At 72.3% G+C, this 115,343-nt stretch carries 84 protein-coding genes, 2 pseudogenes and 1 riboswitch (2 of these 87 only partly in view); of the genes and pseudogenes, 27 read left to right on the plus strand and 59 right to left on the minus strand.

What is annotated here, in order from left to right:
- The 5 genes from AMK26_RS16325 to AMK26_RS16345 all read right to left on the minus strand — a co-directional run.
- Positions 1-2,396, minus strand: partial view of a non-ribosomal peptide synthetase gene (locus tag AMK26_RS16325; RefSeq protein ID WP_073755350.1) — the 5' end (the start) only. Its footprint begins 13,111 nt before the window's first position; the window shows 2,396 of its 15,507 coding nt (coding positions 1-2,396); the start codon lies at positions 2,394-2,396; its stop codon lies beyond the left edge, outside the window.
- Complete coding sequence (locus tag AMK26_RS16330; protein WP_073755351.1) at positions 2,396-8,713, minus strand: non-ribosomal peptide synthetase; 6,318 nt, start codon at positions 8,711-8,713, stop codon at positions 2,396-2,398. Before AMK26_RS16330 ends, AMK26_RS16325 begins: the two co-directional genes overlap by 1 nt.
- A 270-nt stretch (positions 8,714-8,983) precedes the next feature.
- Complete coding sequence (locus AMK26_RS16335; RefSeq protein ID WP_073755545.1) at positions 8,984-10,225, minus strand: cytochrome P450; 1,242 nt, start codon at positions 10,223-10,225, stop codon at positions 8,984-8,986.
- A 14-nt stretch (positions 10,226-10,239) separates the two neighbouring features.
- Complete coding sequence (locus AMK26_RS16340; RefSeq protein ID WP_073755352.1) at positions 10,240-11,205, minus strand: TauD/TfdA family dioxygenase; 966 nt, start codon at positions 11,203-11,205, stop codon at positions 10,240-10,242.
- A 7-nt stretch (positions 11,206-11,212) separates the two neighbouring features.
- On the minus strand, positions 11,213-15,256 hold the full coding sequence (locus AMK26_RS16345; RefSeq protein WP_073755353.1) for a PA14 domain-containing protein: 4,044 nt from the start codon (positions 15,254-15,256) through the stop codon (positions 11,213-11,215).
- A 141-nt stretch (positions 15,257-15,397) separates the two neighbouring features.
- On the opposite strand from AMK26_RS16345, the gene AMK26_RS16350 reads away from it, so the two are divergent.
- A complete protein-coding gene (locus tag AMK26_RS16350; protein ID WP_073755354.1) occupies positions 15,398-16,048 on the plus strand; it encodes a response regulator in 651 nt (216 codons plus the stop codon).
- A 30-nt stretch (positions 16,049-16,078) separates the two neighbouring features.
- Here AMK26_RS16350 and AMK26_RS16355 read toward each other — a convergent pair whose 3' ends face one another.
- From AMK26_RS16355 to AMK26_RS16365, 3 genes are all read right to left on the minus strand, one after another.
- On the minus strand, positions 16,079-16,333 hold the full coding sequence (locus tag AMK26_RS16355; protein WP_073755355.1) for a LysR family transcriptional regulator: 255 nt from the start codon (positions 16,331-16,333) through the stop codon (positions 16,079-16,081).
- A 276-nt stretch (positions 16,334-16,609) separates the two neighbouring features.
- Positions 16,610-19,168: an ABC transporter permease gene (locus AMK26_RS16360; RefSeq protein WP_073755356.1), complete on the minus strand. Its 2,559-nt coding sequence runs from the start codon at positions 19,166-19,168 to the stop codon at positions 16,610-16,612.
- Positions 19,168-19,941: an ABC transporter ATP-binding protein gene (locus AMK26_RS16365; RefSeq protein ID WP_073755357.1), complete on the minus strand. Its 774-nt coding sequence runs from the start codon at positions 19,939-19,941 to the stop codon at positions 19,168-19,170. Before AMK26_RS16365 ends, AMK26_RS16360 begins: the two co-directional genes overlap by 1 nt.
- A gap of 357 nt (positions 19,942-20,298) precedes the next feature.
- On the opposite strand from AMK26_RS16365, the gene AMK26_RS16370 reads away from it, so the two are divergent.
- Positions 20,299-21,519 (plus strand): cytochrome P450 family protein, encoded by a 1,221-nt coding sequence (locus AMK26_RS16370; RefSeq protein ID WP_073755358.1) that lies wholly within the window; start codon positions 20,299-20,301, stop codon positions 21,517-21,519.
- 58 nt (positions 21,520-21,577) lie between these two features.
- On the opposite strand, the gene AMK26_RS16375 is transcribed toward AMK26_RS16370, so the two are convergent.
- Both AMK26_RS16375 and AMK26_RS16380 read right to left on the minus strand, forming a co-directional pair.
- Positions 21,578-23,671 carry an ABC1 kinase family protein gene (locus tag AMK26_RS16375; RefSeq protein WP_073755359.1) on the minus strand — a complete coding sequence of 698 codons (2,094 nt, stop codon included), beginning with the start codon at positions 23,669-23,671 and terminating at the stop codon, positions 21,578-21,580.
- 104 nt (positions 23,672-23,775) lie between these two features.
- Positions 23,776-25,341: a tryptophan 7-halogenase gene (locus tag AMK26_RS16380; RefSeq protein WP_073755360.1), complete on the minus strand. Its 1,566-nt coding sequence runs from the start codon at positions 25,339-25,341 to the stop codon at positions 23,776-23,778.
- Between the two features lie 168 nt (positions 25,342-25,509).
- On the opposite strand from AMK26_RS16380, the gene AMK26_RS16385 reads away from it, so the two are divergent.
- Positions 25,510-25,770: a DUF6269 family protein gene (locus AMK26_RS16385; RefSeq protein WP_073755361.1), complete on the plus strand. Its 261-nt coding sequence runs from the start codon at positions 25,510-25,512 to the stop codon at positions 25,768-25,770.
- A 91-nt stretch (positions 25,771-25,861) separates the two neighbouring features.
- Here the strand turns inward: AMK26_RS16385 and AMK26_RS16390 are convergent, their stop codons facing one another.
- The gene (locus AMK26_RS16390) at positions 25,862-27,787 is read right to left on the minus strand and encodes an AfsR/SARP family transcriptional regulator (RefSeq protein ID WP_073755362.1); all 1,926 of its coding nucleotides are present in this window, start codon (positions 27,785-27,787) and stop codon (positions 25,862-25,864) included.
- 216 nt (positions 27,788-28,003) lie between these two features.
- On the opposite strand from AMK26_RS16390, the gene AMK26_RS16395 reads away from it, so the two are divergent.
- Complete coding sequence (locus AMK26_RS16395) at positions 28,004-28,243, plus strand: hypothetical protein (RefSeq protein WP_073755363.1); 240 nt, start codon at positions 28,004-28,006, stop codon at positions 28,241-28,243.
- 127 nt (positions 28,244-28,370) lie between these two features.
- Here the strand turns inward: AMK26_RS16395 and AMK26_RS16400 are convergent, their stop codons facing one another.
- The 4 genes from AMK26_RS16400 to AMK26_RS16415 all read right to left on the minus strand — a co-directional run bounded on the left by AMK26_RS16400 (position 28,371) and on the right by AMK26_RS16415 (position 34,296).
- A complete protein-coding gene (locus AMK26_RS16400) occupies positions 28,371-31,370 on the minus strand; it encodes an AfsR/SARP family transcriptional regulator (protein ID WP_079277621.1) in 3,000 nt (999 codons plus the stop codon).
- Between the two features lie 152 nt (positions 31,371-31,522).
- Positions 31,523-31,759, minus strand: coding sequence for an acyl-CoA carboxylase epsilon subunit (locus AMK26_RS16405; protein WP_073755364.1), 237 nt, complete (start codon positions 31,757-31,759; stop codon positions 31,523-31,525).
- Between the two features lie 10 nt (positions 31,760-31,769).
- Positions 31,770-33,311 (minus strand): acyl-CoA carboxylase subunit beta, encoded by a 1,542-nt coding sequence (locus tag AMK26_RS16410; protein ID WP_443333166.1) that lies wholly within the window; start codon positions 33,309-33,311, stop codon positions 31,770-31,772.
- A 37-nt stretch (positions 33,312-33,348) separates the two neighbouring features.
- Entirely contained in the window at positions 33,349-34,296 is a 948-nt protein-coding gene (locus AMK26_RS16415; RefSeq protein WP_241837926.1) for a polyprenyl synthetase family protein, read from the minus strand.
- Positions 34,297-34,638: 342 nt separating this feature from the next.
- Between AMK26_RS16415 and AMK26_RS16420 the strand changes: the two genes are divergently transcribed.
- On the plus strand, positions 34,639-35,373 hold the full coding sequence (locus AMK26_RS16420; protein ID WP_443333162.1) for a hypothetical protein: 735 nt from the start codon (positions 34,639-34,641) through the stop codon (positions 35,371-35,373).
- Between the two features lie 11 nt (positions 35,374-35,384).
- Here the strand turns inward: AMK26_RS16420 and AMK26_RS16425 are convergent, their stop codons facing one another.
- From AMK26_RS16425 to AMK26_RS16445, 5 genes are all read right to left on the minus strand, one after another.
- Positions 35,385-35,771 carry a hypothetical protein gene (locus AMK26_RS16425; protein WP_073755367.1) on the minus strand — a complete coding sequence of 129 codons (387 nt, stop codon included), beginning with the start codon at positions 35,769-35,771 and terminating at the stop codon, positions 35,385-35,387.
- A gap of 27 nt (positions 35,772-35,798) precedes the next feature.
- On the minus strand, positions 35,799-36,587 hold the full coding sequence (locus AMK26_RS16430) for an IclR family transcriptional regulator (RefSeq protein WP_079277623.1): 789 nt from the start codon (positions 36,585-36,587) through the stop codon (positions 35,799-35,801).
- The gene (locus AMK26_RS16435) at positions 36,584-37,528 is read right to left on the minus strand and encodes an ACP S-malonyltransferase (protein ID WP_073755368.1); all 945 of its coding nucleotides are present in this window, start codon (positions 37,526-37,528) and stop codon (positions 36,584-36,586) included. The genes AMK26_RS16430 and AMK26_RS16435 overlap by 4 nt, the downstream gene beginning before the upstream one ends.
- A 198-nt stretch (positions 37,529-37,726) precedes the next feature.
- A complete protein-coding gene (locus AMK26_RS16440; protein WP_073755369.1) occupies positions 37,727-38,551 on the minus strand; it encodes a TrmB family transcriptional regulator sugar-binding domain-containing protein in 825 nt (274 codons plus the stop codon).
- 114 nt (positions 38,552-38,665) lie between these two features.
- Complete coding sequence (locus tag AMK26_RS16445) at positions 38,666-39,442, minus strand: helix-turn-helix transcriptional regulator (RefSeq protein WP_241837928.1); 777 nt, start codon at positions 39,440-39,442, stop codon at positions 38,666-38,668.
- Between the two features lie 885 nt (positions 39,443-40,327).
- Here AMK26_RS16445 and AMK26_RS37000 point away from each other — a divergent pair.
- From AMK26_RS37000 to AMK26_RS16465, 4 genes are all read left to right on the plus strand, one after another.
- The gene (locus AMK26_RS37000) at positions 40,328-40,528 is read left to right on the plus strand and encodes a 4'-phosphopantetheinyl transferase superfamily protein (protein WP_073755371.1); all 201 of its coding nucleotides are present in this window, start codon (positions 40,328-40,330) and stop codon (positions 40,526-40,528) included.
- Positions 40,529-40,808: 280 nt separating this feature from the next.
- Entirely contained in the window at positions 40,809-43,661 is a 2,853-nt protein-coding gene (locus AMK26_RS16455) for a non-ribosomal peptide synthetase (protein WP_241837929.1), read from the plus strand.
- On the plus strand, positions 43,658-44,593 hold the full coding sequence (locus AMK26_RS16460; RefSeq protein ID WP_073755372.1) for an NAD-dependent epimerase/dehydratase family protein: 936 nt from the start codon (positions 43,658-43,660) through the stop codon (positions 44,591-44,593). The genes AMK26_RS16455 and AMK26_RS16460 overlap by 4 nt, the downstream gene beginning before the upstream one ends.
- Positions 44,594-44,600: 7 nt before the next feature.
- Positions 44,601-45,119 (plus strand): nuclear transport factor 2 family protein, encoded by a 519-nt coding sequence (locus tag AMK26_RS16465; protein WP_073755373.1) that lies wholly within the window; start codon positions 44,601-44,603, stop codon positions 45,117-45,119.
- A gap of 228 nt (positions 45,120-45,347) precedes the next feature.
- On the opposite strand, the gene AMK26_RS16470 is transcribed toward AMK26_RS16465, so the two are convergent.
- Positions 45,348-46,775: a non-reducing end alpha-L-arabinofuranosidase family hydrolase gene (locus tag AMK26_RS16470; RefSeq protein WP_073755374.1), complete on the minus strand. Its 1,428-nt coding sequence runs from the start codon at positions 46,773-46,775 to the stop codon at positions 45,348-45,350.
- 501 nt (positions 46,776-47,276) lie between these two features.
- On the opposite strand from AMK26_RS16470, the gene AMK26_RS16475 reads away from it, so the two are divergent.
- Positions 47,277-48,707 carry an endo-1,4-beta-xylanase gene (locus AMK26_RS16475; protein ID WP_073755375.1) on the plus strand — a complete coding sequence of 477 codons (1,431 nt, stop codon included), beginning with the start codon at positions 47,277-47,279 and terminating at the stop codon, positions 48,705-48,707.
- A gap of 100 nt (positions 48,708-48,807) precedes the next feature.
- Positions 48,808-49,257: pseudogene (locus AMK26_RS16480) on the plus strand (RICIN domain-containing protein); the annotation flags it as partial.
- A 492-nt stretch (positions 49,258-49,749) separates the two neighbouring features.
- Here the strand turns inward: AMK26_RS16480 and AMK26_RS16485 are convergent.
- Both AMK26_RS16485 and AMK26_RS16490 read right to left on the minus strand, forming a co-directional pair.
- A complete protein-coding gene (locus AMK26_RS16485) occupies positions 49,750-51,075 on the minus strand; it encodes a class I SAM-dependent RNA methyltransferase (RefSeq protein ID WP_073755376.1) in 1,326 nt (441 codons plus the stop codon).
- Between the two features lie 53 nt (positions 51,076-51,128).
- A complete protein-coding gene (locus AMK26_RS16490) occupies positions 51,129-53,180 on the minus strand; it encodes an APC family permease (protein ID WP_073755377.1) in 2,052 nt (683 codons plus the stop codon).
- Between the two features lie 381 nt (positions 53,181-53,561).
- Between AMK26_RS16490 and AMK26_RS16495 the strand changes: the two genes are divergently transcribed.
- Positions 53,562-54,230, plus strand: a complete 669-nt coding sequence (locus AMK26_RS16495) for a potassium channel family protein (protein ID WP_064071475.1) — start codon at positions 53,562-53,564, stop codon at positions 54,228-54,230.
- On the plus strand, positions 54,230-54,910 hold the full coding sequence (locus tag AMK26_RS16500; protein WP_073755378.1) for a potassium channel family protein: 681 nt from the start codon (positions 54,230-54,232) through the stop codon (positions 54,908-54,910). The genes AMK26_RS16495 and AMK26_RS16500 overlap by 1 nt, the downstream gene beginning before the upstream one ends.
- A 549-nt stretch (positions 54,911-55,459) precedes the next feature.
- Here AMK26_RS16500 and AMK26_RS16505 read toward each other — a convergent pair.
- The 7 genes from AMK26_RS16505 to AMK26_RS16535 all read right to left on the minus strand — a co-directional run bounded on the left by AMK26_RS16505 (position 55,460) and on the right by AMK26_RS16535 (position 62,031).
- Positions 55,460-56,227, minus strand: coding sequence for a DUF3159 domain-containing protein (locus AMK26_RS16505; protein ID WP_073755379.1), 768 nt, complete (start codon positions 56,225-56,227; stop codon positions 55,460-55,462).
- A gap of 3 nt (positions 56,228-56,230) precedes the next feature.
- Positions 56,231-56,629 (minus strand): OB-fold nucleic acid binding domain-containing protein, encoded by a 399-nt coding sequence (locus tag AMK26_RS16510; RefSeq protein WP_073755380.1) that lies wholly within the window; start codon positions 56,627-56,629, stop codon positions 56,231-56,233.
- 34 nt (positions 56,630-56,663) lie between these two features.
- A complete protein-coding gene (locus AMK26_RS16515) occupies positions 56,664-57,350 on the minus strand; it encodes a response regulator (protein ID WP_073755381.1) in 687 nt (228 codons plus the stop codon).
- The gene (locus AMK26_RS16520) at positions 57,347-59,893 is read right to left on the minus strand and encodes a sensor histidine kinase (protein ID WP_073755382.1); all 2,547 of its coding nucleotides are present in this window, start codon (positions 59,891-59,893) and stop codon (positions 57,347-57,349) included. Before AMK26_RS16520 ends, AMK26_RS16515 begins: the two co-directional genes overlap by 4 nt.
- 284 nt (positions 59,894-60,177) lie before the next feature.
- The gene (locus AMK26_RS16525; RefSeq protein ID WP_073755383.1) at positions 60,178-60,942 is read right to left on the minus strand and encodes a DUF3710 domain-containing protein; all 765 of its coding nucleotides are present in this window, start codon (positions 60,940-60,942) and stop codon (positions 60,178-60,180) included.
- Between the two features lies 1 nt (position 60,943).
- Positions 60,944-61,456: a dUTP diphosphatase gene (gene dut / locus AMK26_RS16530; protein WP_073755384.1), complete on the minus strand. Its 513-nt coding sequence runs from the start codon at positions 61,454-61,456 to the stop codon at positions 60,944-60,946.
- Positions 61,456-62,031, minus strand: a complete 576-nt coding sequence (locus tag AMK26_RS16535) for a PaaI family thioesterase (RefSeq protein WP_073755385.1) — start codon at positions 62,029-62,031, stop codon at positions 61,456-61,458. Before AMK26_RS16535 ends, dut begins: the two co-directional genes overlap by 1 nt.
- A 58-nt stretch (positions 62,032-62,089) precedes the next feature.
- Between AMK26_RS16535 and AMK26_RS16540 the strand changes: the two genes are divergently transcribed.
- Positions 62,090-62,575 (plus strand): DUF3093 domain-containing protein, encoded by a 486-nt coding sequence (locus AMK26_RS16540; RefSeq protein ID WP_073755386.1) that lies wholly within the window; start codon positions 62,090-62,092, stop codon positions 62,573-62,575.
- 33 nt (positions 62,576-62,608) lie between these two features.
- Here AMK26_RS16540 and AMK26_RS16545 read toward each other — a convergent pair whose 3' ends face one another.
- The 4 genes from AMK26_RS16545 to AMK26_RS16560 form a co-directional block, all read right to left on the minus strand.
- Complete coding sequence (locus AMK26_RS16545) at positions 62,609-63,547, minus strand: hypothetical protein (protein ID WP_073755387.1); 939 nt, start codon at positions 63,545-63,547, stop codon at positions 62,609-62,611.
- Positions 63,548-63,559: 12 nt separating this feature from the next.
- Positions 63,560-63,856, minus strand: coding sequence for a DUF4193 domain-containing protein (locus AMK26_RS16550; RefSeq protein WP_003955561.1), 297 nt, complete (start codon positions 63,854-63,856; stop codon positions 63,560-63,562).
- A 394-nt stretch (positions 63,857-64,250) separates the two neighbouring features.
- A complete protein-coding gene (locus tag AMK26_RS16555) occupies positions 64,251-65,474 on the minus strand; it encodes a sensor histidine kinase (RefSeq protein ID WP_073755388.1) in 1,224 nt (407 codons plus the stop codon).
- Between the two features lie 4 nt (positions 65,475-65,478).
- Positions 65,479-66,132 carry a response regulator transcription factor gene (locus AMK26_RS16560; protein WP_073755389.1) on the minus strand — a complete coding sequence of 218 codons (654 nt, stop codon included), beginning with the start codon at positions 66,130-66,132 and terminating at the stop codon, positions 65,479-65,481.
- A 351-nt stretch (positions 66,133-66,483) separates the two neighbouring features.
- Here AMK26_RS16560 and AMK26_RS37290 point away from each other — a divergent pair, with 351 nt between their 5' ends.
- A complete protein-coding gene (locus AMK26_RS37290; protein ID WP_179166677.1) occupies positions 66,484-66,654 on the plus strand; it encodes a hypothetical protein in 171 nt (56 codons plus the stop codon).
- A 114-nt stretch (positions 66,655-66,768) separates the two neighbouring features.
- Here AMK26_RS37290 and AMK26_RS16570 read toward each other — a convergent pair whose 3' ends face one another.
- Together AMK26_RS16570 and AMK26_RS16575 are read right to left on the minus strand one after the other, a co-directional pair.
- Positions 66,769-67,578, minus strand: coding sequence for an inositol monophosphatase family protein (locus tag AMK26_RS16570; protein WP_073755391.1), 810 nt, complete (start codon positions 67,576-67,578; stop codon positions 66,769-66,771).
- A gap of 9 nt (positions 67,579-67,587) precedes the next feature.
- Positions 67,588-68,739, minus strand: coding sequence for a ferrochelatase (locus AMK26_RS16575; RefSeq protein WP_073755550.1), 1,152 nt, complete (start codon positions 68,737-68,739; stop codon positions 67,588-67,590).
- Between the two features lie 162 nt (positions 68,740-68,901).
- On the opposite strand from AMK26_RS16575, the gene AMK26_RS16580 reads away from it, so the two are divergent.
- Together AMK26_RS16580 and AMK26_RS16585 are read left to right on the plus strand one after the other, a co-directional pair.
- Positions 68,902-70,164 (plus strand): MFS transporter, encoded by a 1,263-nt coding sequence (locus AMK26_RS16580; protein WP_073755392.1) that lies wholly within the window; start codon positions 68,902-68,904, stop codon positions 70,162-70,164.
- Positions 70,112-71,443: a D-arabinono-1,4-lactone oxidase gene (locus AMK26_RS16585; RefSeq protein ID WP_073755393.1), complete on the plus strand. Its 1,332-nt coding sequence runs from the start codon at positions 70,112-70,114 to the stop codon at positions 71,441-71,443. Before AMK26_RS16580 ends, AMK26_RS16585 begins: the two co-directional genes overlap by 53 nt.
- A gap of 19 nt (positions 71,444-71,462) precedes the next feature.
- Here the strand turns inward: AMK26_RS16585 and AMK26_RS36675 are convergent, their stop codons facing one another.
- A complete protein-coding gene (locus AMK26_RS36675) occupies positions 71,463-72,218 on the minus strand; it encodes a hypothetical protein (RefSeq protein WP_241837931.1) in 756 nt (251 codons plus the stop codon).
- A gap of 542 nt (positions 72,219-72,760) precedes the next feature.
- On the opposite strand from AMK26_RS36675, the gene sepH reads away from it, so the two are divergent.
- Positions 72,761-73,807, plus strand: coding sequence for a septation protein SepH (gene sepH, locus AMK26_RS16600; protein WP_073755551.1), 1,047 nt, complete (start codon positions 72,761-72,763; stop codon positions 73,805-73,807).
- 470 nt (positions 73,808-74,277) lie between these two features.
- On the opposite strand, the gene AMK26_RS16605 is transcribed toward sepH, so the two are convergent.
- On the minus strand, positions 74,278-75,105 hold the full coding sequence (locus AMK26_RS16605; protein ID WP_073755396.1) for a sulfurtransferase: 828 nt from the start codon (positions 75,103-75,105) through the stop codon (positions 74,278-74,280).
- 245 nt (positions 75,106-75,350) lie between these two features.
- Here AMK26_RS16605 and AMK26_RS16610 point away from each other — a divergent pair, with 245 nt between their 5' ends.
- The gene (locus AMK26_RS16610; protein ID WP_073755397.1) at positions 75,351-76,127 is read left to right on the plus strand and encodes a VOC family protein; all 777 of its coding nucleotides are present in this window, start codon (positions 75,351-75,353) and stop codon (positions 76,125-76,127) included.
- Between the two features lies 1 nt (position 76,128).
- On the opposite strand, the gene AMK26_RS16615 is transcribed toward AMK26_RS16610, so the two are convergent.
- The 4 genes from AMK26_RS16615 to AMK26_RS16630 all read right to left on the minus strand — a co-directional run bounded on the left by AMK26_RS16615 (position 76,129) and on the right by AMK26_RS16630 (position 81,804).
- Complete coding sequence (locus AMK26_RS16615; RefSeq protein ID WP_073755398.1) at positions 76,129-76,785, minus strand: thymidine kinase; 657 nt, start codon at positions 76,783-76,785, stop codon at positions 76,129-76,131.
- A gap of 42 nt (positions 76,786-76,827) precedes the next feature.
- A complete protein-coding gene (locus tag AMK26_RS16620; RefSeq protein WP_073755399.1) occupies positions 76,828-78,033 on the minus strand; it encodes an alkaline phosphatase family protein in 1,206 nt (401 codons plus the stop codon).
- Positions 78,033-78,617 carry a DUF5998 family protein gene (locus AMK26_RS16625; RefSeq protein ID WP_073755400.1) on the minus strand — a complete coding sequence of 195 codons (585 nt, stop codon included), beginning with the start codon at positions 78,615-78,617 and terminating at the stop codon, positions 78,033-78,035. The genes AMK26_RS16620 and AMK26_RS16625 overlap by 1 nt, the downstream gene beginning before the upstream one ends.
- A 64-nt stretch (positions 78,618-78,681) precedes the next feature.
- Positions 78,682-81,804, minus strand: a complete 3,123-nt coding sequence (locus tag AMK26_RS16630) for a bifunctional GNAT family N-acetyltransferase/acetate--CoA ligase family protein (RefSeq protein ID WP_073755401.1) — start codon at positions 81,802-81,804, stop codon at positions 78,682-78,684.
- A 178-nt stretch (positions 81,805-81,982) separates the two neighbouring features.
- Here AMK26_RS16630 and AMK26_RS16640 point away from each other — a divergent pair, with 178 nt between their 5' ends.
- On the plus strand, positions 81,983-82,264 hold the full coding sequence (locus tag AMK26_RS16640; RefSeq protein WP_073755402.1) for an HPr family phosphocarrier protein: 282 nt from the start codon (positions 81,983-81,985) through the stop codon (positions 82,262-82,264).
- Positions 82,265-82,713: 449 nt separating this feature from the next.
- Here AMK26_RS16640 and AMK26_RS16645 read toward each other — a convergent pair whose 3' ends face one another.
- The 4 genes from AMK26_RS16645 to AMK26_RS16660 all read right to left on the minus strand — a co-directional run bounded on the left by AMK26_RS16645 (position 82,714) and on the right by AMK26_RS16660 (position 87,537).
- A complete protein-coding gene (locus tag AMK26_RS16645; RefSeq protein WP_073755403.1) occupies positions 82,714-83,412 on the minus strand; it encodes a GntR family transcriptional regulator in 699 nt (232 codons plus the stop codon).
- Between the two features lie 211 nt (positions 83,413-83,623).
- Positions 83,624-84,421 carry a M23 family metallopeptidase gene (locus AMK26_RS16650; RefSeq protein ID WP_073755404.1) on the minus strand — a complete coding sequence of 266 codons (798 nt, stop codon included), beginning with the start codon at positions 84,419-84,421 and terminating at the stop codon, positions 83,624-83,626.
- A 13-nt stretch (positions 84,422-84,434) separates the two neighbouring features.
- Positions 84,435-84,598, minus strand: a riboswitch (cyclic di-AMP (ydaO/yuaA leader).
- Between the two features lie 210 nt (positions 84,599-84,808).
- Complete coding sequence (locus AMK26_RS16655; protein WP_198944090.1) at positions 84,809-86,173, minus strand: M16 family metallopeptidase; 1,365 nt, start codon at positions 86,171-86,173, stop codon at positions 84,809-84,811.
- Between the two features lie 26 nt (positions 86,174-86,199).
- Positions 86,200-87,537 carry a M16 family metallopeptidase gene (locus AMK26_RS16660; RefSeq protein ID WP_073755406.1) on the minus strand — a complete coding sequence of 446 codons (1,338 nt, stop codon included), beginning with the start codon at positions 87,535-87,537 and terminating at the stop codon, positions 86,200-86,202.
- A 263-nt stretch (positions 87,538-87,800) separates the two neighbouring features.
- On the opposite strand from AMK26_RS16660, the gene AMK26_RS16665 reads away from it, so the two are divergent.
- The gene (locus AMK26_RS16665; protein WP_073755407.1) at positions 87,801-90,254 is read left to right on the plus strand and encodes a DNA gyrase/topoisomerase IV subunit A; all 2,454 of its coding nucleotides are present in this window, start codon (positions 87,801-87,803) and stop codon (positions 90,252-90,254) included.
- Here the strand turns inward: AMK26_RS16665 and AMK26_RS16670 are convergent.
- Positions 90,251-91,291, minus strand: coding sequence for a CobW family GTP-binding protein (locus AMK26_RS16670; protein WP_073755408.1), 1,041 nt, complete (start codon positions 91,289-91,291; stop codon positions 90,251-90,253). The genes AMK26_RS16665 and AMK26_RS16670 overlap by 4 nt on opposite strands.
- A gap of 164 nt (positions 91,292-91,455) precedes the next feature.
- On the opposite strand from AMK26_RS16670, the pseudogene AMK26_RS16675 reads away from it, so the two are divergent.
- Positions 91,456-93,100: pseudogene (locus AMK26_RS16675) on the plus strand (sensor histidine kinase); the annotation flags it as partial.
- 583 nt (positions 93,101-93,683) lie between these two features.
- Positions 93,684-94,361: a DUF7342 family protein gene (locus tag AMK26_RS16680; protein WP_073755409.1), complete on the plus strand. Its 678-nt coding sequence runs from the start codon at positions 93,684-93,686 to the stop codon at positions 94,359-94,361.
- 9 nt (positions 94,362-94,370) lie between these two features.
- On the opposite strand, the gene AMK26_RS16685 is transcribed toward AMK26_RS16680, so the two are convergent.
- From AMK26_RS16685 to AMK26_RS16695, 3 genes are all read right to left on the minus strand, one after another.
- Positions 94,371-95,966 carry a solute symporter family protein gene (locus AMK26_RS16685; RefSeq protein ID WP_073755410.1) on the minus strand — a complete coding sequence of 532 codons (1,596 nt, stop codon included), beginning with the start codon at positions 95,964-95,966 and terminating at the stop codon, positions 94,371-94,373.
- Complete coding sequence (locus AMK26_RS16690) at positions 95,963-96,460, minus strand: DUF485 domain-containing protein (protein ID WP_073755411.1); 498 nt, start codon at positions 96,458-96,460, stop codon at positions 95,963-95,965. Before AMK26_RS16690 ends, AMK26_RS16685 begins: the two co-directional genes overlap by 4 nt.
- Before the next feature lie 167 nt (positions 96,461-96,627).
- Positions 96,628-98,745, minus strand: coding sequence for a DNA gyrase/topoisomerase IV subunit B (locus tag AMK26_RS16695; RefSeq protein ID WP_073755412.1), 2,118 nt, complete (start codon positions 98,743-98,745; stop codon positions 96,628-96,630).
- A gap of 440 nt (positions 98,746-99,185) precedes the next feature.
- Between AMK26_RS16695 and AMK26_RS16700 the strand changes: the two genes are divergently transcribed.
- Positions 99,186-99,413: a DUF7455 domain-containing protein gene (locus AMK26_RS16700; RefSeq protein ID WP_073755413.1), complete on the plus strand. Its 228-nt coding sequence runs from the start codon at positions 99,186-99,188 to the stop codon at positions 99,411-99,413.
- Positions 99,414-99,780: 367 nt separating this feature from the next.
- Here AMK26_RS16700 and AMK26_RS16705 read toward each other — a convergent pair whose 3' ends face one another.
- Complete coding sequence (locus tag AMK26_RS16705) at positions 99,781-100,602, minus strand: serine protease (protein ID WP_073755414.1); 822 nt, start codon at positions 100,600-100,602, stop codon at positions 99,781-99,783.
- 152 nt (positions 100,603-100,754) lie between these two features.
- Positions 100,755-102,302: an RNA polymerase sigma factor gene (locus AMK26_RS16710; RefSeq protein ID WP_073755552.1), complete on the minus strand. Its 1,548-nt coding sequence runs from the start codon at positions 102,300-102,302 to the stop codon at positions 100,755-100,757.
- Here AMK26_RS16710 and AMK26_RS37295 point away from each other — a divergent pair.
- On the plus strand, positions 102,235-102,402 hold the full coding sequence (locus tag AMK26_RS37295; protein WP_179166852.1) for a hypothetical protein: 168 nt from the start codon (positions 102,235-102,237) through the stop codon (positions 102,400-102,402). The two genes, AMK26_RS16710 and AMK26_RS37295, sit on opposite strands and share 68 nt — an antisense overlap.
- A gap of 403 nt (positions 102,403-102,805) precedes the next feature.
- On the opposite strand, the gene AMK26_RS16715 is transcribed toward AMK26_RS37295, so the two are convergent.
- The 5 genes from AMK26_RS16715 to AMK26_RS16735 form a co-directional block, all read right to left on the minus strand.
- Positions 102,806-103,693: a FadR/GntR family transcriptional regulator gene (locus tag AMK26_RS16715; protein ID WP_073755415.1), complete on the minus strand. Its 888-nt coding sequence runs from the start codon at positions 103,691-103,693 to the stop codon at positions 102,806-102,808.
- A gap of 160 nt (positions 103,694-103,853) precedes the next feature.
- On the minus strand, positions 103,854-105,815 hold the full coding sequence (locus AMK26_RS16720) for an ABC transporter ATP-binding protein (RefSeq protein ID WP_073755416.1): 1,962 nt from the start codon (positions 105,813-105,815) through the stop codon (positions 103,854-103,856).
- Between the two features lie 110 nt (positions 105,816-105,925).
- Positions 105,926-106,696: an NUDIX hydrolase gene (locus AMK26_RS16725; RefSeq protein ID WP_073755417.1), complete on the minus strand. Its 771-nt coding sequence runs from the start codon at positions 106,694-106,696 to the stop codon at positions 105,926-105,928.
- Between the two features lie 118 nt (positions 106,697-106,814).
- Entirely contained in the window at positions 106,815-108,854 is a 2,040-nt protein-coding gene (locus AMK26_RS16730; protein ID WP_073755418.1) for a glycogen debranching N-terminal domain-containing protein, read from the minus strand.
- A 115-nt stretch (positions 108,855-108,969) separates the two neighbouring features.
- Complete coding sequence (locus AMK26_RS16735) at positions 108,970-110,361, minus strand: DUF4192 domain-containing protein (protein ID WP_073755419.1); 1,392 nt, start codon at positions 110,359-110,361, stop codon at positions 108,970-108,972.
- Positions 110,362-110,608: 247 nt separating this feature from the next.
- Between AMK26_RS16735 and AMK26_RS16740 the strand changes: the two genes are divergently transcribed.
- Together AMK26_RS16740 and AMK26_RS16745 are read left to right on the plus strand one after the other, a co-directional pair.
- The gene (locus tag AMK26_RS16740; protein ID WP_073755420.1) at positions 110,609-112,789 is read left to right on the plus strand and encodes a RecQ family ATP-dependent DNA helicase; all 2,181 of its coding nucleotides are present in this window, start codon (positions 110,609-110,611) and stop codon (positions 112,787-112,789) included.
- A gap of 217 nt (positions 112,790-113,006) precedes the next feature.
- A complete protein-coding gene (locus tag AMK26_RS16745; RefSeq protein ID WP_073755421.1) occupies positions 113,007-113,636 on the plus strand; it encodes a hypothetical protein in 630 nt (209 codons plus the stop codon).
- Between the two features lie 599 nt (positions 113,637-114,235).
- Here AMK26_RS16745 and AMK26_RS16750 read toward each other — a convergent pair.
- A complete protein-coding gene (locus tag AMK26_RS16750; RefSeq protein ID WP_073755422.1) occupies positions 114,236-114,895 on the minus strand; it encodes a hypothetical protein in 660 nt (219 codons plus the stop codon).
- A 128-nt stretch (positions 114,896-115,023) separates the two neighbouring features.
- Positions 115,024-115,343: the 3' portion of a ribonuclease HII gene (locus tag AMK26_RS16755; RefSeq protein WP_073755423.1), read on the minus strand. 391 nt of this gene lie beyond the right edge of the window; the window shows 320 of its 711 coding nt (coding positions 392-711); its start codon lies off the right edge, out of view; its stop codon occupies positions 115,024-115,026.

Here is a 115,343-nt window from a genome sequence, read left to right on the forward strand (position 1 = left end):
CCGCGGGCCAGGCCGGGGCCCGCTACGTACAGCTCGCCGGCCACACCGGCGGGCACCGGGCGGAGCGCGCCGTCGAGGACGTACAGCCGCGTGTCGTGGACGGCGGTGCCGATCGGCGGAACGCTGCCGGCGGGCTCCAGGGGGGCGCTGATGGTGGCGGCGACGGTGGACTCGGTCGGCCCGTACGCGTTGACCATGCGGCGGCCGGGCGCCCAGCGCTCGACCAGCTCGGCTGAGGTCGCGTCACCGCCTACGACGAGGGTGGTGAAACCTTCGAGGCCGGCGGTGGGGACGCCGGCCAGGGCGGCCGGCGGGATCAGGGCGTGCGTCACCTTCCGCTCCGCGATCAGCTCCGCGAGCGGCTCGCCCGCGAGCGCACCCGGCTCGGGCACGACCAGCGCGGCACCGGAGGTGAGGGCCATGCACAGCTCCAGCACGGAGGCGTCGAAGCTCGGCGAGGAGAACTGCAGCACCCGGCCGCCCTCCCCGACCGCGAACCGCTCCCGCTCCGAGGCCGCGAAGGCCGCCAGCCCCTCGTGGGTGACGAGCACGCCCTTGGGTACGCCCGTCGAGCCCGAGGTGTAGATCAGGTACGCCGGGGAGGCCGTGGAGACCGGGCCCGCGGGCCGCGCTCCGGCCTGCGGAAGCTCACCGTCCAGCTCGATCACCGGCACGTCGGCCACCGCCGGCACCGCGCCTGCGTGCTCCGAGGTGGTCAGCACCGCGGCAGGCGCCGCGTCCTTGAACATGAACGCGATCCGCTCGGCCGGGTAGTCGGGGTCCACCGGCAGGTACGCGGCGCCGGCCTTCTGCACCGCCAGCGCGGCCACGACCGACTCGACGGAGCGGCCCAGAACCAGCGCCACGATCTGTTCGGGGCCGATCCCCAGCCCGGCCAGCCGGCCCGCCAGCTCGTCGGTGCGCGCGGCCAGTTCCGCGTACGTCAGCACCGTCCCGGCCGACTCGACGGCGACCGCGTCCGGGGTTCGGGCGGCCTGCGCGGAGAACAGCGCGGGGAAGGTCTTCGGGGCCACCGCCGGCGCGCCGGCCCCGGCCGCGACCAGGCGCCCGCGCTCCTCGTCGGAGAGCAGGTCCAGGCCCGCGACCGTGCGGTCCGGGTCCTCGGCGATCGCACCGAGGAGCTTGACGAGGCGGCCGCCGATCACCTCGGTCTGCTCGCGGGTGAACAGGTCGGGGCGGTAGTTGAGCAGCAGCCGCAGCCGGCCCTCGTACACGTGGGAGACCAGGCACAGCGGGTAGTGGTTGGCGTCGAGCACGTCGAAGCCGTCGATGGCCAGGTCGCCGGCGAGGTCGCGCAGGTCCTGGAGGTCGAAGGGGAAGTTCTCGAAGGCGACGTACGTGTCGAAGAGCTCGGCGTGGCCGGAGACCCGGTGGATGTCGCGCATGCCGGTGAACTGGTGGGCGGACATCTCCAGGTGCTCGCCCTGGAGCCGGGCGAGCACCTCGCGCAGCGAGTCGGCGGCGTTCACCCGGACCCGCACCGGCAGGGTGTTGATGAGCATGCCGACCATGCGCTCGACACCGGGCACCTCCGGCGGGCGGCCGGAGACGACCGTGCCGAAGACCACGTCGTCGCGGCCGGAGAGCACGGAAAGCAGCAGGCCCCAGGAGCCGTGGACGGCACTGGAGAAGGTCAGGTCCGCACCGCGCAGCCGGGCCGACAGCGCCTCGGTCTCCTCGGTGGACAGCTCCAGTACCAGCTGCTCGGGGTGCACAACCTCGCGGGTCGGGTCGGCGGGGATCAGCCGGGTCGGGGCGTCGATCCCGGCCAGGGCCTCGCGCCAGGCCGCCTCGGAGGCGGCTCGGTCCTGGCGGGCCAGGTGGGCGAGGTGGTCGCGGAAGGGGGTGACGGGCGGCAGCGCGGAGGCGTCGCCCCCGTTGCCGTAGACCTGGAACAGCTCGCCGAGCAGGACGGAGGTGGACCAGCCGTCGAGCAGGATGTGGTGGAAGGTGATGAGCAGCCGCGCCGAGCCGACGCCGAGCCGCACCAGGCGGTAGCGCATCAGCGGCGGGCGGGTCAGCTCGAAGCGGTGGTTCTTCTCCTCGGCCTGGATGCGGGCGAGTTCGGCCGTCCGCCGGTCGGCGGGCAGAGCGCCCAGGTCGTCCTCCTGCCAGGGCAGGGCCGCCTCGCGGGCCACCACCTGCACCGGACGGCTCTGCTTGGGGTGCAGGAAGCCCACCCGCAGGTTGGCGTGGCGGGCGAGCAGCGTCTCGGCGGTGGTGCGCAGGACCTGCGCGTCCACGTCGCCGCCGAGGTCCAGCACGACCTGCACGGTGTAGACGTCGTTGCCGGACTCGTCGTACAGCGCGTGGAAGAGCAGCCCCTCCTGAAGCGGGGACAGCGGGAGAATGTCCTCGGGACCCGACTTCGTCATTACAGCGTCCTCCACTCGGCTTCGAGCCCGTCGATCTCGTCTTGGGAAAGGTCCACCAGCGCAAGGTCTGATGGGCTGTAGCCGCCCGCGTCCGGGAGCTCGGCGTGTTCGGTCAGTGCCCGCAGCGCGCGGGAGAAGGTGTCGTGCAGCTCACGGACGTCGGTGTCGGTGAGCAGCCGTCCGGGCCAGGCCCAGGTGGTCAGCAGGCGCGGCCCGCCGGGTGCGTCGAGCGCCGCCGCGTTGATCTCCAGTACATGCGACAGCGGCAGATCGGCGCCCTCGGCGAGGACGGCCTCGGTCTCCAGGGCCGCCTCCCAGTCACCGGCCCCGAGGGACTGGCGCCCGAGGTAGTTGAAGAGCAGGGGCGGGGTGGCGAGCGCGGCCAGTTCGGGGCCCGCGGCCGGGTCGAGGTGGCGCAGCACGCCGTAGCCGATGCCCTCGTCGGCCACGTCGCGCAGTTGCTCCTTGACGCGTTTGAGGGCGGCTCCGGCGGCGTGGCCCGCGGCCCACAGGCCGGCCCAGTCGGTGACGCCGGGATCCAGCCGGGCGGGCCGGATGGTGGTGAACCAGCCGACCGTGCGGGAGAGGTCCACGCCGTCGGAGAACTCCTGGCGGCCGTGGCCCTCGATGTCGATGAGCACGTCGCGGCCGGCCGCGCCGCGCCGCTCCCGCCAGTGCGCCACGGCCAGGGCCAGGGCGGTGACCAGCAGCTCGTGGACGCTCGCGTTGAGCACGCCGGGCAGCCGGTCGAGGAGCGCGGCGGTCTGTTCGGCGGGCAGTGTCACGGTGAGCTTGCGGGCTCCGGCGACGGTGTCCCGGGCCGGGTCCAGCGGCCGGTCCGTGAGGTACGGGGCGGGCAACCGCAGCGTCTCGCGCCACAGCGGGAGTTCGGCTGCACGGGCGGGTGCCTGCGCTGCCAGCAGCTCGGCCCACCGGCGCAGCGGGGTTCCGACGGGGGCGAGTCGTGGCTCCTTGCCCTCCCGTACGGCCTCCCAGGCGGCCCGCAGGTCGGGCAGCAGGATCTGCCAGGAGACGCCGTCCACGACCAGGTGGTGGGCGGCGAACAGCAGCCGTCCCGGGGCGTCGGGGCCGACGTCGAACCACACCAGTTGCACCGTGCGGCCCGCGCCGGGGTCGAGCCGCGCCCAGGCCTCCTTGGCCTCAGCGGCGATCAGCGCGGACAGTTCCTCGGTGCCGAGCCCTGCGGCTTCCACCCGGCGCACCAGGGGCGTGGCTACGGCGCTGCCACGCTCGGCGACCTCGTACGCCCAGCGCCCGTCCGGCCGCCCGCGGTCCAGCCGGATCCGCAGCGCGTCGTGCCGGTCCAGTACGGCCTGCAGGGCGGCGGCCAGGTCGGCCTCGCCGAGTCCGGCCGGAACCTGGACCAGGCTCGACTGGTGGAAGGCGTCCACCGGGCCGCCGCGCTCCTCCAGCCAGCGCATGACCGGGGTGGCGGGCAGTTCGCCCGTCCCGGCATCGGCGTCGTCCTCGGCCGGCCCGCCCGGCGCCGCTGCCTCGACGTGGGCCGCGAGGGCGGCGACCGTCTTCAGCTCGAAGACCTCCTTGGGGGAGAAGGTCAGGCCCTGGCGGCGGCCCCGCGCGACGAGCTGGATCGAGACGATGCTGTCGCCGCCCAGTTCGAAGAAGCTGTCGTGCAGGCCGATGCTGTCGGCGCCGTCCCGGCCCAGCACGTCCGCGAAGAGCGCGGCGATCGCATCCTGCACGGGCGTGCGGGCCCCGGCCGGGGCGACCGCGGCCGGGCCCGCGGCGGCGGGCGCGGGCAGCGCGCCCCGGTCGAGCTTGCCGTTGGGGGTGAGCGGCAGCGCGTCGAGGACGACCACCGCGGCGGGCACCATGTAGGCGGGGAGCGGCCCCTGGGCGTGGGCGATCACGTCGGCCGGGTCCGGGTACCGGCCCTCGGCGGGCACGACGTAGCCGGTGAGCCGGCGGTGGCCGGTGCGGTCCTCGTGTACGGCGGCGGCGGCGTGCGCGACACCCGGGTGACGGGCCAGCACGGCCTCGACCTCGCCCAGCTCGATGCGGAAGCCGTTCAGCTTGACCTGGTCGTCGACGCGGCCGAGGTATTCCAGCTCGCCGTCGGTGCGCCACCGGCCCACGTCGCCGGTCCGGTACATCCGGGCGCCGGGCGGGCCGTACGGGTCGGCGACGAAACGCTCGGCGGTCAGGCCGGAGCGGCCCAGGTAGCCGCGGGCGAGCTGGCCGCCGCCGATGTAGATCTCGCCGGCCACGCCGGGTGGCACCGGCTGGAGCGCCGGGTCCAGGACGTAGATGACCGAGTTCCACATCGGGCGGCCGATGGGCACCGGGCCGGCGGGCGCGGCGTCGTCCGGGCCGATGCGGTACTCGACGCAGCCGACGGTGGCCTCGGTCGGGCCGTACTCGTTGATGACGGTGACACCGGAGCGCCCTTCCCGCCACTCGTCGACGGTCTCACCGAGCAGCATCTCGCCGCCGACGACCAGCTCCTGTACCGGTGAGAACTCCTCGGGAAGCACCGCGAGCAGCGCCAGGTGGGAGGGGGTCGCCTTGAGGAACCCGGGGCGCGGCGCGCCGCTGCCGGGGCCCTCCAGGGCAGTGACGCGGACGGTCCCGCCGCTGATCAGCGGGCCGTACAGGGCGGTCACGGTGAGGTCGAAGGAGACCGGGGAGTGCAGCAGCGCGGACTCGGCGACGGACGGGTACCGCTCACGGACGTAGGCCAGGTAGACCGCGACGGTGCGGTGCGTCACGACGACGCCCTTGGGGCGGCCGGTGGAGCCGGAGGTGTAGATGACGTACGCGGGGTGCTCCGGCGCCAGCGGGGCGGTGCGGTCGGCGTCTGCGGGGTCGGTCACCGGGGAGTGGCGCTGGGCGGTGACGTCCAGCACGGGCAGCCCGGCGGGGACGGCGTCGAGGGTGCCGGGCCCGGCCAGCACCAGCGCGGGCGAGGAGTCCTCCAGCATGTACGCGATGCGCTCGGCCGGGTAGTCGGGGTCGACGGGCACATAGGCCGCGCCGGACTTGACCACCGCGAGCAGTGCGGTCACCAGGTCGGCGGAGCGGGGCAACAGGACCGCGACGCGCTGCTCGGGGCCGGCGCCCATCGCGATCAGGGCGTGCGCCAGCCGGTTGGCCCGGACGTCGAGTTCAGCGTACGTGAGGGCCGTGTCACCCTCCACCAGCGCCGGCGCGTCCGGGGTGCGGGCGGCCTGGGCCTGGAACAGCTCGGGCAGCAGCGGTCCGGTCGGCACCACCGGTGCGGTGCCGAACTCGCCCAGGACCAGGGAGCGTTCGGAGTCGGACAGGATCCGGATGGCGCTGACCCGGCGGCCGGGGGCGGCCGTGAACGCCTCCAGGACGCGTACCAGGCGGGCCGCCATCGCCTCGATGGTGGCCCGGTCGAACAGGTCGGTGCTGTACTCCAGCCGGCCGGAGATCCCGGCCGGGGCCTCCTGGCCGGCCGACCGCTCGTCCAGCCCGAAGAGCAGGTCGATCTTGGTGACGCCGGGGTCCACCTGCTGCGGGGTGGTGGTCAGACCGGGCAGCTCCAGGGTGGACTCGGCCGGGGTCTGGACGTCCATCATGACCTGGAAGAGCGGGTTGCGGGCGAGCGAGCGTACCGGGTTCAGCGCCTCGACGAGCCGCTCGAAGGGCACGTCCTGGTGGGCGTGGGCGGAGAGCGCCATCTCCCGGGAGCGGCCCAGCAGTTCGCTGACGGTCGGGTCGCCGCTGAGGTCGTTGCGGAAGACCACGGTGTTGACGAAGCAGCCGATCAGCTCGTCCAGCCGGGCGTCGCCGCGCCCGGCGACCGCGCTGCCGAGCGGGATGTCGGTGCCCGCGCCGAGCTTGCTCAACGTGACGGCGACGGCGCTCTGGAGGACCATGAAGAGGCTGGCCCGGTGGGCGCGGCCCAGCTCGATCAGACGGCAGTGCAGACCGGGGTCTATGTCGAAGCGCACGATGTCGCCGCGCTGGCTCAGCTCAGTCGGGCGCGGCCGGTCCATCGGCAGGGCCAGTTCCTCGGGCAGGCCCGACAACTGGCCCTTCCAGTAGGCGAGCTGACGGCCCAGCGGGCTGTCCGGGTCGGTCTCGTCGCCGAGTGCGGTCTGCTGCCACAGGGTGTAGTCGGCGTACTGCACGGCCATCGGCGTGAAGGCGGGGGCGGCGCCCCGGGCGCGGGCGGTGTAGGCGGTGCCCAGGTCGCGGGCGAGCGGGGCCAGCGAGAGACCGTCGGCGACGATGTGGTGCAGTACGACCAGCAGGACGTGCTCCTCGGGACCGAGGACCAGCAGCCGGGGCCGTACGGCGAGCCCGGCGGTCAGGTCGAAGCCCTCCGCGACGGTCGCGGCGACGGTGGCGTCCAGCTCCTCGGCGGTGACCGGCCGCTCGATGAGCCGCGCCTGGGCGGCGGCATCGGCCGGGGTCAGGATCTCCTGACGGGGGCGGCCGTCGGTCTCGGGGAAGACGGTGCGCAGGCTTTCGTGGCGGGCGAGCACGTCCGTGACCGCCGCGGCGAGCGCGGCCCGGTCCAGGCGCCCGGAGAGCCTGAGCGCGAGACCCATGTTGTACGCGCCGCTCGGGCCCTGAAGCCGGTTGACCAGCCACAGCCGTTGCTGGGTGAGGGAGAGGGGCAGCTCGTCGGGGCGCGGCTGGGGGCGCAGCGCGGCAGCGGCCGGCCGGTCCTCCCGCTCGGTGAGGGCGGCGAGGGCGGCGACCGTGGGGTTCTCGAAGACGGTACGGATGGAGAGTTCGGCGCCGAAGGAGTCACGGATGCGGCCCAGCAGCCGGATCGCGGTCAGCGAGTGGCCGCCCAGGTCGAAGAAGTTGTCGTCCACGCCGACCGGCGGGGCGTCGGCGGCCGGCTTGAGGACGTCGGTGACGAGCGCGCACAGCGCCTCCTCTCGGGGCCCGGTGGGCGCCCGGTAGGCGGCGCGGGTCTGCGGCCCGGGCTCCGGCCCGCCGCCCTGCTCCGGTGGGGTCCACCCGGCGGGCGCGTCCAGTGGCACGGACTCCAGGGGGGTGTCCGGGGCGGATCCGGCCAGTGCGGCGAGGTAGCCGGTGAGCGCCTGGCGGTGGCCCAGGAGGTCGGCTTCGCCGTAGAGGTCGGCGTTGGCGTGGAGGTCGATGAGGAAGCCGTCGCCGGGTGTGCGGTTGTCCACGATGAGGGACAGGTCCTCCTCGGGACCGATGGAGAAGCCCCGCACGGTGGCGTCGTGCCCGGCGAACTCCAGCCGCTCGCCGTACATGATCAGGTTGATCTCGGCGCCCCACAGCCGCTTGCGGTCGCCGACCAGGCCGAGGTCGCGGTGGATGTCCTCGTAGCGGTAGCGCTGGTGGCGCAGGGCCTGGTGGAGGGTGTCACTGACGGTGCGCAGCAGGCCGGCGACGGTCTGCCCGGGGGTGAGCCGGATTCTGACCGGCAGCGCGTTGGACACCATGCCGGGGGTGCGCTTGGCCTCGGCGCCGAGGCGGGCGGAGGTGGCCAGGCCCAGCACGATGTCGTCGGCGCCTGTGAGCCGGTGCAGGTAGCCGGCGATGGCTGCGACGACGGCTGCCGGCCAGCTCACGCGGGTTTCCCGGGCGAGGTCCCGCAGGGTCTCGGCATCGGCGGCGGGAATCTCGCCGGCCTGCCGGACGTGGTCGACCGGCACCCGGCCGGGGCGGGGGGCGAGGCTGACGGGGTCGGCGGCGCCGATGCCCTCGAGCGCCTGCGTCCAGTAGGCGCGGTCCGTGGTGAACTGCTCGGAGGCGCGGTAGGCGGTATCGGTGGCGACCAGGCCGGCGAAGCTGCCGAACGGGCTGGGCTCGGGCTCGGCGCCGGTGGCCAGGGCGGTGTAGAGCGCGGCCGCCCGCGCGGCGATCAGACCCCAGCTGTAGCCGTCCACGACGGCGTGGTGGACACGGCTGAACCAGGTGTAGCGGTCGTCGGCCAGTTTGAGCAGGGCGAAGGTGAACAGCGGGTCGACGGCCAGGTCCACTGGCGTGGTGACGTGGGCGAGCATCCACTCCTCGGCGGAGGCCGCCGGGTCGGCCGCGCCGCTGAAGTCGGGGGTGTGCAGGACCCAGCCCAGTTCGGCCTCGGACAGCACGGTCTGCACCGGCCCGTCGGGGCCGGGGAGGAAGCGGACCCGCAGCGTCTCGGCCTCGTCCACCGTGCGGCGCAGCGCCGCCTCGAACAGCCCGGCGTCGACCGCTCCCGCGATCTCCACGCATTCGGCGATGCTGAACATCGGGTTGTCCGGGTTGATGTGCTGGGCCAGCCACATTCCGTGTTGAGCGGCCGTCAGCGGCAGCTGGTGTCCATTCCGATCGGCCATTGCCATTCACTCCGATTGAGTAGACGCGTCGAGACCCGGGGGGAGAACGCCGGACTGCCGTTGCGGCGGCGGCGGCGACCCGATCACACTACGAAGCGCCGCGTCGGGCGCCATGAGCTCATGGAAAACTTCGAACCGCCGGGACGCGCATATCGAAGAATGCTCATCGCCATTTACGGACGGGGAAAAGGGAGCACCGAGAAGAACGAGCGAGTGCCCCGCCCGATGGGGCGGGGCACTCGCATTCCGTACGGACCGGCAGCGGGGGTTCTACCGGACCGGACGCAGGGACACGGGCAGACTGCTGTACCCGTGCAGGAAATTGGAGTGGATGGGCACGGCGGGGCCGATGAGCGCGGCGTCCTCGACGTGCGTGCGCAGGGCGCTCAGCAGGGCGTGGATCTCGGCCCGGCCCAGGTAGGCGCCGAGGCAGAAGTGCGGCCCGTAGCCGAAGGAGACGTGCTTGTTGGGGGTGCGGCCGAGGTCGAAGACCTCGGGGTCGGTGAAGACCTCCTCGTCGTAGTTGGCGGAGCTGTTCCAGAGGGTGACGACATCGCCGGCGCGGATGACCCGGCCGCCGATCTCCACGTCCTCCAGGGCGCGCCGCCCGAAGTGCATGGCGGGGCTCACCCAGCGCAGCACCTCCTCGACGGCGCTGTCCACGGTGACCTCGCCGGCTCTGAGCCGGCGCCACTGCTCGGGGTGCCTGATCAGCTCGTGCATCCCGCAGATCATGGACAGCCGGCTGGTCTCGTCGCCGCCGATGATGACGCTGTAGCAGTTGAAGACGATCTCCTGCTCGGTCAGCGGCCGGCCGTCGACGGTCGCGGTGGCGAGCACACTGACCACGTCGTCCCGGGGGTCGTCGCGCCGGTCTTCGGCCAGGTCGGAGAAGTACAGGAGGAGTTCGTTGCGGGCCACCACGGCGTCCTCGGCGGACCGGTCGGCCTCTTCCGCGCTCAGCGCCTCCTTGGTGAGGGACAGCAGGTAGTCGCGGTCGGCGGGCGGTACGCCGAGCAGGTCCGCGATGGTGGCCATCGGGATGTGCTCGGCGACGTCCTGGGCGAAGTCCACGGTGCCGCGCGCGACGGCCTCCCGCACCAGCCGGTCGGCGCGCTGCCGCACGCCCTCCACGACGGGTTCCAGCACGCGCGGGGCGAACGCCTTGAGCAGCAGGTTGCGCAGTTCGCGGTGGCGGCGCCCGTCGGTGACGGCGAGCATCTGGCCGGCCGCCGAGTCGCCGCCCTCGAGGAGGGTCGCCAGGACGTTGCCGCGCTCGGAGGTGAACCGCTTGTTGTCGCGGTACACCTCCATGATGTCGTGGTAGCGGGAGAGAACCCAGAAGCCGGGCACCGCGCGGCCCCGCACCGGGTGCCAGTGCACCGGCGCCTCCCGCCGGAACTCCCGCCACAGCGACACGAGTCCGTCCTTGTCGTTCAGGAAGGTCTGCGGGTCGGTCAGGTCGACGCCGGCCGCTGCACGCGGGGCGGTGGCGCCGGTGAAGGTGTCCATGGCCGTCGTCACGGTCAGGCCTTGCGCTGGGTCATGGCCACCAGCACCTTGCGGTCACCGGTGAAGGGGCGGCGGCCGTGCGAGGTGAGGATGTTGTCGATCATCAGGAGGTCGCCGGTGCGCCACGGCTCGGCCAGCGTGGTCTCGGCGTACGCGCCCTGGATGGTCTCGATCTCCTCGGCGCCGATCGGGCTGCCGTCGCCGTAGTAGGCGTTGCGGGGCAGGCCGTCCTCGCCGCAGATCTCCAGCAGGCCCTCTCGGACGGCCTGCGGCAGGGCCTCGACGTGGAAGAGGTGCGCCTGGTTGAACCAGACCTTCTTCCCGGTGACCGGGTGCACCGTCACGGCGGGCCGGCGCTGCCGGGTGCGCAGCACGTCCCCGTCCCACTCGGTCCGGATGCCGTGCTCGGCGCAGTAGTTCTCCACATGGCCCTTGTCGTCGCTCTGGAAGCCCTCCTGCCAGGACAGGCCCATGCCCGTGCGGTAGGTGCGGGTGTAGAGCACGCCCTTGTCCTCGAAGCGGCGCACCAGGTCGGCGGGCAGCTTCTCCAGCACGGCCCCGCTGTCCGCGACGGGAGTCTCGCCGCCGGTCTGCGCGGCGAGCGCACAGAAGAAGAACACGTTGTGCGGCCAGTTCTCCGAGTACGCGCTCTCGTTGTGCTGCGGGATGCTCTGGTCGGCCGGGTACTCGGTCGAGGTGTAGACCTTGCCGGTGACCCGGCTGCGCGGCGTGGAGCGCTCGTTGTACTCCAGGGTGGCGCCGCCGATCTCCTCGGCCAGGTCGGCGAGTTCCGCCTGCTCCACCAGGCCGCTGCCCTTGACCATGACCGCCGCGTGCTCGTACATCGCGGAGCGCAGGGCCTCGGCGTTGGCGGTGAACCAGGCCCGGTGGTCGCCGTCGTGGCGGGGGGTGACGCGCACCAGGCGGGTGCCGTTGCGCTCCGCGATCTCGGTGTCGGCGTCGGTGAAAGGCGTCTTCATCGGGATGTCAGTCCCTTTCCACGTCGAAGGTGTATCCGTCGGTGCTGGTGTGGTTGACCGGGTCGCCGGCCGCGTACTCGTAGGCGCTGTGGAACGGGTCCGGGGCGGAAACCGGCGCGGAGAACCGGCCGGTGTCCGGGTTGAGCACCCGGGTGCCGAGGACCACGTTGAAGAAGGAGCCCTCGTGCTCGGTGGCGACCTGGAACTGGCCGAGGCGGCCGTAGTCGTGGGAGCCCGGCATGTTGTCCGGGACGTGCTGCGGGTCGGGAGTGCCGTCGGCGCGCAGCGGCTCGCCGTAGAGCCCGTACTGGTAGAGCCCGCCGCGCTGCCGCCCATCGGCACCCGTGAGGGCGAAGACGTCCCCGCGCACGGTGGTGTGGCTCCAGGTCGTGCGGGCTGCGGCCGGGTCGCCGCCCGCAGCGCTGAGCACGAGTCCGCCGGGAAGCCGGACCACCCGGGTGAGCAGGCGCCGGTCGGTGCCGTTCAGCGCCAGGTCCACGTCGCCGTTGTCCGTGGAGGTGTGGGAGTAGTACACCGTGGAGCTGCCGGCCGCCGACCTCGCGGTGCGGCTGGTGAGGTGGTCCGCGATGTCCTGGCCGTACCTGACGTCGGCCGCACCCTCGCCGGTCACGGCGCCGCCCAGGTGGCGCTCGACGGTGTCCTGGCGCTGCGTCACCGTGCGGCCGCCGGCGGTGTAGCCGGAGAGGTGCCCGTTGAGGGTGTACGTGAAGCCGGTCAGCTCCCCGTCACCGAGCGCCGCGAGCAGCCGTCCGGACGCGTCGTAGCAGTAGGAGGTGGTACGGGTGCCGCGCGCTGAGCGGTCGGTGGCGACGGAGACGTTGCTCGCCGCGCCCGCTTCCGCCCGGGTGCCGGCCGGGCAGCCGGCCGCGGCGCGCGCCGTGAAGTCGCGGCCGTACTCGTGGCCGCCGATCCACGCCTGCACCAGCCGGCCCGCCGCGTCGTATCGGTAGTTGGGCCCGTCGGGCCGGGCGTCCTGTCCGGCGGTGCGCTCGTCGACGATGGTCCCGGACCGCGAGCGGGTGACCTCGGAGGGCAGGGAGCGCCCGTCCGCGAGGGTCCAGTTCTTGGTGGTCAGCCGGCCGGCGGCGTCGCGGGCCAGCTCCAGGCGGGTGCCGTTGGCGTAGCGGACCTTCTCCAGCGCGCCGGCGGCGTCGTAGGAGGCGTCCGCGAGACGGGTGCCGTTCAGGGTCACCGAGATCTTGCGTCCGGCGGCGTCGTAGCCGGTCTGCAGGGTCTGCGGGCGGTCCGCCGGGTTCGGCGCAACGGTGCGCTCCGCGACGGCGCGCCCGGCCCGGTCGAGGTCGAGCACGGTGTGGGTGCCCTGGGTGTCGGTGTACTGGACGCGCCGGCCGAGCAGGTCGGTGACGATGACCAGGGTCTGGCCGGGCGTCCGGGCCACGGTGGTCAGGGGGTCGCCGTGGTGGGCGTGGTCGTAGACGACGTCACGGGCCGGCAGGTGGGCGTTGCCCTCGATCTTCATGCCGGTCATCCGGCCGCGCGCGTCGTAGCTCACGCACGTCCACTTGTCGCCGCCGAAGTTGACGGCGACGGGCAGCCCGCGCGCACTGAAGACGAACTTCTCGACCCGGCCGGGGCCGCTCGCCGGGGCGGGCAGTGTGACCGACTTCGGCAGCCCGCGCTGCGGCGCCGGGTCGTCCTCCTCGGTGCAGGGGTTGTCGGCGCTCTCGTCGGTGCCGTAATACGCGTACTCCTGCCGGGCTCCGTCGGGTCCGGTCTTGGCGACCGGCCGGAACGCCTCGTCAAAGGAGTACAGCGTCTTGAGCGCCAGCCCCCCGGGGTCGGTCTCGGTGCCGAACGGCAGCCCCTGCTCGCTGAGCAGGTTACGGGTGACCAGGTGCGGCACGCCGTCGGTGTCGGCACGTTCGGCCGTCACTCCCTCGGGGCCGTACGCGGTCGTGGTGGACGGCACCTTCTCGCACCCCTGCGGGGCGGGTGCCAGCGGCTTCAGGTCGGGGCCGAAGCAGGACGCGGGGCCCGGGCCGTAGGCGCCGACGGGCAGGCCGGCCTCGTTGTGGACGGTCGTCGTCATCCGCCCGGCCGCGTCGGTGACCGAGGCGGGCTGGTCCGCGGCGGTCCAGGTCTGCCGGACCGTGCGACCGGTGGCGTCGGTGTCGTCGGTCAGCCGGCCGGCGGCGTCGAAGCCGACTTTCCTGGCCCAGCCGTGGGGAGAGGCCAGGCCGGCGACGCGGACCTCGGTGACGCCGGGGGTGTAGGCGTAGCTGCGCTGCGGCCGGCGGTCGGGGCGCAGCACGTTGCCGGTGGGTTCGGGCGCGGTGATCCGGGCCGCCTGTGCGGTGCCGGGGCGGTACTCGATACGGAACTGGGCCGCCGGGGTGTCGCGTAGCGAGGGCGCCACCCCGACCCAGTCGGTGAGCAGCGGCGTGCGGACGGCGACCAGCCGGTGGTCGGCGGTGAACCCGAAGTCGGTGGTCTCCCCGCCGGGGTTGACGACCCGGGTCAGGGTGCCGCCCCGGTACAGGAGCCGGCTGGTCCCGGCGCCCGGGACCCGCACGGCGCACACGTAGCCGGCGGGCGCGCCGCTGTCGTCCCCGCACTCCGGGCTGCCGGCGTAGAGGAACCGCAGGCCGTCCTCCTCGGCAGCCTTGATCCGAGCGGCGGTGTCCTCGGCCGCCCTGTTCCGGGGTGTCTTGTTTCCGGGTGCCTCGTTCCGGTGGGCCTTGCTCCGGGGCGCGGCGGCCCTGCCCTCGCGGCCGGCCGCGCGTTCTCCCGCCGCCCCCGCGAGGAGGTGGCCGCCGGGTGCGGTGAGCCCGGTGGGCCCGTCCTGCCCAGCCGGGGCGGCCTCGGCCGGTGCGGCGGCCCCGGCGGTGGTCTCCGGGCCCGTCGCCGCAGGGCTGACCGTCCAGCCCGGCGGGAGGACCGCGCCGGACGGGGTCAGCCAGGAGGACGGGACGGGGGCGGCTCGGTCGGTGCCGGCGATCCAGAGGGCGAGGTGGTCCGCGTCGGCGGGGCGCCGGTACTCGACGGTGATGGTGTGGGCGCGGCCGCCCCTGAGGGTGACCTCCTTGCCGTAGACCGGCCGGGCGCCGGTGCCGGTCTTCCGGTTCCAGTCGTCGTGGACGGGCCTGCCGTCGATGAGGACGCGCAGGCCGCCCGCGTAACTGCCGCCCAGCCGGTAGCGGCCGGTGGCAGGCACGGTGAGACTTCCGGTCCAGCGGGCACGGAAGGCGCCTTGGGGGGACTCGGCGCCCCAGCGGAAGCCGACGGCGCTGTCGGTCCGCACGGTCTGCGGCTTCTCGGCGGCGCCGATGCCGCCGCCGGAGTCGCCCGCGTAGTAGGCGCCGGTGAGCCCCGAAGCGGCCTGCACGGCCAGCGAGTCGTAGGTGAACGTGGCGCCGAGCGGGCCGGCTCCGGTCTGGGTCCGGCCGGTGTCCACGGAGACGGTGGCGTTGCCGTTGGCGAGGTTGACCGTGACCGGGCCGAGGGTGTCGGAGGGGGCGGGGCCGCCCGGGGCGAGCGCGCCGAGGCGCTGGTTGACCGTGAAGGTGCGGGCGGGGGCGTCCTGGCCGACGGCGCCGGAGCGGTCCCGGGTGCGCAGGGTCCAGCGGTAGGAGCCGCCGTCCTTGAGCACGCCCGCCGGTACGGTCCACCGAGGCTCCGGCCGCCAGCCGGATGAGGTCACCTGGCCGGCACGCGGGCCGTCGCCGGTGCCGAGGACGAACTCGTAGGCCACCGCGCCGCTCTGCGGCTGCGCGGTCAGCTCGGTCCGGGCGCCGGCCAGCACCGCGCCGTCGGCGGGTCCGGCCGGGGCGGACGCGCCGCCCCGGTCCGACGCGGCGGCCGGTGCGACGGCTCCGGTGCCGCTGAAGTCACCTTCCGGCCAGACCGGTTGCGCCGGGAGCCCGGCGGGGGCGGGCAGCAGCCCCGCGCCGGACGCCGGCTTCGCCTTCGCGTCCGCCCCCGGCGCCTGGGCGCCGAGGAGCGTGACCGACAGCGCCACGGTGGCCGACGACGCGGCCAGCGCTCTGAGTCGTCTTCCGGTGCGAGGCATGCCTGCTCACCACTCCAAAACTCGGGATACGCCAACGGCACCAGATGCTGTCAGCGGCCCGGTCCCGGCCTGAAGTCCGTTGCGAATCTTTGAATACGATCCGCTGGTTGAGCAGCGTGCGGCGGGGATACGGTACTTGGCGTGACCATCCGTATTCTTCTCGCAGACGACCAGGAATCCGTTCGGGTGGGTTTCCGGTTGATTCTGGATTCCCAGCCCGACATGGAAGTCATCGGTGAAGCCGCCGACGGCCTGCAGGCGGTGGAACTCGCCGCGAAACTCCGGCCCGACGTCGTGCTCGCCGATATCCGCATGCCCCGGCTGGACGGCCTGGAGGTCACCCGGAGACTAGCGGGGCCCGAGGCCGCGGACCCGCTGCGGGTCGTCGTGGTGACCACCTTCGACCTCGACGAGTACGTCCACACCGCGCTGCACAACGGCGCATGCGGCTTCCTGTTGAAGCGGTCCGGGCCGGCCCTGCTGGTGGAGGCGGTGCGGGCGGCGGTGGCGGGCGACACGATGATCAGCCCTTCGATCACCGTACGGCTGCTGAAGCACCTGCAGAACCCGTCCCGGGGCCGGGCCCCGCAGCCTCTGGAGGCGCTGACCGAACGGGAGACCGAGATAGCCCGGCTGGTGGCCAAGGGCCTGACGAACGCCGAGATCGGCACCGAGCTGTTCATCTCGCCCGGCACGGCCAAGACACACATCGCCAACATCCAGCGGAAGCTGGACGCCCGCAACCGGGTCGGTATCGCCGCCTGGGTGTGGGACAGCGGCCTGGTGGGCTGATCCGGCCGCCGCCCTCGCGGGACTCCCGCGTCAGACCGTGCAGACGCCCTTCATGCTGTCGATGAGGGCGAGGACCGCGCGGGCGGACGGCAGGATCATGCGCCCTTCCCGGGTGAGCCGGGCACCCGTGGAATCCCGGGTGAAGAGTTTCGTCCCCAGTACCTGTTCCAGGCATTTGATCTGGTAGCTGATCGCGGGCTGCGAATAGCCCAGGGCCCTCGCCGCCTGGTCCATACGGCCGATTTCGGCCACGGACACGAAGGCGCGGAACTCCCTCTCGTGCATCTCTCCCCCTGTTTCTTCTGCGATCGGCCGGAGCCGGCCTCATCGTGGTGCGGCCGCCGCGTGTCGCGGCCACCCGGTGCGTTCCGGCCACTGGCCAACCCGATGAGTTCCACTCCATATCAGCTCAATGAAAGTTGAGCGGCAACGCCCGGTGCAGGAAGCTGCCGTGTCCGTCGTCCTTCCCCGCCGAGCGGGCATTCCCGGAACACCCGAGCGCCCCGAGGAGGTCTCCTCGGGGCGCTTAGCTGTCAGTCCGGCCCCTGCCGGGGCGGTCGGTCAGCCGTGGCTGATGGCGGTCAGGACGTTCAGCCTGGCTCCCCGGCGGGCGGGGGCGATCGAGGCGAGCACCCCGACGAGCGCGGCACCGATCAGGTAGCCGGCCATCTGGCCCCAGGGCAGTGACAGGGTGCTGACGCCCTGGTCCTTCATGGCGTGGGCCGTCGCGAGTCCGAGCAGCGCGCCGACCGCCACACCGAGCACCGCGCCGAAGAGCGAGATCACCACCGACTCAGTCATGATCATGCGGATGGTCTGGCCGCGGCTCAGCCCGATGGCCCGCAGGGTGCCGAGCTCCCGGGTGCGCTCCAGAACGGACAGGGCGAGGGTGTTGACGATGCCGAGGATCGCGATCAGCATCGCCACGCCCAGCAGGCCCTGGACGACCACCAGCATCATCGCCATGCCGCTGCTGAACATCTCGATCACGTCGGCCTTGGTCTTGACCGTGACCTCGGGGCTGTCCTTCAGCAGCGCCTCGATCCGCGGCTTGACGTCGGCGGCGGCGGCGCCGTCGGCGAGGCGGAAGTACGCCTGGGAGGGTTGCGCGGCGCGGAAGCCGGCCGCGGCGTCGGTCCAGGGCACCACCACCGAGTTGGCCAGCGTGGAGTTGGCGAAGATGCCCGCGACCTTGTAGGTGTGCGGCTCGCCGCGCTGGAGCTGGACGGTGAGGGTGTCGCCGACCTTGAGCGCCTTGTCCTTGGCGGTGCCGGCGTTCAGCACGACCGAGCCGGCCTCCAGGGAGTCGATGGAGCCCTCCTCGGCACGCAGTCCGAGGACTTCCCGGGCCTTGCCCCAGTCCTGCCAGGCGGACACCCCCGCACTGTCCTTGGCTGCGGTGGCGCCCTTGCTCAGCGCGGCCGTGTCGAACATCCCCGCCGCGACCGTCCGTACGCCCGGCACCGTCGCGGCCTGCTCCAGCGCCGCCGGGTCGATCGAGGCGTTCTTGACGTCACCGGCCTCGGCCATGGCTACCAGACCGGCCCGCAGGTCACGGGTGATGTCCTTGGAGACGCTGTCCTCGGAGGAGGCGGCCACGGTGCTGATGGCGGTGACCAGCGCGACGCCGATCATCATCGCGGAGGCGGTGACGGCGGTGCGGCGGGGGTTGCGGGCCGAGTTGCCGCGGCCCAGTTCGCCGGGCACCGAGCGGGCGAACAGCGACCCGAGCGCCCATACCGTGGGCTTGCTGAACAGCGGCGTGAGCAGAGCGACGCCGATGAAGGCCAGCAGGACACCGGTCAGGATCAGGCCGATGCCGCCGTCGCCCAGCAGGCCGAAGCCGAGAGCGAGTACGCCGAGTCCGGTGAGGACCGCGCCGGTCCAGGTCTGCTTGGTGCCCTTGCCCTCGGGTGCCGCGGCCGAGCGGATGACCGCGATCGGCGGCACCTTGGACGCCTTGAGTGCCGGGAGGAGCGCGGCGGCCATCGTGACCAGGATGCCCACGGCGAAAGAGGTGATCACGGCGCTCATGGGCACTCCGAGGGAGGCCACGGTCAGACCGTCCGTGGCCTGGCCGAGGAGGCCGGACCCGAGCGCGCCGATCCCGATGCCGGCGGCGAGGCCGAGCGCGGAGGAGACCAGCCCCACCGCGAAGGACTCCATCAGCACCGAGTTGATCATCTGGCGGCGACTGGCACCGATGGCGCGCAGCAGGGCCAGCTCGCGCATTCGCTGGGCGATGATGATGGAGAACGTGTTGACGATCAGGAAGACACCGACCAGCACGGCGACGGCGGCGAAGCCCAGCAGGATCTGGCTCATCAGGTCCAGCACGCCGCGCGACGTGTCGGAGTCCCGCTTGGCCAGTTCCTTCCCGGTGGCCACCTCGAAGCCGGCGCCCAGCTCCTTGGCCAGCGCGGACTTGACGGCTGTGGCGGAGGCACCGGCCGCGGTCTCCACCGCGATGCCGGAGTAGCCGCCGGGCGCGCCGAGCATCAGGCGCTGGGCGACCGGCTCGGTGAAGGCCACGGTCTGCTCTCCGCCGATGGAGTCGCGGTCACCCGAGTAGCCGAAGACACCGGCCACAGTGAAGCTCTGCTTGGGCTCCTTGGTCAGCACGTCGATGCGATCGCCGACCTTGAGACCGGCCTTCTCGGCCAGCGCGGCGTTGACCGCCACCTCGCTCTCGGCGCCCGGCGCCCGGCCCGAGCGGAGCGTGAGCAGCCCGCTCTCGCCGCGCCACGCCTCGCCGTAGCGGGGGCCGCCGGTGCTGCCGACGACCTTTCCGTCCTTGCCCAGCACCCGGGCGCCCTCGGCCTTGACCAGGCCCCGGGCCTGGGCGACCCCGGAGACCTTGGCGACCCGCTCCAGCACGTCCTGGCCGGCGGGCAGGACGACCGCGCTGTCACCGGTTGCCGCGTCCACCTTGGGCTTGTGGGCCACATGCAGGGCCATGTCGTCGTACGCGCCGGCGAACTGGGCGTCGAAGGAGCGGCCGAGGGTGTCCTTGATGACCAGCGAGCCGGACACGAACATCACCGCGAGCACCACGGCGAGTCCGGAGAGCACCAGTCTGAGTTTGCGGGAGAACAGGCTCTTGAGTGTCACGCTGAGCATCAGGCGGCCTGGCCCTTCTTCACGTCGATCCGCCGCATCGTGTCGAGCACGTCGTCCGCGGTCGGCTCGCGCAGCTCGGCCACGATCCCGCCGTCGGCGAGGAAGACCACGCGGTCGGCGTAGGAGGCGGCCTTCGGGTCGTGGGTGACCATGACGATGGTCTGGCCGAGGGTGCGGACCGAGTGCTGAAGGAACGTGAGCACTTCGGTGCCGGAGGTGGAGTCCAGGTTGCCGGTCGGCTCGTCGGCGAAGATGACCTCGGGCTGGGAGACCAGTGCGCGGGCGCAGGCGACACGCTGCTGCTGGCCGCCGGAGAGCTCGGTCGGCCGGTGGCCGAGCCGCTGGCCGAGGCCCACGGTGTCCACCACCCGGTCAAACCAGTCCTGCGACGGCTTGCGGCCGGCGATCTTCAGCGGGAGCAGGATGTTCTCCTCCGCGGTCAGCATCGGCAGCAGGTTGAACTGCTGGAAGATGAAGCCGATTCTGCTCCGGCGGAGCTCGGTCAGCTCCTTGTCCGACAGCCCGCTCACGCAGGCGTCGCCGATGAACACCTCCCCCGAGGTCAGGTTGTCGAGTCCGGCCAGGCAGTGCATAAGCGTGGACTTGCCGGAGCCGGAGGGCCCCATGATGGCGGTGAACTCGCCGCTGTGGAACTCGACGTCGACTCCGCGCAGTGCGGCAACCTGGGCCTCTCCTTCGCCGTAGAGTTTGGTGACGCCCATCGCGCGGGCGGCGGTCTGACGCTTTGTCGACGTCGAAATGGTTGCGGTCACACGACTCACACTCCTCGGTACTTGCTGGGGGGAATTCGGCTGGGGAGGGACCGGTGCGCCATGCGCCGTGTCCGGTGGTGTCCATTCCGGATCACGCCGGATTCCGGTGCATCCGGATTCCGGTGCATCCGGATTCCGGCGTGATCCGGGGTGATGTCTGGAGATTAGAAGCGGGTCAGCCGTGCCACATCTGCCGAACGGCATAGATGCTCTCCCCGCCGCCGAGCGCGGCACGATTCCAGATAGGACCTTTGAATCCAGCACTGCGGCCGGCTCCGGAGCGGGCCTACCGTGCCGGACGGACAGCGGGCCGGAGAGCGGCTCCACCACCCGACGGGGACGGCACGGAGGACGGACATGACGGGCAGCACGCGGACTCTCTCCAAGTACTGGATGCTCACCAACGACTTCACGCAGAACCCGTATCCGGTCCTGGAGTACGTCCGCCGGGAGAGCCCGGTGCGGGAGCTGTCGATGCCGGGCGGCGGCCGGGCGTGGGTGGTGACCCGGTACGAGGACGCCAAGGCCGCGCTCGCCGACCCCCGGCTCAGCCGCGACATCCACGTGCAGTACGAGCTGATGTCGGAGCGCTCCGGGCGCACCCTGGTCCCGCCGCCCGAGGAGGCCAACCACCTGGCCAACCTCGAGCCGCCGCGGCACACCCCGCTGCGCAAGGCGATCAGCTTCGCCTTCACCCCGCGCCGCGCCGAGGCGCTGCGCCCGCGCATCGAGGAGATCGCCGACGAACTGCTGGACGGGCTGGCCCCGCAGGCCCGCCCCGACCTGATCGCGGGATACGCCGACCCGCTGCCGGTCATCGTGATCGCCGAGCTGATGGGCGTGCCCGCCGACTCCTGGCCGGACTTCCTGCGCTGGTCCACGGCGCTGCGCACGCATTCCCCCGCCGAGGGGTCCGGCGTGCTGGACCGCAGCATCCAGGAACTGTCCGCGTACATGTCCGACCTGATCGCCCGCAAGGAGCAGGAGCCCGGCGAGGACCTGCTGTCCGCGCTGATCCACGCGGACGAGGAGCGCCGGCTCACCCGTACGGAGATCCTCTCGACCGGCTTCGCGCTGATGACCGGCGGCAACGACACCACCGCGAGCCTCGTCGGCGGGGTGATCGCCGCCCTGCTCACCCATCCGGCGGAGCGCACCGAGCTGCTGTCCGAGCCCGGCCGGTGGGGCAGGTCGATGGACGAGCTGATCCGTTACGTCAGCCCGATCGCCAACGCCCTCCAGCGGGTCACGACCGAGCCGGTGGAGCTGGGCGGCGTGACCATCCCGGCGAAGGAGGTCGTCATCATCAGCGTGATGTCCACCAACCGCGACACCGGGCAGTTCCCCGACCACCCCGACGAGCTGGACCTGACCCGCTCCAAGCCTGCACACCTCAGCTTCGGCTTCGGCATCCACTACTGCTCGGGCGCCCACCTGGCGAAGCTGATCACCGAGATCGGCGCCCGGCGGCTCTTCGAGCGCTTCCCGGACGTGCGTCTCGCGGTCGGCCCCGAGGAGCTGCGCTACCAACAGAACGTGGTGGTCCGTCCGCTGGCGGAGCTGCCCGTACGCCTCTGAAGTCCTCTGCAAATCCCCTCTGCCGGGTCCCGGGCGCGGGCGGCCGTCGGCACGACGGTCAGCCCGCTCTGCGCATGGCCGTGTAGAGCGCCCGCAGCGTCAGGATCGCGCTCAGGGCGAGGACGTGGTATCCGATCACCGGGAAGAGCTCCAGCTGCGGGGTGAGCCGCGGGCCTCTCCCCGTGCCGAAGACCAGCAGCACCACGCCCATCATGCCGGTGCACGCGGCCAGCAGGGTGACCGTCACCTGGTGGACCAGGCCGGAGACGAAGCTGCGCTCGCGTTCGTCGGCGAGCATACGGACCCGCACCGCAAGCCTGCCCTCCTCCAGTGCGGCGCTGATGCGCTCCGCGCGGCGCGGCAGCCGGCGCAGCATCGGCAGCACGTGCAGCACCTCCTGGGCCGCGTCCCGGGCCAGCGCCGTGAGCTCCGGCGAGGCGAAGCGGTGTCCGCCGGCGGTGCCGTTCCCGTCGGGGCGGCCGCCCGCGGGGCCCGGCCCCAGGCCCAGCCGTTCGGTGAGCGCACCGACCGCGAAGCTCCGGGCCTCGTTCAGGAGGCTGAAGCCGGGGGCGAACTGGGCGAGGGTGCCCTCGATGGTGGCCAGGGCCCGGAAGACCGCCGCGATCTCCGGCGGCACGGCGAGCCCGAACCGGGCCAGCATCCGGAACAGCGCGGTGAAGGTCTCGCTGTCCGGCTGGGCACCCGCGCCCAGGTGCCGGGCCATGAACCGGCCCAGCTCCCGCTCCAGTTGCAGCGGATCGGGCATCAGGTCCTCGTGGGTGGAGGCCCGGGTGCCCAGCAGCGTGATCAGTGCGTCGTGCAGCCCCGCCGGGTCCCCCCGGTCGATGGCGACGAGCAGTTCCTGGATGGCGAGCCGCACCGCGGGGTCGATCCGGCCGACCGAACCGAAGTCGAGCAGTCCGATCCGGCCGTCGGCCAGCAGCAGCATGTTCCCTGGGTGCGGGTCGGCGTGGAAGACGCCCACCCGCAGAATCTGGTGGAGCATGCTCGCGAACGCCGTCCGGGCCAGCGCCTCGCGGTCGAGCCCGCGGCTCCGGGCCGCCTCCGCCGCGCGCTCCAGCGTGACCCCCTCCATCCACTCCTGCACCAGCACCCGGGCGGAGGTGTGGGCGAGGTGCACCCGCGGGATGCGCACCGCGGCGTCGGCGGCATATCCGCCGCACGCTGCCGCGACGGCCTGGGAGTTGCGCGCCTCGATACGGAAATCCAGTTCCTCGCGGACCGACTCGGCGAATCCGTCGCCCAGTTCGCGCAGGCCCAGCGCCTGTGCGGAGCGGGTACGGCTCTGCAGCCCGCGGGTGATGGCCAGGACGATGTCGAGGTCGCGCTCGACGGCCTCCCGGATGCCGGGCCGCTGCACCTTCACCACCACGGTCGGGCCGCCGCGCAGCCGGGCCCGGTGCACCTGGGCGATGGAGGCGGCGGCCAACGGGACGTGCTCGATCCACTCGAAGACCTCGGAGACGGGCCGGCCCAGGTCCTTGTGGAGCACCGCCTCCACCTCGGGCCAGGGGGACGGCGGCACGCTGCTCTGGAGCCGGCTCAGCTCGTCGATGAAATGCGCCGGCAGCAGGTCGCGCCGGGTGGACAGCACCTGGCCCAGCTTGATCAACGCGCCGCCGCACTCCTCCAGCGCCAGCCGCAGCGAGCGGGCCGACTGCTCGCCGTACTCCCCCGGCCGCATGGCCCGGTCCAGCCGGCTGCGGCCGCGCAGCATCCGGCTCAGGCCGTGCCGCATGAAGATCCGGCTGATCTGGGAGTAGCGCCGTGCCCGGCGGGCTCGGGCACCCAGGCCCCGCAGCCACTGCATGGGGCGGGCCCAGCTCCCGTACGGGACGCAGACCTCGACCAGCACCAGGGTGATCATCGCGGCGAGCAGGGAGACCGCGACCTGCACCGTGGACAGGACGCCCCGGTTCTCCTCCCCCTTGATCACCTGGCTGACGACGGCCAGCGTGCCGAAGCCGACCGCCCCTGCGAAGAGAGTGCGCAGCGGCCCCACGGAGACGCCGAGGAGTCCGCGGGAGAGGAAGGAGACGCCCAGGACCCCGGCGGTGAGCATGACCCCCGCGGCCAGGGTCAGGGTCACGATCAGGGGTATCTGATCGAAGCCGACGGCCAGTTCGCGCATGGTGGTCTCCCTCGGTAGGTCGCGGGAAACCCTAGGCCGCGGGACCTGGCGGGGCGGAGCGTCATGGCAGCTTCATGCCGCTTCCGGGCGTCGCGGGTGCCGTTTCACGCGGCGGCGCGATAGGCCCCGGCCCGGTGCAGCAGCCGCAGGTACGCGTGGGCCTCGGGCAGGGTTTCCAGCAGGATCCGCTGCTGCCGCTTGACCCGGGCGAAGTGCTCGTCGGCGGCGTGCCGGGCGGCCGGGGCCGCCTCGATGCCGGTGCGGTGGCCGGGCGGGCCGGCGCGGAACGCGGACAACAGCCGGAACGCCTCCTCCTCCCCGGGCTCCGGGGCCAGTCCGGCGTCGTACGCGGCCAGGGTCTCGGCAGCCGTACCGGACCGCGCGCCGGCCTGCCTGGCGCGCCAGAAGGACGTGTCGGCGCGCGGGGTGGCCGCGTAATGCAGCCGCACCAGGTCCAGCCGGCGCCGGCAGCGGTCCGCGAACGCCCGGTTGAAGCGGGCGGCGGCCACCTCACGCGCGCCGGCCGCCGCCGGCAGGTCGCGGAGCAGTCGCGCCAGCGTGTCCAGCACGTCGTCGAGCGCGTCGGTGGCCAGCGGCTCGGTGCAAGCGGCGGCCGAACCCAGCGCGACACAGTTGCCCACCCAGGCCCGCCGCAGCCGGCCGGTCCGGCAGCGCAGCAGGCGCAGCGTGGCCCGTTCGGGGTCGGCGCCCCACAGCGCGCACAGCCACTCGGCGGCGCGGCCGGGGTCCGTGAGCGCGCGGGCGAAGACATACCCGGTGCCGAACCGTCCGGGCAGCGGCGTCTTCCACGCCCATCCCTCCGGCATCGCCAGCGTCGTGCCGAACGGCTCGACACCGCGGGCCTCGTCGTCGTGCTCCAGCGTGGCCGTGACCGTGCTGTCGCACAACAGCTCGTCGTCAGCGCCGAGGTACGGCTCGTCCAGCAGCCCGGCCACCAGTATCCCGGCCTGGCCGGAGCAGTCGAGGAAGACGTCCCCGCGCACGGTCCGGCCGCGTACGGTGCGCAGCTCTGTCACCGTGCCGGCGGCGTCCCGCTCGACGGCGCACGGCATGTCGTGCACGGCACGCACTCCGAACCGGCCCACGGCCAGGTCCCGGAGGTATCCAGCGAACCGGACGGCGTCCAGGTGCCAGCCGTACGGAAGTGCGGCCCGGCCGTCCAGCCAGCGCGGCGCCTTGCCCGCGTCCAGCAGCAGCGGTTCGCGGAAACAGGCGTAGTCGAAGGGTTCCGCGGCCGTGCCGGACCGCCAGGCGTCGTGCAGCGAGAACAGCCCGCAGTCCGGCAGGTCCGCGTAGAGGCGGTGGAAGTGGTCGCTCCCGCCGCCGGACAGCCGCCGCGCGGCCGGCTCGCCCGCTCCCTCGGTGCGCCAGTTCACGTACCGCACGGTGGTCCGGAAGGAGGCGTGGCAGGCCCTCGCCCAGTCCTCCTCGGCCGCACCGAGGTGGTCGAACAGCTCGCGCTGGAGGCCCGGGCCGGCCGTGAGCACCGTCCCCGTGTCCGCCGTCTCGGCGACCTTCCGGGGATCCTCCAGCACGGTGACGCGGACCGTGCCGGGGAAGGCGGCGGCGATCCGCGCGGCGGCGGCCCAGCCCGCCACCGACCCGCCGACGACCACGACCGACCCGACCTGACTGCCTTCACTGTCCATGCGCGCAACGTGCCGCCGCCGACTCCGGAACGTCTGTACGGCGCCTGTACCGCCTCTGTACGGCCTTGATCCGGCGCTCCAGAGCGGCTCAGGGCCGCGTCATGAACCTCCGCCGAGGGTGTGGCTGCGGGACCTGAACCGGCCCGCCGAATTCCCACCGGAGGCCCGATGCCCCAGGATCAGTCCGTCGCGTTCGTCCCGCCCGTCCCGGCCGCCGCCCAGCCCCACCCGCTCGGCGTCCTCACGGAGATCGAGCACCGCAACTCCGAGGCCCAGGAGGCCCGCCTCCGCGAGCACGCCTCGCCGTGGGCCGAACTCCTCGTCCAGTACGTGGACGCCCTGAACGGACTCATCGCGAAGCAGCCCCACGAGGACGGCCTGCCGGATCTCCGGGGCCTGGAGGACGGCCACGCCGGCGGCTGCGGCTGACCGCTACGCCCTTACGGCGAACGCCCCGTGACCTGTTGTCAGGGGGCGTGGTGGACAGACCGGCCGTCGTGGCGGGCCGCGTGCGGCTCGCTCAGACGGTCACGGAAGCCGCACCTTCGCGGGCGTAGAGGCGGACCAGGGAGCTGAGGCGGTACGACGGGAGGCCGTCGGGGGTCGGGCCGGCCGGGGTCAGGAGACGGGCGTCGGAGAGCTGGTCGAGCAGGTCCTCGGCCTCGTCCGCCGGTACGCCGAGCAGCGCGGCCGCGTCCCGGGCGGTGGACTCGACCGGCGCCGACGCGGCCAGGACGACCAGGGCGTGGCGGGCCTCGTCGGACAGCCGGGCCACCGCGGCGCGCAGGCCCGCGCGGACGTCCAGCCCGCCGAAGGAGAGTTCGTCCAGCCGCCGGTCCGGGCGGGCCAGCCGGGCCGCGAACCGGGCTGCGGGCCAGTGCGGCCGGGCCGCGAGCCGGGCCGCCGCGATCCGCAGGGCCAGTGGTAGCCGGTCGCAGCACTCCGCGATCCGGGCGGTCGACTCCGGGTCGTCGGCGAGCCGGCGCGCCCCGGCCACGGTGGCCAGCAGGGCCGTCGCCTCGGCCGGCGCCAGCGGGTCCAGCCACACCATCCGGGCGCCCTCGACACAGGCGAGAGTCGGGCACGTACCGGTGATCAGGGCCCGCGTGCTGCCACTGCCGGGCAGCAACGGAGCCAGCTGCCGGTCGTCGGCCGCATTGTCCAGCACGACCAGCACCCGCCGCCCCGCGAGGAGTTCCCGGTAGCGCCGGGAGCGAGCGGCCGGCCCGGCGGCCGGTCCAGGCTCGTCGCCGAGCGACCGCAGGAACCATCCCAGCACCTCCCCCGGGTCGCGCGCCCTGCCGTCCTCGGCCCGCAGGTCGGCGTACAGGGCCCCGTCCGGGAACTCCTCCCGGCACCGCTCGGCCGCCCACAGCGCCAGGGCGGAGGCACCGCCCCCGGGCGCGGCCGTCACGACCACGTCCCGCCGGTCCCGCAGGGCCGCCAGCACCTCCGCGACCTCGGCGGCCCGCCCGGTGAAGTCCCGCGCCGCCGCCGGAACCTGGTACCCCAGGGGGGCGGCGAAGACGCCCGAGGCACCCGGGGCCGCCTGCGGTACCGGGCCCGCCGAAGTGCCCGGTACCGCCCGTACCGTCACAACGGCCGGGGCAGCCGGGAGGCCCGCGGCAGCCGGTGCCGCCGGGTGGGCGGGTGCGGCCGAGTGGGCCGGCGCGGTCGAGTGGGCGGGCGCCCTGCGCTCCGGGGCCGCCGGGCCGGGAAGGCGCCCCGTGAGCACGGCCAGGTGCAGCGCCCGCAGTTCGGGGCCCGGGTCGATGCCCAGTTCGTCGGCGAGGGTTGCGCGGCCCGCCTCGTACACGGCCAGCGCGTCTGCCTGGCGGCCGCTGCGGTAGAGCGCGGTCATGAGCTGCCCGCGCAGCCGCTCGCGCAGCGGGTGAGCGGTGACCTGCCGGGTGAGCTCGGCGACGTACTCCTGGTGGCGGCCGAGGGCCAGGGCCGCCTCGGCCAGGTTCTCCAGGGCGCCGAGGCGAGCCTCCTCCATACGGGGCCCTTCGGCCCGGGCCAGCTCCTCGGTGACATCGGTGAGGGCGGGCCCGCGCCACAGCGCGAGCGCCCCGCCGAGGCACCGCTCGGCCTCGGCCCAGCGCCCTTCGGCCAGCGCGGCACGGCCTGCCGCCGCGGCCGAACGGAAGACGTCCCAGTCGAACGCGGCACCGCCGGTGTCCATACGGTAGCCCGCACCGACCCGCTCCAGGCCGCGCCCGGCGCCGAGCCGGGTGCGCAGCCGCGACACATACGTATAGAGCCGACCCGTCCCGCCGGCGGGCGGCTCCTCTCCCCACACCAGCGCGGTCAGCCGCTCATCCGTCAGCACCTTGCCGCCGGCCAGCAGCAGGGCCGCCAGCACGGTGCGCTGCTTGCTGCCGTCCAGGGCGACCGCGCGGCCGTCGCGCTCGGCCGACACGGGTCCGAGGACCCTGAAATCCATCTGGCCCTCCGGGCGTCACGGGCCCGTGCGCCAACGCCGGACCATCTGCCGCGAAAAGCTATCGACCTGCGGTTCTCACCCGCCCTCGAACCGATTTCGACGGCGCGAAAGCACATTGAAACCGACCCGACAGTGCGGCTGCCTAGATTTCTCCGCACACCGAGGGGCACGCGCCCCGCACAGGCGGAACACATCGCACCACTGAGGCAGGACACCATGGAGCTCACGTCGCAGAAGTCGCTCGCCGGTACCGCCGCCGCCCTGATGCTGACGGTGGCCGCCCCGGTTGCCATCATGGTCACCGCCGTCACGGCCGCCCCGGCCACCCTCGCGGGCGACGACCCCTGGATGTCGGTGCCCAGGAGCGCCTCGAAGCTCCCCGCCGGCTCCCCTGCCGGGGACGACCCGTGGCTCGGCGCGCCCCTCACCGCCCAGGGCGACGACCCGTGGATGTGACCGGGGAACGGGCCCGGCTCACCCGTTCTGTCCGGGGCCGGCGCCGCATCGGCCGCCACCCGCTGCGCACCCTCCGTCGGCGCGCCGCCCGCGCCTGCCGGCCACTCACCTCATACGGCTCGCCGTCTCACGGCTGAACGAGCGCCAGCGGCTCCCACACGTCGGCGAACGCGTCGTCACGCAGCCGCTGCATCAGTTCCGATACCCGCGCGGGCCACCAGGCCGGCACCCCGGGCCGGGTGAAGAGGTCCATCGCCGTCCGGAAGCGGTCCGCCGCACCTGACCGGTCCCCGCGCAACGCCAGCACACACCCGAGATCGACGCTCGCGCGCGCCTCGAGGAAGTGGTCCGGGACCTGGCGTGCCGCCAGCAAGCCTTGGGCGAGTACCGACTCGGCCTCCTCCAGTCGCTCCTGGCACCACAGTGCCTCGCCCAGCGCCCGCAGGGCATGGGCCTCACCACGCCGGTCGTCGCTCTCGCGGACCAGCTCCAGCCCCCGCCGGGCGGCGTCCTCGGCGCGCTCCCCGTCGCCCTGGTTGGTCAGCGCCTCGGCCAGGCGCAGAATGCTCTGCGCCTCACCCCGTACGCTCCCGATGTGCCGGCTCCTGGCCACCGCCTCGGCCGACAGCAGCAGGCTCGACTGGGGCCGGCCCCGCTCCAGCTCGATCAGCGCCAGAATGTTGAGCACGTAGGCCTCGGCGTAGTGGTCGCCGGTTTCACGGAAGATCTCCAGCGACTGCCGGCCCAGCTCCACGGCCCGGTCCAGGTTCCGGTGGTGGCGTTCGCACAGGGCGAGGTTGCGCAGCACCAGGGCCCGCCCCTCGGCCTGGCCCCGCTCCTCGAAGACCTCCAGGGCGCGGACCAGCCGCTCCCGGGCGGAGGCGTAGTCCCACTGCACGATGTCGAGCGTGGCCAGGGACTGGAGGATCGCCGCCTCGCCCAGCTCGTCGCCGGTGTACCGGGTCACCTCCAGGGCCCGGTCGCCGCAGTAGCGCCACTCCTCCAGGTAGTTGCGGTTCTGGAAGAGGGTGGTGCTGGTGGTCGCGAGGTCCCAGGCGTACGCGGACTCGCCGGCCCGGGCCGCCTGGTCCACCAGCATGGGGATCGCGGCGCCCTCGCTCTCGAACCACTCCATGGGGTCGGCGAGCAGGCTGTCCACCAGGTGCCCGGGCAGCGGGTGCAGCGCGGCATCGCTGTGGATGAGGGTGAAGTCGCCGCCGTAGACCCGGCGGTGGGCTTCGGCGGCCAGCCCGAGCCAGGCGCCCAGCGCCCGGCGCAGCACGGCCTGCCGCTCCTCCTCGCTGTCCTCGGCGAGCGCACACTCGCGGGCGAAGAGCCGGGGCAGGTCCTGGAGCCGGTAGCGGACGTGGCCGCTGGCCGAGGACAGCGGCGTGGCCAGCTGGGCGTCCACCAGTTCCTCGATCAGGTCCTCGGCGTCCAGCGGGTCGATGTCCAGCAGCGCGGCCCCGGTCCAGGCGGCGAAGTCGGGCACGTCGAGCGCGCCGAGCAACCGGAACATGCGGGCGGCGGGCGCGCGCAGGTCGCGGTAGCTGAGCCGGAGGCCGGCCCGCACCCCGCGCTCGTCGGGACTCAGCTCGTCCAGCCTGCGGTGCTGGTCCTCCAGCCGGGACACCAGCGTGCGCACCGACCAGTGCGGCTTGGCGGCCAGCCGGGCGGCGGCGATCCGCAGGGCCAGCGGGAGCCGGTCGCACAGCTCGCTGAGCCGGGCGGCGGCGGCCGGGTCGGCGCCCAGCCGCTCGTCGCCCGTGACCCGGGACAGCAAGGTGATCGACTCGTCCTGCTTCAGCGCGGTGAGGTGCAGCTGCACCAGGTCGTAGTCGCCGGCCAGCGCGCCACCCATGCTGTCGCGGCTGGTGACCAGGACGCAGCAGCGGCCGGTACCGGGCAGCAGGGGGCGGATCTGTCTGAAGTCGCGGGCGTTGTCAAGGACGATCAGGACCCGCCGCCCGTCCAGGACACTGCGGTACAGCGCCGTCCGCTCGTGCTGGTCGGCGGGGATCTGCGGGCCCGGGACACCGAGCGCGCGCAGGAAGCGGTCGAGCACGGCGCCGGGGCGGCGCGGCGCCTCCTCGGCGTCGTAGCCGCGCATGTCGGTGAAGAGCTGCCCGTCGGGGAAGCGTGCGGCGACCTGGTGGGCCCAGTGCAGGGCGAGGGCGGTCTTGCCGACGCCGCCGATGCCCGCGATCGCTCCCACCGGCAGCGGCTCGCCCTGGTGGTGTTCCAGGAGCCGGTCCAGTCGGGCCAGTTCGCTGTTGCGCCCGGTGTACGAGGCGACCCGCGGCGGCAGTTGCGCGGGTACGAGCGGGGGCTGCTGGGCCGACTGCGCCGGAGCAGCGGTGCCGGCGAGCGTGAGCGCCGGGGAGTCGGCGAGAACGCCCTCGTGCAGTTCCTGGAGCGCCGGGCCGGGGGCGATGCCCAGTTCGTCGGCGAGCAGCCGGGCCCCGACCCGGTAGGTCTCCAGCGCTTCGGCGCGGCGCCCGGACCGGTACTGGGCGAGCATCAGGTAGCTCAGCGCCTGCTCGCGCAGCGGGTGCTCGCGTACGTAGGCGGTCAGCTCCCCGATGACCTCGCGGTGCTGGCCGGCCTGCAGGAGCAGGCCCATGTACTCCTCGTACGCGTCGAGCCGCATCTCGGTGAGCCGGGCCGCCTCGGCCTCGATGCGTTCGGAGCTGACACCCTCCAGGGCCGGTCCGCGCCACATCGCGAGTGCTTCCTCGAAGTGGCCGCAGGCGGCCTCGTGGTCGCCGCGCCGGGCGGCCTCCCGGCCCAGGGCCACGCCCTCCTCGAACTCGACGGCGTCGATACGGTGCTCGCCGGAGAAGAGCATGTAGCCGGGGTGGCTGGTGACCAGCACGTCCTCGGCGCCCGCGGCGGTCTTGATGGCCCGGCGCAGCGCCGAGACGCAGATGGCGATCTGATTGCGGGCGGTGGCGGGCGGTTTGCCGTGCCAGACCGCGTCGGCGAGGGCGTCGACGGAGACGACCCGGTCGGGGGAGAGCAGCAGCATCGACATGATGGTCCGCTGGCGGGCGCCCTGGAGTACCACCGGTATCCCGCCGGCGCTGATGTTCAACGGCCCCAGGATCCGGAACACCACCTGAAGCACGGACGACCGCCTCCCGACCTCGCGGTCGCGGCGGACTTCCCCCGCGACCGATTCATACCGCTTCTCACGCTCTGGTAGTGATTAGCAAGGTGCGGCAGGGAGCTGCAACGACACTGGCAGTTTGCTGCCGTCGGGACCGCCGGCGGGCGCGCTCAGCCGCGGGCGCGGGCCATCCATGAGACCGGCGGGACGGTGGCGGGCCGGTCCCAGTCGGCCGCTTCCCCGGTCGGTACGGCGGTCTCGCCCTGGCCGCCGGTCCGGGCGCCGGATCCGGCGGCCAGGGCGGTGAGCAGGGCGGTCACCGCCGCTGCCTCCTCCGCGTTGGGAGCGCCGCGGATGATTTTCAACAGGGCGGGGCCGAGCGGCCCCTCGAAGGCGTTCTCCGGCATGACTGACACCTCACATCGGGGGGTTTCCGTGCTTGCGGGACGGGATCGGTGCGTGCTTGGCGCGCAGCATCCGCAGCGCGTCGATCAGGACGGAACGGGTCTGGGCCGGGTCGATCACGTCGTCGACGAGTCCGCGCTCCGCCGCGTAATAGGGGTGCATCAGTTCGGCCTTGTACTCCTTGATCTTCTGCGTCCGGAGTCCCTCGGAGTCGTCGGAGGCGGCGATCTCCCGGCGGAAGACCACGTTGGCCGCGCCTTCGGCGCCCATGACGGCGATCTCGTTCGCCGGCCAGGCGAAGGAGAGGTCCGCGCCGATGGAGCGGGAGTCCATGACGATGTACGCGCCGCCGTAGGCCTTGCGCAGGATGACCTGGACGCGGGGGACGGTGGCGTTGCAGTACGCGTACAGCAGCTTGGCGCCGTGCCGGATGATGCCGCCGTGCTCCTGGTCCACGCCGGGCAGGAAGCCGGGCACGTCCACCAGGGTCACCAGCGGGATGTTGAAGGAGTCGCACATCTGGACGAAGCGGGCGGCCTTCTCCGACGAGTGGATGTCCAGCACCCCGGCGAAGGACTGCGGCTGGTTGGCGACGATGCCGACGACGCGGCCGTCGAGGCGGGCGAGGGTGGTGACCACGCTGGTGGCCCACCGCTCGTGGACCTCCATGTGCTCGCCGTCGTCCACGATCTCCTCGATGACCCGGTGCATGTCGTAGGGTCGCGAGCCGTCCAGCGGCACCAGGTCGAGCAGGGCCTCGGCGCGGCGGTCGGCGGGGTCGCCGGCCGGGACCGCGGGCGGGGTCTCACGGTTGTTCTGCGGGAGCATCGACAGCAGGTACCGCACCTCGGCGATGCAGGTCTCCTCGTCGTCGTAGGCGAAGTGCGCCACGCCGGAGGTCTCGGCGTGCACGTCCGCGCCGCCCAGGCCGTTCTGCGTGATCTCCTCGCCGGTCACCGCCCGAACCACGTCCGGGCCGGTGATGAACATCTGCGAGGTGTCCCGGACCATGAACACGAAGTCCGTCAGGGCGGGGCTGTAGGCCGCGCCGCCCGCGCACGGGCCGAGCATCACGCTGATCTGCGGGATGACGCCCGAGGCACGGGTGTTGCGCTGGAAGATGCCGCCGTAGCCCGCGAGGGCGGAGACGCCCTCCTGGATACGGGCGCCCGCGCCGTCGTTGAGGGACACCAGCGGCGCCCCGGCGGCGATCGCGAGATCCATGATCTTGTGGATCTTCTGCGCGTGAGCCTCGCCCAGCGCGCCGCCGAAGATCCGGAAGTCGTGGGCGAAGGCGAACACGGTGCGCCCCTCGACGGTGCCCCAGCCGGTGACCACGCCGTCGGTGTACGGCCGCTTCGCCTCCAGGCCGAAGCCGGTGGCACGGTGCCGGCGCAGCTGCTCGACCTCGTTGAAGGATCCCTCGTCGAAGAGGAGGTCGAGCCGCTCCCGCGCGGTCAGCTTCCCCTTGGCGTGCTGCGCCTCGGTGGCCGCGGCCGCTCCGTCGAGGACCCCGGCGCGGATCCGCGTCAGCTCCTCGACCTGGTCATGCATGGTCATGCTCGACAACTCCCTTGCTGTGGAGGGCGGCTCAGCTGCTGCGCAGGGCGACGTAGTCGCAGAGCAGGTCCAGGGCGCGGCGCGCCGGCAGCGGCGGCAGCACCTCGAGGGCCTCGCGGGCCAGGTCCAGCCGCTGGTGCATCAGGCCGACGGCCCGCTGCCGCGCCGGGGCGTCCCGGAACAGCTCCAGCGCCCTACGGTGGTCGGCGGGGTCGGTGACGGCTCCACCCGTCAGCAGGGCGCGCAGCTCAGCGCCCTCGGACGAGTCGTCGGCCCGGGCCAGCAGCGCCGGCAGGCTGGGCACCCCGGCCAGCAGGTCCTTGCCCTGCTCCTTGCCGGTGTCACCGGGGGGCGCCGTCAGGTCCAGCAGGTCGTCGGCGATCTGGAAGGCGGCGCCCAGGTGCTCGCCGTACGTGCTCAGAGCGGCCGTGTACGCCTCGGGCGCCCCGGCCTGGAGGGCGCCGATCTCCAGCGCCATGGCCAGCAGGGCCGCGGTCTTGCCCGCAGTCACCTGGAAGTAGTGGGAGACCGGGTCCTCGCCGGGCGCGGGGCCGACCAGTTCGCGCATCTGCCCCGAGACCAGTCGGCCGGCGGTCCGGGCGTTGACGCGCAGCACCTGCGGCCCCAGGCCGGCGGCGAGCTGGGCGGAGCGCGCCAGCAGCCAGTCCCCGCCGAGCACGGCCGTGCGCTCGCCCCAGCGGACATGGGCACTGGGCACGCCATGCCGGGTGGCCGCCGCGTCCATCACGTCGTCGTGGTAGAGCGAGGAGACGTGGACCAGTTCGACCACCACGGCGGCCTGGAGCACTCCGTCGGTCCACCAGTTGCCGAACTCGGCGCCGAGCACCACCAGCAGGGGGCGCAGCCGCTTGCCGCCGACCCGCACCACATGGCTCGTCAGCTCCGCCACCCGGACGTCGGGGGCGTCGGCGGCGGAGTCCTGGAGCCGCTTCTCCGCCGCCGCGAGCCGATCGGCCACACGCCTTTCGAACTCGGGCTCATTCATGTCGAGCCGGGCCAGTACAGCGGATGCCTCAGGCACCCGGTCGGATATTCGGTCCGCGCTCAACTGCCCGCTCGCCACGGCAAAACCCCTCTGTCGTGCCACCGTCCGGAAGGCCCTTCCTTCCCGGAATGGCCCATCGTCACAGCAACTCTCGCATCCGGCCGAATTCCGGAGAACAGCCATGTCAGGAAGGTGCCAATACCCGCCCCTCGCCGTACGCACAAGAAGATTGCCCCCTTCCTGCCAACCTTCCCCGCACCTGGTCCGGTGGGGAATTTCCGCCGTTACGCTCGCATCGAAGAACTCGATGAAGGAGTGGAATTGTCCAAGCGCATCGTCGGCGTCCTGGTGTCCGCGGCCGCTCTCGCGTCCGTGATGAGCGGAACCGCCACGGCGGCACCCGCCGGGACCCCGGCACCGAGCCCGGCCGCTCAGTCCTGCGACGGAGTGAAGCTCTCCGGTTCGCTGCCCGCCCCGCCGGCCGGCCTGGCCGTGGTCCAGGACGTCACGATCGGGGAGGACTGCAAGCCCGTGCTGGGCAAGGTGCGTTACGTGCCCGCCACCGACGCACCGGCCGGCGCGAAGGCCGCGCGGTCCGCCGCCGCACCGGCCTCCCGGGAGGGGGCCCGGTCCGCGGCGGCCGACACCGACGGGACCCGCACGTTCCGCTCCTGGAACGAGATGTTCGACTGCTGCAACATCCGCATGACGGGGCTCTACACCACGTCCACCTTCAGCACGGCGGGCGGCCGGGTCTCCTCGGCGACCACCGAGGCCCGCCAGGAGTGGAACCGCGAGCCGTGGAACGCGGGGTGGAACCTGGCCTCCTCGTCCAAGACGGACGACTGCGTCACCGACTGCTCCGTCGTGAACTCCGCCGCGCACGCGGAGTTCACGTACAAGGGCGTCTTCGACGCCTTCGGCGGCTGGTACGCCAACTCTCACGACTCCTATGTGCAGTTGAACGCCGACTCCAGCGCCACCTGCACGTTCGACGTGGAGCTGAAGCACACCTTCATCGGCTGGAACTGGCAGCGCGGCTGCGAGTGAGCCACGGCATGTCAGTGCCAGGCCACCCGCACCGCGGGATCCAGCAGCCAGCCCGCCACCTCGGGCCAGCCGGTCACCCGCACCCCGGGGCGCAGCGCGGCCTCATCCAGGCCGCGCTGCACCAGGGAGAACAGGTCGGCGGTCAACTCGCCGCCCTCCTTCTGGAACAGGTCCAGCTCCCGGTCGCTGTCCGGCACGGCCAGCGTGACGCCTTCCCCGACCAGGAACAGCAGGACGGCGTGGCCCGTCAGCACCTCCATGACGGCGTCCGCGCGAAATCCGTCCGGCGGTGCGTCCGTCCCACGGGTCTCCACCAGCAGCAGCCGCACCCCTGCCGCACCGCTGCCCGGGTTCCCGCTCCGGCCCCCCGTACCGGTCCTTCCGCGGCTCGTTTCCATCGACTCCTTTCCTTTCAGGAGAATCCGTCACAGGGCCCGCTGCGGCCACGCGCCCGTGCGCACCGCGGCGTCACCGAGCTCGGTGGCGGCGTCGATCACAGCCCCGCACAGCACCCGGCTCGGCGCCCCGGGCATCCGGTCGGGCGGTCCGGACACCGCGAGCACCGCCACCACCCGGTGGTCCCGGACCCGTACCGGCACCGCGAAGGCCAGATGCCGAGCGATCGCCGCGTCCGATCCGTACGCCCAGCCCTGCCGGCGCACCAGCGCGAGCTGCGCCGAGGTGAACCGGGCGCCGCGCAGGCCCTCGGTCAGTTCGGCCGGCTCCTCCCAAGCCAGCAGGGCCTGTGCCACCGGCCCCGACTTGACGGAGCGCCGGCTTCCGACGGGGTGGAGTCCGGACACGGCCGCGTCGGCCGAGACCGCCGTACAGATCTGCATGTGGTCCAGACGCCGGTAGAGCCGGGCCTCCAGTGCGGTCAGCTCGTGCAGGTCGTTCAGGGTGGCTGCGGCGAGGCGCCCGAGCGGGTCCCGCTGGGGGTCCGCCGCGATGTTGCCCAGCCGGGCGCCGAGGACGAAGCGCCCGTTCAGGTCGCGGGTGAGCAAGTCGAGCCGTTCCAGCGCGACGGCGATCCGGTGCACGGTCGGCCGGGGCAGCCCGCTGGCCGCGACCATTTCCCCGAGCGTCGCGGGCCCGTCCTCCACGACGCCCAGCAGGGCCGACGCCTTGTCGAGCACCCTCACCCCGCTCAGCTTCGGCCCCGTGCCGACCTGCTGGTACTCCGTCACGCCCGTCCGGTACGTCGCCACGCTCATCGTGCGGACACCAGTTGGGCACGCAGCGCCTCGGGGGAGTCGGCCGGCACCGTCCCGGTCTCCGGCGAGATGCGCCGGATCAGGCCGGCCAGCGTGCGCCCGGGACCCAGCTCCACCAGCCGGCGGCAGCCGAGCGGCCCGGTGAGGGTGCGTACGCTCTCCTCCCAGCGGACCGGGGAGGTCAGCTGGCGGGTGGCGCGCTCGGCCCAGCCCGCCGCGTCGGTGTACGGGACGGCGTCCACATTGGCCACCACCGGCACCTGGGTATCGGCGAACGCGGCCCCTTCCAGGGCGGTCCGCAGCGCCTGTGCGGCCGGCGCCATGTACGGGCTGTGGAACGCGCCGCCGACCTGGAGCTTGAGCATTCTGGCGGCGATGCAGGGGGCCAGCTCGGTCAGTTCGGCGATGCCCTTGGGCGCACCGGACACCACGGTCTGTCCGGGTGCGTTGATGTTGGCCACCCAGACGTCGAGGCCGCCCTCGCGCACCTCCGCGACCAGTGCCTCCACCTGGTCCAGCGGGGCGCCCACCAGGACGCCCATGGTGCCCTCGCGGGCCAGTGCCGCCTCGCGCATGGCCCGGCCCCGGGCCGCCACCAGCGCGGCGGCGGCCTGCACGGTCAGGGCGCCCGCGGCTGTCAGGGCCGCGTACTCGCCCAGGCTGTGCCCGGCGCAGGCGACCACCGGGCCGTCCAGCGCCCCGGTGCGCACCGCCTCGGCGTGCGCGATCACGGCGACGGTGAAGACGGTGAGCTGGGCCAGGTCGGTACGGCGCAGCTGTTCCCCGGGGACGCGCAGCAGCAGTTCGGGCAGGTCCTCGCCGGTCGCGGCGGAGACTTCCGCGGTGAGCTCCCAGGAGGGCGTGTCCTGCCAGGGAGCGCCCATCCCTTCCTTCTGCGTCCCCTGGCCGGGAAAGACCAGACCGATCGGCAGCTGACTCATGGACCCGCCTTCCGCACGTGTTCGTGGTGGACCGGAGGACACGGGGCCCGGAGCGGGTCTCGCGGGCTCCGGGCCTCCATGCACCGACGGCATACGGAAAGGGGGGACCGGCCGCCGGGGAAGGGGCGGCGCCGGCGACGCCGCGCCCCGTTCCTGCGGTCATACAAACCGGGCGGACTGCGGGTTGCAATGAAGGTTTCAGGAAGATGCCACCGCGGCGGCGCCCGGGCCGCAGCCGTCGGAGCCGGGCGGCGGCGGGGGTAGCAGCCCCAGCTCGGCGGCCCGTACCCCCGCCTGGAACCGTGAGTTGGCCCGCAGCAGGGTCATGATCTCGGCGATATAGCGCCGGTAGGTGCGTACCGACACGGTGAGCTGGCGTGCGGCCACCTCGTCGGTGACCCCGGCGCGCAGCGCGGCGAGGATCTGCCGCGCCAGCAGCGCGCGGTCGCGGTCGCCGAAGACGATCCGCTCGCCGGCGGGCACGGCGTTGGTCCACACGCTCTCGAAGAGGGTCATCAGGGTGTGCAGCAGCTCGGGCACCCGGATCAGCGAGGCCTGGCGGCCGCCCGCGGACTCGGCCACGACCAGCGCTTCCCTACCGTCCACGACGAGCGCCTGCAATGGCGGCACCTTGGCGACGCGGATCGCCGTGGGCCGTTCCCGGCCGACCTGTTCGCGTACGTAGTCGTCGTCCAGCATCGAGGGCCGGGTCAGCAGCCGCACGGAGACGCCCTCGGCGGCGTGGTAGATCAAGTCGCGCTCGGGCCGCTCGCCCAGCTCGCTGAAGATCACTTCGCTGCGCTCACCGGGGCTCAGATGCCGGGCGTGAACGATGTCGATCGAGCGGGTCGCGCTTTCGATCAGCCGCTGGGCATGGCCCAGGATTGCCGCGTAGTCGCCACCGATCTGGCTGATCAGGCGCTGCTGGGAGGTATGGCTGCGTTGGATCGCGACCGTGGACTCGATGAGATCGCGCACTTGGAGCAGGGCATGCTCCAGATCGCTCTCCGCTCCAGTGGACACGTGGTGCTCCGCCCCTCATAGGCATGGTTGTTCAATGGGCCGCGCACGGTGCGGCGCGGGCAGGAGGAGCGGGCGGGGGATGCCGGACACCGGGCACCCGCTCCGCCCGGCGCGCTACTCCGAGAGCAGGCCGGACTCGACTGCGCGGACGCCCGCCTGGAAACGGGAGCTGGCATCGAGCTCCCGCATGATCTTGGCGACGTACCGCCGGTACGTGCGCAGGGACACGTTCAGCTCGCGTGCGGCGATCTCATCCGTGTCGCCGGCGCGCAGCCGCTCCAGGATGGCGCGCATCAGTTCGGTGCGCAGCCGGGAGCCGCACCCGGTCGTGTCGTCCCGCCTGCGTCCACGCGACCAGGTGCCGGCGAACAGCAGCTCCAACGCCCGTACCGCCGCCGTGTCGTTGACGACGGCACCTTGTCCGCCTGCCGCCTCCGGCGCCCTGACCAGTGCGGAGACGCCGTCGACCACCAGGGTCTCCTGCAGTTCGCTCTCGGAGACGCGCACTTGCAGGCGCTCGCGTGCGTCGGTGCCCAGCCGGTCGATCACTGGTTCCATGGCCGGGCCGACGGCGCACAGCACGCGCACCGTCGCCCGGTCGGGTATGGCGGGCAGCAGGTCCACCACGGCATCCGCGAAGCCACCGGGGCCGGTGAGCGCGACACCCACCGAGTGCCGTGCCCCGCCCGTCAGGCGCTCCACTGCCTCGCGCAGCCCGTCGTCCGCCATACGTTCCACCGGCGGCTTCACGTCGGCGTGACGGCGGTGCAGGGAGACGCTGGACTCGATCAGCGCCTGCGCCTGGAGCAGCGTCTGCTCCAGGTCCGCGATTCCTCCGTCAGCGCCGGTTCTTCGGGCCTTGCCCACTTCGGCAGTGCCATGTGAACCCATGGCAGCATTCACTTTTACGCCCCCCTATCACCTGTCCAGGTCCTATCCGCGCGCATGGGTGGAACCAGCCACGTTCCACCCCGCGGGTAATCCCCCGATAACCCTGACCTGTGCACTGCATGGCCGGTCTGTCGACTTCGGAGGTCGACACCCGGCCGGATCCGTCTCATGATCCGGCCTCAAGATAGATGGCGTGATCGCAACCGGTCAACAGGCGACTACACATGGCCGGTATCGCACGCCAGACGAAATTGTTACCGCGTGCCCGCACCCGCGCCCGCACTCGCAGCCGCACTTCGTCAGCAAACTGCACTCCGACCGATCAAGCGGAATGAATTACCTCCACATGTGTCACATGGTGCGACATCTGCGCCACGCTCAGCACCCGCACTGTCCGCTTACGGTCAACTACCCACCAAAGAAGGCACGTTCCTGCCTACGATCCCCGCCGTGACGACAGGCCAAGCGACACCCTCACGCAGCACTGGAAACCGCATCCCGCACCCGCTTGCCACATCGGCGGCCCTGGCGTGGTGGTGGCCCGTACCGGCCGGACCGCCGTCGGGGGCAGACCTGACACTCCTCTCGGCGGCGGAAATGGCTCGCGCAGAACGGCTAAAACCGGCCACCACGCTTCGGCGAGTTCGCGGTCTGCCGTGCTACGGTCCGTCACTTCCTGCCCGGCGTCTTCGGGACAGCGACTCCCCTGATCGAGCTGGGCTGCGCCACCTGCCCGGAGTGCGGCGATCCCTTTCACCGGCCACCGGCCCTCCTTTACCCGGAAACCGGTATGCACGTCAGCATTTCTCACGCCACGGGAGTGGGTGTGCCGGCACTCTCGTCGTATCGGGTGGGAATCGACGTGGAACGGACAGGGAAATTCCCGTGAAGAAGGTGGCGGACGCCGCACTTTCACCCGGAGAGCGCGAGACAGTAATGTCGGAGCCCAGCGGCCCGCAGCGCACCCGTGCTTTTCTCCGGTGCTGGGCCCGCAAAAAACCCGTGCTCAAAGCCCTCGGGACCGGCATCATCTCGGATCTCACCACGCTGGAAACCCAGCCGTGGAACAGCGGCCCGCAGAAGTGACCGTGCCTCAACCGCTTCCGAGCCTCCCCGAGCGCCGGCAGGTCACGGACGCCGGCGCGCCGGCGGGCTGGACCGCCGCCGTGGCCGTGCCCGCGGTTCCCCGGGCGCCGTCCGCATCGGCCGTACCGGCAGCACCACTGAGCCGTCGACACGGGCACCACACGGCACGGCCCTGCTCGGCACGGCCAGCTCGGCACGGCCCTGCTCGGCACAGCACCACACGCACCGGTCAGGCACGTGGGCACACAGTTCGACCATTGCCCCCTTCACGGAGGACACAGTGAATCCCCCACACGCACAGAGCATCACCGACCTTCTTCTGCGCGCGGCCCGGCTGCCGGACGACACCACCGGCCTGCGTCATTGCCCGGGCGGCGCCGACCTGCCCGGCCACGACCAGAGTTACGCCCGGCTGCTGGCCGACGCCCGCGGCATGCTGGCCGTCCTGCGTCGCCAGGGGCTGCGCCCGCAGGACAAGGTCGTCCTGATACTGGAGCGCCCGCAGGACTTCCTCACCGCGTTCTGGGCCTCGGTCCTGGGCGGGTTCGTCCCCTGCCCGCTGGCCCCGCTGCGCGGTGACCCCGACCGCTGGGCCGCCCAGCTCGCCCATGTGGACCGGCTGCTGGAGCATCCGCTGGTCGTTACCAGCGCCTCGCTGGCCGCCGAGCTGCCGCGGGAATCCCGGCTGTCGGTGGCCACGTACGAGGAACTGGCCGGCGAGGCGGACACGCGTGCGCGCCTGTACGGGGCGGAGGCCGTACAGGCGCACCACGCGTCGCCCGACGACCCGGCGGTCCTCGTGCTGACCTCGGGGTCCACCGGGAACTCCAAGGCCGTCATCCTCACCCACGGCAACCTGCTCGCCTCGATGCGCGCCAAGAACGGGTACCACCGGCTCACCCCGGCCGACACCACCCTCAACTGGGTGTCGTTCGACCACGTCGCCGCGCTGCTGGAATGCCATCTGCTCCCCCTGTCCGCGGGCAGCCGACAGCTGCACGTCGAGCCTGCCGTGATCCTCGGTGAACCCCTGGAGTTCCTGCGGCTCGTCTCACGGCACCGCGTGACCATGACCTTCACGCCCAATTTCCTCCTCGGCCACCTGAACGCGGCTGCCGAAGGGCTCGCGGAGCGCGGCGAGGAGCTGGACCTGAGCGCACTGCGGCACATCGTCAGCGGCGGCGAGGCGGTCGTCCGTACGACGGGCGAGACATTCCTCGCGCACTACGCGCGGTACGGTCTGGCGCCGGGAGCCCTGTGGCCCGCCTTCGGGATGACCGAGACCTGCGCGGGCAGCGTGTACTCGCGCTCCTTCCCGCACACCGACCGGCGCCAGGAGTTCGCCTCCCTCGGTACCCCGGTCGACGGGCTGCTCCTGCGCGTCACCGGCCCCGGCGACCGGCCACTGGGCCCCGGCGAGGTCGGCGAGCTCCAGCTCAAGGGCCCGGTGATCACCCCGGGCTACTACCGCGACGAGGAGGCCACCCAGGCGGCGTTCACCGCCGACGGCTGGTTCCGCAGCGGCGACCTCGGGCGCCTCGACGAGGGCCGGCTGACCCTGGTGGGCCGCAGCAAGGACAGCGTGATCGTCAACGGGGTGAACTACTTCAGCCACGACATCGAGTGCGAGCTGGAGCGGCTGGCCGGCGTCACGCCCTCCTTCGTGGCCGCCTTCCCCATGCGCTCCCCCGGCAGCGACACCGAACAGCTGGTGATCGCCTTCTGCCCGGAGGACGAGCCGGGATACGGCCCCGCGCTCTACCGGATCCTCGCTTCGATCCGCAGCAGCGTGGTACTGCACTGGGGCTTCCGCCCGGCGCTGATCCTGCCGCTGCCCCGCGAGGCGTTCCCCAAGACCAGCCTGGGCAAGATCCAGCGCGCCCTGATGCGCCACCGGCTGGAGGCCGGCGAGTACGCCGAGACCGTGGAGGCCTGCGAGGACCTGACGCTGCGGATGCTCGGCGGCCATGTCGCGCCCGAGGGCGCCACTGAGAAGGCGCTCGCCCGCATCTACGCGGAGACGCTCGACGTGGACCCGTCCACGGTCAGCGCCACCGTGAGCTTCTTCGACCTGGGCGGCACCTCCCTGGAGGTGCTCCAGTTGCGCGGCCGCGTGACACGCCGGCTCAAGATCCCCGACCTGCCGCTGGCCACCGTGCTGACCTCGCCCACCGTGCGCGGGCTGGCCGCCCGTATCGACGCCCTCCGGGGCGGTCGTCCGACGGAGCCGGAGCCGTACGACCCCGTCGTGCCGATGCAGGAGAGCGGCGCCAAGACCCCGCTGTTCTGCGTCCACCCCGGCGTCGGCGAGGTGCTGGTCTTCGTGAACCTCGCCACGTACTTCGCGGGCGACCGGCCCTTCTACGCGCTGCGCGCCCGCGGCTTCGACCGGGACGAGAAGCCGTTCGTCACCTTCGACCAGATGGTGGACCGCTACGTACAGGCCATCCGGGAACGCCAGCCGCACGGCCCGTACGCGCTGGCCGGATACTCCTTCGGTGCCGCTGTGGCCTTCGAGATCGCCAAGGTGCTGGAGTCGGAGGGCGAACGGGTCGACTTCGTCGGCAGCTTCAACCTCCCGCCGCATATCAAGTACCGGATGCGCGAACTGGACTTCACGGAGACCGCCGTGAACCTGGCCTTCTTCATGGGAATGATCGACAAGCACCAGGCGGACCAGCTGCCCGCCGCCCTCTCCGGCCGGTCCGCCGAGGAGGTGCCGGCCCTGCTGATGGCCTTGGCCCCCGCGGGCCGACTGCGCGAACTCGACGTGGACGAGGGAAAGTTCGCCACGTGGGCGGAAGTCGCCCACCGGCTCACCGACCTCGGCCGGGACTACGACCCGGCCGGCACCGTACGCTCCCTGACCGTCTTCTGCGCGGAGCCGCTGCGCGGTACCCGCGAGGAGTGGCTGGAACAGCGGCTGCGCCGCTGGGACGACCACTCCCGGGAGCCGAACCGGTACGTCGATGTGGCCGGCGAGCACTACACCCTGATGGGGCCGCGCCACGTGGCCGGCTTCCAGGCGGTATTGCGCCGCGAGCTGGACGCGGCGCTCGCCGACGCCGACCGGATGCGCCTGGCCGGCACCACCGCACCCCTGTCGTCCGCGCCCGAGGGAGAGAACGCGTGAAGGGCAAGAAGATCCTGGTCACCGGCGGCACCGGACAGGTCGCCCGCCCGGTCGCGGAAGCGCTCGCCGCCGACAACGAGGTGTGGTGCCTGGGCCGGTTCGGCACCCCCGGCGTGGAGCGTGAACTGAACGACCGCGGCATCACGACCCACCACTGGGACATGGAAGACCCGTCCGGTGACTCGCTCAAGGGCGTGCCGGAGGACTTCACCCATGTCCTTCACTCCGCCGTCCGGCGGGGCGAGGACGGCGACTTCAACGCGACCGTCGACGTCAACGCCACGGCCACCGGCCGCCTGATGCAGCACTGCCGCCTGGCGGAATCGTTCCTGTACGTCTCCACCGGAGCGGTGTACGCGCGCCAGTCCCTGGACCACGCGTACACCGAGACGGACCCCGTGGACGGCGTCGCGGACTGGCTGCCCGCCTACCCGGTCGGCAAGATCGCCACCGAGGGTGTCGTCCGTGCCTTCGCCCGCGTCCTCGGCCTGCCGGCCACCATCGCGCGCCTCAACATCGCCTACGGGCCCGGCGGCTACGGCGGCGTGCCGATGCTCTTCTTCCGGCGGATGCTGGCGGGTGAGCCCATCGCCGTACCCCTCTCGGGCCAGAACTGGATGTCACCCCTGCACACCGACGACCTGGTGGCCCACGTCCCCGCACTCTGGAAGGCCGCGGACGTGCCTGCCGCCCTCGTCAACTGGGGTGGCGACGAAGCCGTCGGCATCAGCGACTGCGCCCGCCTCCTGGAAGAACTGACCGGCGTCCGGGCGAACCTCGTCCCCACCGCCGTCACCCGCGAGACCTACCGGTTCGACCCTGCCCTCCGCAGCGAACTGACCGGTCCCTGCCGGGTCTCCTGGCGCGAGGGCCTGCGCCGGACCCTGGAGGCGCACCATCCCCAGCACGTACGCGACCGGCAGGGAGAGTGAGCACCTGATGAGCATCCAACACGAGCACCAGCACCCGCGGCCCCCGGGCTCCAACGTGGAGGTGATCCAGGCCGCCTACCGGGCCTTCCGGACCCGCGACGTCAACGCCCTGCTGGCCCTCTTCGCCCCGGACGTGCAGTGGGTCCACCCCAGGGGCATGTCGGTACACGGCCTCGGTGGCGTCCGGCACGGTCACGCGGGCGTCCTCGCCTTCCTCTCCCGGGTGCCGTACGTGATCGGCGGCATGCAGCTGGAACCGCGCGAGTACGTGGTGTCGGGCGACCGGGTCGTGGTCTTCGGCACCCGCCAGGTCACATCCCTGCACGGCCACACGGAGCAGCTGGACTTCGTCCACTCCTGGACGTTCCGCGACGGCAAGGCGGTCCGTATGGAAGACATCTTCGACACGGTCCTCTTCCACGAGCTCATAGCCGCCCACCCCGGCCACTCAGGCGCGCCCCCCGAACCCGACCCCGCAACTCTCCCCGCCCCGGCCCCTGCTCCAGCACGGCAAACGGCCGCCTGACCCCTCGGGCCCTGCCCCCGGCCGCCCAGGAGCGGGGGCAGGCCCGAGGAGCGCCGACCTTCCTGCCGCGTCCAGCAGGTGGACCATCCATCGGTCCGTAGAGCAAGGGAGTTGCGTGCCTCTTCGGTTCTGGCGATGAGTGATCCGGGATGAGAAACCCCGGCCGCCGGACGGCTGGGGTTCCTCGAGGCGGTGAGGTCGGTCAACGGTCACCGTGAATCGGGAAGGTCAGCGCTGAAGGGTGAGGACAGCCGGCCGCCACGGCAGTCGGTTGTACTCGCCGCCCGCGGTGGGGGACATGCCCTGGTAGAGGAACTGCAGGTTGCAGGGGTCGATGGTCATGGTCTGGTCGGGGTTGTTGCGGACCAGGTCACCGTGGCTGATGTCGTTGGTCCAGGTGGCACCGCTGTTGGCCTTGCCCGCGAAGGGGTTGCTCTCGGTGACGGCCTGCGGGGTCCACGAGCCGCTCAGGCTGGAGGCCGTGAAGGAGCGGAAGTACCGCCCGTTCGCGCCCATCGCCTCGACGATCATGAGGTACTGGTTCTGGCCCTGAACCTTGTAGACCTGTACGCCCTCGAAGAGGTTGGCCTTCGTGTCGCTCATGATCGTCGTGTACGACGAGCCGAAGTTGCCCGGGAAGTTCCCGATCGGCATGCTCGCCCGGTAGATCTTGCCGTTGTCACCGGCGAAGAACAGGTACATGTTCTGCCCGTCGGCGATCAGGGTCTGGTCGATCGGGCCGGTGTCGGAGTCGGAGATGCTCCCGGTGAACAGCGGCTGCGGAGCGGACCAGCCGTTGGGGTTGGTGGGGTCGCTCGACGTGCGGTAGATGAAGGGCCACGCACCCCACTGGTACGCCAGCACCCAGATGTTCTTGGGCGCGAAGTAGAACAGCGTGGGCGCCACAGCGGCCTGGCTCATGCCGGTCTGGCCGGCCGACCCCATGTCCGACCAGTTCGTGAAGGGACTGAACATCATCGAGCCGTACGAGGATCCCGAGAAGTTGGACGCGTAGACCAGGTGCTTGCCGTTGTGCTTCACGACGGTGAAGTCCTTCACCGAGGCCCACCCGTTCGCCGGCTGCGTCAGCACACCCGTCGACGTCCACCGGTACGTCGAGGGAAGAGAACACGTGCCGTCCGGCGGGGTCGGGGTCCCGGTCAGACCGGTCCACTTCTGGTTGCTGCCGCCGTTGCACGTCCAGAGCTGCACCGCAGTGCCGTTGGCCGTACCGGCGCCCGCAACGTCCAGGCACAGCCCGGACTGCACGCCGACGACCGTGCCGTCGGAGTTCACCCGCCACTGCTGGTTCGCACCGCCGGAACAGGTCCAGATCTGCACCCGGGTGCCGGCCGTGGTGGCGTGGCCCGGAACGTCCAGGCACTTGTTGCCGTACACGGTGAGCTGGTTGTTGTCCGTCAGCGTCCACTGCTGGTTGGTCCCGCCCCAGCAGTCGTAGATCTGCACGTACGTGCCGTTGGTCTGGCTGGCGCCCGGCACATCGAGACACCGGCTGGAACCAACACCGCGCAGGGCGCCGGTGGAAGCCGCCTGAGCCGGGGTGGCGACGAGCATCGCCGCCAACGCGGCCAGCACCGCGACCGCGGCGGCGAGCACCGCAGCCGGATGCCTGCAGCTGAAACTTCCTCTGTGCATGGGGACTTCCTCAACCTTCAGTAGGCGGTTCCGGTCGGCCTCGTCAGAGGGCGTTGGAGCAGGTTGTCGAGGCCATGACATTGACGTGTTCGGGATGCCGAACAATAGTCGACCCATCGAGCAACCCGAATGATAGGGAACCGATGAACGACGTCAACACCTCTCACATGTATCGCTACAGAGGACGAAACATTCGCAGACCCAGCCTGCCGACTCACCTGCGGGCCGCAAACCCCAGCGGGATCCACTGCCTTGCGCGCCGGTCCTCCAGGCTCCGAAAGTTTCGAACCATGAACGGAAACATTTTCTGCGGTGAGTATTGACGTCTCGTCACCAAAACCTCAATCATCCCAGTCTGAGACCCGGCCGCAGCTCGATATTTCGAACCACATCCGCCCTGGGCAACCCGTGCTGCACGGGAGATCCACGCACCGCTCCGGTGACGCGACGCAATCCCTTGCGCTTCAGTCCTTCCGTGATTTCTACTTTGGAGGCACAGTCATGGGCTCGTATGCCCTTCCCAGACCCGTTACCCGCCGGAAGATCCGCGGCCTGCTGTTGGCGCTGCTCGTCGGCGTCCTCGGTGCGGTCGCCGCACTGGTCGCGCCGCCGACCGCACACGCCGCCGAGAGTACGCTCGGTGCCGCAGCGGCGCAGAGCGGCCGCTACTTCGGCACCGCCATCGCCTCGGGCAGGCTGGGCGACTCGGCGTACACGGCGATCGCGAACCGTGAGTTCAACTCGGTGACGGCCGAGAACGAGATGAAGATAGACGCCACCGAACCGCAGCGGGGGCAGTTCAACTTCACCGCCGCCGACCGCGTCTACAACTGGGCGGTGCAGAACGGCAAGCAGGTGCGCGGTCACACCCTGGCCTGGCACTCCCAGCAGCCCGGCTGGATGCAGAGCCTCAGCGGCAGCGCGCTGCGCCAGGCGATGATCGACCACATCAACGGCGTGATGCGCCACTACAAGGGCAAGATCGCCCAGTGGGACGTCGTGAACGAGGCCTTCGCCGACGGCAGTTCGGGAGCCCGGCGCGACTCCAACCTGCAGCGCACCGGCAACGACTGGATCGAGGTCGCCTTCCGCACCGCGCGCGCCGCGGACCCGGCCGCCAAGCTCTGCTACAACGACTACAACGTCGAGAACTGGACCTGGGCCAAGACCCAGGCCATGTACGCCATGGTCCGGGACTTCAAGCAGCGTGGCGTGCCGATCGACTGTGTCGGCTTCCAGGCGCACTTCAACAGCGGCAGCCCCTACCACAGCAACTTCCGCACCACCCTGCAGAACTTCGCCGCCCTCGGCGTCGACGTGGCCATCACCGAACTCGACATCCAGGGCGCCCCGGCCACGACCTACGCCGCCGTGACCAACGACTGCCTGGCCGTCCCGCGCTGCCTCGGCATCACCGTCTGGGGCGTGCGCGACACCGACTCCTGGCGACCGGAGCACACGCCGCTGCTGTTCAACGGCGACGGCAGCAAGAAGCCCGCCTACACCGCCGTCCTCAACGCACTCAACGGCGGCTCCTCCACGCCCCCTTCGGATTCCGGACAGATCAAGGGCGTCGGTTCGGGCCGCTGCCTGGACGTGCCGAACGCCGGCAGCGCCGACGGCACCCAGATCCAGCTGTGGGACTGCCACAGCGGCACCAATCAGCAGTGGACGCACACCGCCGCCGGCGAACTCAGGGTCTACGGCAACAAGTGCCTGGACGCCGCCGGCACCGGCAATGGCACCAGAGTCCAGATTTACAGCTGCTGGGGCGGCGACAACCAGAAATGGCGCCTCAACTCCGACGGATCCATCGTCGGCGTCCAGTCCGGCCTCTGCCTCGACGCCGTCGGAGCCGGCACCGCCAACGGCACCCTGATCCAGCTCTACTCCTGCTCGAACGGCAGCAACCAACGCTGGACCCGCACCTGAGCGGACCTGCCGCAAACAAATGGGTGAATCGACGAAGACCTACGGTGAGGTTTCTCCCACCCCTCCACGATGACATCGCTGGTGGTCCCGGGTCGCCGCCGTGGTGGCGGCGACCCTCGCGATCGGCATGCTCGCCGCGGTGCATCCGGCGCCCGCCGAGGCGGCGACGGTGGACACCAATGCCTGGTACGTCCTGGTCAACCGCAACAGCGGCAAGGCGCTGGACGTCTCTGACGCGTCCACCGCCGACGGCGCGCGGGTCAGCCAGTGGACACGCCACGACGGAGCCAACCAGCAGTGGCAGTTCTTGGACTCCGGGGGCGGCTTCTACCGTCTCAAGGCCCGGCATTCGGACAAGGTTCCCGACGTGGCCGGCGCCTCGACCGCGGACGGTGCCGCGATCCAGCAGTGGGCCGACCACAACGGGGCCAACCAGCAGTTCCGCCTGGCCGACTCCGACGCGGGCCACGTCCGGCTGGTCAGCCGCACCAGCGACAAGGCGCTGGAGGTGCAGGGCGCCTCCACCACCGACGGCGGCAACGTCGTCCAGCGTGCCCGCCGACGCGCTCGCGCGTATCCCCCACGAGCTGGCCTCGTCGAAGCAGCCCCGTTCGGCTGCGCGGGCGTGACCGCCTTCAACGCCGTACGCAAGGCCGGTACCGGCTGTTGACCGACCGGGGAGTCTGCCCGCGGCAAGCCTGTAGACGGCGGCGGCCTCCGCGACTTGATCATGCAGCGTGCGACCGTGCCGGAGAAGGCAGACCCCCGAAAATAGCGTGCAGCACCGGGCGCCTTGTCAGGAGGCGCCGGTACTGACTCCCCCGTCGTGACGATCCATCAGAACGAGCGTCAACTGAGCGTCGGCGCGGTCGGCCATCCTCCTCGTCGACAGTTGGAGGAGACCCGCACCGCCATCCCGGGCAGCCTCTGGAAGACCAGGTCAGGCAGCACGCGCGGACATACGACACGCTTCACGTCGTGCATTCGCAGAAACAGGTCGAGCGCACGCGGCTATGCCCGAGCAACCCAGGAAAACCGCAGGTCAGGCGCCCTTCGCGGCCGGTTCGAGGATGGCGACGCACTCCACGTGGTGCGTCATCGGGAACAGGTCGAACGCCCGCAGCGTCCGCACCCGGTAGCCCGCGTCGCGGAAGTAGGCCAGGTCGCGGGCCAGGGCGGCCGGGTCGCAGGCGACGTAGGCGATGCGGCGGGCGCCCAGACTCGCGAGATGCTTGACCGTCTGCTTGCCGGCGCCCGCGCGGGGCGGGTCGAGGACGATCAGGTCGACCTCGGTGATGCCCGTGCGCGGCAGGGCCTGCTCGACCTTGCCCTGCTCGATGCGGACGCGCTCGAAGTGCTGGAGGTTGTGGCGGGCGTCCTCCACCGCGCGCTTGCCCGACTCGATGCCGAGGACCGCGCCCTTGTCGCCCACCCGGTCGGCGAGGGCGCCCGCGAAGAGGCCCACGCCGCAGTAGAGGTCCAGGGCCGAGTCGCCCTTGCGGGGCAGCAGGCCCTGCATGACGGCGCGGACCAGGGTGTCGGCGGCCTTCGGGTGGACCTGCCAGAAGCCGCCGTTGCCGACGCGGTACGTGCGGTCGTCGGCGCGTTCGCGCACGAAGGGGCGGCCGTGGACGCGGTGCACTCCCCCGTCCTCGGCGACCCGGAGGACCGAGACCGGCTTGTCGAGCTCCACCAGGGGGAGGCGGGCGCCGGGGCGGGGGTTCAGGACGACCTGGCGGTCCTGCGAGCCGGTCGCGGCGATGGCGTCGACCGATGCCATTCCGGACCAGTCACGCTTCTCGATGCCCAGCTCGGTGACGCCCGGCGCCGCGATCAGGCAGCGGTCGATGGGCTGGACGTCGTGGGAGCGGTGCTTGCGCAGGCCCGCGTGACCCGAGGCGTCCACCGCGTACTGCACCCGCGTGCGCCACGCCGGCACCTCGCCCGCCGGGACCTTGTCGCCCTCGGCCGGCATGACCGTGCCGTCCCAGCCGGCCTCCTCGGGCGTCAGGCCGGCCAGCCGCTTCAGCTGCTCGGCGACGACCTCGCCCTTGAGGCGGCGCTGGGCGCCCGGCTTGGCGTGCTGCCAGTCGCAGCCGCCGCACTTGCCGGGTCCGGCGTACGGGCAGGGCGCCTCGACCCGGTCCTTGGAGGCCTCCAGGACGCGGACGGCGTCGGCGCGCAGGAAGCGGGAGTCCTCGGACCCCTCCGTGACGCGGACGACGACCTTCTCGCCGGGCAGCGCGTGCCGGACGAACAGCACGCGGCCCTCGTCGGTACGGGCGATGCAGTGCCCGCCATGCGCGACGGGGCCGACTTCGACCTCGTACTCGTCCCCGACGAGGGAGGACTCGGGTGCGTTCGGCATGAAGGGGTGACTCCAGGGGTGAGACGAGGGCTGCCAGGCGGCAGCCCACCAGTCTACGTGCTCTTGGAGGTCGGCTCCTTCGGCCGTTCCACGGCCGGGCCGCGGCGCACCGAACCGGGCGCGTTCCACTCCTGGCGCTTCTTCTCCCGCTTCTTCGCCAGCTCGGAGGACTGGAGCTGGTACGGGACGGAGGTCACCATCACGCCCGGGGTGAACAGCAGCCGCCCCTTGAGGCGCAGCGCGCTCTGGTTGTGCAGCAGGTGCTCGTACCAGTGACCCACCACGTACTCGGGGATGATCACGCTGACCGCGTCGCGCGGGCTCTCGCGGCGGATGCCCTTGACGTACTCGACGACCGGCCGGGTGATCTCGCGGTACGGGGAGTCGAGGATCTTCAGCGGTACGTTGATGCCGCGCCGCTCCCACTCCGCCTTGAGTGCCTTGGTCTCGGCCGGGTCGACGTTGATGCTGAGCGCCTCCAGCTTGTCGGATCGCATGAGCTGGGCGTACGCGACGGCCCGCAGCGTGGGGCGGTGGAGCTTGGAGACCAGGACGATGGAGTGGACGCGGGAGGGGCGGACGGTGTCGTCCGTCGGGCCCTCGGGAGCGGCGATCTCCTCCGCGACCCGGTCGTAGTGCTTACGGATCGCGCTCATCGTCCCGTAGAAGATGACCATGCCGAGCAGGGCGACCCAGGCGCCGTGCGTGAACTTGGTCGCGAGCACGACGACCAGCACCAGACCGGTGAAGAAGGCGCCGAAGGTGTTGATCGCGCGGGAGCGGATCATGCGGCGGCGGACGGCGGGGTCGCGCTCGGTCTTCAGGTGGCGGTTCCAGTGCCGCACCATGCCGGTCTGGCTGAGCGTGAAGGAGACGAAGACGCCGACGATGTAGAGCTGGATCAGCTTGGTGGAGTCCGCCCCGTACATCCACACCAGCAGCATGGCGGCGCCGGCGAGCAGCACGATGCCGTTGGAGAACGCGAGCCGGTCGCCGCGCGTGTGCAGCTGGCGCGGCAGGTAGCGGTCCTGGGCGAGGATCGAGCCGAGGAGCGGGAAGCCGTTGTACGCGGTGTTCGCGGCGAGGAACAGCACGAGCGCCGTGGCCGCGGCGAGCAGGACGAAGAAGAACGTGCCGTCACCGAAGACGGCGGCCGCGACCTGGGAGATCACCGGGTTCTGTACGTAGCCCTCGCCGACCGGGACGCCGTCGCGGATCAGGTCGTGGGCGGGCTGCTCCGCCATCTTCACGTCGGTGGCCATGGCGAGGCCGATGATGCCGCAGAACATGGTGACGGCCAGGCCGCCCATCAGGGCGAGGGTGGTGGCGGCGTTCCTGCTCTTGGGCTTGCGGAAGGCGGGTACGCCGTTGCTGATCGCCTCGACGCCGGTGAGCGCGGCACACCCGGAGGAGAAGGCGCGCAGCAGCAGGAAGACGAGCGCGAAACCGGCGAGTCCTTGATGCTCGGCCCGGATCTCGAAGTCGGCGGTGGGGGCCCTCATGGTGTCCCCGAGGACGATTCCCTTGAACGCGCCCCACGCAATCATGATGAAGACGCCGGCGACGAAGACGTACGTGGGAATCGCGAAGAGCTTCCCCGATTCCTTCACGCCCCGGAGGTTCATGAGGGTGAGGAGAAGGATTATCGCTATGGCGGAGAAGACCTTGTGCTCGACGACGAAGGGAATGGCCGAGCCGAGGTTCTCCACTCCGGAGGAGATGGAAACGGCCACGGTGAGCACGTAGTCGACGAGGAGCGCGCTGGCGACGGTCAGGCCGGCCTTCGGGCCGAGGTTGGTGTTGGCGACCTCGTAGTCCCCGCCGCCGCTGGGGTAGGCGTGGACGTTCTGCCGGTACGAGGCGACGACCGTGAACATCAGGACCACGACGGCGGCCGCGATCCACGGGCTGAAGTGGTACGCCGACACACCCGCGATGGAGAGGACCAGCAGGACTTCTCCCGGCGCGTACGCCACCGAGGAAAGCGGGTCGGAGGCGAAGACGGGGAGCGCGATGCGTTTGGGGAGAAGGGTCTCTCCCAGCCTGTCGCTGCGCAGCGCCCGGCCGATCAGGATCCGTTTGGGCACGTCGGTCAGTTTGGACACGCAGAGGATCGTAAGCGCTGGAAATAGGACCCGCCCACCCACCACCCCTCCTCGCGCCGGAAACTTGCGTTCCCTTAACGCGGGCGGCACAGAAAGCTGTGATACGTGCCACCGTCCCGTCGGTTCCGGCGGCAACCGCGCGGAAGGCGGCGGCGTCCTTACGAAGGGTTCCGTCTCGGTGAGTGGCCGAAAGCTGCCGGGACCCGAGCGGCCACCGGGGCGGGGAACAGGAGAAACGCGTCGGCCGCAGCCGATGAGGGCAACAGCGCGGTGGCGGCATAAGCTCGTCATCAGGCAACACCGCACGCAGGCTGAGAGAGAAGAGTGAGCAGGGTGTTTTCGCAGGTCAGCAAGATGACCAGGAGTGCGGGGTAAGCGGACGTGCACATCGTCATCATGGGCTGCGGGCGAGTGGGAGCCGCACTCGCGCAGACCCTGGAACAGCAGGGGCACACGGTCGCCGTCGTCGACCAGGACCCGACGGCCTTCCGGCGCCTGGGCTCCGGCTTCGGCGGGCGGCGCGTCACCGGTGTCGGGTTCGACCAGGACACCCTGCGTGAGGCGGGGATCGAGGAGGCCGGGGCGTTCGCCGCGGTGAGCAGCGGGGACAACTCCAACATCATCGCGGCGCGGGTCGCCCGCGAGATGTTCGGCATCGAGAACGTCGCCGCCCGGATCTACGACCCCCGGCGCGCCGAGGTGTACCAGCGCCTGGGCATCCCGACGGTCGCCACCGTGCGCTGGACCGCCGACCAGATGCTGCGGCGGCTGCTGCCGTCCGGCGCCGAGCCGCTGTGGCGCGACCCGAGCGGCGGAGTGCAGCTCGCGGAGGTCCACACGTCCCCGTCGTGGATCGGGCACAAGGTGAGCCGGCTCCAGGAGGAGACGGGCGTACGCGTCGCCTTCCTCACCCGGTTGGGCGAGGCGGTCCTGCCGACGTCGCAGACGGTGCTGCAGGAGGGCGACCTGGTGCACGTGATGATGCGGACGGACGAGATCGAGAAGGTCGAGGCGGCGTTCGCCGAAGGCCCTGAGGAGGGCGGTCACTGATGCGGGTCGCTATTGCGGGCGCCGGCGCGGTGGGCCGTTCCATCGCGGGTGAGCTGCTGGAGAACGGGCACGAGGTGCTCCTCATCGACAAGGCGCCGACCGCGATCTCGGTGGAGCGGGTGCCGCAGGCGGAGTGGCTGCTGGCGGACGCGTGCGAGATCACCTCGCTGGACGAGGCGGCGCTGCAGCGCTGCAACGTCGTCATCGCGGCGACCGGCGACGACAAGGTGAACCTGGTCGTCTCGCTGCTCGCGAAGACCGAGTACGGGGTGCCCCGGGTGGTCGCCCGGGTGAACAACCCGAAGAACGAGTGGCTGTTCAACGAGGCGTGGGGCGTCGACGTCGCGGTCTCCACGCCGCGCCTGATGTCGGCGCTGGTCGAGGAGGCGGTGAGCGTCGGCGACCTGGTCCGGCTGCTGCGCTTCAGCCACGGCGACGCGAACCTCGTGGAGCTGACGCTCCCGCCGGAGTCGGCGATGGCCGGTACGTCGGTGGGCGACGTGGCCTGGCCGCAGGACACCTCGCTGGTGACGATCATCCGCGGCTCGCGCGTGCTCACGCCCGGCCCGGAGGAGACCCTGGAGGCGGGCGACGAGCTGCTCTTCGTCGCGGCCCAGGCCCGCGAGGAACAGCTGGAGGACCTGCTCTCGGTCCGCCGCGACGACGCCGCCGCCGGCTGAGCCGGCCGCTGCCCCGGGTACGCCGGGTACGACGAGGGGCTCGGGACCATCGCGTGGTCCCGAGCCCCTCGTCGTACGCCCCGCTGCGGGCGGGGGTACGGGATCGGCAGGCTGCTCTTGCAGAGGTACGCAGGCGAGGCGGCCACCCGGGCGGGGCGGATTGCGCGGACGGCCGGGCGGATTGTGCGGGCCCACCCGCCAAGCGGCTCGGCACGCCTGGCTGCGGCGCGGCGCGCTGCGGCGCGGCGGGCTGCGGCGCGGCGGGCTGCGGCGCGGCGGGCTGCGGCGCGGCGGATCGGGTCGGGTGCCGCGCGGTGCATTCCTCCGGTGCTGGACGCGCCCGAGTGCACGCGTCGGGCGCGGCCGTGCTGCGTGGCGCACCGGTGAGCGGCCGAGCCGCAGCCCCGCCGGGCTGCGCGGCGCCTCCCGGCGGGCGGATCGGGCTACCGGGCCCACCGGAGAGGCGGGACGCCCGGGGGCGGGCCCGACGCGGCGTCCCGCCGGGCGGGGGTGGCGTAAGGGGCTGTGCCCCGGGCCTCCGCTGAGGCGTCAGGCTTCGCCGTGGTGAGGGTGGGGCTGGGCGGCCTGGGAGGCGGCGGCCTTGCGTTCCTTCTCGGCGCGCTCCTCCGCCTCCATCTCCGCGAACACGTCGATCGGCGGCGGCGCCTTCGCCAGGAACACCCACGTCAGGTACACCGCGAGCAGGAACGGCGGGATCTTCAGGGTGACCAGCACCCAGCCGAGCTGGGTGGTGTCCGCCCACCAGTACAGCGGGAAGAGGATCGCGCACTTGGCGAGCAGGATCAGGCCCCACGCCCAGCTCGCCTTGGCGTACGCCTTCTTGCGGCCGGGGTTGCGGGTGCGCCAGGAGAGGTTCTCCTTGAAGACCGGGCCCAGGATCAGGCCGATCAGCGGGACGCCCGCGAGCGTGGTGGCGATGTAGGCGACGCCCAGGCCCAGCGTGTAGAGCATGCCCGGCAGGTAGAAGTCCTTGGCGTTGCCGGTCATCATCGCGAAGACCACGCCGAAGGCGACCCCGAAGACGCCGCTGAAGGCGTGCTTCATGGTGTCGCGGCGGATCAGGCGGACCGCGACCATCAGCAGGGACACGCCCAGCGCCGCGATGGCCGACAGGTGCAGGTCCTTGTTGATCGTGTAGATCGTGACGAAGAGCAGGCCGGGGAGGACTGTCTCCACCATGCCGCGCACTCCGCCGAAGGCGTCGAACAGGGCCGCTTCCGTCACGGCCTTCGCATCATGGGCGCCCTGGGGGGCGGCGTCCTGGTCGGTGGTGGTCGGCTTGTCGAGTGACGTCACCGGCTACTCCTGTCCGAGCGGTCGGAGTTCGTATTTGGGATTGAAGAGGACCCTGCGGCCGTGGCTCATGGAGATCCGGCCGGAGGCGATGAGCTTGCGGCCCGGCTCTATGCCCACGATGGAGCGCCGGCCCAGCCACACCACGTCCAGCGGGGCCGTCCCGTCGAAGAGCTCCGCCTCCAGCGCGGGCACGCCGGCCCGTGGGCGCAGGGTGACCGTCCGCAAGGTACCAGTCACCTTGACTATCTGCCGGTCGTCGCAGTCCGAGATCCGGATGCACCCCGAAGCCTGCGTGTCCTCCCGCAGCTCCTCCGACTCGAGATCCCCCTGGGAGCTGGACAGCCGGTCGAGCATCCGGCGGAAGCGGCCGGTCTGCTTCTCGGTTCGTGGTGCAGCACTCATACAGAAAGCGTACCGGCCCCCACTGTCAGGGGAATCAGCGCTCGAAGCGGTATCCCATGCCCGGCTCGGTGATGAAGTGCTTGGGGTGCGAGGGGTCCGCCTCCAGCTTCCGGCGCAGCTGGGCCATGTAGACCCGCAGGTAGTTCGTCTCGGTGCCGTACGACGGCCCCCACACCTCCTGGAGCAGCTGCTTCTGGCTGACGAGCCGCCCCCCGTTGCGTACGAGCACCTCCAGCAGGTGCCACTCGGTGGGCGTCAGCCGGACGTCCCGCCCGTCGCGCTGCACCTTCTTCGCCGCGAGGTCGACCGTGAACCCCGCCGTCTCGATCACGACCGTGCCGTCGTCGCCGCCGCCCACCGGCTCGGCCCGGCGCACGGCGGCGCGCAGCCGCGCCAGCAGCTCGTCCATGCCGAAGGGCTTGGTGACGTAGTCGTCGGCACCGGCGTCCAGGGCCTCGACCTTCTCGTCGGAGGTCTGGCGTGCGGAGAGCACCAGGATCGGTACGCGGGTCCAGCCGCGCAGGCCCTTGATCACCTCGACGCCGTCCATGTCGGGCAGGCCCAGGTCGAGGATGACGACGTCGGGGTGGCGGCCGGCGGCCAGTTCGAGCGCGGTGGCGCCGTCGGGGGCCGCGTCCACCTCGTACTTCCGTGCCTTCAGGTTGATCACGAGGGCGCGTACGATCTGCGGCTCGTCGTCGACCACGAGCACCCGCGTCATGAGGGGCCTGCTTTCTCCAGGGAGGGGACTTCGGCAGCGGCGGCCGGGGCGGCCGCCTTGAGGGTGAGGACCATCGTCAGGCCCCCGCCGGGGGTGTCCTCGGCCGTGATGGTGCCGCCCATCGCCTCCACGAACCCGCGTGCGACGGCGAGGCCGAGGCCGACCCCGGCGCCGCGCGGCGCGTCGCCGTAGCGCTGGAAGGGGGCGAATATCCGGTCCTTGGCGTCGTCGGGCACGCCGGTGCCCCGGTCCACGACCCGCAGCTCGACGCGGTCGGCCATGGCGCTGGCGGAGACCAGGACCGGTGCGGCGGCGGGGCTGTACTTGACGGCGTTCTCGACGACGTTGGCGACGGCCCGCTCCAGCAGGCCCTTGTCCACCTCGACCATCGGCAGGCTCTCGGGGATGTCCAGCTCGGCGCTGCCGTCCGGTACGCCGCCGAGCGCCATGGGGACGACCTCGTCGAGGTCGATGGCCCGGATGAGCGGCGTGACGGTTCCGGTCTGGAGGCGGGACATGTCGAGGAGGTTGCCGACCAGGTGGTCGAGGCGGTCCGCGCCCGCCTCGATGCCTTCCAGCAGCTCGGCGCGGTCCTCCTCGGACCACTCGACGTCGTCCGAGCGCAGGGAGCTGACAGCGGCCTTGATGCCCGCGAGCGGGGTACGGAGGTCATGGCTGACGGCCGCCAGCAGCGACGTACGGATCTTGTTGCCCTCGGCGAGCTTGCGGGCCTCCTCGGCCTCGCCGACCAGCCGCTGCCGGTCCAGTACGACGGCGGCCTGCGCGGCGAAGGCGCCCAGCACCCGGCGGTCCTCGGCGGGCAGGACGCGGCCGGACAGCGCGAGCGCCATGTGGTCGCCGACGGGCATGTCGACGTCGGCGTCCTCGGGGCGTGCCACGGGCCGGCGGCCGACGCTGCCCGCGCGGGTCCACGGCTCGACGTCGTTCTCACGCTCCAGCAGCGCCACGGACTCCATGGAGAACGTTTCGCGGACCCGTTCCAGCAGGGCGTCCAGAGCCGTCTCGCCGCGCAGGACGCTGCCCGCCAGGAAGGACAGCACCTCGGACTCGGCCCGCAGCCGGGCGGCCTGGTGGGTGCGGCGCGCGGCCAGGTCCACGACGGACGCCACCGCAACGGCGACCCCGAAGAAGACGGCGATCGCGACGATGTTCCGGGGGTCGGCGATCGTGAACCGGTACAGGGGCGGGGCGAAGAACCAGTTGAGCAGCAGGGAGCCGAAGGCGGCGGAGGCGAGGGACGGGACCAGGCCGCCGAGCAGCGCGGACGCCACGGTCAGCGACAGGAACAGCAGCATGTTGTTGGCGATGCCGAGGTCCGCGTCGATGTGGGTGAGCAGCAGGGTCAGCAGGGCGGGGCCGGCGACGCCGGTCAGCCAGCCCCAGATGATCCGGGAGCGGCCCAGTCGGGAGCCGCGCGCGACGGGCAGGCCCCGGCCCCTGGCGACCTCCTCGTGGGTGACGATGTGGACGTCCAGGTCGGGGCCCGAGTCACGGGCGACGGTGGCGCCGACACCGGGCCCGAACACGTACTGCCAGGTCTTGCGGCGGCTGGAGCCGAGGACGATCTGGGTGGCGTTGACGCCTCGGGCGAACTCCAGCAGCGCGGAGGGGATGTCGTCGCCGATGACGTGGTGGAAGGAGCCGCCGAGGTCCTCGACGAGGGTGCGCTGGACGGCCAGCTCCTTGGGGGAGGCGGAGGTCAGGCCGTCGCTGCGGGCGATGTAGACGGCGAGGATCTCGCTGCCGGAGCCCTTGGCGGCCATCCGCGCGGCGCGGCGTATGAGGGTGCGACCCTCGGGGCCGCCGGTGAGGCCGACGACGATGCGCTCGCGGGCCTGCCAGGTGGTGCGGATGTTGTGCTCGCCGCGGTACTGCTGGAGGTACTCGTCGACCCGGTCGGCGGTCCAGAGGAGGGCCAGCTCGCGCAGGGCGGTGAGGTTGCCGGGGCGGAAGTAGTTGGAGAGGGCGGCGTCGACCTTGTCCGGCTTGTAGATGTTGCCATGGGCCATGCGGCGGCGCAGCGCCTGGGGCGACATGTCGACCAGCTCGATCTGGTCGGCGCGGCGGACGACCTCGTCGGGGACGGTCTCCCGCTGTCGTACGCCGGTTATGGACTCGACGACGTCGCCGAGCGACTCCAGGTGCTGGATGTTGACGGTGGAGATGACGTCGATGCCGGCGGCGAGCAGTGCCTCGACGTCCTGCCAGCGCTTGGCGTTGCGCGAGCCGGGGACGTTGGTGTGGGCCAGCTCGTCCACCAGGGCGACGGCCGGGCGCCGCCGCAGCACCGCGTCCACGTCCATCTCGGTGAAGGTGGCGCCCCGGTGGTCGATGGTCCTGCGCGGTATCTGTTCGAGGCCGTGCAGCATCACTTCCGTACGGGGGCGGTCGTGGTGCTCGACGAAGGCGACGGCGCAGTCGGTGCCTCGTTCGACGCGGCGGTGCGCCTCGGAGAGCATCGCGTACGTCTTGCCGACGCCTGGTGCCGCACCGAGGTAGATCCGAAGCTTGCCGCGTCCCATGGCCCCATTGTCGTGAGTGTTCGTTCGACTGCTTGTGCGTAGACCTTACGACCAGGGGCATGGGCAAACCGGACGGGGAGGTCGGTTCCCGGGCGTCTTGACGGGATTCTGATGCGTGCCCGGGCGGGACGGGACCTGTGTGGTTCAGTGCTCGGTCGGCCTGCCGTCGCCCAGCTCCAGGACCCGGGCCGCCTGGGGACAACGGCCTGGGGACAGCGCGGCGGGCCGCACCCCGTCGTACGGGATACGGCCCGTCCACCATCCGTGGAGGTCGAGACGACGGCTCAGCGGACCTCGGTGATCTCCGGGCCCCGCTGCAGCTGACCCATGCCGCCCGAGAAGCGCGACGTCTCCTGGTCCTCCTGCTGCACTCCCTCGGGCACCATCTGCGCGTCGTTCGGCAGCTTCAGGACGATCGGGTCGCGCGGCGCCATCGGCCCCTCGCCCCGTACGACGACGGTGTCCCGGAAGATCTGCTCCAGCAGGCCCGCGGCCTCCGGCTGCACCGCGCCCTGCCCGGAGATGACCCCGCGCAGGAACCAGCGGGGGCCGTCCACGCCGACGAAGCGCACCAGCTGCACGCCGCCCGTGCCGTCCGGCAGCTTGACCGGCACCTGGGCCCGCAGCTCCCAGCCCAGCGGGCCCTCGACCTCGTCGATGATGCCGCCCTGCTGGGTGATGCCGGAGGCGATCTCCTCGCGGACCTCGCCCCAGATGCCCTCTTTCTTGGGGGCGGCGAACGCCTGCAGCTGGATGGCGCTGTCCCGCAGCACCACCGTCGCCGCGACGATCGCGTCGCCCGCGACCTCCACGCGCAGCTCCATGCCCTCGACCCCGGGCACGAACATGCCGCCCAGGTCGACCCGGCCCTCCTCGGGCCTGGAGACCTCGGAGATGTCCCAGGGACCGTCGGGCCGGGGTGCCGGCGGAAGGTTCACCCGGCGCGGCTCGCTGTCCGCCGCGTCGTCAGTGCCGACTTCGTCGACGACCTGCTCGGCCTCGCCCGCTGCGTCGGCAGCGGCACCGCTCTTCTTGCGACGTCCGAACACGTCACTGTCCTTCCCGGTCGGATACGACCGAAGCGTATCGATTCCCACCCGTCCAGCCCTCCGTGGCGGCATGACCGCCGGTGGACCCGAAGCCCCCCTCGGCCCGCGCCGAGCCGGGAAGCTCCGCCACCTCGTGGAAACGGACCTTCTCGACTTGCTGAACGACCAGTTGGGCGATCCGGTCGAACCGTTCGAACCGCACGCTCTCGCGCGGGTCCAGGTTGACCACGATCACCTTGATCTCCCCACGGTACCCGGCATCCACCGTCCCTGGGGCATTCACCAGAGCTACTCCGCACCGGGCCGCCAGCCCCGAGCGCGGGTGCACGAAGGCCGCGTACCCGTCGGGCAGCGCGATGGACACCCCGGTGGGCAGGATCGCGCGCTCGCCGGGGGCCAGTTCGGCGGCCTCGGTGGTGACGAGATCGGCGCCCGCGTCGCCCGGGTGCCCGTACGACGGGATCGGCACCTCCGGGTCCACGCGGCGGATCAGGACGTCGACAGGGTTACGCATCAGGGGTTCACCTCGAAGGCGCGGGCGCGCCGGACCTGGTCGGGGTCGGCCATCGCCGCCTGGATCTCCTCCGGGCGGCCGTTGTCGATGAAGTGATCGACCTTGACCTCGATGAAGAGGGCGTCGGCGCGGACCGCCACGGGCCCCTCGGGGCCGCCGATCCTGCCCGTGGCCGTGCAGTAGATCTTCCGGCCGTGTACGGCGGTGACCTCGGCCTGCAGGTGCAGCACCGTGCCGACGGGCACCGGGCGCACGAAGTCGGTCTCCAGCCGGCCGGTCACCGCGATGACCCGCAGCAGCCAGTTCAGCGAGCCCAGCGTCTCGTCGAGCGCGGTGGCGAGGATGCCGCCGTGGGCCAGGCCCGGAGCACCCTGGTGGTCGGTCGTCACCGTGAACTCGGCCGTGATGGTCACGCCCTCGCCGGCCCTGGCCTCCAGGTGCAGCCCGTGGGGCTGGCCGCCGCCGCAGCCGAAGCAGTGCTCGTAATGGGCGCCCAGGAGCTCGCCGGGGGCGGGCGCGTCAGGGTGCCGTACCGGCGGTATGGCCTCGGCCGGGGGCGTCAGTGCAGTGCTCACAGCGGGAGACCTTACCCGCGAGTCCGGCCACCGGTCGCGCCGTGCCAAGCTTGGGTGTATGCAGCCTTCCGCAGCGGCCTCCGTCCCGGCCTCCGCCCCGCAGTACGACGAACGTCTCACCGCTCCCCGCTCCTGGTGGCTGCTGGCCGCCCTGGTGGGCGTCTCGGGCGGACTGATCATGCTGCCGCTGGGCACCCTGCCCATGCTGGGCGGCGTGATCGTCGCGGGCGCGCTGGCGGCGATGGGAGTCAGTTCGTACGGCTCCGCCCGCGTCCGGGTGGTGGCGGGCTCGCTGGTCGCCGGGGACGCCCGCATCCCGGTGTCGGCGCTGGGCGAGCCGGAGGTGCTGGACGCCGAGGAGGCGCGCGCCTGGCGTACGTACAAGGCGGACACGCGCGCGTTCATGCTGATGCGCGGCTACATCCCGGCGGCGGTGCGCGTCGAGGTCACGGACCCGGCCGATCCGACGCCATACGTGTACCTGTCAAGCCGTGACCCGGAGGCGCTGGCCGCGGCGCTGACGAGCGTACGGGCACAGGCCTAGGGCAGGCCTGGAGCAGGGCCTCCTGGGAGGGGCCTAGAAGCCGATCTCCTTGGGGTGCTCCGGCTGGTCCAGCGGGGGCAGTTGGGGAAGGGCGTCCCAGGGCACCTGGCGGCTGCGGAGGTCCTTGCGGATGCGCTCGGCGAGGTTCTTGGTGTCGCGCCTGTTCATGACGGCGCCGACGGCCGCTCCGACCATGAACGGCATCAGGTTCGGCAGGTTGCGCACCATGCGCTTCATGATCCGCTGGCGTAGCTCGCGCTTCATGCGGCCACCGAGAGCCGCGTTGATGGTGGCGGGCCTGGTGACGTCGATGCCCCGCTCCTCCGTCCAGGAGGTCAGGTACGCCGCCGCCCGTTCTTTGAGCGTGCCCGGAGGCCGCTGTCCGTAGACCTCGTGGAGTTCGGCGATCAGCTTCAGCTCGATCGCCGCGACGCCCGTGATCTCGGCGGCCAGTTCGGCCGGCATCGCGGGCGGTACGGGCAGCATGGCGGCCGCGCCGACGCCGGCGCCCACGGTGGAGGTGGCATTGGCCGCGCCCGCGATCAGCTTGTCCGCGAGCTGCTCGGGCCCGAGGCCCGGGAACTGCCTGCGCAAGGTGGCCAGGTCCCGGACGGGAACGCGCGGGGCGTTCTCCATGAGCCGGTCGGCGAGGTGGGCGAGGCCCGCCCTGGCGCCCTCGCGGCTCCTGGTGACGCCACGCCTGACGGCGTCCAGGCGCCGCGCCTTGACCGGCGTGCCGGACGTCGTGGTCCGGTCGGCCGGCGTCCCCGCCCTTCCGGCCGCCTCGAGCGAGGCCGAAGGGCCTCGCTCGTCGTCACGCGCGCCGGGGGAGGGCAGGAGGGCGGAGTGCTCGGCGGGCGCGTCGTGAGCGCCTGGTGCCGGGTCTGTGCCGCCCTGGTACGCCTCCGGCTTCCCATGGAGCTTCCCATGGAGCCGGAAGCGTCGCTTCCGAGACGGGGTGTCGCCTGCCACGGCCGACGGACCTCAGTCGCAGTCTCGGCAGATCGGCTGGCCGTTCTTCTCGCGGGCCAGCTGGCTTCGGTGGTGGACCAGGAAGCAGCTCATGCAGGTGAACTCGTCCGCCTGCTTGGGCAGCACCCGGACGGCCAGCTCCTCGTTCGAGAGGTCCGCGCCGGGCAGTTCCAGGCCCTCGGCCGCTTCGAACTCGTCGACGTCGACGGTCGAGGTCGACTTGTCGTTGCGTCGGGCCTTCAGCTCTTCAAGGCTGTCCGAGTCGACGTCGTCGTCGGTCTTGCGTGGGGTGTCGTAATCCGTTGCCATGTCGCTCTCCCCCTCTGGGTGGTTGCGGTGTCTCCAGCGCACGTAACGCGTGAGAGGCCGGACTTGTGCCCGACCTGAGGCGGAGATTTTGCCTCACATCAAGGTCTGTTACTCAATCGACACCCAACCGGACCCCTCGAGAGTGATCGGGTTTGGATGGCGAACGGGACCGTACACGGTCCAGAGGCCGCGCCCAGCAGGCGCCACCCCGTGTACTTCCCGTGATCCCACCCCCCGGAAACCCGGACTTTTCCTGGTTTTCCGGGGGAATTCTTGATCACGGAGAGTAGATGGCCGGAAAGGGCCTCTTGTGATCGATCACACACGGAACTCCCGGGAACAGGTCACGAAAATTCCGCGCAAAGCGAACGCGATTGACGGCTCGACCGGCGTGTCACAAAGGAAGCGTGACGCGCATGACGAGGCCGCCGCCCTCACGGGGCTCCGCGATGATACGGCCCCCGTGGGCCCGCGCGACCGACCGGGCGATCGACAGACCCAGACCGACGCCCTTGTCGCTGCCGGTGCGCTCCTGCCGCAGCCGCCGGAACGGCTCGAAGAGGTTGTCGATCTCGTACGCCGGAACCACCGGCCCCGTGTTCGACACCACCAGCACCGCCTGACCCGCCTGCGTCTCGGTGGTGACCTCCACCCAGCCCCCGTCCACGTTGTAGCGAACGGCGTTCTGCACCAGGTTCAGGGCGATCCGCTCCAGCAGGACGCCATTGCCCTGGACGACGGCGGGGGCCCGCTCGCCACGGATCTCCACGCCCTTCACCTCGGCCTCGGCCCGGGTCTGGTCGATGGCCCGTGAGGCGACCTCGGCGAGATCCACCGGCTTGCGCTCCACGATCTCGTTGTCGCTCCGGGCCAGCAGCAGCAGGCCCTCCACCAGCTGCTCGCTGCGCTCGTTGGTGGCCAGCAGCGTCTTGCCCAGCTGCTGGAGCTCGACGGGCGCCCCGGGGTCGGACAGGTGCACCTCCAGCAGCGTGCGGTTGATCGCCAGCGGCGTACGCAGCTCGTGCGAGGCGTTGGCGACGAACCGCTGCTGCGCGGTGAAGGCCCGCTCCAGCCGGTCCAGCATGTCGTCGAAGGTGTCCGCGAGCTCCTTGAGCTCGTCGTCCGGGCCGTCCAGCTCGATCCGGCGGGAGAGGTCCGTGCCGGCCACATTGCGCGCGGTACGGGTGATCCGGCCCAGCGGGGACAGGACCCGGCCCGCCATCGCGTAACCGAAGGCGAAGGCGATGACGCTCAGGCCCAGCAGCGCGAACAGCGACCGGCGCAGCAGGTCGTCCAGGGCGTGCTGGCGCTGTTCGTTGACGCAGGCGTTCATCGCCCGGTTGAACTCGTCGGGGGCCGCCCGCTCCGGGAAGTTGCACACGTTGCTCGTGACCTGGCCGTCCACGATCTTGAACGGCAGCTCGCTGCCGATGTGGAGGGCCTGGGCGGCCAGCAGGTAGATGATCGACAGCAGCAGGATGCCGGCGATCAGGAACATCCCGCCGTACAGCAGCGTGAGCCGTATGCGGATCGTCGGGCGCAGCCAGGGGCGTACGGGCTCCCTGGGGTCCCAGGTCGGCTTCGGGGGCGCCTGTGGCGGCGCGGGCGTGGCGGCCACGGGGTCAGATCCGGTAGCCGGAGCCCGGCACGGTGACGATCACCGGCGGTTCGCCGAGCTTGCGGCGCAGGGTCATCACGGTGACGCGTACGACATTGGTGAACGGGTCGGTGTTCTCGTCCCAGGCCTTCTCCAGCAGCTGCTCGGCCGAGACGACCGCGCCCTCGCTGCGCATCAGGACCTCCAGGACCGCGAACTCCTTGGGCGCCAGCTGGATCTCCTTGCCGTCCCGGAAGACCTCGCGCCGGTTGGGGTCCAGCTTGATCCCGGCCCGCTCCAGGACAGGCGGCAGCGGGACCGTCGTACGCCGGCCGAGCGCCCGCACGCGGGCGGTGAGCTCGCTGAAGGCGAACGGCTTGGGCAGGTAGTCGTCGGCGCCGATCTCCAGGCCCTCGACGCGGTCGCTGACGTCGCCGGAGGCGGTGAGCATCAGGACGCGGGTCGGCATGCCCAGGTCGACGATCTTGCGGCAGACGTCGTCCCCGTGGACGAGCGGCAGGTCGCGGTCGAGGACGACCACGTCGTAGTCGTTGACCCCGATGCGCTCCAGGGCGGCCGCCCCGTCGTACACGACGTCGACGGCCATGGCCTCCCGGCGCAGTCCGGTGGCCACCGCATCGGCGAGCAGTTGCTCGTCCTCGACGACGAGTACGCGCACGGCGTTGTTCCTTCCTCCGAGCCCGGTTCCGGGCAGGTCTTTCGCACTGACTGTGCGTATCCATCCTGCCCCTTACGCGCGTAAACCGGCGGTAAGGCGACCTGGGGCCACCGGCGGCTCCCCATGGGACTCCCGTATGGGACTCCCGTGAGGCGATACGGGAATCAACCGAATTCACGGAGGAGTTGAGGTTTCCGTGAGGAAGCCTCTGGGGAGGACGACTGCACACCCGAGATCACGCCCCGTATGTGGCGCGCCACAAACCGCTCTGCCTTCAGATGTGCAGTGCGTGATCGACCGACAACCCTCGGCACACCCCCGTGCCACCGACCCATGACGAGGGGGCGCACGATGGACGCTTTCACCGCAGGACTGCTGCAGCGCATAAGGGCCACGGAGACGGACCTCACACGGGCTCGCGAGACGGGAGACGACTTCCTGGCCGACGTCGAGCAGGCGGAGCTCGACGACCTGCACCGCCTCGCGGCGGAACACGGCGTGGAGATCACCGCGAACGCCTGACCTGAACGGCGCGCGGGCCCCGGTCCTCCGCAGTTTTCCTGCGGAAGGCCGGGGCCCTTCGTATGCCGGACCGCTCCAGTCGACGGGCTCCGGTCGGCCCGGGGGCCCTGCCGGTCAGTCGTGCCAGGCGCCGAAGTCCTCCAGAAGGGCCTGGAGCGGTTCAAAGACCCCTGCGGGCGCCGCCACGGTCAGATCGCGCGACGGCGGGGTGCCGGGACGGCCGCCCGTCAGGGCGCCGGCCTCACGGGCGATCAGGGCGCCGGCCGCCATGTCCCAGGGGCTGAGCCCGCGCTCGTAGTACCCGTCCAGGCGGCCCGCGGCGACGTCGCAGAGGTCGACCGCCGCGGAGCCGCTGCGGCGGATGTCGCGCAGCCTGGGGATCAGACGCTGCGCCACGTCCGCCTGGTGGGCGCGGACCTCGGCCACGTAGTTGAAGCCGGTGGAGACCAGAGCCTGGTCCAGCGGCGGGGCCGGCCGGCACCGTATGGGCCGGTCGTTCAGGAACGCGCCGCCGCCCAGCACCGCGCGGAACGTCTCACCGCGCATCGGGGCCTCGACGACCCCGACGACGGCCTCGCCGTCCCGCTCGGCGGCGATCGACACGGCCCACGTCGGCAGGCCGTACAGGTAGTTGACCGTGCCGTCCAGCGGGTCGATGACCCAGCGGACACCGCTGACACCCTCCGTGGCGGCCCCCTCCTCGCCGAGGAGACCGTCGTCGGGGCGGTGCTCGGCGAGGAAGGCGGTGATCAGCTTCTCGGCGGCGATGTCCATCTCGGTGACGACGTCGATGGGGCTCGACTTGGTGGACTGGACGCCGAGGTCGGCCGGGCGGCCGTCGCGCAGCAGCGCACCGGCCCGGCGCCCGGCCTCCAGGGCCAGTTCCAGCAGCTCGGTCAGGAACGGGTCACGTGGGTCGGTCACGGCGTCTCCTTACGCGTACGGGCTGTCGGCGCCGGCCGCCGCGGGCCGCTCGGTGCGGGCCGGGCAGCAGCCGATCGGGCACAGGTCGTGCGACGCGCCCAGGGCGCCGAGCGCGCAGCGCTCCACCACTGTCCCCCGCTCGGCCGCCGCGCGCTCGAGGACCAGGTCCCGGACGGCGGCCGCGAAGCGCGGGTCGTCGCCCACGGTGGCCGACCTGCGCACCGGGAGGCCCAGCTCGGCGGCCTTGGCGGTGGCCTCGGTGTCCAGGTCGTACAGGACCTCCATGTGGTCCGAGACGAACCCGATGGGGACCATGACGACCGCCGGGGCCCCGGCGCCGTGCAGGGCCTCCAGGTGGTCGCAGATGTCCGGCTCCAGCCACGGGATGTGCGGGGCGCCGCTGCGGGACTGGTAGACCAGCTCCCAGGGGTGCTCGACGCCCGTCTCGTCCCGTACGGCATCCGCGATGAGCCGGGCGACGTCCAGGTGCTGCCTGACGTACGCGCCGCCCTCGCCGTGCTCCTCGACCGGACCGGAGGTGTCGGCGGCGGAGGTCGGGATGGAGTGGGTGGTGAAGGCGAGGTGGGCGCCCGCGCGGACGGACTCGTCGAGCTCGGCCAGCGACTTCAGGACGCCGTCGACCATGGGCCGGACGAACCCGGGGTGGTTGAAGTAGTGCCGCAGCTTGTCGACCCGGGGCCGCGGCAGCCCCTCCGCTTCCAGCGTGGCGAGGGCGTCCGCCAGGTTCTCCCGGTACTGGCGGCAGCCGGAGTACGAGGCGTACGCGCTGGTGGCGAGGACGGCGATGTGGCGGCGGCCGTCGGCGACCATCTCACGCAGCGTGTCCGTGAGGTACGGCGCCCAGTTCCGGTTTCCCCAGTACACGGGCAGGTCCAGGCCCGCGTCCGCGAAGTCCTTGCGCAGGGCGGCGAGCAGCGCGCGGTTCTGGTCGTTGATCGGGCTGACGCCGCCGAAGAGGAAGTAGTGCTGCCCGACTTCCTTGAGGCGTTCCTTGGGGATGCCCCGGCCGCGGGTCACGTTCTCCAGGAACGGGACCACGTCGTCGGGGCCCTCCGGGCCGCCGAAGGAGAGCAGCAGCAGGGCGTCGTACGGGGCGGGATCGCGCTGATCGGACGCGGGGTCGGACACGGGATCGGCCATGGCATCGGACATGGGATCGATCCTGCCACCCGGGTCCGACAGCCGGAAAACCGCCGTGCACTGTCACCCGTTCGGACGTAACCTGTGAAGGCTGCCCATACGCCTTACGTGCCGTCACGGCTCACGCCTGTACGTTTCACGCCTCACCGGCCGGAGTGCCCCTTGCCCAGTCCCTACCGCGCGATCTTCTCCGCCCCCGGCACCGTCGGGTTCTCCGCCGCAGGCTTCTTCGGCCGGATGCCGCTGGCCATGATGGGCATCGGCATCGTCACGATGATCTCCCAGCTCACCGGCCGCTACGGGCTGGCGGGCGCGCTCTCCGCGACGCTCGCCGTCTCCGCCGCCGTGCTCGGCCCGCAGGTCTCCCGCCTCGTCGACCGGTACGGCCAGCGACGGGTGCTGCGCCCGGCCACGCTGATCACGGTCATGGCCGTGGCGGGCCTGCTGATATGCGCGCAGCAGGGATGGCCGGAGTGGACGCTGTTCGTCTTCTCGGCCGCCGCCGGCTGTGTGCCGAGCATCGGTGCGATGACCCGCGCCCGCTGGGCGACGATCTACCAGGGGTCGCCGCGCGAGCTGCACACCGCGTACTCCTTCGAGTCGATCATCGACGAGGTGTGCTTCATCTTCGGCCCGATCGTCTCGATCGGGCTGTCGACCGTCTGGTTCCCGGAGGCGGGCCCGCTGCTGGCGGCGGTCTTCCTGGCGGTCGGTGTGTGGTGGCTGACCGCGCAGCGGGCCACCGAGCCGAAGCCGCACCCGATCGAGCAGCACACCGGCGGCTCGGCGCTGCGCTCCCCCGGCCTGCAGGTGCTGGTGGCCGCGTTCGTGGCGACCGGCGCGATCTTCGGCGCGGTGGACGTGGTGACGGTGGCGTTCGCCGAGGAGCAGGGCCACAAGGCCGCGGCCAGCCTGGTGCTGGCGGTGTACGCGCTCGGCTCGTGCCTGGCGGGTGCGGTCTTCGGGCTGCTGCACCTCAAGGGCGAGCCGTCCCGCAGGTGGGTTCTGGGGGTCTGCGCGATGGCCGTGAGTATGATCCCCCTCCAACTGGCCGGGAACCTGCCGTTCCTGGCCGTGGCGCTCTTTGTCGCGGGCCTTGCCATCGCGCCGACGATGGTGACGACCATGGCCCTCGTCGAGGCCCACGTACCGCGCACCAAACTGACCGAGGGCATGTCCTGGACGGGTACCGGGCTCGCGGTCGGCGTGGCGCTCGGCTCCTCGGCCGCCGGCTGGGTGGTCGACGCGCACGGGGCGGCCGCGGGGTACGCGGTGCCCGGCATCGCGGGAGTGCTCGCGGCCGTGGTGGCGTTCCTGGGGTACCGCCGGCTGCGCAGCGAGCCGGTGCCGACGCGGGAGGGGCAGGGGCAGCGTGAGCAGCGCGAGCAGGACCCGGAAGAGCCGGAGCAGCAGCACGTGGCGTAACTGGGCGGGCAACGTGGCCGCCAGGCCCGTACGGGAGGCCCGCCCCGCCTCGGTCCAGGAGCTGGCGGACACGGTGCGCGGCGCCGCCGAGGAGGGCCTGCGGGTCAAGACGGTCGGTACGGGTCACTCGTTCACGTCGATCGCCGCCACCGACGGCGTGCTGATCCGCCCGGACCTGCTGACCGGCATCCGGCGGATCGACCGCCGGGAGCTGACCGTGACGGTGGAGTCCGGCACCCCCCTGAAGCGGTTGAACGCGGCTCTCGCGCGGGAGGGCCTTTCGCTCACGAACATGGGCGACATCATGGAGCAGACGGTCGCGGGCGCCACCAGCACCGGTACGCACGGCACCGGCCGTGACTCGGCGTCCATAGCCGCGCAGATCAGGGAGCTGGAGCTGGTCACGGCGGACGGGCGGGTGCTGACCTGCTCGGAAAAGGAGAACCCCGAGGTCTTCGCGGCCGCCCGGACAGGCCTGGGTGCGCTGGGGGTCGTCTCGGCCATCACCTTCGCCGTGGAGCCGATCTTCCTGCTCACCGCGCGTGAGGAGCCGATGACCTTCGACCGGGTCACTTCGGAGTTCGACGCGCTGCACGCGGAGAACGAGCACTTCGAGTTCTACTGGTTCCCGCACACCGGCAACTGCAGCACCAAGCGCAACAACCGCAGCGCGGGCCCGGCCGCTCCGCCCGGGCGGATCAGCGGCTGGATCGAGGACGAGTTCCTCTCCAACGGGCTGTTCCAGGTGGTGAACTCGATCGGCCGGGCGGTGCCGGCGTCCGTCCCCGCGATCGCCAAGGTGTCCAGCCGCGCGCTGTCCGCGCGTACGTACACGGACATTCCCTACAAGGTCTTCACAAGCCCGCGCCGGGTGCGGTTCCTGGAGATGGAATACGCACTTCCGAGGGAGGCCGCCGTTGCCGCGCTGCGCGAGCTGAAGGCGATGGTCGACCGGTCGCCGCTGCGGGTCAGCTTCCCCGTGGAGGTCCGGACGGCGCCCGCGGACGACATCACGCTCTCGACGGCGTCGGGCCGGGACAGCGCGTACATCGCGGTGCACATGTACAGGGGCACGCCGTACCGGTCGTACTTCACGGCGGCGGAGCGGATCATGACGGCGCACGGCGGGCGGCCGCACTGGGGCAAGCTGCACACACGGGACGCGGGGTACCTCGCGGACGTCTATCCGCGGTTCGGCGAGTTCACCGCGCTGCGTGACCGCCTGGACCCGGAGCGGGTGTTCGGCAACGACTACCTGCGGCGGGTGCTGGGCGCCTGACCGCCCGCCCCGCGCCGGCTCACCCGGCCGGATCGTCGTCCGGGGACGGTGTCGGAGTGGGGGTGGGTGTGGGTGTTGGCGTGGGGGTCGGCGTTGGCGTGGGGGTGGGCGTCGGTACCGGCGTGGGGCTGGTCGGGGCGGGTGTGGGCGTCGGGGTACCGGCGGTTCCGTCCTGTCCGGTCCCCGGAGCGCTCGGCGCCGGCGTCCGCTCCGGCCGGTGCTGCCGCTGGTCCCGGTGGGCGGGGGGCGGGGTGGACGGCCGGGGCGTGGAGTCGCCGCCGCGTACGACCGTGCTGATGGTCGTCCCCTTGCCGCCGCTGAAGTCCTGACCCGATATCAGCTCGTACGCGGTGATGCCCGCCATGGCCACGCCGAAGACCAGCGCCGCCGCGACCGCCGAACGCTTCCAGCCGCGGACGCGGGTGCCGTACGTCGTGGCCTCGCCGAACTCCCCGTCGCTGCCGGCGCCGGTGTCGGCGCCGGTCGGCGGGTGGGCCTGGGCGAGTGCGGACAGGCGGACACCTTGCGGCGCCTGACGGCCCTTCGGACGGGCCGCCGCCTGCACCGTGACCCCACGTACCCGCTCCCCCGTGCTCTTGAACAGGTGCTGGAAGACCGATCCGCCGCAGGTGGCGATGACGCTGATCACACCCGCCCCGAGGACCGTGCCGTACACGCCCATCTTGGAGGCGAGTTTGGCGGCCACGACAGCCGCGACCGCGCTGCCCGCCACCTGGGCAGCGTTCAGGTCGAGCCGCTTCCGCTTCTCCGGCACCTTCCTCTCTACCCCGTTTGTACCGGTATTACGCGTGTGCACCTTGTCATCCATTTCCGTCCTCGGTTCACCCATCCGTCCTAGCATGCAAGGAGAAGGGACCTTTGGGCGAAGCGAAAAGTTCCATTTCTGCGGATTCCGTGAAGAACACCACGCGTGACGACCGGTCAGGGGGACTCAACTGCCGTACGCGGGGAGAACTTCGGCGGCGCGCCGGTCCACCCAGGTGGCCCGAATGGAGTACTGTGGCGAGCCCTGGGCCCCGATCCCTTTCGGGTGTCCGGGACCAACGGGAGGGGGCCGAAAGCGGCACTCGTTCCGGCGGCGCCGCAGCACCGCACGGCCACCTGCTGCACAGAGTGACCACACCGGTCACCCTGCGTGGCAAATAGGTAACCGTGCCATAACGGCGTTCCAGGGCCCATGCCCGACACGCCGGGCAACTCGGCAAGGTTGTGGCAGGCTGCACCCGGGCAGGCCACACTCGACTAGCGGAAGCAGCGACGCAGGTGACGTCGGCAGGCACCACCCGGGAGGTCCCCATGCCCGAACTGCGTGTCGTGGCCGTCTCCAACGACGGCACACGACTGGTGCTGAAGGCTGCTGACAACACGGAGTACACGCTTCCGATCGACGAACGGCTGCGCGCCGCCGTACGCAACGATCGTGCCCGCCTCGGCCAGATCGAGATCGAGGTGGAGAGCCACCTCCGCCCCCGTGACATCCAGGCGCGTATACGCGCGGGTGCCTCCGCCGAAGAGGTCGCCCAGCTCGCCGGCATCCCCGTCGAGCGCGTACGCCGCTTCGAGGGCCCCGTCCTCGCGGAACGCGCCTTCATGGCCGAGCGGGCCCGGAAGACCCCCGTGCGCCGGCCCGGCGAGAACACCGGGCCGCAGCTGGGCGAGGCGGTGCAGGAGCGGCTGGTGCTGCGCGGCGCTGACAAGGACACGGTCGTGTGGGACTCCTGGCGCCGCGACGACGGCACGTGGGAGGTCCTGCTGGTCTACCGCGTCGCCGGTGAGGTGCACTCGGCGAGCTGGACCTACGACCCGCCCCGCAGGCTGGTCCAGGCCGTGGACGACGAGGCGCGCTCGCTGATCGGCGAGACCGACGACGCGGTGGCCGTCCAGGAGCCGAGCTTCCCGTTCGTCCCGCGCATCGCGCGCCTCCCGCGCGACCGGCCGCTGGACCGCGCCCTGGACCGGCAGATCGAGCGCCCGGCACCCGTCCCGGCGGCGCCCGAGCCGGAGGAGGAGCCCGAGCGCGACTCGCTGACCAGCCTGCTGGAGGCGGTGCCGAGCTTCCGCGGCGACATGGTCGTCCCCGAACGCCCGGCGGCCGAGCCCCCGGCGCCCGATCCCGCCCAGGAACCGGACGCGGAGGAGCCCCCGGCCCCGGCGGCTTCGGCGGGCGCCGGCTCGGCGTACGCGGACGTGCTGATGCCGCGCGCGGTGAGCGGTCACCGCGACCGCCTGACGGGCACCACCGACCGCCAGGCCGAAGCGGACGGCGTCCGCCCCGGCCGTCGGGCGGCGGTCCCGAGCTGGGACGAGATCGTCTTCGGCACGCGCCGCAAGAAGCAGGAGTAGCGACCGGTCCGGGTGCGCCGGCCGCGGTGCGGGCGGCCCCGTGGGCCATCGTGAGGTACGCGGGGCGCGGCACCGCGCGCCCAGTGGCGGCGAACGGCAGATCCGTGCGGGCGCGCTCCCCTTGGTGGGCCCCGTGGGGCTTCGGGCCTGTCCCCGCGGGCGAGGTTTGTACGGTACGTACGGGCTGCGCGCTTGCCTGTAGGGCCGGGCTTCGGGCGGCCCGTGCGGGACGGGCCTTGCACGTGTTCCGTGCGGGCTTCGGGCCGGGCCTCAGGTGGCCCGTGCGGGGCGGGCCTCGGCCTGTCCGTGCGGTCCGAAAGGACTGGCACCGTACGTGCGGGCTCCGGGCCTGCCCATAGGGCGTGCCTCAGGCGGCGCTCGTAGGGACGGGCCTCCGGGGCGCCCGCCCGGCAGGGGGCCTGCGGGGCGGGCGTCACGGCCAGGGGCTGGAACCGAGCCGGTGACGGGGGCTAGCCGCGTGCCGGGCCCTTGGCGACCGGGCGGGCGGGGTCGGACGACCACTCGGACCAGGAGCCCGCGTACAACGCCGCCCGGATGCCCGCGATTTCCAGGGCCAGCACCTCCTGGGCGGCCGAGACGCCCGAGCCGCAGTAGACGCCGACCTCCGGGGCGTCCGCCGCGCCCAGGGCCTTGAAGCGGGCCGCCAGGGCCTCGGCCGGCAGGAAGCGGCCGCTCTCGTCGACGTTCTCCGTCGTCGGGGCCGAGGCCGCACCCGGAATGTGGCCGGCCACCTTGTCGATCGGCTCCACCTCGCCCCGGTACCGCTCCCCCGCCCGCGCGTCCAGCAACAGGCCCGTCCGGGCCAGCGCCGCCGCTCCGTCCGCGTCCAGCAGCGGCAGGGCGCCCGGCTCGGGCGTGAAGTCCCCGGCCACGGGGGTGGGCGTGTCGGTCGACAGGGCGCCCCGCCAGGCCGCGAGGCCCCCGTCCAGCACCCGTACGTCCGGGTGCCCCGTCCAGCGCAGGAGCCACCACGCCCGGGCGGCCGCCCACCCCTGGCCGCCGTCGTAGGCCACGACCGGCGAGTCGGCGCGTACGCCCGCCCGGCGCATCACCGCGCCGAACTCCGCCACGTCCGGCAGCGGGTGGCGGCCTCCGGCACCGGGCGGCCCCGCCAGCTCGGTGTCGAGGTCGACGTACACGGCGCCGGGAATGTGGCCCGCCTCGTAGGCCGGACGGCCGGGCGGGCCGCCCAGCTGATAGCGCACGTCCAGGAGGACCGGGGGGCGCTCCGAGGAGAGCTCACTCGCGAGTCCGGTTGCCGAGATGATGGGATTCATGACGCCATCCTCGCGCAGGCGCGGGCGTACGGGTCCCCATGACGGTCGCGGTAAGGATGGGCAACGAATTTTCGGGCATCTTCCTGCGGGATCGCGCCAATTCACGGCGCGGCCGGGGCGCACCGCGCGGCCGGTGGTGCAAGCATCTGACGGGGCGTACAGCCGGGCCTACAGCCGGTGGCCGGCACGGCACGCGCGCCCGGTCCCCCGCACGGCCACGACGATGGTCCGAGGAGAGAGTGACGATGACCGAGGCGACTCGGCGCAAACCCGGTACACCCTGTTGGGTGAGCTTGATGGTGCATCACCTTGACGCGACGCAGGAGTTCTACGGGGCGCTGTTCGGCTGGCGGTTCCAGCCGGGTCCGCAACAGCTCGGCCCCTACGTGCGCGGGCTGCTCGACGGCAAGGAAGTGGCGGGTATCGGCCAGCTCCCGGCCGACCGGGACCTGCCGATCGCCTGGACGACGTACCTGGCGTCCGACGACGCCGACGACACCGCGGAGACGATCCGGTGCAGCGGCGGCACGGTCGCCGTCGGCCCGCTCGACGCCGCCGACGCGGGACGGCTGGTGGTCTGCTCCGATCCGACCGGCGCCGTCTTCGGGGTCTGGCAGGCCGCCGCGCACCTCGGTACGGCCGTCGCCGGCGCCCCCGGCACCCCGGCCTGGAACGAGTTGCTGACGCAGGAGACGGAATCGGTCAGCAAGTTCTACAAGGCGGTGTTCGGGTACGAGCTCGACCCTGTCGTCTCGGCGGATCTGGACCTGGTGACGCTGAAGGTCGACGACCGCCCGGTCGCCTCGTTGCACGGCGTCGGCACCAGCCTGCCGCGCGACCGGGGCGCACACTGGATGACCTGGTTCGAGGTCGCGGACACCGATGCCGCGGCGCGGCGGGTGAGCGAGCTGGGCGGTCAGGTGCTGCAGGCGCCGCGCGACGACCCGGCCGGGCGGCTGGCGACCGTCGCGGACCCGGAGGGCGCGGTCTTCACGATCGTGCGGTCGGCCGGGCGGCCCTGAGCTACTCGGCCGGGACCGGCAGCACGTCCGGCGAGAGGGCGGCGGCGCGGGCGGTGGCGGCCGTCATACGGCGCCGGTGGTGGCGGCGGCAGAGCACCTCGTACCCGACCTCACCGACGTCGTCACCGGCGTTGACGTCGCCGACGACGACCTGGGCGCCCTCGACGACCATCTCGCCGCCGACGGTGCGCGCGTTGTGGGTGGCCCGCGCGCCGCACCAGCACAGGGCCTCGACCTGGAGCACCTCGACACGGTCGGCGAGTTCGACCAGGCGCTGTGAGCCGGGGAAGAGCTTGGAGCGGAAGTCGGTGGTGATGCCGAAGGCGAAGACGTCCAGTTCCAGGTCGTCGACGACGCGGGCGAGCTGGTCGATCTGCTCGGGCGCGAGGAACTGGGCCTCGTCCGCGATCACATAGTCGCAACGGCCGCCCTTGGAGAGGTGGGCGACGAGGTAGGCGTAGAAGTCGAAGCCCTCGGCGGCCTCGACGGCGTCGGTGACCAGGCCGAGCCGGGAGGACAGCTTGCCCTCGCCGGCCCGGTCGTCACGGGTGAAGATCATGCCCTGGAGGCCGCGCGCGGAGCGGTTGTGCTCGATCTGCAGAGCGAGGGTGCTCTTTCCACAGTCCATGGTTCCGGAGAAGAACACCAGCTCGGGCATGGCGAAGTGACGACCTTTCGGGTCAGGGCGTGAGGGCGGGGGTTACGAACGGACTTCGAGCAGCGGAACCAGCTGCTCCACGGGCGTCATCGAGCCGTGCATGCCGGCCATCGCCGACTCGTTCGGCTCGTTGACGGACGCCGTGATGACGACGTCGTCGTGGGCGGCGGCGACGACGTCGCCGATCCGGCCGTGGACGCGCTCGTCGATCGTCGGGCCGAACCAGCCGGCCGCGATCGCCTCGTCGCGGCTCGCCACCCAGAACTGCTCGCCGAGCACCTCGCGCCAGCAGGCCAGTACGTCGGTCGCGGCGCCCGGCACCGCGTAGACGTGCCGGGCGCGGCCCTCGCCGCCGAGCAGGGCGACCCCCGCGCGCAGCTCCCAGTCCTCGTCGAAGTCGATGCGGGACTGCTCGTCGAACGGGATGTCGATCATGCCGTGGTCGGCGGTGACGTACAGCGCGGTGCGGGTCGGGAGCTGCTCGGCGAGGCGCTGGACGAGCCGGTCGACGCACATCAGCTGGCCGCGCCAGGCGTCGGAGTCGACGCCGAAGCGGTGGCCGCTGCCGTCGACCTCGCTGTAGTACGTGTAGACCAGGGAGCGGTCCCCGGCGGCCAGTTGCTCGGCGGCCAGGTCCATCCGCTCCTCGCCGGTGAGCCGCCCGTGAAACGTTCCGCCACTGAGCGCGACCTTGGTGAGCGGGGTGTCCCGGAAGGTCGGGGAGGAGACCTGCGCGGTGTGGACGCCGGCCGCGTCGGCGAGCTGGAAGACGGTCGGGTACGGCTGCCAGACGTGCGGCGGCGTCCAGGGCTTCCAGCGCAGCTGGTTCATCAGCTCGCCGATGGCGGGGTCGCGCACGGTGTAGCCGGGCAGCCCGTGCTCACCGGGCGGCCGTCCCGTACCGACCGAGGCGAGCGAGGTCGCGGTGGTGGCGGGGAACCCGGCCGTGATGGGCCGTCCCGTGCCGCCCCGGGAGCTGCCGAGGAGGGACGTCAGGAAGGGAGCCTCGGCCGGGTGGGCCTTGATCTGCTCCCAGCCGAGGCCGTCGATCAGGAACACGCAGTTCCGGTCGGCGGGCGTCAGCTCGGCGATGCGGTGCTCGAACCCGGGTACGCCGACGCCGGCGGCAAGCGTCGGCAGCAGGTCGGCGAGGGAGCCGGAGCCGTACTCGGGGACGGGCGCGGTGTCCAGGGCGAGGGGGACGGGCTCGTCGGGCCAGGCGGACGCCATGGGTGCGGGCTGGACCATCAGCGGGTGGCCGCGGTGGCTTCGGACAGCGCCTGGGCGAAGGCGAGGGCCTGGCGGACCGTCTCGGGGCCGTCGCCGGCCTCGCTGACGCGCAGGCTCAGGTCGTCGGCGGTGGAGTTGCCGGTGTAGCCGTGGTCGGCGTCGCAGTTCGGGTCGCCGCAGGCGGCGGGCTCCAGGTCGATCCGCGAGACGGCGCCCCAGCCGATGGTGAGGACGACCTCGCGCGGCAGGGTGCCGGGCGTGTACGACTCGGGGTTGGCGACCACGCGGCTGAGGACGACGGACGAGATCCTGCCGAGCTTGACCGACTCGGTGGAGGTGGTGGCGTACGGCGTCGGGGAGCTGGTGTCGGCGTTCTGCTCGTCGGTGTGGCTGACGATGAAGCGGTTGGCCGTCAGGACGAGGACGGTGACGTGCCGGCGCACCTCGTTGGCGTCGAAGGTGGTCTCCTGGTGGACCAGGTACGACGCGATCGGCTCCCCGCCGACGGCGGCCTCCACCGCCTCGGCCACAAGGGCCGGGTAGTAGCCGCTGCGCTCGATCGCCGCGCGCAGCCCCTGGGTGGTCGTACCGGTCTTCGCCATGGACTCCATCCTACGGGGGCGCGGTGACTGCACGGGACGCTCGGGAGCCGGGGCCGGCGGGGGGTCAGTAGCTGGGGAGCCGGCGGGGGCCGAGGTCGGTGCGGGCGGGGGGCGGGGCGAGCCGGACGGTCGCGCCCAGGACGGAGAGGCCGCGCGGGGCGACGACCACCGGCTCCAGGGCGACGGCGACGATCTCCGGGTGGTCGTCCACCAGCCGGGACACCCGGAGCAGCAGCTCTTCGAGGGCGGGGGTGTCGACGGGCGCGGAGCCGCGCCAGCCGAACAGGAGCGGGGCGGTGCGGATGGAGCGGATCTGCTCGGCGACGTCCCGGTCGGTGGCGGGGACCAGGCGGTGCGCGGTGTCGCCCAGCAGCTCGGATGCCGCGCCCGCGAGCCCGAAGGACAGGACGGCGCCGACGGCGGGGTCGATGGCGGCGCGTACGACGGTGTCGACACCGCGCGGCACCATGGCCTGGACGACCGGCTGGAGCTCCTCGGGCTTGCCGAGTGTCTCGGCCAGCTCGGCGTAGGCGGTGCGCAACTGCTCCTCGGTGGCCAGGTCGAGGCGTACGCCGCCGAGGTCGGGGCGGTGGCGGAGGTGCGGGGCGGTGGTCTTGAGCGCGACGGGGTAGCCGAGGTCGGTGGCGGCGCGGACGGCATCGTCGGGGGTGGGGGCGGGCAGCGCGGGGCGTACGGGGATGCCGTAGCGCCCGAGCAGCTCGCGGGCGGCGTCGGGGGCGAGGGTGATGCCCCGCTCGTCCACGTCCTGGGCGAGCGCCCGCTCGATCTGCGCGGCGGCTTCGGCCTCGTCGATGCCCTCGAGTTCGGGGACGCGTCCCGGGTCGGCGACCTGGCGCCGCCACTGCCCGTACCTGACCGCCTCGGCCAGCGCCCGCACGGCCCGCTCGGCGGCGGGGTACGCGGGAATGCGGTACCCACCGCCGGGGGCACCGGAGGTGGGACCGGGGCCTGGGGCGGTCTGCGTGGTGGTCACGCCGGGGGTGCCGGGTGCGGCGCCGGGGCCGGGGGTGCCGGGTGCGGCGCCGGGGCTCGGCGGGGCCGGCGTGCCCGGTGCGGCGCCGGGGGCTGACGTGCCCAGTGCGGCGCCGGGGGCTGACGTGCCCAGTGCGGCGCCGGGGGCTGACGTGCCCGGTGCGGCCGGCATGTCCGGTGCGGTGCCCGGGCTCGGCGGGGCCGGCGTGCTGGGCGCGGTGCCCGGGCCTGGAGCGGTGTGCGTGGTGTTCGCGCTGGACGTGTCACGTGCGGTGGAGGCGCCGGGGGCGACCTGCGCGCGTGTCGTGCCGGACGAGGCCGGCGCCGTGCTCGTGGCGGCCGCCAGGGCGTCGGCGAGGGCGCCCATTTCCACGTGGACCACCAGCACCGGCTTCGCCGGTGCCTCCGCGGAGGCGGCCCGCAGCGCCTCGGCCAGGACCTCGCCGTCGCCGGACTCGGTCACCCCGTTGTCCCCCACCCAGGGGATCGCGGTGACCACGACCGCGTCGCACGCGTCGTCCCGGAGGGCCTCCGAGAGCGCCGTACGGAAGTCCTGTGGCGTGGCCGCCGTCGTCAGGTCGCGCGGCCGCAGGGGGCGCAGCCCCTCCGTCAGGCAGGCGTCGTACGCCAGGAGCCCCAGCGACTCGGAGTTGCCGAGGATCGCCACCCGCGGGCCCGCCGGGAGCGGCTGGCCGGCCAGCAGCAGGCCGGCGTCGACCAGCTCGGTGACCGTGTCGACGCGGATGACGCCCGCCTGCCGCAGCAGGGCCGACACCGTGGTGTGCGGGATGCGGGTGACCGGTACCGCGTGGCCGGGGGGCGCGCTGCCGCTGTGCCGGCCGCCCTTGACGACGACGACCGGCTTCACCGCCGCCGTACGCCGGGCGAGCCGCGTGAACTTGCGGGGGTTGCCGATCGACTCCAGGTAGAGCAGCACGACGTCGGTGTCGGGGTCGTCGTACCAGTGCTGCAGGATGTCGTTGCCCGACACGTCCGCGCGGTTGCCCGCCGAGATGAAGGACGACAGGCCGGCGCCGCGCCGGTGCAGGCCGGACAGCAGGGCGATGCCGATGGCGCCGGACTGGGTGAACAGCCCGATCCGTCCCGGCACCGGCGGGTGCGGCGCGAGCGAGGCGTTGAGCCGCACGTCGGGCGCGGTGTTGATGATGCCGAACGCGTTGGGGCCGATGATGCGCATGCCGTACGAGCGTGCCTGGCGCACCAGTTCCCGCTGGCGCGCCCTGCCCTCGGCGCCCTGCTCGGCGTAACCGGCGGTGAGGACGACCAGGCCCTGCACGCCGTGCGCCCCGCAGTCGGCGACGACCTCGGGGACCCGCTCGGCCGGTACGGCGACGACGGCGAGGTCGACGGGCTCCCCGATGTCGGCGACGGAGCGGAACGCGGGCACCCCCTCCAGGGAGGTCGTCGTCCCGGGGAGGGCACGGTTGACGGCGTACGTACGGCCGGTGTACCCGGCGTCCACGAGGTTGCGCAGGACGGTGCGGCCGACTCCGCCGGGGGCGCGGCCGGCACCGATGACGGCGACGGAACCGGGAGCGAGGAGCCGCTGCACGGACCGGGCCTCGGCGCGCTGTTCGCGGGCGCGCTGGACGGCGAGGGACCGGTCGGTGGGTTCCAGGTCGAGGTGGAGCCGTACGGCCCCGTCCTCGAAGCTGCGCTTCTGGGTGTACCCGGCGTCCGTGAACACCTTGATCATCTTGTTGTTGGCGGGCAGGACCTCGGCCGCGAAGCTCCGGATGCCCCGCTCGCGGGCGACGGCCGCGATGTGTTCGAGCAGCGCGGACGCCACGCCCCGGCCCTGGTGGGCGTCCTGGACGAGGAAGGCGACCTCGGCCTCGTCGGCGGGGGCGCTCGCGGGCAGCCCCTGTTCGTTGATCCGGTCGTAGCGGACGGTCGCGATGAACTCGCCGCCGACCGTGGCCGCGAGCCCCACCCGGTCCACGTAGTCGTGGTGGGTGAAGCGGTGCACGTCCTTGGCGGAGAGCCGGGGGTAGGGTGCGAAGAACCGGTAGTACTTCGACTCGTCCGAGACCTGCTCGTAGAAGCTGACCAGGCGCTCGGCGTCATCCGTGGTGATCGGCCTGATCCGCGCGGTGCCGCCGTCCCGCAGCACCACGTCGGCCTCCCAGTGGTCGGGGTATACGTGTTCCGGCTGATCCGACGGGGTCCGCATGGGCCCCAGCGTACGGTGCGGCCGGCTGGTCGTGGAGGTGCTGTGGACAACGCAGGGTGAGGCGCGCCGGCCGGCCGCCGGGCCCGGCGTGGAGGCCGGATCGAGCACTCTGCCGGACATGAGAGACTGGGTTCCACAACTGGTCTAGACAATCCGCCAAGACTCGAAGGGCAACACCATGGCTGAGCGCCGCGTCAACGTCGGCTGGGCCGAGGGCCTGCACGCCCGCCCCGCCTCCATCTTCGTCCGTGCCGCCACGGCCGCCGGCGTCCCCGTGACGATCGCCAAGGCCGATGGCAACCCGGTTAACGCTGCGTCGATGCTCGCGGTGCTGGGCCTGGGCGCGCAGGGCGGCGAGGAGATCGTGCTCGCTTCGGACGCGGAGGGCGCGGACGCCGCCCTGGACCGTCTGGCGAAGCTGGTCGCCGAGGGCCTCGACGAGCTCCCCGAGACCGTCTGACCCTCCCGGTCGCCCCCACCGTCATCAGAGCGGAGCCGCACCCCCGGAAACCGGGCGGTACGGCTCCGCTTTTTGCCACCCCGGGCCGGCCGCCCGAACCCCACGGCGGTCGGCCCCGGCGCCCGGCCGCTCGCCGGGCGGCCCCCCGAGAGCGCGGCGCTGCACTCGGCCCACGGCACGCACGTGCGCAACCGGCCGCTTCGGCGCCTCGTCGCCACAGGCCGCTCATGGCCGGCCGTGCCGGCCCGACGGGCACGGGCACGGACACGGACACCCCCGGATATCGCGACGGGGCACCTGCCGGCCGCATTCGGCGCAGCTCATTCATCCGGTTCGACCGGGGCCGGACACGGTCCGGTGCGGGAGGTCTCCTTTTACGGGCGACCATTTCCGGGCAGGGTGAATTCCGTACCGCAAGAATTCCCCCGCCTTTGTATACGGCGCCGCTGTTAATTGCGGACGCTCGCGGTGTTTACGCGATGTTGCGAAGTCCTCACACGCCCGGCGGGCCGCTCGGGCCGTTCCTGGCGGCGCAGCCGGTGCGCGGTCAGGGAGCGCTCGACGTGGAGGGCGGTGAGCGCGCGCGCCCGTTCCGCGTCGCCGCGGGCGACGGCGTCCACGATCGCGCCGTGCTCGGCCCACGCCTCCGCCGGCTGGGCCGGCTGTTCGACCGCGTACATCCAGGCGATCTTGTGCCGGAGCTGGGTGAGCAGGGCCGTCAGCGCCGGGCTGCCGGACGCCTGGGCGAGCGTCTCGTGGAACCAGCCGCCCAGCGAGCGGAGGTCCTCCCCCTGGCCGCGGCGCGCCCGCTCCTGACCCAGCCTGACCAGGCCGCGCAGCACCTTCAGGTGTGCGTCGGTGCGGCGCTGGGCGGCGCGGGCGGCGCCCAGCGGCTCCAGCAGCGTACGCATCTCCAGCAGGTCGGCCGCCTCCTGCTCGGTGGGCTCGGCGACGCACGCGCCGACGTGGCGGCGGGTGGTGACGAAGCCCTCCGACTCCAGGGTGCGCAGCGCCTCGCGGACCGGGACGCGCGAGACGCCGTAGCGGCGGGCCAGCTGCTCCTCGGTGAGCCGGCCGCCGCGCTCGAACACGCCGGTGACGATGTCGTCGCGGATCGCCGTGCATACCGAGTGCGCTGGAATGCGCATACCAGAACCCCCAACTTAACCCGCGCGAAACTCAGCCGATTGACGCCTGTTCAGTGACTCTATTGCAGCGGGACGGAATTTCCGATAGCCACCCGTAATCCATGGAGTTCTTTTTGGCCAGGAGGCCGCCCCCAGGATGTCCGGACATGGCGAAGGCCCCGGTTCGTTTCCCGAGCCGGGGCCTTCGCACAACGCGGTGAGAGGGGTGGGGTCAGACGCTCACACCGTGCGACCGGAGGTACGCGACGGGGTCGATGTCCGAGCCGTACTCGGCGCTCGTACGGGCCTCGAAGTGGAGGTGCGGTCCGGACGAGTTGCCGGTGGAGCCGGAGAGGCCTATCTGCTGGCCGGGCATGACCGTCTGGCCGACCGAGACGCTGATGGAGGACAGGTGGCCGTACTGGGTGTACGTACCGTCGTTCATCCGGATCACGATGTTGTTGCCGTACGCGCCGCCCCAGCCGGCCTCGACGACGGTGCCCGCGCCCACGGACACCACACGGGAGCCCGAGGCGGCGTGGAAGTCGATACCGGTGTGGCTGCCGGAGGACCACATGGCGCCGCCGGTCTGGTAGCCGGTGCTGACGTAGGTGCCCGCGACGGGGAGCTGGAAGGCGTTGAGCCGCTTGCGCTCGGCCTCGCGGTCGGCGCGCTCCTTGGCCTCGCGGGCCGCCTCCACCCGGGCCTCGGCCTTGCGCTTCGCCTCCGCCTCGGCCTTCGCCTGGGCGGCGGCCTTGGCGGCGGCCTCCTGGGCCTCCAGCTCCTGGGCCTCGGCCTGGGCGTCGACCCGCTCGGCGAGCGTGTCGGTGATGACCGCCTGGTTGAGGCCGGTGTCCTCGAGCGAGAGCGGAGCGGCGTCCTTGTTGGCGGCGAGCGCCGGGGAAGCGAGGGATCCGACGACGCCGGTGGTGGCGAGGGCCGCGACTCCGGCGACGTGTGCGCTCTTGCGGCTCAGGAAGCCGGGGCGGCTCGGGGCACGGTGCTTCCCGGTGGCACGGGTGAACGCCATGAAGTGGCTGGTCCTTTCCTTCCTTCTCGCCTACCGGGTTAGCTGACGGGTTCGGAGCAGGAAGGTCTCCTACGGGCCCCTCCGCACGGGTGCGAAGGCGTCCGATTCACCCCAGGGACTGCGTGGGTCCCCGGCTCCCCAGGCTCGCGCCGGACGGGGACTCGGCGATCGCTGCCCGGTGCCGCGGGTGCGGCGGGTACCGGTCGGACAGCGCATCAGACGCTAAGCGGCTGATCTTTCAATCACCAAACAGACACGGTTTTTTGTAGCGCACGCCACAGGGCAGACACTGAACCTCCGCAACAAAGCGGACATATGGCCGGGACCCCGGCATCACCCGATGCCGGGGTCCCGAAATGCCCCCTCCTGGAGGAGAGGCCGCGTCAATCAGCCGGTGACAACCGTCACTTCACCGATCCCGAGCGCCTCGACGGGCTCCTTGATCTGAGCCGCGTCACCGACGAGGACCGTGACCAGACGGTCCACCGGGAAGGCGCTGACGACCGCCGCGGTGGCCTCCACGGTGCCCGTCTCGGCGAGCCGGGCGTACAACTGGGCCTGGAAGTCGTCCGGGAGGTGCTGCTCGACCTGGTCGGCGAGGGTGCCCGCGACGGAGGCGGCCGTCTCGTACTTGAGCGGGGCGACACCCACCAGGTTCTGCACGGCCGTCTCGCGCTCGGCGTCGGTCAGGCCCTCGGCGGCGAGGGTGCGCAGCACCTTCCACAGGTCGTCGAGCGCCGGGCCCGTGTGGGGCGTGTCGACCGAGCCGCTGATGGCGAGCATGGCCGCGCCGCCCTCCGGGCCGGAACGCAGCACCTGGCCGAAGGCCCGTACGCCGTAGGTGTAGCCCTTCTCCTCGCGCAGGACCTTGTCCAGGCGGGAGGTGAGGGTGCCGCCCAGGCAATAGGTGCCGAGCACCTGGGCCGGCCAGACCCGGTCGTGCCGGTCGGGGCCGACACGACCGATGAGCAGCTGCGTCTGGACGGCGCCGGGACGGTCGACGATGACGACACGGCCGGTGTCGTCGGCCGTCACGGGCGGTACGGGGCGGGGCTCGGCCGTGTCGCCCGTCCAGGCGCCGAGGGTGTCGGCGAGCACCGCGTCGAGGTCGACGCCGGTGAGGTCACCGACGACGACCGCGGTGGCGGTGGCGGGGCGTACGTGCGCCTCGTAGTAGGCGCGAACGGCCGCGGCGTCGATCCGGGCGACGGTCTCCTCGGTGCCCTGGCGGGGGCGCGACATACGGGAGGTGGCCGGGAACAGCTCCTTGGACAGCTGCATGGCGGCGCGACGGGACGGGTTGGCGATCTCGTGCGGGATCTCGTCGAGCCGGTTGCGGACGAGGCGCTCGACCTCGCTGTCGTCGAAGGCGGGGGCCCGCAGCGCCTCGGCGACCAGCGCGAGGGCCTTGGCCAGCCTGGAGACGGGGACTTCGAGGGAGACCCGTACGCCGGGGTGGTCGGCGTGCGCGTCGAGCGTGGCGCCGCAGCGCTCCAGCTCGGCGGCGAACTCCTCCGCGGAGTGCTTGTCGGTGCCCTCGGACAGGGCCCGCGCCATGATCGTGGCGACGCCGTCGAGGCCCTCGGGCTCGGCTTCGAGCGGGGCGGCGAGGAAGATCTCGACGGCCACGACCTGCTGGCCGGGACGGTGGCAGCGCAGCACGGTCAGGCCGTTGCCGAGGGTGCCGCGGTCGGGGGCGGGGAAGGCCCACGGCTTGGCGGTGCCGGGCCGGGGCTGCGGGTGGAACTCCATGGACGTCAGGGACACAGCGGCGTCGCTCACTGGTCGGCCCCCTCTTCTTCCTGGTCGCTGTCGTCGGTGCTGACCGGTTCGTAGACCAGCACCGCGCGGTTGTCGGGGCGGAGGCGGGCCTTGGCGACCGCCTGCACCTCCTCGGCGGTGACGTCCAGGACGCGCTGGACGGCGGTCAGGGCGAGCTGCGGGTCGCCGAACAGCACGGCGAACCGGCACAGTTCGTCCGCGCGGCCGGCGACCGTGCCGAGCCGGTCCAGCCATTCGCGCTCCAGCTGGGCCTGGGCCCGCTCCATCTCCTCGGGCGTGGGGCCCTCGGCGGCGAACCGGGCCAGCTCCTCGTCGACAGCCGCCTCGATGTCGGGCACCTCGACGCCGCCGGACGTCTTCACGTCCAGCCAGCCGAGCGAGGGCGCGCCGGCCAGGCGCAGCAGGCCGAAGCCGGCCGCCACGGCCGTACGGTCGCGGCGCACCAGGCGGTTGTGCAGCCGTGACGACTCGCCGCCGCCCAGGACGGTGAGGGCGATGTCGGCGGCGTCGCACTCGCGCGTGCCGTCGTGCGGGAGCCGGTAGGCGGCCATCAGGGCGCGGGCCGGGACCTCCTCCTCGACGACCTCGCGCAGCTGCTCGCCGATGGTCTCCGGCAGCGTCCCGTCGCGCGGCGGCTGCTTGCCGTCGTGGGAGGGGATGGAGCCGAAGTACTTCTCGATCCAGGCCAGCGTCTGCTCGGGGTCGATGTCGCCGACGACCGACAGGACGGCGTTGTTCGGCGCGTAGTACGTACGGAAGAAGTTCCGCGCGTCGTCGAGGGTGGCGGCGTCCAGGTCGGCCATGGAGCCGATCGGTGTGTGGTGGTAGGGGTGGCCCTCCGGGTAGGCGAGGGCGGTCAGCCTCTCGAAGGCCGTGCCGTACGGAACGTTGTCGTACCGCTGGCGGCGCTCGTTCTTGACGACGTCCCGCTGGTTCTCCATGGACTCGTCGTCGAGCGCGGCGAGCAGGGAGCCCATCCGGTCGGCTTCCAGCCACAGCGCCAGCTCCAGCTGGTGGGCGGGCATGGTCTCGAAGTAATTGGTGCGCTCGAAGCTGGTGGTGCCGTTGAGGGAGCCCCCGGCGCCCTGCACCAGCTCGAAGTGGCCATTGCCCTGGACCTGCTTGGAGCCCTGGAACATCAGGTGCTCGAAGAGGTGGGCGAGGCCGGTACGGCCCTCGACCTCGTGGCGTGAGCCGACGTCGTACCAGAGGCAGACCGCGGCGACCGGGGTCAGGTGGTCCTCGGAGAGCACCACGCGCAGGCCGTTGGCCAGGCGGTGCTCGGTCGCTGTCAGGCCGCCGGAGCCGGCCTGGGCTGTGGCCGTGTGACCCATGGGCATGTACGTCCCTTCGATCGCTCTGTGGAAAAGTCCAGCTGCGGGCCGCTGTGGATGTTCCCTGCCACTGTATGCAGCTGCTGCGACCTGCGGCGGACCGGTGTGGAAGTCCTGCCACTGTATGCAAGCGCACTGACACGTGGCGAAGTTCCCCGATCCGCGTTCCGTCCCTCTTCCGGGTCGCGGTCGGCGTTGTCAGTGGGACGGTCCACAATGGTCCGCGTCAGATCAACCTTGTTGGTGAAGGAGCCGCAGCCGCGATGGCCCGCCGCAGCACGAAGACCACGCAGCCAGACGACTTCGAGGAGAAGATCCTCGACATCGACGTCGTCGACGAAATGCAGGGCTCCTTCCTCGAGTACGCGTACTCGGTGATCTACTCCCGGGCCCTGCCGGACGCCCGCGACGGCATGAAGCCGGTGCACCGCCGCATCGTGTACCAGATGAACGAGATGGGCCTGCGGCCCGAGCGCGGGTTCGTGAAGTGCGCCCGGGTCGTCGGTGAGGTGATGGGCAAGCTCCATCCGCACGGTGACGCGTCGATCTACGACGCCCTGGTGCGCATGGCGCAGCCGTTCTCGATGCGCCTGCCGCTGGTGGACGGGCACGGGAACTTCGGCTCGCTGGGCAACGACGACCCGCCGGCCGCGATGCGGTACACCGAGTGCCGGATGGCCGACGCGACGTCCCTGATGACGGAGTCGATCGACGAGGACACCGTCGACTTCAACCCGAACTACGACGGGCAGGAGCGCGAGCCGGTCGCGCTGCCCGCCGCCTTCCCGAACCTGCTGGTCAACGGCGCGTCCGGGATCGCGGTCGGGATGGCGACCAATATGCCCCCGCACAACCTGGGCGAGGTCATCGCCGCCGCCCGCCACCTGATCAGGCACCCGGGCGCCGACCTGGAGACCCTGATGCGGTACGTGCCGGGTCCGGACCTGCCGACCGGTGGCCGGATCGTGGGCCTGTCCGGCATCAAGGACGCGTACGAGTCGGGCCGCGGCTCGTTCAAGATCCGTGCCACGGTGACCGTGGAGAACGTGACGGCGCGCCGCAAGGGCCTGGTCGTCACCGAACTGCCCTTCGCGGTCGGCCCGGAGAAGGTGATCGCCAAGATCAAGGACCTGGTGGCGGCCAAGAAGCTCCAGGGCATCGCGGACGTCAAGGACCTGACCGACCGCGAGCACGGGCTGCGGCTGGTCATCGAGGTCAAGAACGGCTTCATCCCGGAGGCCGTCCTGGAGCAGCTCTACAAGCTGACGCCGATGGAGGAGTCCTTCGGCATCAACAATGTGGCGCTGGTCGACGGTCAGCCGCTGACGCTGGGACTGAAGGAGCTGCTGGAGGTCTACCTGGACCACCGCTTCGAGGTGGTCCGGCGCCGCAGCGAGTTCCGGCGCGGCAAGAAGCGCGACCGGCTGCACCTGGTCGAGGGCCTGCTCGTGGCGCTGCTCGACATCGACGAGGTCATCCGTGTCATCCGGTCGAGCGACAACTCGGCGCAGGCCAAGGAGCGCCTGATCGAGCGCTTCTCGCTGAGCGAGATCCAGACGCAGTACATCCTGGACACGCCGCTGCGCCGGCTCACCAAGTTCGACCGGATCGAGCTGGAGAGCGAGCGCGACCGGCTGAAGAGCGAGATCGAGGAGCTGACCCGGATCCTGGAGTCGGACGCCGAGCTGCGCAAGCTGGTCTCCTCGGAACTGGCGGCGGTGGCCAAGAAGTTCGGTACGGAGCGGCGCACCGTGCTGCTGGAGTCGGCGGGCGCGCCGGTCGCGGCGGCGTCCCTGGAGGTCGCGGACGACCCGTGCCGGGTGCTGCTGTCGTCGACGGGGCTGCTGGCCCGTACGGCGAGCGGTGAGCCACTGCCGGACAGCGGCGGCAAGCGCACCAAGCACGACGTGATCGTCTCGGCGGTGCCGGCGACGCAGCGCGGCGAGGTCGGCGTGGTGACGTCCACCGGGCGGCTGCTGCGGCTGTCGGTGATCGACCTGCCCCAGCTGCCGGACACGGCGTCCGCGCCGAACCTGTCGGGCGGGGCGCAGGTGTCGGAGTTCCTGACGCTGGACAAGGACGAGACGGTCATCTGCCTGACGACCCTCGACGAGTCCTCGCCGGGGCTGGCCATCGGCACGCTGCAGGGTGTGGTCAAGCGGGTGGTGCCGGACTATCCGGCGAACAAGGAGGAGCTGGAGGTCATCGGCCTCAAGGAGGGTGACCGGATCGTCGGCGCGGCCGAGCTGCGCACGGGCGAGGAGGACCTGGTCTTCATCACCTCCGACGCCCAGCTACTGCGCTTCCAGGCCTCCCAGGTGCGGCCGCAGGGCCGTCCGGCGGGCGGTATGGCCGGTATCAAGCTGTCGGCCGGTGCCGAGGTGATCTCGTTCACCGCGGTCGACCCGGCGGAGGACGCGGTGGTGTTCACGGCCGCCGGTTCGTCCGGCGCGCTGGACCCGACGGCGGCCACGTCGGCGAAGCTGACGCCGTTCGACCAGTACCCGCGCAAGGGCCGCGCGACGGGCGGTGTGCGCTGCCAGCGGTTCCTGAAGGGCGAGGACGTGCTGGTGCTGGCCTGGGCGGGCGCGGCACCGGCCCGCGCGGCGCAGAAGAACGGCACCCCGGTGGAGCTGCCGGAGATCGACCCGCGCCGGGACGGTTCGGGCACACCGCTGGCGAAGCCGGTGGAGGTGCTGGCGGGGCCGGCCTCCTAGGCCTGGGCTTCGGCCGGGTCCGGTACGTAACGCAGGACGCCCCACATGCTGTGCTCCTCGGGAGCGTCCTGCGGGCCGGTGACGCGGCAGTCGTCCAGGGCCTTGTAGAGGGCGTCGCCGTCCGTGCCGGAGCCGATGAGGACCAGCTGGGTGAGGCGCTGTTCGCCGCGCGGCCAGGGCTCGGGGTAGAAGCGCAGGAAGCGGCCGACCGCGTGCAGGGTGTAGCGGTTGGCGGGGTCGGCGGCGCCGAAGTCGACGAAGCCCTTGATCCGGTAGAGGCCGTCGGGACGGGAGTCGAGGAAGTCCAGCAGCCGGCGTGGGTGCATCGGCTCGTCGGCGGTGAAGGAGACCGTCTCGTACGCCGCGTGCGGATGGGCGTCCTCGATGACGTACAGCTCGTCCAGGTCCTCGAAGGACAGCTGGCGGGGACCGCCGTCGTCGGTGCCGGCGGCGCGGTCGAAGAGCAGTTCGGGGTCGACCCTGCCGTACGCGGCGTCGATCACCGCGGCCCGGTCGGCGAGGCCGGCGACGACGGTGTGGACGCGCCGTAGCTCGTCCGGGGTGACGCGGTCGGCCTTGTTGACGACAACGAGGTCGGCGATGGCCAGGTGGCGGTCGGTCTCGGGGTGCCGTTCGCGGGTGGCGTCGAACTCCGCGGCGTCGACGACCTCGACGAGCCCGCCGTACACGACGCGCTCGTTGTCGCTGGCGAGGATCATCCGCACGAGCTCCTGCGGCTCGGCGAGGCCGCTCGCCTCGATGACGATGACGTCGAGGCGGGAGGAGGGCCGGGTGAGGGTCTCCAGGTAGGTGTCCAGCTCGCTCGCGTCGACGGCGCAGCACAGGCAGCCGTTGCCGAGGGAGACGGTCGAGCCGACCTGTCCGGCGACGGTCATGGCGTCGATCTCGATCGAGCCGAAGTCGTTGACCATGACGCCGATGCGGGTGCCTCTGGCGCTGCGCAGCAGATGGTTGAGCAGGGTCGTCTTTCCCGACCCGAGGAAGCCCGCGAGGACGACGACGGGGATCTGCTGCACGCTGCTCAAGGGGCACCCTTCTCGGTCGGCTCCGCGCTTTGGCCGGCTCCGCGCTTTGGCCGGCTCCGCGTCCGGCGGCTTGCGGCCACCAGAATAGGCGGGGCTCCTCGTGGCAGTGACGTCGGACATTTCATAAAGGTGCCTGGCCCTTTACCGTTCCTGGCATGAGCCCCGCACCGACCTCCGCCCCCTCCTCCGCCGTGCGCGCCCCCGCGCGACGCCGGCGGTTCGGCTGGCCGCAGCGGGTCTTCTCACAGGTGCTGCTGATGCAGCTGGCCATCGTCGTCGGCGTGACGGTGCTGGCCACCGGCCTGTTCCTGGCGCCGCTCAGCGCCCAGCTCGACGACCAGGCGATGCGGCGGGCCCTGGCGATCGCCGAGACCACCGCGTCGAGCGAGGTCGCCGAGGAGCTGACCAGTACGCCGCCGAGCGCTGCCGGGCCCGTACAGGCGGAGGCCGAGCGGATCCGGAAGGCCACCGGCGCCGAGTACGTGGTGATCATGGACCGGCGTGGGGTGCGGTGGTCGCACACCGACCCCGCCCAGATCGGCAAGGTCGTCTCCACCGACCCGAGCGAGGCCCTCGCGGGCAAGGACGTGATGGAGATCGACAGCGGCACGCTCGGGCGCTCGGCCCGCGGAAAGGTTCCGCTGCGGGACGCCGCGGGCGAGATCGTCGGCGCGGTGTCCGTCGGCATCGAGTACGACAGCGTCCGCGCCCGGCTGCTGGCCGCGATCCCGGGACTGCTCGCGTACGCGGGCGGTGCCCTGGCCGTCGGGGCGCTGGCCGCGTACCTGATCTCCCGGAGGCTCCAGCGCCAGACCCATGACCTGGCCTTCTCCGACATCTCGGCGCTGCTCGCCGAACGCGAGGCGATGCTGCACGGGATCCGTGAGGGTGTCGTGGCGCTGGACCGCGCCGGGCGGATCCGGCTGGTGAACGACGAGGCGCAGCGGCTGCTGGGTGTGGGGCCCGAGGCCACCGGCCGGCCGCTGGAGGAGGTGCTCGGGGAGGGGCGTACGACCGACGTGCTGGCCGGCCGGGTCAGTGGTGAGGACCTGGTGACCGTACGCGGGCAGCGGGTGCTGATCGCCAACCGGATGCCGACCGACGACGGGGGCGCCGTGGCCACCCTCCGCGACCGTACCGAGCTGGAGCGGCTCGGGCGCGAGCTGGACTCCACGCGGGGCCTGATCGACGCGCTCCGCGCCCAGGACCATGAGCACGCCAACCGGATGCACACGCTGCTGGGGCTGCTGGAACTGGAGATGCACGAGGAGGCGGTGGAGTTCGTCACCGAGGTGGTGGGCGTGCACCGGGCGACGGCCGAGCAGGTCACCGAGAAGGTGCACGACCCGCTGCTGGCCGCGCTGCTCGTCGGCAAGGCCACGGTGGCGGCGGAGCGGGGCGTCTCGTTGCGCCTCGCGCCCGGGACGCTGTTGCCCGACCGGCTGGTCGAGCCGCGTGAGCTGGTGACGGTCGTCGGCAACCTCGTCGACAACGCGGTCGACGCCGCGGCCGGGTCCCAAGAGCCGCTCGTGGAGGTCGAGCTGCGCACGGAGGGCCGTACGGCGGTCCTGCGGGTCACGGACAGCGGGCCGGGTGTCCCGCCCGAACGGCGGGAACTGGTCTTCACGGAAGGCTGGTCCACCAAGGACCTTCCCGCCCACGGCGGCCGCCGCGGCCTGGGCCTGGCCATGGTGCGCCGCCTCGCGGAACGCCAGGGCGGCACCGCCCACGTCTCAGCGGCCCCCGGCGGCGGCGCGGAGTTCACCGTCGTCCTCCCGGAAGCCCTGACGGACCCTGGCCAGATGGCCGTGGACGTGGACGGGATGCCGGGCGAGCCGACGGCCTTCGTGTGCGCCCCGCGCCCGGCGGAACCCGGGGCGCTGACGAGGCCCGGCGGCCCGGAGAACAGCGAGGAACCGGTCGGTCCCGAAGATCCGACCGCTTTCGCGGTCAGCGAGGCGCCGGCAGAACCTCGGCGACCGATGGGGGCCGAGGCGTCCGTGCGGAGTGGGCGGCCGGCTGGTGCCGAGCGTCCGGCGCGTCCGGCTCGGCCGACCGGCACCGACGCGGCACCGGCGGAACCTGCGCGGCCGGAACCTGCGCGGCCGGGACCGGCGCGGCCTGCGCGGTCCACCGGCACCAGCGAGGCGACACCTGAGGACAAGCGACCGACCCGCGCCGCCGAGGCGCCGGCTGGACCGGGGCGACCCACGGGCGCCGCCGAGGCGGCAGCGGGGGGTAATCGGCCCACGGGCGCCGCCGAGGCGGCAGCAAGGCGTGAGCGGCCCGGCGGCGGAGCCGAGGGGCCGGAGCGGCCCGTGGGGCCGGCGGGGGACCCGGCGCGTGCCGTCGGCGTGGAGGCGGCTGGGCCCGGGGGTTCGCGGTGATCGGCGTGCTGGTCGTCGACGACGACATCCGGGTCGCGGAGATCAACGCCGCGTACGTGGCCAAGGTGCCGGGTTTCCAGGTCGTCGCGCTGGCGCATACGGCGGCCGAGGCCCTCGCCCGGGTCGAGGAGTTGCCGGTCGACCTCATCCTGCTCGACCACTACCTGCCGGACGAGAACGGCCTCGCGGTCGTACGGGAACTGCGCCGGCGTGGGCACCAAACCGACGTGATCATGGTGACGGCGGCCCGCGATGTGGCCACCGTCCAGGCCGCTCAGCGCCATGGCGCGCTCCAGTACCTGGTGAAACCGTTCAACTTCGCGGGCCTGCGCCCCAAGCTGGAGGCGTACGCGGCGCTGCGGCGCACGCTCGACGGCGGCGGCGAGGCCGAGCAGGCGGAGGTGGACCGGATCTTCGGCGCCCTGTCGGTGAGTTCGGGCGCGCCCGAGCTGCCCAAGGGCCACTCCCCCACCACGGCCGAGCTCGTACGCCAGGTGCTGCTCACCGCCGACGGTCCACTCTCCACGCAGGAGATCGCGGAACGGGCGGGGGTGAGCCGGCAGACGGCCCAGCGGTATCTGAAGCTGCTGGAGCGGGCCGGGCGGGTGCGCCTGTCGTTGAAGTACGGCGAGACCGGCCGCCCGGAACACCGCTACGCGTGGGTCCCCTCGTAGGCCACCGGCCTACACCGCGCCCGCGCCCGTCAGAGCCCGTACCTCCGTCTCCGCGTGCCTGGCCTCGTCGGGAGGTTCCGGCGAGGTGACCGTGCCGAGCCAGCCGGCGAGGAAGCCCAGCGGGATGGAGACCAGGCCCGGGTTCTGGAGCGGGAAGAGCTGGAAGTCCACGCCGGGGAAGAGCGCCTCGGGGCTCCCCGAGACGACGGGCGAGAGCGCCACCAGCAGCACGGCCGGGACGAGCCCTCCGTACACCGACCAGACCGCGCCGCGCGTGGTGAAGTTCCGCCAGAACAGCGAGTACAGCAGCACCGGCAGGTTCGCGGAGGCGGCGACGGCGAAGGCGAGCCCCACCAGGAACGCCACGTTCAGGTCCCGGGCCAGCAGCCCGAGGCCGATCGCGACCGCGCCGACACCGACGGCCGCCACGCGCGCCACCGCGACCTCGCCGTTCCGCCGCTTGCCGTGCGGCCGCTTCAGCGAGGCGTACAGGTCGTGCGCGACCGACACCGACGAGGCCAGCGTGATGCCCGCGACGACGGCCAGGATCGTCGCGAACGCCACCGCCGCGACCACCGCGAACAGCACCGCTCCGCCGGTCGAGCCCGCTCCCCCGCCCAGGTCGAGGGCGAGCAGCGGCACGGCGGTGTTGCCCGCGGCGTTGGACGCCCGCACCTCCTCGGTGCCGACGATCGCGGCGGCGCCGAAGCCCAGGACGATCGTCATCAGGTAGAAGCTGCCGATGAGACCGATGGCCCAGACGACCGAGCGGCGGGCGGCCCGCGCGGTCGGCACGGTGTAGAAGCGGGACAGGATGTGCGGCAGTCCGGCGGTGCCGAGGACCAGCGCCAGACCGAGGCTGATGAAGTCCAGGCGCGCGGTCCAGTCCCCGCCGTACTTCAGGCCGGGTGACAGGAAGTCCCGGCCGTGCCCGCTGCGTTCCGCCGCGGTGGTGAGCAGTTGGTTCACATCGCCGTGAAAGCGCAGCAGGACGAGCACGGTGAGCGCGATCGCGCCCGCCATCAGCAGCACGGCCTTGACGATCTGGATCCAGGTGGTGGCTCGCATCCCTCCCAACGACACATAGATCACCATCAGTGCACCCACGCCGATCACGGTCCACGAGCGCGCGGCTTCGCTCGTACCGCCCAGCAGCAGCGCGACCAGGCTGCCGGCCCCCACCATCTGCGCCACCAGATAGAGAACGGACACGGCGACCGAGGAAGTTCCCGCCGCGATCCTCACCGGCCGCTCCCGCATCCGCGCCGCGATCACGTCGGCGAGGGTGAACCGGCCGCAGTTGCGTACGAGTTCGGCGACCAGGAACAGCACGACGAGCCAGGCCACCAGGAAGCCCACCGAGTAGAGCATCCCGTCGTAGCCGAAGAGGGCGATCAGGCCGGAGATGCCGAGGAAGGACGCGGCGGACATGTAGTCACCGGCGATCGCGAAACCGTTCTCCATGGGCGAGAACAGCCTGCCTCCGGCGTAGAACTCCTCCGCCGAGCCCTGCCGGCGGCGGCTCACCCATGTCGTGATCGCCAGCGTGCCGGCGATGAACGCGCTGAACAGCAGGAGTGCCAGTACCTGGTGGTCTCCGGTCAACGCTCGACCGCCCCTCGCGTCAGCTCCTGGCCCCGCTCCTGATCGAACACAGCCCAGCGCAGATCGAGCGCGGCGCGGTCGCGGTGCAGCCGTGCGTGGCGTACGTATGCCCAGGTGAGCCCGAAGGTGGTGAGGAACTGTCCCAGCCCCGCGATCATCGCCACGTTCACCGCCCCGGCCACCGGGCGGGACATCAGTCCGGGCGCCGTGGTCGCCGCCACGACATAGGCCAGGTACCAGGCGAGGAAGGCCAGGACGGCCGGTACGACGAAGCGCCGGTAGCGGCCGCGTACCTCCTGGAAGGCGGCGCTGCGCTGCACCTCCAGGTAGATGTCGGACGCGCCGCGCCGGTCCCGCGACGGCTGGGCGGGGCCGGGCACCACGGCCGCCGGCGCCCCCGGGCCGCTCCCCTCACCCCAGCCGGAGGCCAGCGCGTCATACCACGGGTCATCGATCCGCACTGTCGCGGCATCGAGTCCTTCCCTGTTCTCCACCGGTCAACTCTCCTTGTCGGCGAACCGTTTCGGCCGCGTGCACAAGGATGGGCAGACCGGGAAGATCCCAGACTCTTCTCTTCCCGCTCTTCACCCCATCAGGTGACGTCATGGAGAGGTCCCGGCTCCGCGCGCTGTCGGAAGGAACCGGGACCTCAGGGGGCGGCTCAGGCGTCGATGCGCGACCGGTCCAGGGTCGCGGCGGAGCTGGTGATGAACTCCTTGCGCGGTGCCACGTCGTTGCCCATCAGCAGGTCGAAGACCTGCTCCGCGGACTCCAGGTCCCCGATGTTGATCCGGCGCAGGGTGCGGTGCCTCGGGTCCATCGTGGTCTCCGCGAGCTGGTCGGCGTCCATCTCGCCGAGGCCCTTGTAGCGCTGGATGGAGTCCTTGTACCGGATGCCCTTGCGCTGGAATTCCAGCAGCGTCTGGCGCAGTTCGTTGTCCGAGTACGTGTAGACGTACTTGTCCTGGCCCTTCTTGGGCTGGATGAGCTCGATGCGGTGCAGCGGCGGTACGGCGGCGAAGACGCGGCCCGCCTCGACCATCGGGCGCATATAGCGCTGGAACAGCGTCAGCAGCAGGCAGCGGATGTGCGCGCCGTCGACGTCGGCGTCCACAAGCAGGACGATCTTGCCGTACCGGGCCGCGTCGATGTCGAAGGTCCGGCCGGAACCCGCCCCTATGACCTGGATGATCGCGCCGCACTCGGCGTTCTTCAGCATGTCGGAGACGGACGACTTCTGGACGTTGAGGATCTTGCCGCGGATCGGCAGCAGCGCCTGGAACTCACTGTTCCGGGCAAGCTTGGCCGTGCCGAGCGCGGAGTCCCCCTCGACGATGAAGAGCTCGCTGCGCTCCACGTCGTCGCTGCGGCAGTCGGCCAGCTTGGCGGGCAGCGACGAGGACTCCAGTGCGGTCTTGCGGCGCTGCGCCTCCTTGTGCTGACGGGCCGCGATCCGTGTACGAGCGGCGGCGACGGCCTTTTCCAGCACCGCGCGGGCCTGGGCCTTGGCGTCGCGCTTGGTGGAGGTCAGGAAGGCCTTCAGCTCCTTGGCGACCACATTGGCGACGATGCGGTTCGCCGCCGACGTACCGAGGACCTCCTTGGTCTGGCCCTCGAACTGCGGCTCGGCGAGCCGCACGGTCACCACGGCGGTGAGGCCCTCCAGGGCGTCGTCCTTGACGATGTCGTCCTCGGCGACGCGCAGCATCTTGGCGGAGCGCAGCACCTCGTTCATGGTCTTGGTCACCGCGCGCTCGAAGCCGGAGACATGGGTGCCGCCCTTGGGGGTGGCGATGATGTTCACGAACGACTTGACCGTGGAGTCGTACCCGGTCCCCCAGCGCAGTGCGACGTCGACGCCGAGCTCGCGGGTGACCTCGGTGGGCGTCATGTGCCCGCGCTCGTCGAGGACGGGCACGGTCTCCTTGAAGGTGCCCTGGCCGGTCAGCCGCAGTACGTCGCAGACGGCCTTGTCCTGCGCCAGGTACTCGCAGAACTCGCTGATGCCCCCGTCGAAACGGAACGTCTCCTCGCTCTTGCCCTCGCCCTCCAGGTCCCGCTCGTCGCGGACGACGATGGTGAGGCCGGGCACCAGGAAGGCGGTCTGGCGGGCGCGCTGGTGCAGGTGCTCCAGGGAGAGCTTGGCGTCCTTGAGGAAGATCTGGCGGTCCGCCCAGTACCGCACGCGGGTGCCGGTGCGGGTCTTCGGCACGCGCTTGATCTTGCGCAGCCCGTTGGCGGGGTCGAAGGGGGCGTCGGGGCCCGACTCGGTGAAGATCCCGGGGACGCCGCGGCGGAAGCTGATGGCGTGCGTGGAGCTGTTGCGGTCGACCTCGACGTCGAGGCGGGCGGACAACGCGTTCACCACGGAGGCGCCCACGCCGTGCAGGCCGCCGGACGCTGCGTACGAACCGCCGCCGAACTTGCCGCCGGCGTGCAGCTTGGTCATGACGACCTCGACGCCGGAGAGGCCGGTCTTCGGCTCGACGTCGACGGGGATGCCCCGGCCGTTGTCCCGGACCTCCACGGAGCCGTCCTCGTGGAGGATGACCTCGATGTGGTCGCAGTACCCCCCGAGGGCCTCGTCGACGGAGTTGTCGATGATCTCCCAGAGGCAGTGCATCAGGCCCCGGCTGTCGGTGGACCCGATGTACATGCCAGGTCGCTTGCGAACCGCCTCGAGCCCCTCAAGTACGAGCAGGTGCCGCGCGGTGTAGTTGGAACCGTCACGGTCTGCGGTCAGCAGCGCACTGGACGGCACGGACGTCTCGGCGGTCACGCGGTTCGCTCCTCGCTGAATTTGGAAAGTGGCCTGTGGGGGTAAAGGCCCGGCGTCTGTCACCGGTCAGAGGGTACAGAGGCCTGGTAGAGCCGTTGTAACGCCACCCACGTGAAAACTCATGCTAGTCCAGAGTCGCAAGGGTGTTCGATCCCTCGATGGAGTGACGTGGACATCACGTTCCCTTCCAGGCATGAACCATTTAGGCTCCGGGCACGTCCTCATGAACAACCGGCAACCGCCGGGAGGGCTGAACGAGACTGAACGAGACAAGCAACGCGAAACCCGTAGAGCACAGCAATACGGCTCATTCGCCGCCAACCGGCAGCAGACAGCCTCCTTGGAAAAACTTTCAGGGAAAAGCCACGAGCGGGAACGTTTTCGGCCTGGTTGGATGTTGACCCTGGTACGACAGCTCGTCGAGCTAGAGAAGAGGCGACGTGACTACTGTTCTGACCCCCGCGAGCCCGCTGACGGCCGCCGACCGCTGCGACCGCTGCGGCGCCCAGGCATATCTGCGCGTCGTGCTGACCAGCGGTGGTGAACTGCTCTTCTGCGCCCACCACGGGCGCAAGTTCGAGCCGGAACTCAAGAAGATCGCCGCGGAGATACAGGATGAGACGGACCGGCTCACCACCGTGCCGAACGCAGTCGAAGAGGACCGCTGACACTCTTATCCACGACGAGCCAGGGGCCGGTCCAGGACTGGCCGACGGGCGACCGCCCCCACCGCGAGGGGGCGGTCGCCCGTTCTCATGCCACGCATCACTGTCCGGCCCCGCGTCTTCGCCCGCGCCGCAGCTACCGGGGGGCGCCCTGACGTCACTGGGCGGCACCGCCGCCCCGTCCCGGGTGACGCGCCTTGACGTCGTACCGAGGCACCGCGCCGCCCCGTGACGAGCCTTGACGTCGTACCGAGGCACGGCGCCGCCCCGGTAACGCGCTTGGCGGCGTCCAGCCGGCACCGTGCCGTCCCTGTGACGAGCCGTGGCGCCGTCCGGCGACGATTCAGGCAGGCACCGGGAGGTGCGCCCCTCAGACCGCCGGCAGCACCGCCGAGACCCGCGTGTACACCCCCGGGCTGCCCGGCTCCCCGCAGCCGCTGCCCCAGGACACCAGCCCGATGAGACGCCCGCGCGCCACCAGCGGCCCCCCGCTGTCCCCCTGGCACGCGTCGCGCCCGCCCTCGGGGTCCCCCGCGCACAGCATCGTGGCGGCCAGGTACCCCCCGCCGCCCGCCTCCGCTGGGTACGCCCGCGCGCACACCTCGTCCGGGAGCACGCGTACCGTCGCCGAGCGCAGCGTGTACGCGTAGGAGCCGCCGCCCGTCGTGTCGCCCCAGCCGTACACGGCGGCGCTCGTGCCCGGCCGGTAAGCCGGATCGCCGCGTCCGGCCGCCTTGATGACGTACGAGCGCGGCAGCGCGCTCGCCAGCGTGAGCACGGCCAGGTCGCCGGACTGCGTCGCGGCGTCGTACGCGGGGCTGATCCACGCCCCGGTCACCGGAATCTCCCGTCCGCCCGCCTCCCGCAGCTCCGTGCGGCCCGCGATGACCTTGAGGTCGCTCAGCTCCTTCGCGTCCGTACCGAGCACCGTCGGCCCCAGGCAGTGCGCGGCGGTCACCACCTTGGTCGGCGCGACGACCACGCCTCCGCAGAACTGCCCCGCTCGCGTACCCCCGAACCGGTCACGGCTGGAGAGGGCCACGGCCCAGGGGCTGTCGGAGGCGCGTACCGGCTGTCCTCCGACGACGACGCTGTCGGCGGCCACGGGCGCGGGCGTACTGAGCGGCAGGACCGCCGTGGCCACGATGGCGGCCACGGCCGCGGTCCGCTTCCGGGTGATGGGACGACGCATGCGGTCTCCTGACTCTCCGCTGAACCAGCTTCACCCAGAGTCGGCCAGCGCGCCGCGCCCCGCACCCCAGCGACGTGGACTCGCCAGGCACGCCGGAGGGCCCGGCTCCCCCTCGGGGAACCGGGCCCTCCACTTCGTACGACCGCCTGACCTCAGTCGAGGTAGTCGCGCAGCACCTGGGAGCGCGACGGGTGGCGCAGCTTGGACATGGTCTTGGACTCGATCTGGCGGATCCGCTCACGGGTCACGCCGTAGACCTTGCCGATCTCGTCCAGCGTCTTCGGCTGGCCGTCGGTCAGGCCGAAGCGCATGGAGACCACGCCGGCCTCACGCTCGGACAGCGTGTCGAGCACCGAGTGCAGCTGCTCCTGCAGGAGCGTGAAGCTGACCGCGTCGGCCGGCACGACCGCCTCGGAGTCCTCGATCAGGTCACCGAACTCGCTGTCGCCGTCCTCGCCCAGCGGGGTGTGCAGCGAGATGGGCTCACGGCCGTACTTCTGGACCTCGATGACCTTCTCGGGGGTCATGTCGAGCTCCTTGGCCAGCTCCTCCGGGGTGGGCTCACGGCCCAGGTCCTGGAGCATCTGGCGCTGCACGCGCGCGAGCTTGTTGATGACCTCGACCATGTGCACCGGGATACGGATGGTGCGGGCCTGGTCGGCCATGGCGCGGGTGATCGCCTGACGGATCCACCAGGTGGCGTACGTGGAGAACTTGTAGCCCTTGGTGTAGTCGAACTTCTCGACCGCGCGGATCAGACCGAGGTTGCCCTCCTGGATCAGGTCCAGGAAGAGCATGCCGCGGCCGGTGTAGCGCTTGGCCAGGGAGACCACGAGGCGGAGGTTGGCCTCCAGCAGGTGGTTCTTGGCGCGGCGGCCGTCCTCAGCGATGATCTCCAGCTCGCGCTTGAGCTTCGGGGCCAGCTTGTCGGAGTTCGCCAGCTTGTCCTCGGCGAACAGGCCGGCCTCGATGCGCTTGGCGAGCTCGACCTCCTGCTCGGCGTTGAGGAGCGGGACCTTGCCGATCTGCTTCAGGTAGTCCTTGACCGGGTCGGCCGTGGCACCGGCGACGGCAACCTGCTGCGCGGGCGCGTCGTCCTCGTCCTCGTCCGAGAGCACGAAGCCCTTGTTCTCGCCCTCGGCCTCCTCGTCCTCGCCCTTGCCGGGCGCGACGTCCTCGAGCAGCTCCTCGCCCTCGAGGACCTCGTCGGCGTCCTTCTTTGCCGTGGTCTTCTTGGCGGTGGTCTTCTTGGCGGCGGTCTTCTTCACCGCCGTCTTCTTGGCGGCGGTCTTCTTGGCGGCCGCCTTCTTGGCAGGGGTACCGGCCTCGTCGGCCGGGGCGTCCGCGCTCTGGGCCGCCGGAGCCGCGGCGGCCGCGACGGACTTCGTCACGGCCGTCTTGGCGGTGACGGTCTTGGTGGCGGTGCGCTTTGCCGGGCTCTTCGCTGCGACGCTCTTGCGGGTGCGCTTCGGCGACTCCGCTGCACTGACCATCAGCGTCACACCCTCTTCCTCGAGGATCTGATTGAGGCTGCGCAGAACATTCTTCCACTGGGTTGGCGGAATCTGGTCAGCCTCGAAGGCCCGACGCACGTCATCGCCGGCGATCTGCCCATCAGCCTTTCCCCGCTCGATGAGCGCCATCACAGACTCGGACTCGGCGATCTCCGGCGGGAGCGTACGGGATGTGCTGGCCGACACGAACAACCTCTCGGAACGATGGAAACGGCTTCCGGCCCCGCCCATGATCGGGCCGGAGCCGACGACCGTCGGCTGGGGATGTGCCGACGACGCGGGCTGAACCTCGGAGGTGCACAGCGCCATGAACGGCTGCTGTATTCCCTCCTCGGCTGTCACCTCTTAGGTCATCGCAGGGCTTCGAGGAGCGTTACGCCCAATCCGCGTGGCCCGAGTCACACCCCGTATGCGTCCAAATACCCCCAGACCGGGAGGTCACCCCCCATCGTGCCGCCGAATCCCCTGTTCCTTCGGGGTACGGCGTCGGCCTCGCCATGCCCCCGCGCCCGAAACGGCAAACGCCGCCGCGGACGTTTCGGACGCGCCGGGCCCCTCGGGTGGTCCCTGGGGCCCGGCGACACACGCCGCGTACGCGAAGGTGGACACGCCGTGTGGCACGCGCGGCGCCGGACGGCCCGCCCTTGTGGGGCAGCCTGCCGCCGGGCGGTCCGCCTTTGTGGGGCGGTTCAGTGTTCGCGCGGGGCGGGGACGACCCGCTCCACCTCCGGGTGCACCGTCAGCAGTTGGCGCATGGCGGCCTCGGCGGCCGGGCCGTCGCCGCCGGCCAGGGCGTCGACGATGCGCGCGTGGTGGGCGAGGCAGGGCTCACTGGGGCGGTCACAGCTGATCGCGGGGGAGCCGGAGACCTGGAGGGCAGCGGACACGATGCCGGACAGGTGCTCCAGCATCCGGTTGCCGGCGAGCTGGATCAGCAGGTTGTGGAACTCGGCGTCCGCACGGGAGAAGGTGATCGCGTCACCCTGGGCGAAGGCGTGGCCCATGATCTCGACCATGTCGCCGAGCCGCTGCTGGATGTCCTCGCGGCCGTGGCCGGCGGCGAGGCGCGCCGCCAGCGGCTCGATCGTCCACCGCAGCTCGCTGAGCTCACGACGCTGGTCCTCGCGCTGCGGGCCGAAGGCCCGCCACTCGATGATGTCCGGATCGAGCAGGTTCCAGTCGCTGACCGGACGGACGCGGGTACCGACGTTCGGACGGGCACTCACCAGCCCCTTGGCCTCGAGGACGCGCAGCGACTCGCGTACGACGGTACGGGAGACTTCGAATCGCTGGCCGATCTCCTCGGGTACGAGCGGCCGGTCAGCGCCCAGGTCGCCGGAGACGATCATCTGGCCGAGCTGCTGGACGAGTTGGCCGTGCAGTCCGCGGCCGCGGCTGCCGGCCGTCCGCCGGCCCACCCGTCCCAGCTCCGTGTCGGCGCCGTCCCAGGAGGGGGGCCCGACGCGGTCGGCGACGGGAGCCTCCGTGTAGGGGTATCGGTCCAGTCCGCCCTGGGCCGTGAGGCCGGTCTCCACGGGGCGGGCGGCGGTCATCATGGTGTGCGCAAGGGTACTCACGCATCCTTTGTCGGCGCGGCTTCCACGACCCTTGAGGTCTTTGGTGAAAAGCACACGAAAGGGTGATCGGCGCCCGCTCTCCAATTGACGCCTTATCGGAAGGAAGCGGGCAATTTCCAAGGGAGTTGTGACCGTTTGAAGCGCTTTGGTCACGGCTCGGTCACCAACGGGCCCTACGGCGCAGCGCCGTGAACAGATAAGCGCACGTAAGAGCTGTGAGCGACAACACCAGTGCGGTGCCCACCGGTTGAGCGATCACCCGCGCCGCCGCCAGGAGCCAGCGATCGGCCTCGTCGGGCCACTGCGCCCAGGCCAGTTCGCGCAACCGGGCCGGGAGCCCGGCGATCGAACGCACGGACGGGCCTACGAGCGCCTTCTGTACGAGCGGGGCGATGACGACCGGTACGGCCAGCACGGCGGCGACGCCCGCCGCGGTCGCCCGGAAGACCCCGGCCGCCAGGAGCCCGGCCCAGGCACAGCCCACCAGGAGGCCGGCCCAACCGATGCAGAGCGCCGGCCAGTTTTTCGGTACGGGAATCAAGTCGCCGCCGTACACGAGCCGGAGCACCTCGAGGTCGACGACCGCGACGAGGAGGGCGAGCAGGAGAGCGGCGGCGGCGGTGACGGTGAGCTTGGCGAGGAGGAGCCCGAGGCGGCGCGGAACGGTGCCGCGGCCGGACGAGAGGACGGGGTAGCGGTACTCCTCACCGAACGACAGCGCGCCCAGCAGGCCGGCGCCGAGGGCGGCGGGCGGCAGCGGGAGCAGGCCGGGCCAGGCGGCCAGGACCGCGGGCAGGGGCGTGCCACCGGGGCGCGCGAGGAACACGGCGAGGACGGCGGACGTGACGAGGGCGGCGGCGGCGATCAGGGGCCCCGTGGGTACGCCGAGGAGGCGGGACAGCTCGTACCGCAGGGGGCGGAGGGGGCTGCGCACGGGCTTGCGCACGAGCGGCGGCGGCAGCGGCCCCCCACCGCCCCGGGCAAGGACCGCCGCCGGCTCGGGGCCGGGGGCGGGGGCGGGGCCCGGACCGGGGACGGAGCCGGGGCCGGGGGTGGAGCCGGGGGCAGGGGCGGAGCCGGGCGCCTCCTGGGACGCCGACACGGGGGCGGAGCCCGGGGCGAGGACAGGGGCGGAGCCGGGGGCGGGGGCGGGAGCCGGGACAGGGGCGGAGCCCGGGGCGGGGGCGGGCGCCTTCGGGAGCGTCGGCGCCGGAGTGGCGGCAGGGGCCGGGGGTGGGCCGGGGAAGGGGCCCGTGTCGCCGATCTCGTGGGCGAGTTGGTGGAGGAGCACACCGTGCCGGAAGGCGGTCTCACCGATCTCGGCGCAGTCGCTGCCGTACACGGACAGCCGGTTGCCCTCCTCGGTGACCACTTCGACCGAGCGGTGCGCGGCGCGCGCCTCGCGGCTGACCACGGCGGCGAGGCGGGCGGCATGAGGCGTGCGGACGGCGACCCGGGGGCGCAGCCGGGTGCGGGAGAACGCGGCCGCGTCCTGGTCGGCGACCAGCCGCCCTTCGCGGATGGTGACGACGTGGTGTGCCGTGCGGGCGGCCTCCTTGGGATCGTCGGTGGTGTAGAGCACCGTGCCGCCGTGGGCGGCGTGGGCGCGCAGCAGGCCGAACAGCCAGCTGGTCTCGCGGGGCGACAGTTTGGCGGCCGGCTCGTCGAGCAGGAGGGTGTGCGGGTCGCCCAGCAGGGCGGCGGCGAGGCCGAGTCGGCGTTCCATACCGAGGGAGAGGGTGCCGAGCCGCTGGTCGCGCAGGCCGGCGAGGCCGACGATGTCGAGCATGTCGTCGGCACGGGACGCCGGTACGCCGGCGGCCGCGCAGAGCATGCGCAGTTGGCCGCGGCAGGTCCGGGCGGGGTGGCCGGGTACGTCGCCGAGCAGTACGCCGACCTCGCGGGCGGGGTGGGCGATGCGGTGGAGTGGGCGGCCGCGGAAGTAGGTGACCCCGCGGCCCGGTTCGAGTTCGAGCATCATCCGCAGGGCGGTGGTCTTGCCCGAGCCGGTGGGGCCGAGCAGTGCGGTGACACTGCCCGGTCGGGCCTCGAAGGTCAGATCGTCCACGGCGGGCGGACGGTCTCGGCGGGGGGTGCTGGTCAGTCCGATTGCCTGGAGCATCGCTTCTCCCGCGGTAGAGGAAACCGCTCGGCGGCAGGGGCGGGTACCGAAGCAAGATAACGCGATATTTCGGACTTTTTGCGCAGGGTTGAGCGGTGGGGCCCGAGGTGTCAGACCTCGGGGCGAAGCATCGGCGGGTTGAGCAGGGTCGCGCCTCCGGCTCTGAAGAGCTGGGCGGGCCGGCCGCCCTGACGCGTCGTGGTGCCGCCGGAGGGCACCAGGAACCCTGGCGTACCCGTCACTTTGCGGTGGAAGTTGCGCGGGTCGAGAGCGACCCCCCACACCGCCTCGTAGACCCGGCGCAACTCGCCAACCGTGAACTCGGGCGGGCAGAAGGCCGTGGCCAGCGACGAGTACTCGATCTTGGAACGGGCGCGCTCCACTCCGTCTGCCAGGATCCGCGCGTGGTCGAACGCGAGTGGCGCGGGCTGCTCGCCCTCCCGGCCGAAACCGCCGTCCTGGTTGAGCAGCTCGTCGACGGGGGCCCAGCGGGCGCTGTTGGCGTCGCCGCCCGCCCGGGGCGCGGGGAGGTCGGGTGCGAGCACGAGGTGAGCGACGCTGACGACTCGCATACGGGGGTCCCGCTTGGGGTCTCCGTAGGTGGCGAGCTGTTCGAGGTGGGCGCCATTGCCGGCTTCGGGGAGCGGGGTGCCCGGGTCGTGCGCGCAGAGCCCCGTCTCCTCGACCAGCTCCCGCGCCGCCGCGGCGCCGAGATCCTCGTCGGGCCGTACGAAGCCGCCCGGCAGTGCCCAGCGCCCCTGGAACGGCGGCTCTCCACGCCGTACGACCAGTGCGCACAGCGCGTGGCGGCGTACCGTGAGCACCACCAGGTCGACGGTCACGGCGAAGGGCGGAAAGGCCGACGGGTCGTAGGGCGACATGCAGCGATCATAGTCGTCTTCCTGACGATAAACACGCTCCTCGGCTCCCCCGGTGGTCACTTCTTCCTCCCTCGTGCCGGCTTGTGTGCCGCCTGCCGCAGGCGCCTGGTGCACCCGGTCACACGCCCAGCTGGAGGCCGGGGGCGGCCTCCTCGACCATGCCCAGGCCCAGCCTGCTGACCCGCACAGCGAACGGCTCCCCCGCGACACACAGCCCGGACAGCCGGATCGCTCCGAACGGGGCGCCGCGCATGGGTTGCAGCGCGACGGTGTGGGCGGGGGCGTCCGGGCGGATCCCGGCCACGGTGGTGAGCAGCTGGATGCCGGCGGCCGAGGCCACCGCGGCGGGACGGCACGCGGCGGGGTGCGGGACAGGGACGCTGTCACTCGTGCGCTGGTCCCCCGCGTACATCTCGGGCAGCCGGTACGCGAATGCCTCGGCCGCGTCGAGGAGGCCGCGCAGCAGGGATGTGGCCTCCTTTTCGTACCCGGCGGCGGCCAGGCCCGTGACGGCGACGGCCGTCTCGTGGACCCGTACCGCCCCCGAGCGGTGTCCGAAGGGGTTGTGTCCCGGTTCCTTGGCTCCGAGGCTGCGCAGGCCCCAGCCGGTGTCCATGGCGGGGCTCCCGAGCAGCCGGGCGACCTGCTCGGTCTGGACCTTGTCGAGCAGGCCCTCGGCGAACCGGCCGCCACCGAGCAGGCCGGTGTCGAGGAGGTGCGCCGCGCCGCCTCCCAGATGTGGCAGTGGGCGGCCCGCCGGTGTGCGTGCGGCGGCGGGGCGGCCGCCGGTCGGGTCGTCGAGCCAGAACTCCTCCCGGAAGCGGTGGCGCAGGGCGTGGGCCCAGTCTCGCCAGCCGTCCGCGCCGGGGCGGCCGCAGGCCTCCAGGAGATCGGCACCGAGCAGGGCGGCCCGGTGGGCGTGGGCCTGCGTCTCGGCACGCTGGAGCCCGGCGGGGCCCGGCTCGCGCAGCAGGCCGCGCTCGCCGGCGGCGGTACGCAGCCAGTGCAGGCAGCGCTCGGCGGCCGGGAGCAGCTCCGTGAGGTCCTGGTCCGGCAGGCCCCAGCGTCGAGCCTCGGCCAGCACGACGGGGAAGGCGAGGGTCGCCTCGGTGCCGGTGCAGCTGGGCGGCAGGTGCGGACCGGTGTCGCGGAGCGGCCCGGGAATGCGTCCCGCACCGGGGCCGGGGCCGGTGAGCTGGGTCCGGGCGAGGGTGCGCAGGGTGGAGGCGGCGAGCTGGGTGCCCAGGGGGAGGGCCATGCGGGCGGCCCACAGCGCTTCCGCCGGCGCCGGGCCGCAGCGCCAGGGCACGCCCGCGGCCGGATGGAGGTCGGCCGGGTGGGCGGGATCGCGCACCAGGAGCGCCCGCAGATCACCGAGGCCGGTCCGGAGGAGCTTCTCCACACGTGGGTCGTCTCCCTCGGCTCGGGCGTCGGGGAGGCTGTGGCCGCCCATTCGGCCCACCGGCCGCGCGGTGCGTGGGGAGCGCATCCGCACGTCGAGGGTGATGGTGCGGGCAGCGCCTGGCCGGAGCTCCAGCTCCCAGCGCAGCAGTCCGGCGGAGGCGAGGGTGTCCTTGGGGGGCGGCTCGGCGGTGACGATCGCATGGCCACCGTCGGGTGCCGACCAGCGCAGGCCCGAGTCGTGCACCGTCGCGCGCAGTTCGGGGCAGGGCCGACCGGACGCGACGGCGCCCAGGTCCGCGAGGTCGGTGCCCAGGGCGATCTCGACGGGAAGCCGCAGGCTGCGCCCCAGCGAGCTGCGGAAGGTGATCCGTTCGGTGCCGTCCGCGCGCCGGGACCGCTCCACGCCGACGCCCGGATCGGGGCCGGGGTCGGCGGAGGTGCGCACCACGGCGACGAAGCGGACCCGGTCGGCGGCGAGGAGCCGGCCCTGCACCGTGACCGGGTCCCGGCCGGCCACGCGCAGGTGGCAGCGGGAGAGGACCCGGCGGCCCGAGTGGTAGACACCTTCGAGGCCCTGGCCGGTGAGCTGCCCGTGCCGCGCCGAGACGGCGAAGGACGGCAGGGCGACGCAGACGAGGGCATCGTGCACGGGCGGCAGTTCCCCGGGGCGTCCCGGCGCCGGGGGTGCGAGTCCGGCGGCGGACGGCTGTCGGAACGGCGGGACGGGGGGCGGGGGCGGGACGGTGAGGTCCATGGGTGGTGTGCTGAGCCTTCTGTGCGCTCCGGACAGCCGCTGGAGGTACGACGGCACGGGTCGGGCGACTCCGCCACAGAGGGCAACGGTGCCACCCGGGTCCGGGTCACGGCTGTCATCGCCCGCTCCTGCTGCCGCGTCCGCCGCTGCGACGGGCCGCGCGGGTGCGGGCGCGGGCCGCGGTCCCCTCGGGCGGGACCGAGCCGGGCGGCGTCGTCGAGGCGGCCCTCTCGGCGGCGGGGAGCCGCACCTGTCGGGGCCGCGGACGGCGCCCGGCCTTGCGTGCACCCGACCCGGCACGGGCGCCGGCCGCCGCACGTGCCCTCGAAGCGGTCCGAGCCCCGGAAGCGGTCCTCGCCTCGCCCGCGGCACGCGCGTCGCGCTCCTCGCGGAGGCACCGGCGCAGCGACTCGGGATCGAGGCCCTCGTTGCAGGCCTGGTGCAGGAGCCTGGCGAAGACGTACTCCGGGTCGGCCTCCAGCGCGAGTGCCAGCGCCACCCGGGCGCCCGGCTCGTCACCGGTCGACCAGGCGACCCAGCCGGCGAGGGTCAGCGGCGCGGCGGAGTGCTCGACGTAGGCCCCCACGCAGCGGCGGGCCAGCGCGCGCCAGAGCCGCAGGGCCGGTGCCGCCTCCGCGTCCTCCATCCACTCCGCCGCCCGGTCCCGGGTCTCCCGGTCCTGGAGCCCCAGGATGACCGCGGCCACCTCGTCGTGGCCGATCAGCTGGTCGTCCTGGGCGTCCGCCGCCGTGGGGTCCATGATTCGTGGCGCGCCCGCGAGGCGCCTCAGGAGCTCCTCCGCCAACCGGATCGTGTCCGCACGCACCGTGTCGCGGCCGTCGATGTCCAGGATTCTGGGCACCAGCGCCGCGCCGGCACTGTCGAGCGCCCGCGACTGCTCGGCCGCCACCGCCGCTTCGCACCGCCACGGCCGGAGCCGCTCCTCCATGTCGCGCAGCGAACCGCGCACCTGGATGCCGGCGTACGCCGCGGCGGCCGCCATGACCGACGTACCGGGCAGGGCCAGGGGATTGCCCTCGGGTGGGCAGCATCGGGTGTCGGGGCAGCAGTAGGACCAGAAGCGGCCGTCGGAGATGCAGAGCGCTTCGTACACCGGCACCTCGAGCGTGCCGCAGGCGGTGCGCAGGCGCTGGGCGAGCGGACGGAGGCGCTCCATGACGCGGCGGCCGGTCTCGCCCTCGGCGGGGTCCTGGCACAGGAAGACCACGATGCCGTCGGGCCGTGAGCCACGCCGCTCACACCCCTCGATGAGGCATTCGGCGAGCTGCTCGGCGACCGGCGGCCACTCCCGCGGCGAGCGTGGGATGCCGAGCCTGAGCCGGCCGCCGAAGCGGCCGCGCTCGCCGTGGAGCGCGACCATCACGATCGAGTCGGTCGGGTGATAGCCCATCATGTACGGCAGCGCGTCGGCCAGTTCGGCGGGGCCGCGCAGGGTGATCTGCTGCTGGTCGCCGGTGGGTCCGGTGGTGTCGTGATGCTTGTTCATGGTCACGACGGTCCCGCGAACGACGTCGGCCGTCGACCCCTGTGGATAACCGCGGACGGCACGAAATGTCGCTGTCCACAGGGCCGACGGCTCGCTCGCGTACAGAGCGTCCGGCTGGTATACGCGCGCGGCGCGCGCGGCTCGTCGTATCGCCGCCCGCTGCGGATCGCCGGAACACCGGAACACCGGATCGCCGGACCGGTTCGCCGGTTCGCCGGTTGTCAGACCCGTGCTGTTGCATGGAGGCATGGAGCACACGAGCAACGCAGGACCCAGCACGCTTCGCGCGGCCGCCGATGCCGTGCTCGCCCGTCTCGTCGGGGACGCCGGCGGTGCCGCACGGCTGCGCGAGGACCAGTGGCGTGCGATCGAGGCGCTGGTGGCGGACAAGCGGCGAGCGCTCGTCGTGCAGCGCACGGGCTGGGGGAAGTCGGCCGTGTACTTCGTCGCGACCTCACTGCTGCGTGAGCGGGGAAGCGGTCCGACGGTGATCGTCTCGCCGTTGCTCGCGCTCATGCGCAATCAGGTGGAAGCGGCGGCCCGGGCCGGTATCCACGCCCGGACGATCAACTCCTCCAACACCGAGGAGTGGGAGACGATCCAGCAGGAGGTGGCCGCGGGCACGGTGGACGTGCTGCTGGTCAGTCCTGAGCGGCTCAACAACCCGGACTTCCGGGATCAGGTTCTGCCGCGGCTCGCCGCCGCCACCGGTCTGCTGGTGGTGGACGAGGCGCACTGCATCTCCGACTGGGGTCATGACTTCCGGCCCGACTACCGGCGGCTGCGGACCATGCTCGCCGAGCTGCCACCAGGTGTCCCGGTCCTCGCCACGACCGCCACGGCCAACGCACGGGTGACGGCGGACGTCGCCGAGCAGCTCGGCACCGGCGCGGGCACGGACGCGCTCGTCCTGCGCGGCCCGCTGGACCGGGAGAGCCTGAGCCTGAGCGTGCTCCAGCTGCCGGACGCGGCACACCGCCTCGCCTGGCTGGCCGACCACCTCGGGGAGCTGCCCGGTTCGGGGATCATCTACACGCTCACGGTCGCGGCGGCGGAGGAGGTCACCGCCTATCTGCGCCAGTGCGGCCACACCGTGGCCTCGTACACGGGCCGCACGGAGAACGCGGACCGTCAGCAGGCCGAGGAGGACCTGCTGGCCAACCGGGTCAAGGCGCTGGTGGCCACGTCTGCGCTGGGCATGGGGTTCGACAAGCCGGACCTGGGCTTCGTGGTGCACCTCGGCTCGCCCTCCTCCCCCATCGCGTACTACCAGCAGGTGGGGCGGGCCGGCCGTGGCGTGGAGCATGCGGAGGTACTACTGCTGCCGGGCAAGGAAGACGAGGCGATCTGGCAGTACTTCGCCTCGGTCGCCTTCCCGCCCGAGGAGCAGGTGCGCCGCACCATCGATGTGCTCGCGCACGCCGACCGGCCGCTGTCCCTGCCGGCCCTGGAGGCGCTGGTCGAGCTGCGCCGCACCCGCCTGGAGACGATGCTCAAGGTCCTCGACGTCGACGGTGCGGTGCGCAGGGTGAAGGGCGGCTGGACCGCCACGGGACAGCCCTGGTCGTACGACTCCGAGCGGTACGCGTGGGTCGCGCGGCAGCGGGAGGCGGAGCAGCAGGCGATGCGTGAGTACGCGTCGGCGACGGGCTGCCGGATGGAGTTCCTGCGGCGGCAGCTGGACGACGAGGAGGCGGCTCCGTGCGGGCGCTGCGACAACTGCTCGGGTCCCCGGTTCGACGCCAAGGTGTCGGCTGCCGCGCTGGACGCGGCGCGCGGGGAGCTGGGCCGGCCCGGTGTGGAGGTCGAGCCGCGCAAGATGTGGCCGACCGGGCTGCCGGCGGCCGGGGTCGACCTCAAGGGGCGCATCCCCGCCGGTGAGCAGTCGTTCCCGGGGCGGGCGCTCGGGCGGCTCTCCGACATCGGCTGGGGCAACCGGCTGCGCCCGATGCTGGCGCCACACGCCGCGGACGGTTCCGTACCGGACGACGTGGTGGACGCCGTGGTGCGTGTGCTGGCCGACTGGGCCAAGGGGCCCGGGGGTTGGGCGTCCGGGGCGCCGGACGCACCGCCGCGGCCGGTGGGGGTCGTCACCGTCGCCTCGCACAGCCGGCCCCGGCTGGTCGGCTCGCTGGGCCGGCGGATCGCCGAGGTGGGCAGGATGCCGCTGCTCGGCTCCGTCGAGTACGTACCGGAGGCGGCGGACTCCCGGATCTCGCGGACCAACAGCGCGCAGCGGGTGCTCGGACTGCACCGGGCGCTGACCGTTCCGCCCGCGCTGGCCGAGGAGTTGGCGTCGGCCGGTGGGCCCGTACTCCTGGTGGACGACCTTTCGGACAGTGGCTGGACGCTCGCGGTGGCGGCGCGGCTGCTGCGCCGGGCAGGAGCGGAGGGGGTGTTTCCGCTGGTCCTCGCCGTTCAGGGATGACGGGACGCGTCATCGGGGGATTGGCTGGGAAGGATATGAGTGCCATACCAGCCCATTCCAGGCAGCAGCCTCAATTGCTCGTTGCCGCTTGCCCGTTCCGCCAGCAAGAATTGGAATCCGCTCCCCGCACGGCCCGTTCGCGGTCCGGAAGGGCTGTGCCGGTGCGTCCCTCACTCGACCCTGCCCGCTCTGTGGGCGCGTATGCGAAGGGAGGACCGTGACCTTCGGATTCGCTTCGTCCGCAGCCACCTCGATCAGCACGCCCGCCGACTCCGCCAGCCGCCTCGCCCGAATGCTCGAACCCGCCGAGTGGGCGGCAGCCGGAATCCCGCTCCTCCGCAACCCGCGCGAGATCGTCAGCGGCCTGCACGCCCGCCACCGACCGACGCCCGCCACCGCTGTCGTCGCCGTCCTCGACCACGAGGAACGGCTGACCGCCAGCGCCTCGTTCGCACGCCGCCCCGGGCCCGCGGACGGCTGGGAGTTCCGCAACTCCCTGCTCGCGCACCTCCGCCGGGTCATACCGCACGACCTGCGGCGCCGTACTCCGGTGCGTACCGCCGTCCTGCTGTACTGCCGCGACGGCGACGAGCGGTGGACGGAGGAGGACGGTGCGTGGATGTGGGGGCTGCGGGACGCCTGCACCCTGCACGGGCTGCGCTGCGGCGCGTACATCACGCTGACCCGCGGCGGCTGGCAGGTGCTGGGCGAGGGCCGGGGCGGCCGGCGCCCGCACTCGGCCTCGACGCCCGGCGACCTTGCGGACACCTCGGCCGACGAGACACTGCCGGCTCCGCGCACCGCGAGCGGCGCGGCGGAGCCGTTGCGCCGTACAGCGGCCCGCTGACGCGCCGGCACGGAACGAAGCGGTACGACGAACCCGCTGGCGCGCCGCACCCTGCTGCGACCGGCCCGCAAAGCCGGTCACGGTGGCCCGGGCGATGCCCGGTCAGGCCCTCGGGTTCCGTCGCGGACACGGCACACGGACACTGCGCACGGGCACGGCACACGGTCACTGTGCACGCACACGGCGCACGAACACCGCACGGACATGGCACACGGGCACTGCGTACGGCCACGGCGTACAGCCGCGCGTACGGTCACGTGGACGCCACGCGCGCGGCCGCGGCGTACAGCCGCGGTCACCGTCATGGCGTACGCCCACAGCGCACGCGCACGGCACACGGTGACGCGCGAGGCACGCGAGGCACGCGAGGCACCCGAGGCGCCCGATCATGGCAACCGGCCATGTGGCCGGTCACGCGGCCGACCGGACCGGGGACCCGCCCGGCACCCGACGCGCCGCCACCATGGCCTCACCACACCGCACCACCCACAGCGACCGGCCATGCCGGACCGCCGCGTACGGCCCGGTGGCCCTGGCACCGGCGCCCCGGAATGGGGGGACGCAGTGCCAGGCGTGGGCTCCCGGCGAGGCCGTACGGCTCAGACGCCGGCGCCGAGCACGGAGTTGATCCGCTGCGGGTCGCCGCACACGATCAGCAGCGCGCTCGCCCGGGCCAGCGCCGCCGGCAGGGCGCGGGCAGCCGCGTCGTCGCCGCCGCCGTTGACCGCGACGACCACCACCGGGCGGGCCGACGCGCGCTCCACGGCGGCCGCGTCCGCGAAGAACACGTCGTCTCGGGCGTCGTGCTGCGCCCAGTAGGACGCGTCACCGAAGGACAGCTCGTGGGTTGCCCACGGGTGCTGGTCCCCGGTGGTCAGGACGAGGATGTCGCCCGGTGCGCGACCGGTTTCGAGCAGCAGGTCGACCGCCTCTTCGGCGGCGTCGAGCGCGCCGTCCGTGGGAGCGGGGATCAGCTGGATCTGCGGTTGGGTCTGCGATTGGGTCTGCGACGAGGACCGCGGCACGGAACGATTCTCCGGCCGGGGCGTCGGGGGCTGCGCCGCACTTGTGTGCTGGCGCGGCGACGCCGGGGGCGTGGGCCGGGCCGGGCCGGGGCCCGGACGGCCGGGTCGCGGCGAGGCCGCGGAACGCGGACCGGGTACGGGTCGGGGGGTCGACGCGGGGCGGCCGGCGGCCGGAGTGGCGCGGGGACCCTGGGCACTCTCGTGAATCTGAGGCTCCTCGGGGATGAGAGGCATAACTGGATGTCTATCAAACGCCGGTGCGAGTGGCACCGGCGGGTGGCGCATACATGCGACGCGTACGGATGACGCATACACGCGACGCTTACATGCGGCCTGCTGTTGGGCGGGGCGCTGCCGGGCGTTCAGAAGTCGAAGCCGAGTTGGCCCCCGCTTTCCAGTTCGGCCGCCTCCGCGGAGATGCGGATCTTCTTGAGGTGCCGCCACTGGGGCAGCGCGTCGAGGTACGACCAGCTCAGCCTGTGGTACGGCGTGGGGCCCCATTGGCGGAGGGCCGCTTTGTGCACGGGCGACGGGTAACCGGCGTTTTCGCCGAAGCCGAAGACGGCGTACTGGGCGGACTCCGCCGCCAGCTCGGCCATCATCGCGTCCCGCCGCACCTTGGCGAGCACCGAGGCCGCCGCGACCGCGATACAGGACTGGTCGCCCTTGATGACCGTACGGA

It is taken from the genome of Streptomyces sp. CB03234, from assembly GCF_001905885.1.
GTDB lineage: Bacteria > Actinomycetota > Actinomycetes > Streptomycetales > Streptomycetaceae > Streptomyces.

What these genes read in the sequence shown, in the direction of transcription:
- AMK26_RS16640 (WP_073755402.1), top strand. Translation starts at nt 81,983, where the DNA reads ATGGCTGAGCGCCGCGTCAACGTCGGCTGGGCCGAGGGCCTGCACGCC.
- AMK26_RS16615 (WP_073755398.1), bottom strand. Translation starts at nt 76,785, where the DNA reads ATGCCCGAGCTGGTGTTCTTCTCCGGAACCATGGACTGTGGAAAGAGC.
- AMK26_RS16550 (WP_003955561.1), bottom strand. Translation starts at nt 63,856, where the DNA reads ATGGCAACGGATTACGACACCCCACGCAAGACCGACGACGACGTCGAC.
- AMK26_RS16475 (WP_073755375.1), top strand. Translation starts at nt 47,277, where the DNA reads ATGGGCTCGTATGCCCTTCCCAGACCCGTTACCCGCCGGAAGATCCGC.
- AMK26_RS16410 (WP_443333166.1), bottom strand. Translation starts at nt 33,311, where the DNA reads ATGCATGACCAGGTCGAGGAGCTGACGCGGATCCGCGCCGGGGTCCTC.
- AMK26_RS16630 (WP_073755401.1), bottom strand. Translation starts at nt 81,804, where the DNA reads ATGCGGACCCCGTCGGATCAGCCGGAACACGTATACCCCGACCACTGG.
- AMK26_RS16385 (WP_073755361.1), top strand. Translation starts at nt 25,510, where the DNA reads ATGCCCCAGGATCAGTCCGTCGCGTTCGTCCCGCCCGTCCCGGCCGCC.
- AMK26_RS16520 (WP_073755382.1), bottom strand. Translation starts at nt 59,893, where the DNA reads ATGGGACGCGGCAAGCTTCGGATCTACCTCGGTGCGGCACCAGGCGTC.
- AMK26_RS16375 (WP_073755359.1), bottom strand. Translation starts at nt 23,671, where the DNA reads ATGCGCGAACTGGCCGTCGGCTTCGATCAGATACCCCTGATCGTGACC.
- AMK26_RS16500 (WP_073755378.1), top strand. Translation starts at nt 54,230, where the DNA reads ATGCGGGTCGCTATTGCGGGCGCCGGCGCGGTGGGCCGTTCCATCGCG.
- AMK26_RS16425 (WP_073755367.1), bottom strand. Translation starts at nt 35,771, where the DNA reads ATGGAAACGAGCCGCGGAAGGACCGGTACGGGGGGCCGGAGCGGGAAC.
- AMK26_RS16405 (WP_073755364.1), bottom strand. Translation starts at nt 31,759, where the DNA reads ATGCCGGAGAACGCCTTCGAGGGGCCGCTCGGCCCCGCCCTGTTGAAA.
- AMK26_RS16655 (WP_198944090.1), bottom strand. Translation starts at nt 86,173, where the DNA reads ATGGAGTTCCACCCGCAGCCCCGGCCCGGCACCGCCAAGCCGTGGGCC.
- AMK26_RS16430 (WP_079277623.1), bottom strand. Translation starts at nt 36,587, where the DNA reads ATGAGCGTGGCGACGTACCGGACGGGCGTGACGGAGTACCAGCAGGTC.
- AMK26_RS16720 (WP_073755416.1), bottom strand. Translation starts at nt 105,815, where the DNA reads ATGCTCCAGGCAATCGGACTGACCAGCACCCCCCGCCGAGACCGTCCG.
- sepH (WP_073755551.1), top strand. Translation starts at nt 72,761, where the DNA reads ATGCCCGAACTGCGTGTCGTGGCCGTCTCCAACGACGGCACACGACTG.
- AMK26_RS16575 (WP_073755550.1), bottom strand. Translation starts at nt 68,739, where the DNA reads ATGGCCGATCCCGTGTCCGACCCCGCGTCCGATCAGCGCGATCCCGCC.
- AMK26_RS16625 (WP_073755400.1), bottom strand. Translation starts at nt 78,617, where the DNA reads ATGGCGAAGACCGGTACGACCACCCAGGGGCTGCGCGCGGCGATCGAG.
- AMK26_RS16345 (WP_073755353.1), bottom strand. Translation starts at nt 15,256, where the DNA reads ATGCCTCGCACCGGAAGACGACTCAGAGCGCTGGCCGCGTCGTCGGCC.
- AMK26_RS16465 (WP_073755373.1), top strand. Translation starts at nt 44,601, where the DNA reads ATGAGCATCCAACACGAGCACCAGCACCCGCGGCCCCCGGGCTCCAAC.
- AMK26_RS16470 (WP_073755374.1), bottom strand. Translation starts at nt 46,775, where the DNA reads ATGCACAGAGGAAGTTTCAGCTGCAGGCATCCGGCTGCGGTGCTCGCC.
- AMK26_RS16435 (WP_073755368.1), bottom strand. Translation starts at nt 37,528, where the DNA reads ATGAGTCAGCTGCCGATCGGTCTGGTCTTTCCCGGCCAGGGGACGCAG.
- AMK26_RS16610 (WP_073755397.1), top strand. Translation starts at nt 75,351, where the DNA reads ATGACCGAGGCGACTCGGCGCAAACCCGGTACACCCTGTTGGGTGAGC.
- AMK26_RS16650 (WP_073755404.1), bottom strand. Translation starts at nt 84,421, where the DNA reads ATGGCGTTCACCCGTGCCACCGGGAAGCACCGTGCCCCGAGCCGCCCC.
- AMK26_RS16355 (WP_073755355.1), bottom strand. Translation starts at nt 16,333, where the DNA reads ATGCACGAGAGGGAGTTCCGCGCCTTCGTGTCCGTGGCCGAAATCGGC.
- AMK26_RS16665 (WP_073755407.1), top strand. Translation starts at nt 87,801, where the DNA reads ATGGCCCGCCGCAGCACGAAGACCACGCAGCCAGACGACTTCGAGGAG.
- AMK26_RS16605 (WP_073755396.1), bottom strand. Translation starts at nt 75,105, where the DNA reads ATGAATCCCATCATCTCGGCAACCGGACTCGCGAGTGAGCTCTCCTCG.
- AMK26_RS16395 (WP_073755363.1), top strand. Translation starts at nt 28,004, where the DNA reads ATGGAGCTCACGTCGCAGAAGTCGCTCGCCGGTACCGCCGCCGCCCTG.
- AMK26_RS16620 (WP_073755399.1), bottom strand. Translation starts at nt 78,033, where the DNA reads ATGGTCCAGCCCGCACCCATGGCGTCCGCCTGGCCCGACGAGCCCGTC.
- AMK26_RS16370 (WP_073755358.1), top strand. Translation starts at nt 20,299, where the DNA reads ATGACGGGCAGCACGCGGACTCTCTCCAAGTACTGGATGCTCACCAAC.
- AMK26_RS16340 (WP_073755352.1), bottom strand. Translation starts at nt 11,205, where the DNA reads ATGAAGACGCCTTTCACCGACGCCGACACCGAGATCGCGGAGCGCAAC.
- AMK26_RS16485 (WP_073755376.1), bottom strand. Translation starts at nt 51,075, where the DNA reads ATGCCGAACGCACCCGAGTCCTCCCTCGTCGGGGACGAGTACGAGGTC.
- AMK26_RS16730 (WP_073755418.1), bottom strand. Translation starts at nt 108,854, where the DNA reads ATGGACCTCACCGTCCCGCCCCCGCCCCCCGTCCCGCCGTTCCGACAG.
- AMK26_RS16750 (WP_073755422.1), bottom strand. Translation starts at nt 114,895, where the DNA reads ATGCCTCTCATCCCCGAGGAGCCTCAGATTCACGAGAGTGCCCAGGGT.
- AMK26_RS16540 (WP_073755386.1), top strand. Translation starts at nt 62,090, where the DNA reads ATGCAGCCTTCCGCAGCGGCCTCCGTCCCGGCCTCCGCCCCGCAGTAC.
- AMK26_RS16380 (WP_073755360.1), bottom strand. Translation starts at nt 25,341, where the DNA reads ATGGACAGTGAAGGCAGTCAGGTCGGGTCGGTCGTGGTCGTCGGCGGG.
- AMK26_RS16735 (WP_073755419.1), bottom strand. Translation starts at nt 110,361, where the DNA reads ATGAACAAGCATCACGACACCACCGGACCCACCGGCGACCAGCAGCAG.
- AMK26_RS16510 (WP_073755380.1), bottom strand. Translation starts at nt 56,629, where the DNA reads ATGAGTGCTGCACCACGAACCGAGAAGCAGACCGGCCGCTTCCGCCGG.
- AMK26_RS37295 (WP_179166852.1), top strand. Translation starts at nt 102,235, where the DNA reads ATGAGCGCCATCACAGACTCGGACTCGGCGATCTCCGGCGGGAGCGTA.
- AMK26_RS16515 (WP_073755381.1), bottom strand. Translation starts at nt 57,350, where the DNA reads ATGACGCGGGTGCTCGTGGTCGACGACGAGCCGCAGATCGTACGCGCC.
- AMK26_RS16660 (WP_073755406.1), bottom strand. Translation starts at nt 87,537, where the DNA reads ATGGGTCACACGGCCACAGCCCAGGCCGGCTCCGGCGGCCTGACAGCG.
- dut (WP_073755384.1), bottom strand. Translation starts at nt 61,456, where the DNA reads ATGCGTAACCCTGTCGACGTCCTGATCCGCCGCGTGGACCCGGAGGTG.
- AMK26_RS16330 (WP_073755351.1), bottom strand. Translation starts at nt 8,713, where the DNA reads ATGGCCGATCGGAATGGACACCAGCTGCCGCTGACGGCCGCTCAACAC.
- AMK26_RS16740 (WP_073755420.1), top strand. Translation starts at nt 110,609, where the DNA reads ATGGAGCACACGAGCAACGCAGGACCCAGCACGCTTCGCGCGGCCGCC.
- AMK26_RS16445 (WP_241837928.1), bottom strand. Translation starts at nt 39,442, where the DNA reads ATGGGTTCACATGGCACTGCCGAAGTGGGCAAGGCCCGAAGAACCGGC.
- AMK26_RS16705 (WP_073755414.1), bottom strand. Translation starts at nt 100,602, where the DNA reads ATGCGTCGTCCCATCACCCGGAAGCGGACCGCGGCCGTGGCCGCCATC.
- AMK26_RS16390 (WP_073755362.1), bottom strand. Translation starts at nt 27,787, where the DNA reads ATGGATTTCAGGGTCCTCGGACCCGTGTCGGCCGAGCGCGACGGCCGC.
- AMK26_RS16360 (WP_073755356.1), bottom strand. Translation starts at nt 19,168, where the DNA reads ATGCTCAGCGTGACACTCAAGAGCCTGTTCTCCCGCAAACTCAGACTG.
- AMK26_RS16725 (WP_073755417.1), bottom strand. Translation starts at nt 106,696, where the DNA reads ATGTCGCCCTACGACCCGTCGGCCTTTCCGCCCTTCGCCGTGACCGTC.
- AMK26_RS16645 (WP_073755403.1), bottom strand. Translation starts at nt 83,412, where the DNA reads ATGCGCATTCCAGCGCACTCGGTATGCACGGCGATCCGCGACGACATC.
- AMK26_RS37290 (WP_179166677.1), top strand. Translation starts at nt 66,484, where the DNA reads ATGGACGCTTTCACCGCAGGACTGCTGCAGCGCATAAGGGCCACGGAG.
- AMK26_RS16335 (WP_073755545.1), bottom strand. Translation starts at nt 10,225, where the DNA reads ATGGACACCTTCACCGGCGCCACCGCCCCGCGTGCAGCGGCCGGCGTC.